The organism is Saccharothrix sp. AJ9571 (assembly GCF_021725495.1).
In the GTDB taxonomy this organism is placed as follows: domain Bacteria; phylum Actinomycetota; class Actinomycetes; order Mycobacteriales; family Pseudonocardiaceae; genus Amycolatopsis; species Amycolatopsis magusensis.
Map to the genome: position 1 here is coordinate 1,549,010 of NZ_CP091382.1, position 115,343 is coordinate 1,664,352.

99 protein-coding genes and 2 pseudogenes (2 of these 101 running past the window's edge) are annotated in these 115,343 nt (G+C 70.4%); 44 read left to right on the plus strand and 57 right to left on the minus strand.

Annotated features, from left to right (window positions below; genetic code table 11):
* Positions 1-643, plus strand: partial view of an aldehyde dehydrogenase family protein gene (locus L3Q67_RS06335; RefSeq protein ID WP_499188645.1) — the 3' portion only. 224 nt of this gene lie to the left of the window's left edge; only the last 643 of its 867 coding nucleotides appear in the window; the start codon falls outside the window, past its left edge; the stop codon is at positions 641-643.
* A gap of 27 nt (positions 644-670) precedes the next feature.
* Here the strand turns inward: L3Q67_RS06335 and L3Q67_RS06340 are convergent, their stop codons facing one another.
* Positions 671-1,315: a TetR/AcrR family transcriptional regulator gene (locus L3Q67_RS06340; RefSeq protein ID WP_499188646.1), complete on the minus strand. Its 645-nt coding sequence runs from the start codon at positions 1,313-1,315 to the stop codon at positions 671-673.
* Positions 1,316-1,480: 165 nt separating this feature from the next.
* On the opposite strand from L3Q67_RS06340, the gene L3Q67_RS06345 reads away from it, so the two are divergent.
* The 3 genes from L3Q67_RS06345 to L3Q67_RS06355 are packed head-to-tail and all read left to right on the plus strand — an operon-like array spanning position 1,481 to position 3,379.
* Positions 1,481-2,653: a cytochrome P450 gene (locus L3Q67_RS06345; RefSeq protein WP_499188647.1), complete on the plus strand. Its 1,173-nt coding sequence runs from the start codon at positions 1,481-1,483 to the stop codon at positions 2,651-2,653.
* On the plus strand, positions 2,650-2,844 hold the full coding sequence (locus L3Q67_RS06350) for a ferredoxin (RefSeq protein WP_499188648.1): 195 nt from the start codon (positions 2,650-2,652) through the stop codon (positions 2,842-2,844). Before L3Q67_RS06345 ends, L3Q67_RS06350 begins: the two co-directional genes overlap by 4 nt.
* A 46-nt stretch (positions 2,845-2,890) precedes the next feature.
* A complete protein-coding gene (locus L3Q67_RS06355) occupies positions 2,891-3,379 on the plus strand; it encodes a GNAT family N-acetyltransferase (protein ID WP_499188649.1) in 489 nt (162 codons plus the stop codon).
* Positions 3,380-4,972: 1,593 nt separating this feature from the next.
* Here L3Q67_RS06355 and rho read toward each other — a convergent pair.
* Together rho and L3Q67_RS06365 are read right to left on the minus strand one after the other, a co-directional pair.
* On the minus strand, positions 4,973-6,043 hold the full coding sequence (gene rho / locus L3Q67_RS06360; RefSeq protein ID WP_499188650.1) for a transcription termination factor Rho: 1,071 nt from the start codon (positions 6,041-6,043) through the stop codon (positions 4,973-4,975).
* Positions 6,044-6,255: 212 nt separating this feature from the next.
* Positions 6,256-8,790 carry a DEAD/DEAH box helicase gene (locus L3Q67_RS06365; protein WP_499188651.1) on the minus strand — a complete coding sequence of 845 codons (2,535 nt, stop codon included), beginning with the start codon at positions 8,788-8,790 and terminating at the stop codon, positions 6,256-6,258.
* Between the two features lie 149 nt (positions 8,791-8,939).
* Between L3Q67_RS06365 and L3Q67_RS06370 the strand changes: the two genes are divergently transcribed.
* Positions 8,940-10,208: a SatS C-terminal domain-containing protein gene (locus L3Q67_RS06370; RefSeq protein WP_499188652.1), complete on the plus strand. Its 1,269-nt coding sequence runs from the start codon at positions 8,940-8,942 to the stop codon at positions 10,206-10,208.
* Positions 10,209-10,263: 55 nt separating this feature from the next.
* Here the strand turns inward: L3Q67_RS06370 and L3Q67_RS06375 are convergent, their stop codons facing one another.
* Positions 10,264-11,457, minus strand: a complete 1,194-nt coding sequence (locus L3Q67_RS06375; RefSeq protein ID WP_499188653.1) for an MFS transporter — start codon at positions 11,455-11,457, stop codon at positions 10,264-10,266.
* Positions 11,458-11,538: 81 nt separating this feature from the next.
* Entirely contained in the window at positions 11,539-12,645 is a 1,107-nt protein-coding gene (locus L3Q67_RS06380) for an adenosine deaminase family protein (RefSeq protein WP_499188654.1), read from the minus strand.
* Positions 12,646-12,890: 245 nt separating this feature from the next.
* Here L3Q67_RS06380 and L3Q67_RS06385 point away from each other — a divergent pair, with 245 nt between their 5' ends.
* A complete protein-coding gene (locus L3Q67_RS06385; protein WP_499188655.1) occupies positions 12,891-13,982 on the plus strand; it encodes a coiled-coil domain-containing protein in 1,092 nt (363 codons plus the stop codon).
* 141 nt (positions 13,983-14,123) lie between these two features.
* On the opposite strand, the gene L3Q67_RS06390 is transcribed toward L3Q67_RS06385, so the two are convergent.
* The 6 genes from L3Q67_RS06390 to L3Q67_RS06415 all read right to left on the minus strand — a co-directional run bounded on the left by L3Q67_RS06390 (position 14,124) and on the right by L3Q67_RS06415 (position 20,980).
* Positions 14,124-15,410 carry a thymidine phosphorylase gene (locus L3Q67_RS06390; RefSeq protein WP_499188656.1) on the minus strand — a complete coding sequence of 429 codons (1,287 nt, stop codon included), beginning with the start codon at positions 15,408-15,410 and terminating at the stop codon, positions 14,124-14,126.
* Positions 15,407-15,844: a cytidine deaminase gene (locus L3Q67_RS06395; RefSeq protein ID WP_499188657.1), complete on the minus strand. Its 438-nt coding sequence runs from the start codon at positions 15,842-15,844 to the stop codon at positions 15,407-15,409. The genes L3Q67_RS06390 and L3Q67_RS06395 overlap by 4 nt, the downstream gene beginning before the upstream one ends.
* The gene (locus L3Q67_RS06400; RefSeq protein WP_499191447.1) at positions 15,837-17,075 is read right to left on the minus strand and encodes an ABC transporter permease; all 1,239 of its coding nucleotides are present in this window, start codon (positions 17,073-17,075) and stop codon (positions 15,837-15,839) included. Before L3Q67_RS06400 ends, L3Q67_RS06395 begins: the two co-directional genes overlap by 8 nt.
* A gap of 35 nt (positions 17,076-17,110) precedes the next feature.
* The gene (locus tag L3Q67_RS06405) at positions 17,111-18,220 is read right to left on the minus strand and encodes an ABC transporter permease (RefSeq protein ID WP_499188658.1); all 1,110 of its coding nucleotides are present in this window, start codon (positions 18,218-18,220) and stop codon (positions 17,111-17,113) included.
* The gene (locus L3Q67_RS06410; RefSeq protein ID WP_499188659.1) at positions 18,217-19,779 is read right to left on the minus strand and encodes an ABC transporter ATP-binding protein; all 1,563 of its coding nucleotides are present in this window, start codon (positions 19,777-19,779) and stop codon (positions 18,217-18,219) included. Before L3Q67_RS06410 ends, L3Q67_RS06405 begins: the two co-directional genes overlap by 4 nt.
* A gap of 85 nt (positions 19,780-19,864) precedes the next feature.
* Positions 19,865-20,980, minus strand: a complete 1,116-nt coding sequence (locus L3Q67_RS06415) for a BMP family lipoprotein (RefSeq protein WP_499191448.1) — start codon at positions 20,978-20,980, stop codon at positions 19,865-19,867.
* A 470-nt stretch (positions 20,981-21,450) separates the two neighbouring features.
* Here L3Q67_RS06415 and sdhC point away from each other — a divergent pair, with 470 nt between their 5' ends.
* From sdhC to L3Q67_RS06435, 4 genes are read left to right on the plus strand one after another with little or no spacing between them, the layout of a single operon-like run.
* A complete protein-coding gene (gene sdhC / locus L3Q67_RS06420) occupies positions 21,451-21,897 on the plus strand; it encodes a succinate dehydrogenase, cytochrome b556 subunit (protein WP_209664157.1) in 447 nt (148 codons plus the stop codon).
* Positions 21,897-22,313, plus strand: a complete 417-nt coding sequence (locus tag L3Q67_RS06425; RefSeq protein ID WP_499188660.1) for a succinate dehydrogenase hydrophobic membrane anchor subunit — start codon at positions 21,897-21,899, stop codon at positions 22,311-22,313. The genes sdhC and L3Q67_RS06425 overlap by 1 nt, the downstream gene beginning before the upstream one ends.
* A 33-nt stretch (positions 22,314-22,346) precedes the next feature.
* Entirely contained in the window at positions 22,347-24,134 is a 1,788-nt protein-coding gene (gene sdhA / locus L3Q67_RS06430) for a succinate dehydrogenase flavoprotein subunit (RefSeq protein ID WP_499188661.1), read from the plus strand.
* Positions 24,134-24,910: a succinate dehydrogenase iron-sulfur subunit gene (locus L3Q67_RS06435; RefSeq protein WP_209664154.1), complete on the plus strand. Its 777-nt coding sequence runs from the start codon at positions 24,134-24,136 to the stop codon at positions 24,908-24,910. Before sdhA ends, L3Q67_RS06435 begins: the two co-directional genes overlap by 1 nt.
* Before the next feature lie 304 nt (positions 24,911-25,214).
* On the opposite strand, the gene L3Q67_RS06440 is transcribed toward L3Q67_RS06435, so the two are convergent.
* A complete protein-coding gene (locus tag L3Q67_RS06440) occupies positions 25,215-26,207 on the minus strand; it encodes a glycoside hydrolase family protein (protein WP_499188662.1) in 993 nt (330 codons plus the stop codon).
* A gap of 177 nt (positions 26,208-26,384) precedes the next feature.
* Between L3Q67_RS06440 and L3Q67_RS06445 the strand changes: the two genes are divergently transcribed.
* The 3 genes from L3Q67_RS06445 to L3Q67_RS06455 are packed head-to-tail and all read left to right on the plus strand — an operon-like array spanning position 26,385 to position 31,185.
* Entirely contained in the window at positions 26,385-27,422 is a 1,038-nt protein-coding gene (locus L3Q67_RS06445; protein WP_499188663.1) for a LacI family DNA-binding transcriptional regulator, read from the plus strand.
* Positions 27,419-29,020 carry an FAD-dependent oxidoreductase gene (locus L3Q67_RS06450; RefSeq protein WP_499188664.1) on the plus strand — a complete coding sequence of 534 codons (1,602 nt, stop codon included), beginning with the start codon at positions 27,419-27,421 and terminating at the stop codon, positions 29,018-29,020. Before L3Q67_RS06445 ends, L3Q67_RS06450 begins: the two co-directional genes overlap by 4 nt.
* A 14-nt stretch (positions 29,021-29,034) precedes the next feature.
* Positions 29,035-31,185 carry a hydantoinase/oxoprolinase family protein gene (locus tag L3Q67_RS06455; RefSeq protein WP_499188665.1) on the plus strand — a complete coding sequence of 717 codons (2,151 nt, stop codon included), beginning with the start codon at positions 29,035-29,037 and terminating at the stop codon, positions 31,183-31,185.
* 29 nt (positions 31,186-31,214) lie between these two features.
* Here the strand turns inward: L3Q67_RS06455 and L3Q67_RS06460 are convergent, their stop codons facing one another.
* Complete coding sequence (locus L3Q67_RS06460) at positions 31,215-32,474, minus strand: IS110 family RNA-guided transposase (protein WP_499188666.1); 1,260 nt, start codon at positions 32,472-32,474, stop codon at positions 31,215-31,217.
* Between the two features lie 227 nt (positions 32,475-32,701).
* Between L3Q67_RS06460 and L3Q67_RS06465 the strand changes: the two genes are divergently transcribed.
* Together L3Q67_RS06465 and L3Q67_RS06470 are read left to right on the plus strand one after the other, a co-directional pair.
* Positions 32,702-33,247, plus strand: a complete 546-nt coding sequence (locus tag L3Q67_RS06465) for a hypothetical protein (protein ID WP_499188667.1) — start codon at positions 32,702-32,704, stop codon at positions 33,245-33,247.
* Positions 33,248-33,351: 104 nt separating this feature from the next.
* On the plus strand, positions 33,352-34,638 hold the full coding sequence (locus L3Q67_RS06470) for a transporter (RefSeq protein ID WP_499188668.1): 1,287 nt from the start codon (positions 33,352-33,354) through the stop codon (positions 34,636-34,638).
* Here L3Q67_RS06470 and L3Q67_RS06475 read toward each other — a convergent pair whose 3' ends face one another.
* Positions 34,639-36,939, minus strand: coding sequence for a PQQ-dependent sugar dehydrogenase (locus tag L3Q67_RS06475; RefSeq protein ID WP_499188669.1), 2,301 nt, complete (start codon positions 36,937-36,939; stop codon positions 34,639-34,641).
* 496 nt (positions 36,940-37,435) lie between these two features.
* Between L3Q67_RS06475 and L3Q67_RS06480 the strand changes: the two genes are divergently transcribed.
* A complete protein-coding gene (locus L3Q67_RS06480; protein ID WP_499188670.1) occupies positions 37,436-38,335 on the plus strand; it encodes a hypothetical protein in 900 nt (299 codons plus the stop codon).
* A 57-nt stretch (positions 38,336-38,392) separates the two neighbouring features.
* Here L3Q67_RS06480 and L3Q67_RS06485 read toward each other — a convergent pair whose 3' ends face one another.
* The gene (locus L3Q67_RS06485) at positions 38,393-39,820 is read right to left on the minus strand and encodes a S8 family peptidase (RefSeq protein WP_499188671.1); all 1,428 of its coding nucleotides are present in this window, start codon (positions 39,818-39,820) and stop codon (positions 38,393-38,395) included.
* Positions 39,821-39,893: 73 nt separating this feature from the next.
* On the minus strand, positions 39,894-40,133 hold the full coding sequence (locus tag L3Q67_RS06490; protein WP_499188672.1) for an SCO4848 family membrane protein: 240 nt from the start codon (positions 40,131-40,133) through the stop codon (positions 39,894-39,896).
* An 81-nt stretch (positions 40,134-40,214) separates the two neighbouring features.
* On the opposite strand from L3Q67_RS06490, the gene L3Q67_RS06495 reads away from it, so the two are divergent.
* On the plus strand, positions 40,215-41,468 hold the full coding sequence (locus L3Q67_RS06495; protein WP_499191449.1) for a D-alanyl-D-alanine carboxypeptidase family protein: 1,254 nt from the start codon (positions 40,215-40,217) through the stop codon (positions 41,466-41,468).
* Here L3Q67_RS06495 and L3Q67_RS06500 read toward each other — a convergent pair.
* Together L3Q67_RS06500 and yhjD are read right to left on the minus strand one after the other, a co-directional pair.
* Positions 41,465-42,739, minus strand: a complete 1,275-nt coding sequence (locus tag L3Q67_RS06500; RefSeq protein ID WP_499188673.1) for an MFS transporter — start codon at positions 42,737-42,739, stop codon at positions 41,465-41,467. The genes L3Q67_RS06495 and L3Q67_RS06500 overlap by 4 nt on opposite strands.
* 78 nt (positions 42,740-42,817) lie before the next feature.
* A complete protein-coding gene (gene yhjD / locus L3Q67_RS06505; RefSeq protein ID WP_499191450.1) occupies positions 42,818-43,810 on the minus strand; it encodes a YihY/virulence factor BrkB family protein in 993 nt (330 codons plus the stop codon).
* 236 nt (positions 43,811-44,046) lie between these two features.
* Here yhjD and L3Q67_RS06510 point away from each other — a divergent pair, with 236 nt between their 5' ends.
* On the plus strand, positions 44,047-44,805 hold the full coding sequence (locus L3Q67_RS06510; RefSeq protein WP_499188674.1) for a Tat pathway signal sequence domain protein: 759 nt from the start codon (positions 44,047-44,049) through the stop codon (positions 44,803-44,805).
* On the opposite strand, the gene L3Q67_RS06515 is transcribed toward L3Q67_RS06510, so the two are convergent.
* The 3 genes and pseudogenes from L3Q67_RS06515 to trpS all read right to left on the minus strand — a co-directional run bounded on the left by L3Q67_RS06515 (position 44,790) and on the right by trpS (position 46,775).
* Positions 44,790-45,182 carry a hypothetical protein gene (locus L3Q67_RS06515; protein WP_499188675.1) on the minus strand — a complete coding sequence of 131 codons (393 nt, stop codon included), beginning with the start codon at positions 45,180-45,182 and terminating at the stop codon, positions 44,790-44,792. The two genes, L3Q67_RS06510 and L3Q67_RS06515, sit on opposite strands and share 16 nt — an antisense overlap.
* 211 nt (positions 45,183-45,393) lie before the next feature.
* Positions 45,394-45,621 (minus strand): annotated as a pseudogene (locus L3Q67_RS06520) (RNA polymerase sigma factor); the annotation flags it as partial.
* 131 nt (positions 45,622-45,752) lie between these two features.
* On the minus strand, positions 45,753-46,775 hold the full coding sequence (trpS, locus tag L3Q67_RS06525) for a tryptophan--tRNA ligase (RefSeq protein ID WP_499188676.1): 1,023 nt from the start codon (positions 46,773-46,775) through the stop codon (positions 45,753-45,755).
* Positions 46,776-46,944: 169 nt separating this feature from the next.
* On the opposite strand from trpS, the gene L3Q67_RS06530 reads away from it, so the two are divergent.
* Positions 46,945-47,703: a S1 family peptidase gene (locus L3Q67_RS06530; RefSeq protein WP_499188677.1), complete on the plus strand. Its 759-nt coding sequence runs from the start codon at positions 46,945-46,947 to the stop codon at positions 47,701-47,703.
* 347 nt (positions 47,704-48,050) lie between these two features.
* Here the strand turns inward: L3Q67_RS06530 and L3Q67_RS06535 are convergent, their stop codons facing one another.
* Positions 48,051-50,582 carry a radical SAM protein gene (locus tag L3Q67_RS06535; RefSeq protein WP_499188678.1) on the minus strand — a complete coding sequence of 844 codons (2,532 nt, stop codon included), beginning with the start codon at positions 50,580-50,582 and terminating at the stop codon, positions 48,051-48,053.
* Positions 50,583-50,667: 85 nt separating this feature from the next.
* On the minus strand, positions 50,668-50,973 hold the full coding sequence (locus L3Q67_RS06540) for a hypothetical protein (protein WP_499188679.1): 306 nt from the start codon (positions 50,971-50,973) through the stop codon (positions 50,668-50,670).
* Positions 50,974-51,182: 209 nt separating this feature from the next.
* On the opposite strand from L3Q67_RS06540, the gene L3Q67_RS06545 reads away from it, so the two are divergent.
* Positions 51,183-51,791, plus strand: coding sequence for a dihydrofolate reductase family protein (locus tag L3Q67_RS06545; RefSeq protein WP_499188680.1), 609 nt, complete (start codon positions 51,183-51,185; stop codon positions 51,789-51,791).
* Here L3Q67_RS06545 and L3Q67_RS06550 read toward each other — a convergent pair.
* The 3 genes from L3Q67_RS06550 to L3Q67_RS06560 form a co-directional block, all read right to left on the minus strand.
* Entirely contained in the window at positions 51,788-52,423 is a 636-nt protein-coding gene (locus L3Q67_RS06550; protein WP_499188681.1) for an HD domain-containing protein, read from the minus strand. The two genes, L3Q67_RS06545 and L3Q67_RS06550, sit on opposite strands and share 4 nt — an antisense overlap.
* Positions 52,424-52,730: 307 nt before the next feature.
* Complete coding sequence (locus tag L3Q67_RS06555; protein WP_499188682.1) at positions 52,731-53,531, minus strand: exodeoxyribonuclease III; 801 nt, start codon at positions 53,529-53,531, stop codon at positions 52,731-52,733.
* 30 nt (positions 53,532-53,561) lie between these two features.
* Positions 53,562-53,996, minus strand: a complete 435-nt coding sequence (locus tag L3Q67_RS06560; RefSeq protein WP_499188683.1) for an SRPBCC family protein — start codon at positions 53,994-53,996, stop codon at positions 53,562-53,564.
* A gap of 57 nt (positions 53,997-54,053) precedes the next feature.
* Here L3Q67_RS06560 and L3Q67_RS06565 point away from each other — a divergent pair, with 57 nt between their 5' ends.
* Entirely contained in the window at positions 54,054-54,782 is a 729-nt protein-coding gene (locus tag L3Q67_RS06565) for an MBL fold metallo-hydrolase (protein ID WP_499188684.1), read from the plus strand.
* Here the strand turns inward: L3Q67_RS06565 and L3Q67_RS06570 are convergent, their stop codons facing one another.
* Positions 54,783-55,106 (minus strand): SH3 domain-containing protein, encoded by a 324-nt coding sequence (locus tag L3Q67_RS06570; protein WP_499188685.1) that lies wholly within the window; start codon positions 55,104-55,106, stop codon positions 54,783-54,785.
* Between the two features lie 151 nt (positions 55,107-55,257).
* Positions 55,258-56,481 carry an NADP-dependent isocitrate dehydrogenase gene (locus L3Q67_RS06575; RefSeq protein WP_499188686.1) on the minus strand — a complete coding sequence of 408 codons (1,224 nt, stop codon included), beginning with the start codon at positions 56,479-56,481 and terminating at the stop codon, positions 55,258-55,260.
* Between the two features lie 199 nt (positions 56,482-56,680).
* Between L3Q67_RS06575 and L3Q67_RS06580 the strand changes: the two genes are divergently transcribed.
* The 3 genes from L3Q67_RS06580 to L3Q67_RS06590 all read left to right on the plus strand — a co-directional run bounded on the left by L3Q67_RS06580 (position 56,681) and on the right by L3Q67_RS06590 (position 57,966).
* Positions 56,681-57,166: a hypothetical protein gene (locus L3Q67_RS06580; protein ID WP_499188687.1), complete on the plus strand. Its 486-nt coding sequence runs from the start codon at positions 56,681-56,683 to the stop codon at positions 57,164-57,166.
* A complete protein-coding gene (locus L3Q67_RS06585; RefSeq protein WP_499188688.1) occupies positions 57,132-57,500 on the plus strand; it encodes a DUF2203 domain-containing protein in 369 nt (122 codons plus the stop codon). Before L3Q67_RS06580 ends, L3Q67_RS06585 begins: the two co-directional genes overlap by 35 nt.
* A gap of 79 nt (positions 57,501-57,579) precedes the next feature.
* On the plus strand, positions 57,580-57,966 hold the full coding sequence (locus tag L3Q67_RS06590) for a hypothetical protein (RefSeq protein ID WP_499188689.1): 387 nt from the start codon (positions 57,580-57,582) through the stop codon (positions 57,964-57,966).
* An 18-nt stretch (positions 57,967-57,984) separates the two neighbouring features.
* Here L3Q67_RS06590 and L3Q67_RS06595 read toward each other — a convergent pair whose 3' ends face one another.
* From L3Q67_RS06595 to L3Q67_RS06610, 4 genes are read right to left on the minus strand one after another with little or no spacing between them, the layout of a single operon-like run.
* Positions 57,985-58,563, minus strand: a complete 579-nt coding sequence (locus L3Q67_RS06595; protein WP_499188690.1) for an HhH-GDP family DNA glycosylase — start codon at positions 58,561-58,563, stop codon at positions 57,985-57,987.
* 49 nt (positions 58,564-58,612) lie between these two features.
* Positions 58,613-59,257, minus strand: a complete 645-nt coding sequence (locus L3Q67_RS06600; protein WP_499188691.1) for a spermidine synthase family protein — start codon at positions 59,255-59,257, stop codon at positions 58,613-58,615.
* Positions 59,258-59,274: 17 nt separating this feature from the next.
* Positions 59,275-59,793: an RNA methyltransferase gene (locus L3Q67_RS06605; protein ID WP_499188692.1), complete on the minus strand. Its 519-nt coding sequence runs from the start codon at positions 59,791-59,793 to the stop codon at positions 59,275-59,277.
* A gap of 43 nt (positions 59,794-59,836) precedes the next feature.
* Positions 59,837-61,018: an MFS transporter gene (locus tag L3Q67_RS06610; RefSeq protein WP_499188693.1), complete on the minus strand. Its 1,182-nt coding sequence runs from the start codon at positions 61,016-61,018 to the stop codon at positions 59,837-59,839.
* 89 nt (positions 61,019-61,107) lie between these two features.
* Between L3Q67_RS06610 and L3Q67_RS06615 the strand changes: the two genes are divergently transcribed.
* Positions 61,108-61,431 (plus strand): ArsR/SmtB family transcription factor, encoded by a 324-nt coding sequence (locus L3Q67_RS06615; protein ID WP_395900505.1) that lies wholly within the window; start codon positions 61,108-61,110, stop codon positions 61,429-61,431.
* A gap of 193 nt (positions 61,432-61,624) precedes the next feature.
* Complete coding sequence (locus L3Q67_RS06620) at positions 61,625-62,797, plus strand: MFS transporter (RefSeq protein ID WP_499188694.1); 1,173 nt, start codon at positions 61,625-61,627, stop codon at positions 62,795-62,797.
* A 193-nt stretch (positions 62,798-62,990) separates the two neighbouring features.
* Here the strand turns inward: L3Q67_RS06620 and L3Q67_RS06625 are convergent, their stop codons facing one another.
* The 4 genes from L3Q67_RS06625 to L3Q67_RS06640 all read right to left on the minus strand — a co-directional run bounded on the left by L3Q67_RS06625 (position 62,991) and on the right by L3Q67_RS06640 (position 66,729).
* Positions 62,991-64,472, minus strand: a complete 1,482-nt coding sequence (locus L3Q67_RS06625) for an alpha/beta hydrolase (RefSeq protein WP_499188695.1) — start codon at positions 64,470-64,472, stop codon at positions 62,991-62,993.
* 69 nt (positions 64,473-64,541) lie between these two features.
* Positions 64,542-64,775: a DUF3017 domain-containing protein gene (locus L3Q67_RS06630; RefSeq protein WP_499191451.1), complete on the minus strand. Its 234-nt coding sequence runs from the start codon at positions 64,773-64,775 to the stop codon at positions 64,542-64,544.
* Between the two features lie 77 nt (positions 64,776-64,852).
* Positions 64,853-65,704: a bifunctional methylenetetrahydrofolate dehydrogenase/methenyltetrahydrofolate cyclohydrolase gene (locus L3Q67_RS06635; protein ID WP_499188696.1), complete on the minus strand. Its 852-nt coding sequence runs from the start codon at positions 65,702-65,704 to the stop codon at positions 64,853-64,855.
* Between the two features lie 5 nt (positions 65,705-65,709).
* Complete coding sequence (locus L3Q67_RS06640) at positions 65,710-66,729, minus strand: DMT family transporter (RefSeq protein WP_499188697.1); 1,020 nt, start codon at positions 66,727-66,729, stop codon at positions 65,710-65,712.
* Between the two features lie 114 nt (positions 66,730-66,843).
* Between L3Q67_RS06640 and L3Q67_RS06645 the strand changes: the two genes are divergently transcribed.
* Positions 66,844-69,213, plus strand: a complete 2,370-nt coding sequence (locus L3Q67_RS06645; protein WP_499188698.1) for a TNT domain-containing protein — start codon at positions 66,844-66,846, stop codon at positions 69,211-69,213.
* Between the two features lie 83 nt (positions 69,214-69,296).
* Here the strand turns inward: L3Q67_RS06645 and L3Q67_RS06650 are convergent, their stop codons facing one another.
* The 13 genes and pseudogenes from L3Q67_RS06650 to L3Q67_RS06710 form a co-directional block, all read right to left on the minus strand.
* Positions 69,297-69,899 (minus strand): pentapeptide repeat-containing protein, encoded by a 603-nt coding sequence (locus L3Q67_RS06650; protein ID WP_499188699.1) that lies wholly within the window; start codon positions 69,897-69,899, stop codon positions 69,297-69,299.
* Between the two features lie 47 nt (positions 69,900-69,946).
* Entirely contained in the window at positions 69,947-73,270 is a 3,324-nt protein-coding gene (locus L3Q67_RS06655; RefSeq protein ID WP_499188700.1) for an error-prone DNA polymerase, read from the minus strand.
* Positions 73,270-73,413 carry a hypothetical protein gene (locus tag L3Q67_RS06660; protein ID WP_499188701.1) on the minus strand — a complete coding sequence of 48 codons (144 nt, stop codon included), beginning with the start codon at positions 73,411-73,413 and terminating at the stop codon, positions 73,270-73,272. Before L3Q67_RS06660 ends, L3Q67_RS06655 begins: the two co-directional genes overlap by 1 nt.
* Entirely contained in the window at positions 73,413-74,951 is a 1,539-nt protein-coding gene (locus tag L3Q67_RS06665) for a DNA polymerase Y family protein (protein WP_499188702.1), read from the minus strand. Before L3Q67_RS06665 ends, L3Q67_RS06660 begins: the two co-directional genes overlap by 1 nt.
* Positions 74,952-75,370: 419 nt before the next feature.
* Positions 75,371-76,066: pseudogene (gene imuA' / locus L3Q67_RS06670) on the minus strand (DnaE2-dependent mutagenesis accessory factor ImuA'); the annotation flags it as partial.
* Between the two features lie 219 nt (positions 76,067-76,285).
* Positions 76,286-77,845, minus strand: a complete 1,560-nt coding sequence (purH, locus tag L3Q67_RS06675) for a bifunctional phosphoribosylaminoimidazolecarboxamide formyltransferase/inosine monophosphate cyclohydrolase (protein ID WP_499188703.1) — start codon at positions 77,843-77,845, stop codon at positions 76,286-76,288.
* Positions 77,842-78,459 (minus strand): phosphoribosylglycinamide formyltransferase, encoded by a 618-nt coding sequence (purN, locus tag L3Q67_RS06680; protein WP_499188704.1) that lies wholly within the window; start codon positions 78,457-78,459, stop codon positions 77,842-77,844. The genes purH and purN overlap by 4 nt, the downstream gene beginning before the upstream one ends.
* Before the next feature lie 63 nt (positions 78,460-78,522).
* Positions 78,523-79,959 carry a cell division protein PerM gene (locus L3Q67_RS06685; RefSeq protein ID WP_499188705.1) on the minus strand — a complete coding sequence of 479 codons (1,437 nt, stop codon included), beginning with the start codon at positions 79,957-79,959 and terminating at the stop codon, positions 78,523-78,525.
* A 161-nt stretch (positions 79,960-80,120) separates the two neighbouring features.
* A complete protein-coding gene (locus L3Q67_RS06690) occupies positions 80,121-80,996 on the minus strand; it encodes a DUF5336 domain-containing protein (protein ID WP_499188706.1) in 876 nt (291 codons plus the stop codon).
* Between the two features lie 211 nt (positions 80,997-81,207).
* Positions 81,208-82,098, minus strand: a complete 891-nt coding sequence (gene sucD / locus L3Q67_RS06695) for a succinate--CoA ligase subunit alpha (RefSeq protein WP_209664109.1) — start codon at positions 82,096-82,098, stop codon at positions 81,208-81,210.
* Between the two features lies 1 nt (position 82,099).
* Complete coding sequence (gene sucC, locus L3Q67_RS06700) at positions 82,100-83,269, minus strand: succinate--CoA ligase subunit beta (protein ID WP_499188707.1); 1,170 nt, start codon at positions 83,267-83,269, stop codon at positions 82,100-82,102.
* 113 nt (positions 83,270-83,382) lie between these two features.
* On the minus strand, positions 83,383-83,709 hold the full coding sequence (locus tag L3Q67_RS06705) for a hypothetical protein (protein ID WP_499188708.1): 327 nt from the start codon (positions 83,707-83,709) through the stop codon (positions 83,383-83,385).
* Positions 83,706-85,409, minus strand: a complete 1,704-nt coding sequence (locus L3Q67_RS06710) for a GumC domain-containing protein (RefSeq protein ID WP_499188709.1) — start codon at positions 85,407-85,409, stop codon at positions 83,706-83,708. The genes L3Q67_RS06705 and L3Q67_RS06710 overlap by 4 nt, the downstream gene beginning before the upstream one ends.
* A 449-nt stretch (positions 85,410-85,858) precedes the next feature.
* Here L3Q67_RS06710 and L3Q67_RS06715 point away from each other — a divergent pair, with 449 nt between their 5' ends.
* From L3Q67_RS06715 to L3Q67_RS06725, 3 genes are all read left to right on the plus strand, one after another.
* The gene (locus L3Q67_RS06715) at positions 85,859-86,029 is read left to right on the plus strand and encodes a hypothetical protein (RefSeq protein ID WP_499188710.1); all 171 of its coding nucleotides are present in this window, start codon (positions 85,859-85,861) and stop codon (positions 86,027-86,029) included.
* A 25-nt stretch (positions 86,030-86,054) separates the two neighbouring features.
* Positions 86,055-86,333, plus strand: a complete 279-nt coding sequence (locus L3Q67_RS06720) for a hypothetical protein (protein WP_499188711.1) — start codon at positions 86,055-86,057, stop codon at positions 86,331-86,333.
* A 1,036-nt stretch (positions 86,334-87,369) separates the two neighbouring features.
* Positions 87,370-88,056 carry a M23 family metallopeptidase gene (locus tag L3Q67_RS06725; protein WP_499188712.1) on the plus strand — a complete coding sequence of 229 codons (687 nt, stop codon included), beginning with the start codon at positions 87,370-87,372 and terminating at the stop codon, positions 88,054-88,056.
* 342 nt (positions 88,057-88,398) lie between these two features.
* Here L3Q67_RS06725 and pcrA read toward each other — a convergent pair whose 3' ends face one another.
* Positions 88,399-90,774: an ATP-dependent DNA helicase gene (gene pcrA, locus L3Q67_RS06730; RefSeq protein ID WP_499188713.1), complete on the minus strand. Its 2,376-nt coding sequence runs from the start codon at positions 90,772-90,774 to the stop codon at positions 88,399-88,401.
* Positions 90,775-90,884: 110 nt separating this feature from the next.
* Between pcrA and L3Q67_RS06735 the strand changes: the two genes are divergently transcribed.
* The 7 genes from L3Q67_RS06735 (at position 90,885) to L3Q67_RS06765 (ending at position 97,542) form a co-directional block, all read left to right on the plus strand.
* Entirely contained in the window at positions 90,885-91,292 is a 408-nt protein-coding gene (locus L3Q67_RS06735) for a DUF1707 SHOCT-like domain-containing protein (protein WP_499188714.1), read from the plus strand.
* Between the two features lie 165 nt (positions 91,293-91,457).
* Positions 91,458-91,739: a chorismate mutase gene (locus L3Q67_RS06740; protein ID WP_499188715.1), complete on the plus strand. Its 282-nt coding sequence runs from the start codon at positions 91,458-91,460 to the stop codon at positions 91,737-91,739.
* A 99-nt stretch (positions 91,740-91,838) separates the two neighbouring features.
* The gene (locus tag L3Q67_RS06745; protein WP_499188716.1) at positions 91,839-92,156 is read left to right on the plus strand and encodes a hypothetical protein; all 318 of its coding nucleotides are present in this window, start codon (positions 91,839-91,841) and stop codon (positions 92,154-92,156) included.
* Between the two features lie 318 nt (positions 92,157-92,474).
* Positions 92,475-93,704 carry a hypothetical protein gene (locus L3Q67_RS06750; protein WP_499188717.1) on the plus strand — a complete coding sequence of 410 codons (1,230 nt, stop codon included), beginning with the start codon at positions 92,475-92,477 and terminating at the stop codon, positions 93,702-93,704.
* Between the two features lie 163 nt (positions 93,705-93,867).
* The gene (locus L3Q67_RS06755; protein ID WP_499188718.1) at positions 93,868-94,710 is read left to right on the plus strand and encodes a hypothetical protein; all 843 of its coding nucleotides are present in this window, start codon (positions 93,868-93,870) and stop codon (positions 94,708-94,710) included.
* 190 nt (positions 94,711-94,900) lie between these two features.
* Positions 94,901-96,448, plus strand: a complete 1,548-nt coding sequence (locus tag L3Q67_RS06760) for a serine/threonine-protein kinase (protein WP_499188719.1) — start codon at positions 94,901-94,903, stop codon at positions 96,446-96,448.
* 95 nt (positions 96,449-96,543) lie between these two features.
* The gene (locus L3Q67_RS06765; RefSeq protein WP_499188720.1) at positions 96,544-97,542 is read left to right on the plus strand and encodes a serine/threonine-protein kinase; all 999 of its coding nucleotides are present in this window, start codon (positions 96,544-96,546) and stop codon (positions 97,540-97,542) included.
* Here L3Q67_RS06765 and L3Q67_RS06770 read toward each other — a convergent pair.
* Positions 97,520-98,428, minus strand: a complete 909-nt coding sequence (locus L3Q67_RS06770; protein WP_499188721.1) for a LysR family transcriptional regulator — start codon at positions 98,426-98,428, stop codon at positions 97,520-97,522. The genes L3Q67_RS06765 and L3Q67_RS06770 overlap by 23 nt on opposite strands.
* A gap of 100 nt (positions 98,429-98,528) precedes the next feature.
* On the opposite strand from L3Q67_RS06770, the gene L3Q67_RS06775 reads away from it, so the two are divergent.
* The gene (locus L3Q67_RS06775) at positions 98,529-99,461 is read left to right on the plus strand and encodes a DMT family transporter (RefSeq protein WP_499188722.1); all 933 of its coding nucleotides are present in this window, start codon (positions 98,529-98,531) and stop codon (positions 99,459-99,461) included.
* A gap of 1 nt (position 99,462) precedes the next feature.
* On the opposite strand, the gene L3Q67_RS06780 is transcribed toward L3Q67_RS06775, so the two are convergent.
* Together L3Q67_RS06780 and L3Q67_RS06785 are read right to left on the minus strand one after the other, a co-directional pair.
* Positions 99,463-100,131, minus strand: a complete 669-nt coding sequence (locus tag L3Q67_RS06780; protein ID WP_499188723.1) for a transcriptional regulator — start codon at positions 100,129-100,131, stop codon at positions 99,463-99,465.
* A complete protein-coding gene (locus L3Q67_RS06785; protein ID WP_499191452.1) occupies positions 100,128-101,471 on the minus strand; it encodes an ATP-binding protein in 1,344 nt (447 codons plus the stop codon). The genes L3Q67_RS06780 and L3Q67_RS06785 overlap by 4 nt, the downstream gene beginning before the upstream one ends.
* A gap of 128 nt (positions 101,472-101,599) precedes the next feature.
* On the opposite strand from L3Q67_RS06785, the gene L3Q67_RS06790 reads away from it, so the two are divergent.
* Together L3Q67_RS06790 and L3Q67_RS06795 are read left to right on the plus strand one after the other, a co-directional pair.
* Complete coding sequence (locus L3Q67_RS06790; RefSeq protein WP_499188724.1) at positions 101,600-102,868, plus strand: PspC domain-containing protein; 1,269 nt, start codon at positions 101,600-101,602, stop codon at positions 102,866-102,868.
* Entirely contained in the window at positions 102,861-103,082 is a 222-nt protein-coding gene (locus L3Q67_RS06795; protein WP_499188725.1) for a hypothetical protein, read from the plus strand. Before L3Q67_RS06790 ends, L3Q67_RS06795 begins: the two co-directional genes overlap by 8 nt.
* 175 nt (positions 103,083-103,257) lie before the next feature.
* Here L3Q67_RS06795 and guaA read toward each other — a convergent pair whose 3' ends face one another.
* A complete protein-coding gene (gene guaA / locus L3Q67_RS06800; RefSeq protein WP_499188726.1) occupies positions 103,258-104,814 on the minus strand; it encodes a glutamine-hydrolyzing GMP synthase in 1,557 nt (518 codons plus the stop codon).
* A 63-nt stretch (positions 104,815-104,877) separates the two neighbouring features.
* On the opposite strand from guaA, the gene L3Q67_RS06805 reads away from it, so the two are divergent.
* The 4 genes from L3Q67_RS06805 (at position 104,878) to L3Q67_RS06820 (ending at position 110,520) form a co-directional block, all read left to right on the plus strand.
* Entirely contained in the window at positions 104,878-105,918 is a 1,041-nt protein-coding gene (locus L3Q67_RS06805) for a zinc-dependent alcohol dehydrogenase family protein (RefSeq protein WP_499188727.1), read from the plus strand.
* On the plus strand, positions 105,915-107,366 hold the full coding sequence (locus L3Q67_RS06810) for an aldehyde dehydrogenase family protein (protein ID WP_499188728.1): 1,452 nt from the start codon (positions 105,915-105,917) through the stop codon (positions 107,364-107,366). Before L3Q67_RS06805 ends, L3Q67_RS06810 begins: the two co-directional genes overlap by 4 nt.
* Positions 107,367-107,555: 189 nt before the next feature.
* Complete coding sequence (locus L3Q67_RS06815) at positions 107,556-107,780, plus strand: hypothetical protein (RefSeq protein WP_209664088.1); 225 nt, start codon at positions 107,556-107,558, stop codon at positions 107,778-107,780.
* A gap of 82 nt (positions 107,781-107,862) precedes the next feature.
* Positions 107,863-110,520 (plus strand): CHAT domain-containing protein, encoded by a 2,658-nt coding sequence (locus L3Q67_RS06820; RefSeq protein ID WP_499188729.1) that lies wholly within the window; start codon positions 107,863-107,865, stop codon positions 110,518-110,520.
* 848 nt (positions 110,521-111,368) lie between these two features.
* Here the strand turns inward: L3Q67_RS06820 and L3Q67_RS06825 are convergent.
* The 3 genes from L3Q67_RS06825 to L3Q67_RS06835 all read right to left on the minus strand — a co-directional run.
* The gene (locus tag L3Q67_RS06825; protein ID WP_499188730.1) at positions 111,369-113,072 is read right to left on the minus strand and encodes a GMC family oxidoreductase; all 1,704 of its coding nucleotides are present in this window, start codon (positions 113,070-113,072) and stop codon (positions 111,369-111,371) included.
* Between the two features lie 55 nt (positions 113,073-113,127).
* Positions 113,128-114,264, minus strand: a complete 1,137-nt coding sequence (locus L3Q67_RS06830; RefSeq protein ID WP_499188731.1) for a GuaB3 family IMP dehydrogenase-related protein — start codon at positions 114,262-114,264, stop codon at positions 113,128-113,130.
* Between the two features lie 75 nt (positions 114,265-114,339).
* Positions 114,340-115,343, minus strand: partial view of a BNR-4 repeat-containing protein gene (locus L3Q67_RS06835; protein ID WP_499188732.1) — the 3' portion only. 331 nt of this gene lie beyond the right edge of the window; the window shows 1,004 of its 1,335 coding nt (coding positions 332-1,335); the start codon falls outside the window, past its right edge; the stop codon is at positions 114,340-114,342.

A 115,343-nucleotide genomic window follows, 5' to 3' on the forward strand; every position in this document is an offset into this window, starting at 1 on the left:
GTTCCGCGTGGCCGAGGTGCTCGAAGGCCGTCGTGACCAGTTCATCAGCGAGGTCAGCGCCTGCGAGGGCGTGCCGGCCAAGAAGGCGGAGTCCCTGGTGGACGCCGCGATCGACCGCTGGGTCTGGTACGCGGGCTGGACCGACAAGATCGCCACCGTGCTGGGCGCGGCGAACCCGGTGGCCGGGCCGTACTTCTCGTTCACCGTGCCGGAACCGACCGGCGTGGTTGGCGTGCTCGCGCCGCAGCAGTCGTCGCTGCTCGGGCTGGTCAGCGTGCTGGCGCCGGTGCTGGCGACCGGGTCGACCGCGGTGGTGGTGAGCAGCGCCGAACGGCCGCTGCCCGCGATCACCCTGTCCGAGGTGCTGGCCACCTCGGACGTGCCGGGCGGCGTGGCGAACATCCTCACCGGTCGCGCGGCCGAACTCGGCTCGTGGCTGGCGTCGCACGGGGACGTCAACGCGCTCGACCCGACCGGTGCGGCCGCCGCCGACCGCGTGGAACTGGCCAAAGCCGCCGCGGGCACGGTCAAGCGGGTGCTCAGCGTGCCCGCCGAGGAGCCCGACTGGACCCGGCAGCCGGACATCGCCCGGCTGCGGCGTTATCTGGAGGCCAAGACGGTCTGGCACCCGCTGGGCGTGTAGCCGCTAGGTGTACCCGGCCGGGTACACCTAGGCGCCCTGGAAGATGTCGGCGCTGGTGACCGCCCGGCCGGGTAGCGGAGAACCCGGCCGGGCGTGCAGCCCGTCCAGCATCAGCGCAATGCACCGCTCGGTGGCGAACGAGGCCACCTCCGTCGACTTCGACGGCAGCTCGCGCAACAGCAGCGAGAACATGATCGTCACGTCCCCGGCGCCGACGTCGGGCCGCAACGAGCCCTCGGCCTGCGCCTGCTCGACGATCAGATCAAGCATCCCGAGGGCCTCGCGGCGGAATTCCTCGGTTTTGGGGTCCTCCGCGAACACCGCCCTGGCCAGCGGCGACAGCATGGCCAGTTGCACGCTCAATTTCACCTTCTGGGTGATGCGGAGGAAGCGGACGAGCGCGTCCCACGCCGTCGGCTCCTCATCCACCGCGGCACGCGCGTCGAGCAGCACGCTGCTGAAGGTGTCCCGCGCGATCTCCCGCAGCAAGGACGCCCGGTCGGGGAACCGCCGGTACAGCGTCCCGACGCCGACGCCCGCACGGCGCGCGATTTCTTCCATGGGCACGTCGGGCCCCTGGTCGGCGAACAGTTCCTTGGCCGCGGCGAGGATCTGATCGCGGTTGCGCCGCGCGTCGGCCCGCAACCGGGTCTCCTCGTGCTCGACCGTCATCTCAGCCACCTCTCAGGTTCCGCCGGATTGTCTCACCCCAACGGATGTGGACGCTGCGGTTCCACATCGGTACCGTGAAAACGGAAGGTAAACCTCCACATACGAATCCTCCGGATTGAGGTAGCCGTGTCCGAAACCACCACAGAGCGGGTTCCGTCGTTTCCGATGGAACGGCGCTGTCCCTACGCCCCGCCCGCCGAGTACGACGAGCTCCGCGCGGAAAACCCGGTGACCCAGGTGGAACTGCCGACCGGGCGCCGGGCCTGGGCGCTCACGCGGCACGAGGACGTGCGCGCGATGCTCGCCGATCCGCGGTTCAGCTCGGACCGCATGAACCCGCAGTTCCCGACCCTGGTCGACAACACTCAGCTGCGTTCGACGTTCAGGCCCTCGCTGATCTCGATGGACCCGCCCGAGCACGGGCCGGCACGGCGCGCGGTGGTCGGGGAGTTCACCGTGCGCCGGATGGAGGCGCTGCGGCCGCGGATCCAGGAAATCGTCGATCAGGCCATCGACGACCTGCTGGCCGCCGGGGAGCCCGCCGACCTGGTGACCCACGTGTCGCTGCCGGTGCCGTCGCTGGTGATCTGCGAGCAGCTCGGCGTGCCCTACGCCGACCACGACTTCTTCCAGCAGCACTCGTCGAAGCTGCTGGACCGGGAGACCGGCCAGGAGGACCGGCGCCACTCGGTCGACCAGCTGACGTCCTACCTGGGCAAGCTGATCACCGAGAAGGAGGCGGCGCCGACCGACGACCTGCTCGGCAGGCAGATCGTCAAGCAGCGCGAAGAGGGGAAGGTCGACCACGAAGCGCTGGTCAGCCTGGGCTTCCTGCTGCTGGTCGCCGGGCACGAGACCACCGCGAACATGATCTCGCTGGGCACGGTCGCCCTGCTCGAACACCCCGATCAGCTCGCGCTGCTGGTCAACGACCCGGGCGTCACGCTCAACGCGGTCGAGGAACTGCTGCGGTACTTCACCATCGCCGAGCTGGCCACCACGCGGGTGGCCACCGAGGACGTCGAGATCGGCGGGGTGCTGATCCGCGCCGGGGAGGGCGTGCTCGGCCTGTCGAACGCGGCGAACCACGACCCGGCGGCCTACGACCGGCCGGACGAACTGGACATCGCCCGCGGCGCACGCAACCACGTGGCGTTCGGCTTCGGCGCGCACCAGTGCCTCGGCCAGAACCTCGCGCGCATGGAACTGCAGATCGTGTTCGACACCCTGTTCCGCCGGGTGCCGGGGCTGCGCATCGACAAGCCGATCGACGAACTGGACTACAAGCGCAACTCCACCGTCTACGGGTTGAACTCGCTGCCGGTGACGTGGTCGTGAAGATCGCCACGGACGTCGACCGCTGCGTCGGCGCCGGGCAGTGCGTGCTCACCGAACCGGCGGTCTTCGACCAGGACGAGTCGGACGGCACCGTGGTGCTGCTGACCGACTCGGTCGACGGGGAGACCGCCGAGCGCGTGCGAGAGGCCGCGCACATCTGCCCGTCACAAGCACTGTCCATTTCGGACTAATTCTATTTCGGTTGTCCCGGCGCCGCGGCGGCTGGTAGAACGCCCTATGCAGATCCGGGAAGCCACCGCCGCGGAGCTGGCCACCCTGCCGGCCCTCGAATCAGCCTCCGATTCGATCTTCGCCGACCTGGGGTTCCCGCCCCTGCCGCCGCCGGGCAGCCCGGAAGAGCTCGCCAGCGCCCGGCTGGTGCTGGTCGCGGGAACCCCACCGGCCGGCTTCGCCCGCGTCGAAGTGGTCGACGGGAACGCGCACCTCGAACAACTGGCCGTGCACCCGTCGCACTTCCGGCAAGGCATCGGCACCGCCCTCGTACGCGCGGTGCTCACGTGGGCGCAGGACGCCGGCTTTCCAGCGGTCACCCTGTGCACTTTCTCGGACATCCCATGGAACGGCCCGTTCTACCGGAAACTGGGCTTCGCGAACTTACGTGACCTCAGTCCGGGCTTGCAGGAGTTACGAGCCCACGAACGCGCCCTAGGCCTGGACGACCTGGGCACGCGAGTAGTCCTGCGCCACCCTCTCGCCGGGCAGTGACCTCCACCGCCCACACCCTCAAGCGCGCGGCTCCCCTCGCCGGAACACCACCCGATCGCGACACTCACGCGCCCTGGCCCGGACGCGTATCTCACTCGCCCAACTCGGACTCCGAACGTGGAACTCGCCTGCCTGAATGTGGAACACGCCCACGCGAGTGTGGAATTCAGCTGCCCGAACGTGGGGTTCGCCGCACTCGAGTGTGGACTTCGACTACCTGAACGTGGGACTCGCCTACCCGAGTGCGGAACTCAGGCACCCGAACGTGGGACACGGTCGCACGAGGGTGGAGTTCGCCCGCCGGAAGGCGGGACTCAGCTACCGGAAGTGGGGCTCAGGTGCACGAACGTGGGAGTCGGCTACCCGGGCGCGGAACTCGGCTACCGGAATGCGGGAGTCGGCCGCGCGCGAATGTGGAACTCGGCTGTCTGAGCGTGGAACTCAGCTACCCAGGCGGGGGACTCGGCTGCTCAACTTGGGAGCTCGCCCGCGGAAGGCGGACTCAGCCTTCCGGACGTGGAACTCGGCTACCCGAATGTGAGTCGGGTGCACGAACGTGGGGCTCGGCTGCCGGAGTGCGGGACTCGGCTGCCCAGGTGTGGAACTCGGCTACGCGAACGTGGGATTCGGCCGCCCCAACGTGGAACTCGGATGCCTGAGTGTGGGAGCCGGGCGCACGAACGTGGAACTCGGCTATCCGAGTGCGGGACTCGGGTGCCTGAATGCGGGACTCGGGTGGCTGAATGCGGGACTCGAGTGCCCGAGTGTGGGACTCGAGTGCACGAACGTGGAACTCGGCTACCCGAGTGCGGGACTCGGGTGCCTGAATGCGGGACTCGGGTGGCTGAATGCGGGACTCGAGTGCCCGAGTGTGGGACTCGAGTGCACGAACGTGGAACTCGGCTACCCGAGTGCGGGACTCGGGTGCCTGAATGCGGGACTCGAGTGCCCGAGTGTGGGACTCGAGTGCACGAACGTGGAACTCGGCTACCCGAGTGCGGGACTCGGGTGCCTGAATGCGGGACTCGAGTGCCCGAGTGTGGGACTCGAGTGCACGAACGTGGAACTCGGCTACCCGAGTGCGGGACTCGGGTGCCTGAATGCGGGACTCGAGTGCCCGAGTGTGGGACTCGAGTGCCCGAGTGTGGGACTCGAGTGCACGAACGTGGAACTCGGCTACCCGAGTGCGGGACTCGGGTGCCTGAATGCGGGACTCGAGTGCCCGAGTGTGGGACTCGAGTGCACGAACGTGGAACTCGGCTACCCGAGTGCGGGACTCGGGTGCCTGAACGTGGAACTCAGCTGCCCGAGTGTGGGACTCGGCTGCACGAGTGCGGAACTCGGCCGTCTGAATGTGGGCTCGGCTGCCTGAGGGCTCGGACGCCTGAATGTGTAACTCGGGTGCACGAACGTGGAACTCGGCTGCCCGGGTGCACGGGTGTGGGGCTCGGGTGTCTGAATGTGCAACTCGGGTGCACGAACGTGGAACTCGGCTGCCCGGGTGCGGGAGTCGGATGCACGAATGCGGGACTCGGCCGTCCGAACGTGGGGCTCGGGTGTTTGAATGTGGGGCTGGGGTGCACGAATGTGGGGTCAGGGATTGGGCTGGTGGGGGTGGGTTAGGTGGGTTAGGAAGTCGTGGTTGGTTTGGGTGGGGCGTAGGGATTTGAGGAGGGTGGGGAGGGCGTCTTCGCGGGTTTGGAGGGCTCGGCGCAGGGTGGCGACGGCGGCGCGTTCGGCGGCGGGGACCAGGAGGTCGTCCCGGCGGGTGCCGGAGCGGGGGAGGTCGATGGCGGGGAAGATCCGCCTGCTCGCCAGGCGGCGGTCCAGGTGCAGTTCGGCGTTGCCGGTGCCCTTGTACTCCTCGTAGATCACCGTGTCACCGACTGAACCGGTGTCGACCAGCGCGGTGGCGAAGATGGTCAGCGAGCCCCCGTTTTCGATGTTCCGCGCGGCCCCCAGGAACCGCTTCGGCGGCGTCAGCGCGGTGGAATCCACGCCACCGGACAGGATTCGCCCGGACGCCGGGGCGGCCAGGTTGTAGGCGCGGCCCAGCCGCGTCAGCGAATCCAGCAGTACCACCACGTCCCGCCCCTGTTCGACCAGGCGCTTGGCGCGTTCGATGGCGAGTTCGGCGAGCGCGGTGTGGTCTGCGGGCGCGTGGTCGAAGGTCGCGGCGATCACCTCACCGGGCACCGCGCGCGACAGGTCGGTGACCTCCTCCGGCCGCTCGCCGACCAGTACCAGCATCAGGTGGCACTCCGGGTGGTTCTTGCTGATGCCGTGCGCGATGTCCTGCAACACGGTGGTTTTCCCGGCTTTCGGCGGCGCCACGATGAGGGCGCGCTGCCCCTTGCCGACCGGCATCACCAGGTCGATCACCCGGGCGGTGGCCGCGTGCTGCTCGGTTTCGAGCCGGAGTCTTTCGTTGGGGTACAAGGGAACCAGGTCGGCGAAGGCCGGACGGGGACGGTAGCGCGGATCGCGGCCGTTGATCGCGGTCACTTCACCGTCGTCGCCGAGACCGATGAGGTCACCGCGGCGCAGGCCGAGGTCGCGAACCACCTTCTGCGAGATGGTCACGTCGTCCGGGCCCGGCAGGTAGCCGTCCGCCCTGACCTGTGCGCGGTTGCGCACTATGTCGAGTATTCCGTGGATGGTCATGAGAAATCTTTCTGGGTTGAGGAACGGCGAGAACACGCCGGAAGCCTTCACGCACAAGTGGAAGGAAGATCGCGAGTCCCGAACGGGAGGCTGAGCCTGCATCCGCCGGGGGGATAGACACCACCACAGTAGCTCACTTCCGACCGAACGCGCAACCCGGTGCCCCGAGCGCCACAAAGGACGTCGGGTAAGAACGGATTCGAGAACCGCGCTTAGAGCCGGTCCACCCCGGTGATGTGCAGGACGGCGGTGCCCGCTTCGTCCGACGCCGCGAGGTCGACTTCGGCGCTGATGCCCCAGTCGTGGTCACCGGCGGGGTCGTCGAAGATCTGGCGGACCTTCCACAACTCCGGCTCCTTCTCGATCAGCAGCAACGCCGGGCCGCGGGCGTCGGGCCCGGTGCCGAGGTCGTCGTGCTCCTCGAAGTAGCCCTCCATCGCGTCTTCCCAGTCTTCGGCAGTCCAGCCGGAGGACGAATCCAGCTCGCCGAGCACGTGATATGCCCGCCGGGCCGCCAATTCCACGCGACGGAAGAGCTGGTTCCGCACCAGCACACGGAAAGCGCGCTCGTTGCGGGTGACCGGCGGCGGCCCCTCTGGCAACACCGGCGGCGCGTGCGGGTCATCGGCGTCGGGGTGGCGCAGGGCCTCCCACTCGTCCAGCAGGCTCGAGTCGACCTGGCGCACCAGCTCGCCCAGCCACTCGATCAGGTCCTGCAACGGCTCGGTCTTCGCCTCGTCGGGCACGGTGTGCCGCAGCGTGTCGTAGGTGTCGGCCAAGTACCGCAGCACCAGGCCTTCCGACCGCGCCAGCTGGTAGTAACCGATGTATTCCACGAAGTTCATCGCGCGCTCGTACATGTCGCGCACCACGGACTTCGGCGAGAGCTGGTAGTCGTCGACCCACGGGTGACCCTGGCGGTAACTGCGGTAGGCGACCTCCAGCAGTTCCTCCAGCGGCTTCGGGTAGCTGACGTCCTCCAGCAGCTCCATCCGCTCGTCGTACTCGATGCCCTCGGCCTTCATCGCCTGCACGGCCTCGCCGCGGGCCTTGAACTGCTGTTGCGACAGCACCGGTCGCGGATTATCCACAATGGATTCCACAATGGACACCACGTCGAGCGCGTAGCTCGGCGACCCGGTGTCCAGCAGCTCGATCGCGGCCAGCGCCAGCGGGGACAGAGGCTGGTTCAGCGCGAAGTCGAACTGCAGGTCCACGGTCAGCCGGACGATCCGGCCCTGCTCGTCCGGCTCGGGCAGCCGCTCCACCACACCCGCGGCGAGCAGCGCGCGGTAGATCGCGATCGCGCGCAGGATGTGCTTGCGCTGCGCCGGCCGGTCCTCGTGGTTGTCCTCGAGCAGGTGCCGCATCGACTCGAAGGCGTTGCCCGGCCGGGAGATCACGTTGAGCAGCATCGAGTGGCTGACCCGGAAGCTCGAAGTCAGCGGCTCCGGTTCGGCGGCGACCAGCCGTTCGAAGGTGCTTTCGGTCCAGTTGACGAAACCTTCGGGCGCCTTCTTGCGGGTGATCTTCCGCTTCTTCTTCGGGTCGTCGCCCGCCTTCTCCAGCGCCTTGGCGTTCTCGATGACGTGGTCCGGTGCCTCCACCACGACGTAGCCGTCGGTGTCGAAGCCCGCCCGGCCGGCGCGCCCGGCGATCTGGTGGAACTCGCGCGCCTTGAGGTGCCGCTGCCGGATGCCGTCGTACTTGGTCAGCGCACTGAACACCACGGTGCGGATCGGCACGTTGATGCCGACGCCGAGGGTGTCGGTCCCGCAGATCACCTTGAGCAGCCCGGCCTGTGCCAGCTGCTCGACCAGCCGCCGGTACTTCGGCAGCATGCCGGCGTGGTGCACGCCGATCCCGTGGCGCACCAGCCGCGACAGCGTCTTGCCGAAGCCCGCGGCGAAGCGGAACTCGCCGATCAGGTCGGCGATGGCCTCCTTCTCCGCCTTGCTGCACACGTTGATGCTCATCAGCGTCTGCGCGCGCTCCACCGCGGCCGCCTGCGAGAAGTGCACGACGTACACCGGTGCCTGGCCGCCGTGCAGCAGCTCGGACATGGTCTCGTGCATCGGCGTGAGCGCGTAGCGGTAGGTCAGCGGAACCGGGCGTTCCGCCGAGGTGACCACCGCGGTGTCGCGGCCGGTGCGCCGGGTCAGGTCCTTCTCGAAGAACGAAACGTCCCCGAGGGTGGCCGACATCAGCACGAACTGCGCCTTCGGCAGTTCGAGGATCGGGATCTGCCACGCCCAGCCGCGGTCGGGCTCGCTGTAGAAGTGGAACTCGTCGGCCACCACCTGGCCGACCTCGGCCCCGGCACCGAAGCGCAACGCGATGTTCGCCAGGATTTCGGCCGTGCAGCAGATGATCGGGGCATCGGCGTTGACGCTGGAGTCCCCGGTCATCATGCCGACGTGCTCCGGCCCGAAGATCTCGACGAGCTGGAAGAACTTCTCCGAGACCAGCGCCTTGATCGGCGCGGTGTAGTAGCTGCGCTTGCCGTGCGCCAGTGCGGTGAAGTGCGCGCCGACGGCCACCATGCTCTTGCCGGATCCGGTCGGGGTCGACAGAATCACGTTGGCGCCGGAGACCACCTCGATCAAGGCTTCTTCCTGCGCCGGGTACAGCTGCAAGCCGCGGTCGGCGGCCCAGTCGGCGAAGGCTTCGAACAGGGCGTCTGGCTCGGGGACCGCCGGGATGCGGCCGTCGAGTCGCTGGGGGCTCGGTGCGGGCTGTGTGCTCATCAGGGAAGTCATCGTGCCATCTCCGCCCTCCGGACGGGCGGGGGTGATCGCGCCGCGAAGGCCGAACCCGTAGGCTGCGCATACCGCGCACCGACAGGGGGAAGCCTGAGCCGGAGCGCATACGGTGGGTGATTGGCGGAGGACAGGTAATGGCACAGGACATCGTCCCGGTCGAGCTCGGGTTGCCGCAGGGTGACCTGGTGACTCTGTGGGCGCCTCGCTGGCGCGAAGACGGCGAGGAGTGGGAAGCCTTCCTCGGCGACGAGGAGGACCTGTACGCCTTCCCCGACGCGGCGCACCTCGCCGCGTTCGTCCGGACGGCCGAACAGCACGACCTGGTCGACCACCCGGCGTGGAGCGCGGTGCCCGCGCTGAACGTGCCGGAGCTGATCCCGGACGACGACCACTCCTACGACCTGGTCGGCGTGCCCGAGCTGGTCGCCGAGGAGCCGGACTCCTGGACCATCGGCGAACTCGCCGAGATCGTCGGCATCGTGCGCTCGCTCGCGGACGTCTGCGAGCTCGAAGAGGTGCACGAGGTGCTCGACAGCTGCGAGGGCTTCTCGCTGCTGGAGCAGGGCAGGCTGCCCTTCACCGGTCGCGAGGGCGAGCGGCTGTGGACCGACCTGTCCGAGGCCGTGTCCGAGAAGTGGGACGTGGTGCTCGACGCGATCGACGGCCTGGTCACGGTGCCGGACGTGGACGCCACCCTGCTGGAGCAGACCGCCGAGGAGCTGGCCACCTTCCTGGAAGAGTCGGCCGCGGCCGAGGCCGCCGCAGCCGACGGCACCGCCGGCGAAGACCTCGACCGCGTCGACAGCGACGACGACGAGGCGGAAGCCGAAGAAGAGGCGCTGCCCACCGGTTTCTGGGCCGAGGTCGGCATCGACCCGATCAAGATCGTCACCAAGACCGACGAGTACTACACGCTGCGCTGCTTCCTCGACGACGAACCGGTCTTCCTCGGTTCCGGCGGCCAGATCGACGTCTACGGCTCGCCGCGCGCGCTGGGCCGGGCGCTGGCCGAGCCCAAGGAACTGGCGGGCAGCGACCTGGCCGAAGTGTCCACTTGGGACGAAGTGCTGGCCAAGGCCACCGGCGGTGAGCTGGAGATCGAGGTCCACCCGGACAACAGCTACGTGCTGACCGGGCTGGACGAGGACATCGCCGAGGGCATCGACGCGATCGACCCGACCCAGCTGGAGCTGGCCGTCGAGCTGCTCACCGACGCCGCCGACTGGGCCGAGGACGACAGCGTCGCCGAGGCGCTGCAGAAGTCGGAAAGCCTGGGCTGGCTGATCAACTTCGTGATCGAGCCGGACCCGACGCGGCTGGCGCCGAGCGCACCGTTCGACGCCGAGGAAGGCGCCTGGCGCAAGCTGGTCGAGTCCTTCGAGGATCGCCTCCGCACGCACTGAGGGAGCTTGGGTAGTGCCGACCATCGAAGCGATTCCCGCGTCCTGACGCCGCACGTCACCCGGACCGGTCGCGCTCGGCGCGGACGGGCGTGAGCCAGACGGCCAGCAGCGGGAAGACGGCGGCCACGCAGAAGGCGAGCGCGTAGCGGGTATCGCCGATGACCAGGCCCAGCAGGGGCGGGGTGGCGGCGGCGGCGATGTTCTGCCCGGTGTTCTGGGCACCCATCGCCCGGCCCGCCCACGCGTGCCCGGCGAGTTCGGCGGAGGCGGTGAAGCCGAGGCCGTTGTCGCTGACGCTGATCACCGCGGCGAGCACGAGTGCGATCACCGCCAGCCAGGGCACCGTGGCGTCGCCGGCGGCGACCAGCAGCATCACCGCGGCGCTGGCCACGGCGAGCCGGCGCATCGGCCGCAGCCTGCTGCCGACGCGGTCCGACCAGTACCCGCTGCCGATGCGCGCCAGCGCGCCCAGCACCTGCACCGCGGCCAGGAACCACCCGGCCGCCAGCGGGCTCCAGCCCCGGACGGCCACCAGGTACACCGGCGCGAAGGCCGACACGGCGAACTGGGGCACCACCAGCAGCGCGCTCGCGCCGTGCAGCCGCCAGAGCGTGGGCTCCCGGTACGGCGAGGGCGGCTTGATCGTGGTGTCCCCGGCCGGCTCCGGCCGCGGTGGGTCGGTGACCAGCGCGGCCACCAGCACCGCGACCGCGACCGCCAGGAGGCCGGGGAACAGCAGGGCGCCCCGCCACCCGTGCGCCTGCGCCAGCGGCGGCAGGGCCAGCGCCGCGATGCCGACGCCGATCGGCTGCGCGGTCTGCCGCAGGCCCATGGCCGTGCCGCGCTCGCTCGCGCTGAACCAGCCCATCACCACCCGGCCGCTGGCGGCGTTCACCGACGCGGTCGCGGCACCGGCGAGCAGGAAGACGGCGAACAACACGGGCAGTGAAATCGAGGCCAACGCCGCGTAGCTCACCAGCAGCCCGGAGGCGCCGAGGCCGAGCGCCATGATGAGTCGCTCTCCGTAGCGATCGGCTGCGGCGCCCCACACGATGAGGGTGAGCAATAGCCCGATCGAGGGAGCGGCCACCACCGCACCCGCGGCGGCGAGTGACAACCCCTCGGCCTCGCGCAGCACCGGCACCAGGAACGGGATGCCGTACAGAAAGGCGCAGCTCGCGGCCTGCGCGAGCAGCCCGAGGCCGAGGATCAGCCAGCGGCGGCGACCCACGGTGACCACCGGCACCATGTGTCCTCCCAGATAGTGGGACGCAACTCCTACTATCTGGACTTTAGTTCGCTAGGCTAAACAATACAAGCCGGGTGCGGGTCAAGAATTGATCAAGGCCGCATAACCCGGCTTGATCACCTTATTGATCAGTTCGAGTCGTTTGTCGAAATCGAGGAAAGCGGATTTCATCGCGTTGATCGTGAACCACTGGAAGTCGGTCCAGCCGAAATCGAACGCCTCGGCCAGCGCGGCGAACTCGCTGGACATCGTGCAGCCGCTCATCAGCCGGTTGTCGGTGTTCACCGTGACCCGGAACCGCAGGCGGGTGAGCAGGCCGATGGGGTGCTCGGCGATCGAGGCCGCGGCCCCGGTCTGCACGTTGGACGAGGGGCACAGCTCCAGCGGGATCCGCCGGTCACGCACGTAGTTCGCCAACCGTCCCAACTGGACTTCCCCGCCGGGCGAGGTCTTGATGTCGTCGACGATGCGCACGCCGTGCCCGAGCCGCTCGGCACCGCAGTGCTGGATCGCCTCCCAGATCGACGCCAGCCCGAACGCCTCACCTGCGTGAATGGTGAAATGCGCGTTGCTGGTGCGCAGGTACTCGAATGCGTCGAGGTTGCGGGTGGGCGGGAATCCGGCCTCCGGCCCGGCGATGTCGAATCCGGCCACGCCATTGTCCCGGTAGCGCACCGCGAGCTCGGCGATCTCGTACGCCCTGGCGTGCTGGCGCATCGCGCAGAGCAGCGTGCCGAGCTGGATGTGCCCGCCCTTAGCGGCGACCCGGCGCTCACCCTCGGCGAACCCCTCCTGCACCGCCTCGATCACCGCCGGGAAGGACAGGCCGCGCTCGACGAACAGCTCCGGGGCGTAGCGCACTTCGGCGTAGACCACGCCGTCGGCCGCCAGGTCCTCCGCGCACTCCGCGGCCACCCTGACCAGGGCTTCCTCGGTCTGCATCACCCCGCACGTGTGCGCGAAGGTCTCCAGGTACGACTCCAGCGAGCCCGAATCCGCAGCGTCACGGAACCACCGCCCCAGCTCCCCCACCTCGGTGGCGGGCAGGCCTCGATAACCGATCGAGTCAGCTAGATCGATCACCGTACCGGGGCGCAATCCGCCATCAAGGTGGTCGTGCAGCAGCACCTTGGGGGCACGGCGGATCTTTTCGGGGTCCAGTGTCTGGGAGCGGGTATCGGTCGACATGCGATAACGGTACCCGCGAGGGGCTGCGCCGGACGGCTCTTGCGTGGCGGGCTAGTGTGGTGAACACGGATCACCTACGTGGCCGTAACTCTGAGTTTCGCCGCTACCCAGAGCTTTGTGATCTTGGACCCGAATCGTCCAACGAGTTGACCACAACATTTACATTTCCCGGGCCGGATACTGTGAGCAATTGGACGATCGCTAAGCTCGGCCCCAGTCCCTTTTCCCCGACGGAGGACACCGCAGTGACCACAGACAACCACCTTGGGGCCCCGTCCTTCGACCGGATGCGCAACATGCTCGTGCGCGCGGCCGAGGTCCGGGAGAGCGAGCAGCAGCAGATCTTCGACGCTCTCGACGACATCTACGCCCGCCTCGCTCCGGTGGACTCACTGGGCGCGGTGCGCAAGCGGTTGTCGGAGCTGCCCGACCGCACCGAGGTCAGCGTGCTGGCCGAGCGGCTGGACGAGGCGATGTCCCGGCTCGAAGCGCAGGACAACGCGCTCGCCGAGATCGCCCGCGCGGTGGACGGCCTGGTCGACAAGCTGGCGAAGCCGTTCGCGCAGCTGGACGGCAGGCTCGACGGCGTCGGCGCCCGGTTCGAGGGCGTGGCCGGCCGGATGGACGGCCTGGAGGACAAGCTCCAGAACATCCACCGCCGCATCGACGAGCTCAACGGGCACCTGGACAAGCAGGACACCAAGCTCGACTCGATCCCGCAGTCGGTGCACGGCCCGGTGCGCGAGCGCATCGAGTCGACCGAGGCCACCCTGCGCGAGCGGATCGAAGCAGGCGACAACGACCTGCGCTCCCGGATCGACGACCTGGACGCCGCCACCAAGCAGCGCATCGGGGACAACACCGAGGCGCTCAAGTCGGCGCTGACCGAGACCGGCGAGATGATCGACGCCTCCGACCGGCTCGACAAGCTGGGCAACCGGCTCGAGCAGGTCACCACCCACCTCGACGACCTGGCCGGGCGCCTGGACAAGGTCGAGGACGGCTTCACCGCGCAGCTCGGCGACCTGGACGGCTCGATCAAGAGCGGCCTGTCGAAGGTCGAGGGCACGCTGAACGCGCGTCCCGACACCGACTCGGTCACCTCGCTGGTGCGCAAGAGCAACGAGGAGTCCGAGCGGCGCATCGGCGGCCAGCTGGACGAGGCCATGGCCACCTTCGCCGAGCTGATGCTCGGTGGCGGCCCCAGTTCACCGCAGCCGGTGGTCGCGGTGTCCCCGCCGGCCCCGCGCCAGCCGCGGCGCGCCCGCAACGGCCGGGCCCCGAAGCCCGCCGACGCCAAGGCGAAGCCGGGCGAAGGCGAAGACAGCACGGAGTAGTCCACCCCGCCTCCGGCGGGGAAGAGGGGCGTCGTCCACCCGGACGGCGCCCCTCTTCGCGCGCACTCAGGGTGGCCGGTCCGAATGCTATGAGTGGGGCATTACTAGCATTCAACGCAAGTAATGCCCCACTCATAGCACTCAGCGGAGGGTGTCCAGGATGACGGGGGTGGGGGGTGGGGCGGTGTCGCCGAGGGTGAAGGAGCCTTCGAGGGTGTGCAGGGCGGCGGGGAGCGCCTCTGGGGTGTCGGTGTGCAGTTCGAGGACGGGGTCCCCGGCGGAGAGCCGGTCGCCCGGTTTCGCGTGGCACAGGATGCCCGCGGCCGCCTGCACCGGGTCCTCCTTGCGCGCCCGCCCGGCACCGAGCCGCCAGGCGGCCACGCCGACGGCGTAGGCGTCCAGAGTGGACAGCACCCCGTCCTCCGGGGCTTCCACGATGTGGACGTGCTTCGGCGCGGGGAGCGGGGCTTCCGGGTCGCCGTCCTGGGCGCGGATCATCCGGCACCAGGTCTCGTAGGCCTCACCCGAGGCCAGCACGGCCGCCGGGTCCACCGAACCCAGCCCCGCCAGCGCCAGCATCTCGCGCGCCAGCGCCACGGTCAGCTCGACCACGTCCGCCGGTCCGCCGCCGCGCAGCACCTCGACCGATTCGGCGACCTCCACCGCGTTGCCGACCGCGCGGCCCAGCGGGGTGCCCATCTCGGTGATCAGCGCGGTGGTCGCCACCCCGTGTGCCTTGCCGATGGCGACCAGCGCCTCGGCCAGCTCCTTCGCCTGCTCGCGCGTCTTCATGAACGCGCCGGAGCCGGTCTTGACGTCCAGCACCAGGCCGGCCGCGCCCTCGGCGATCTTCTTGCTCATGATCGAGCTGGCGATCAGCGGGATGGACTCGACGGTGGCGGTCACGTCCCGCAGCGCGTAGAGCTTGCGGTCCGCGGGCGCCAGCGTGGGCGTGGCCGCGCAGACCACCGCCCCGACGTCCTCCAGCTGCCGGACGATCTCCTCGGTGGACAGCGCCGCGCGCCAGCCGGGGATGGACTCCAGCTTGTCGAGCGTGCCGCCGGTGTGGCCGAGCCCGCGCCCGGACAGCTGCGGCACGGCCGCCCCGCACGCGGCGACCAGCGGCGCCAGCGGCAGGGTGATCTTGTCGCCGACGCCACCGGTCGAGTGCTTGTCCACGGTCGGCCTGCTGCCCCGCAGCGACAGCCGCTCCCCCGAGTCGATCATCGCGCCGGTCCAGCGCGCGATTTCGCCGGAATCCATGCCACGCAGGAAGATCGCCATGGCCAGCGCGGACATCTGCTCCTCGGCGACCACGCCGCGGGTGTACGCGCCGACCACCCAGTCGATCTGCTCGCCGGTCAGCCGTCCACCGTCCCTTTTGGACCGGATGACGTCGACCGCGGCGAAGGGTTCCCCGGCGCTCATGCGGGCAGGTGCTCCGGGCCGAAGGCGTCCGGGAGCACCTGCGACATCGGCAGGATGCCGCTCGGGGTGTCCACCAGGCATTCCGGGCCGCCGTGTTCGTAGAGCAGCTGACGGCACCGGCCGCACGGCATCAGGAGTTCTCCTTCACCGCTGCGGCAAGCGACCGCGACCAGCCGGCCGGCACCGGAAAGCCGGAGCTGGCCGACCATCGTGCATTCCGCGCACAGGCCCAGCCCGTAGGAAGCGTTCTCCACGTTGCAGCCGGTGATCTCGCGGCCATCGTCCACAATGGCCGCGACGCCCACCTGGAGTCCGGAGTACGGCGCGTAAGCGAGCTTCGCGACGCGAACCGCGCTCGCCCGCAACGCGTCCCAGTCGATGTCAGCGTTGTCCGCACGGGGGGCGTCCCCCGGACCCCCGAAAGAATCAGTCACCTTCGCCTCGCCGGTATTTCGCGCCGATCTTCTTCGGCGGCCGCAGTCGCTGCGACGCCACCGCCAGCACGATGATCGTGACGAAGTGCGCCGAGTACGGGATCAGGTCGCTCGGCAGTTCGTCGTTGGACCAGTAGATGTAGTAGAGGACGAGCGCACCGGCCAGGCCCAGCGCGGCCGCCACCCACTTGCGGCGGACCAGCTGGATCACCACGATCAGGCCGAGCAGGATCACCGCGCCGTACAGCAGCGCCAGCACGGCTTCGCCGCCGCCGGAGAGCTGCAGGCCGTCGGCGTACCCGAACAGCGCCGCGCCACCGAGCAGCCCGCCCGGCCGCCAGTTGCCGAAGATCATCGCGGCGAGGCCGATGAAGCCGCGGCCGTTGGTCTGGTTCTCCAGGTAGTCCGCGCCACCGGGCAGCAGCACCAGCGAGGCGCCACCCATGCCCGCCAGGCCACCGGACACCGCGAGCGCGAGGTACTTGTGCACGTACACGTTCACGCCGAGGGATTCCGCGGCCACCGGGTTCTCCCCGCACGACCGCAGCCGCAGGCCGAACCGGGTCTTCCAGAGGACCCAGTAGCTGACCGGGATCAGCAGGATCGCCAGCATGGCCAGCGGCGACACCCCGGTGATCAGGCCGCGCACGATGCCTGCCGCGTCGGAGATGCCGACCCGCTGCGCGTCCTCGAGGTCACCGAGCCAGTCGGAGAGGAAGGTGGCCGAGTAGGTGTCGAACTTCTCCACCGGCGGCGACTGCTTCGGGTTGCCCGACAGCGGCCGGAACACCAGGCTCGCCAGGTACTTCGCCACCCCGAGCCCGAGCAGGTTCAGCGCCACGCCGGAGACGATGTGGTTGACGTTGAAGGTGACCGTGGCGATCGCGTGCAGCAGCCCGCCGAGGGCGCCGAGCACGATCGCGGCCACCAGCCCGGCCCACGGGCCGCCGTAGTAGGCGCCCCAGGCCGCACCCCAGGTGCCGAGGATCATCATGCCCTCGAGGCCGATGTTGATCACGCCGGAGCGTTCGGCCCACAGCCCGCCGAGCCCGGCCAGCAGGATGGGCAGCGCCAGGCGCAACGCCGTCTGCGAGGTGTTCGACGAGGTCAGGTCCGGCACGCCGGTCAGGTACGAGGTGGTGGACAGCACCACCAGCGCCGCGGCGGCCCAGAGCATCGCCCTGGCCCAGCCGGGCAGGCGCCGCTTCGGCCTGCCGCCGGTCGCGGTCATCGGCGCGGGGGCCGGGTCCAGGTCGGTCGGCGCGCTCACACCGCACCCCCTTCACTGACGTCGGCGGGCTTGCCGCGCTTGCGCCCGTTGCCCGCCAGTGCCCGGCCCACCCGCCGCTGCTCGGCGGCCAGGTCGGCGCGCCGGACGATCTCGTAGGCGACCACGACGGACAGCACGATCGTGCCCTGCATGATGGTGGCGATCTCCTTCGGCACCTGGATCTGCTCCAGCGACACCGCCGACTTGTCCAGGAAGGCCCACAGCACCGCGCCGAGCGCGATGCCCGCGGGGTGGTTGCGGCCGAGCAGCGCCACCGCGATGCCGGTGAAGCCGTAGCCCTGCGCGGCGGTGATGGCGTAGACGTGGTCGCGGCCGAGCAGTTCCGGCAGCGCGACCAGCCCGGCGACCCCGCCGGAGAGCAGCATCGCGATCAGCGTCATCTTCTTGGCGTTCACGCCACCGGCGGCGGCGGCCGTGGTCGACTCGCCGCTGGCCTTGAGTTCGAAGCCGAAGCGCGTGCGGTTCAGCATGAACCAGTACGCGCCGCCGACCGCGATGGCGATCAGCACGAAGCCGAACAGCTCGCCGAGCCCGCCCAGCGGGATGCCGGGGATCAGGCCGGAGTCGTCGATCGGCTCGGTGTGCACGTTGTTGCCGCGCTGCACGCCGAACTGCTCGGGGTTGATCAGGAAGGCGATGATGCCGATGACGATCGAGTTCAGCATGATCGTCGAGATGACCTCGCTGACCCCGCGGGTCACCTTCAGCACCGCCGGGATGGCCGCGTAGAGCATGCCGCCCAGCACCGCGACCAGGATGATCACGATGGCGTGCAGGACCGGCGGCAGGTGCAGCGCGCCACCGGCGATCGCGGCGACCACCGCGGCGAAGCGGTACTGGCCCTCGACGCCGATGTTGAACAGGTTCATCTGGAAGCCGATCGCCACCGCGAGACCGGCCAGGTAGTACGGCGTGGCCAGGTTCAGCGTGTCGATCGCGGTGGTGCCCTTGAACAACTGGGCGATCATGGTGCCGAAGGCCTGGAGCGGATCGGCTCCCGAGATCAGCAGCGCCACCGTGCAGATCAGCACGGCGAACACGATCGCCAGCAGTGGTGGCAGCAGCCTGGTGCGCCACGAACTCATGCGACTTCACCTTCTTCAGCGGCACCGGTCATCGCCGAGCCGAGTTCCTGCGGCGTCACGGTCGCCGGGTCCGCTTCGCTGACCAGGCGGCCGCGCAGCATGACGCGGATCGTGTCGGACAGCCCGATCAGCTCGTCCAGGTCCGCGGAGATCAGCAGCACGGCCAGTCCGTTCGCGCGGGCCTGGCGGATCTGCTCCCAGATCAACGCCTGGGCGCCGACGTCCACGCCGCGGGTGGGGTGCGAGGCGATCAGCAGCACCGGGTCGCCGGAGAGTTCCCGGCCCACCACCAGTTTCTGCTGGTTCCCGCCGGACAGCGCGGCGGCGGGCACGTCGATGCCCGGGGTCCGCACGTCGTACTCGGCGACGATCCGCTCGGTGTCCTTGCGGGCACCTGCGATGTCCAGCAGTTGCCCGCTGGCCACCGGTTTCCGCGTCTGGTAGCCGAGGATCCTGTTGGCCCACAACGGCTGCGTCAGCAACAGCCCGTGCCGGGTGCGGTCCTCGGCGATGTAGCCGATCCCGGCCTCTCGGCGGGCGAGCGTGCCGAGGCGGGTCAGGTTGCGGACCTTGCCGTCGGCGTCGACCAGCTCGACCGTGCCGCCGGTGGCCTTGCGCATGCCCATGATCGTCTCGACCAGTTCGGTCTGCCCGTTGCCCTCGACCCCGGCGATGCCGAGCACCTCACCGGCGCGCACGGAGAACGAGACGTCGTCCAGCGCGGCCCGGTCCGAGCCCTCGACCTCCAGGCGCAGCCCGGAAATCCGGATCACGTCCCGGGTGGTCACGGTGGACTCCCTGGTCTCCGGGCTGGGCAGTTCGCTGCCGACCATCATCTCGGCGAGTTCCCGGGAGCTGATCTTCTTCGGGTCGGCCGAGCCGACCGTGGTGCCGCGGCGGATCACCGTCACCGAGTCGGCGATCGCGCGCACCTCGTCGAGCTTGTGCGAGATGAAGATGAAGGTGAAACCCTGGCGCTGCATGTCGCGCACGGTCTCGAACAGCGCGTCGACCTCCTGCGGCACCAGCACCGCGGTCGGCTCGTCCAGGATGACGATCTTCGCGCCGCGGTAGAGCACCTTGACGATCTCGACGCGCTGGCGGTCGGCCACGCCGAGGTCCTCGAGCAGCGTGTCCGGGTCGGCGCGCAGGCCGGTGCGCTCGGCCAGTTCGGCCAGCCGCGCCTTGGCCGCGCGGCCGATGCCGTGCAGCGACTCCGCGCCGAGCAGCACGTTCTCGCGCACGGTCAGGTTGTCGGCGAGCATGAAGTGCTGGTGCACCATGCCGATCCCGGCTTTGATCGCGTCCTGCGGGTTGCGCAGCTCGACCTGCGTGCCGTTGACGGTGATGGTGCCCTCGTCCGGCCGCTGCATGCCGTAGAGGATCTTCATCAGGGTGGACTTGCCCGCGCCGTTCTCGCCACAGACCGCGTGCACCTCACCCTCGTGCACGGTCAGGTTGACGTCGGAGTTGGCGACCACGCCGGGAAAGCGCTTGGTGATCCCGGCCAGTTCGACCACCGGCCTGCGTGACCCGGGCTCGGGCTGCGGCTCTGTCATTGAGGAATGCTCCCGGAAACAACGCGGGGGGCCCGCCGGACGGGTTCGCCGCCGGTGGGCCCCACGCGAAGGTGAACTAGCGAGGTTACTTCTGCGGCTTGTCGGTCACGGTGATGGCGCCGCTGATGATCTGCGCCTTGTAACCCTCGAGCACGTCCTTGATGTCGTCGACCTTGCCACCGGAGGTGGCGTAGCCGACGCCGTCGACCTTGAGGTCGAACCGCTTGGGCAGGGTGGTGGTGTCGCCCTTGGCCACGGCCTTGATGAAGTCGAACACCGCCACGTCGACGCGCTTGATCATCGAGGTGATGATCACGTCCTTGGCGTTCTCCACCGTCTTCTGGTTGTACTGGTCGGAGTCGACCCCGATGGCCAGCGCCTTGCCGGAGGACTTCGCGGCCTCGAACACGCCCTTACCGGAAGCGCCCGCGGCGTGGTAGATCACGTCGGCGCCCTTGTTGATCTGGGCGGCGGCCTTGATGTTGCCCTTGCCGGGGTCGTTGAAGCCGGAGATGTCACCCGCCGGGGTCAGGTACTCGTCCTCGATCTTGGCCTTGGACGAAGCCGCCTTCACGCCCTGCAGGAAGCCGGCCTCGAACTTCTGGATCAGCGGGGTGTCCACGCCGCCGACGAAGCCGACGTGGCAGCTCTTGCTCTTGTAGACCGCGGCGACGCCGGCCAGGAACGAGCCCTGCTCCTCGGCGAAGACCAGCGGGGTGACGTTCGACGCCTGCACCGAGTCGTCGTCGACGATGGCGAACTTGGTGTCCGGGAACTTCGGCGCGACCGCCTTGATGGAGTCCGCGTAGGCGAAGCCGACCGCGATGATCGGGTTGAAGCCTTCGGTGGCCATCTGGTTGAGGCGCTGCTGCTTCGAGTCCTCGGACTCGGTGCCGGTGGCGGTGCTCTCGCTGATGGTGGGCACGCCCAGCTCGGCCTTGGCCTTGTCGGCGCCCGCGGCGGCCGCGTCGTTGAACGAGGCGTCACCCCGGCCACCCACGTCGTAGGCCAGCCCGACCTTCAGCTTGGAGGCGTCCACCTTCTCGCTGTCCTGGGCCTTGCTCTCCCCGGCCGGGGCCGCGGCAGGCGGCTTGGGCGCGGTGACGCAACCCTGCGCACCCTGGTCAGCCGGTGCAGCGGTATCACCGCCGGCGCCGCCGGAATCCTTCGCACAACCGGCCAGCGCCAGCACACCGGCCATGGCGACGGCGGCCAGTGTGCGATTGCGTGTACCGCGCACGGTGCTTCTCCCTCCCCGCTGCTCTTTCACAACGGTGCCCGAGAACAACCCGGCTCCACTGCCGGGTTCGACGGGGCGAACCGTACCCGTCCGCCATGACGGGGACACATCGACGGCACGCTACGTAACCCAAATGTTTGTTCGTGGTTCGCCCGAGCGATGAACCGTGCACTCGTTGTCACCGGAACGTGTGGTTCGACAAGGCGTGTCGTCGATCTCCACAGGGGTACCCGGCGGTCCTGCCGGGCATAACGCTCATCACATACGGCAACCCGAGGGTGAGCCCCGTGTCAAGGGCAGGTCTAGCATCCTCAGCATCCACGCCCGATGACCTTGACCAAGGTGCCTTCGCCGGAGAACACGCAGGTGAACACGCCGAAGCCACGGTCACCGGGGCCAAGTCCATCAGTGACGTTGGAGGCCGTTCACCGATGTCCACCACTGCTGGCGCCGCGAGCGATGCGGCGCGGAGCGATCGGGCGGGTGCCTCGCGCCGGAACGGGACGTTCTACCGCGGTGACCCAGGCATGTGGTCCTGGGTGCTGCACCGGATCACCGGCGTGCTCACGTTCTTCTTCCTCTTTGTCCACGTGCTCGACACCGCGCTCGTCCGCGTTTCCCCGAACGCCTACGACGAGGTCATCGAGACCTACAAGACCCCGATCGTGAACCTGATCGAGGTCGGCCTGGTCGGCGCGGTGCTGTTCCACGCGCTCAACGGGCTGCGGGTGATCCTCGTCGACTTCTGGTCGCAGGGCCCGCGCTACCAGAAGCAGATGCTCTGGGGCCTGGTCGGGCTCTGGGTGCTGGTGATGGTTCCCGGCACCTACTTCATGCTCGAGCGGACCGTGAGCACGATGTTCGGAGGCGGTCACTGATGAGCGCGGCGATGCCACTCGACAAGCCGCGGTCCCCGCGGCGCCCGGCTGCCCGGCGCAGCAACTTCGAGCTGTACAGCTGGCTGTTCATGCGTGTCTCCGGCGTCCTGCTGATGGTGCTGGTGCTCGGGCACCTGTTCATCATGAACATCCTCGACGGCGGCGTGCACCGGATCAACTGGGGCTTCGTGGCCGGCCGCTGGGCCTCGCCGTTCTGGCAGTTCTGGGACCTGTCCATGTTGTGGCTGGCCCAGCTGCACGGCGGCAACGGCGTGCGCACGATCATCGACGACTACGCGCGCAAGGACAGCACGCGGTTCTGGCTGAAGATCGTGCTCTACACCTCGATGGTGCTGATCCTCGCGGTGGGCACCATGGTGATCTTCACCTTCGACCCGGACATGCCGGCCAGCTAACCCCACCACACACGTTCTTCAGGAGAAGCGGCAATGCAGTTCCACAAGTACGACGTGGTGATCGTCGGGGCGGGCGGTGCCGGCATGCGCGCCGCCATCGAAGCCGGTCAGCGCACCAGGACCGCGGTGCTGACCAAGCTCTACCCGACCCGGTCGCACACCGGCGCCGCCCAGGGCGGCATGTGCGCGGCGCTCGCCAACGTCGAAGAGGACAACTGGGAGTGGCACACCTTCGACACGGTCAAGGGCGGTGACTACCTCACCGACCAGGACGCCGCCGAGATCATGGCGAAGGAAGCCATCGACGCGGTCCTCGACCTGGAGAAGATGGGCCTGCCGTTCAACCGGACCCCCGAGGGCAAGATCGACCAGCGCCGGTTCGGCGGCCACACCCGCGACCACGGCAAGGCCGCGGTGCGCCGCGCCTGCTACGCCGCGGACCGCACCGGCCACATGATCCTGCAGACGCTGTACCAGAACTGCGTCAAGCACGGCATCGAGTTCTTCAACGAGTTCTACGTGCTCGACATCGCGATGACCGACACGCCCGACGGGCCGAAGGCCTCCGGGGCCATCGCCTACGAGCTGGCCACCGGTGAGCTGCACGTCTTCCAGGCCAAGTCCATCGTGTTCGCCACCGGCGGGTTCGGGAAGGTCTTCAAGACCACCTCGAACGCGCACACGCTGACCGGTGACGGCATGGGCATCTACTTCCGCAAGGGCCTGCCGCTGGAGGACATCGAGTTCTACCAGTTCCACCCGACCGGCCTGGCCGGGCTGGGCATCCTGCTCACCGAGGGTGCCCGCGGCGAGGGCGCGATCCTGCGCAACGAGTCCGGCGAGCGGTTCATGGAGCGGTACGCGCCGACCATCAAGGACCTGGCGCCGCGGGACATCGTCGCGCGGTCGATGGTGCTCGAGGTGCTCGAAGGCCGCGGGGCCGGGCCGAACAAGGACTACGTGCTGCTGGACTGCACGCACCTCGGGGCCGAGGTGCTGGAGACCAAGCTGCCGGACATCACCGAGTTCGCCCGCACCTACCTCGGGGTGGACCCGGTGGTCGAGCCGGTGCCGGTATACCCGACCGCGCACTACGCGATGGGCGGGATCCCGACCAACGTGCACGGCGAAGCGCTGCGGGACAACGACAACGTCATCCCCGGCCTGTACGCCGCGGGTGAGGTCGCCTGCGTGTCGGTGCACGGCGCGAACCGCCTCGGCACCAACTCGCTGCTCGACATCAACGTGTTCGGCCGCCGCGCCGGCATCGCCGCCGCGGAGTACGCCGCCGGGCACGACTTCGTCGAGCTGCCGGAGACCCCGGCGCGCATGGTCGAGGGCATGGTCGAGCACCTGCGCACCGCCCACGGCGGGGAGCGGGTCGCCGACATCCGCACCGAGCTGCAGCAGACGATGGACTCGAACGCGGCGGTGTACCGCACCGAGGACACGCTGAAGCAGGCGCTGACCGACGTGCAGGCGCTCAAGGAGCGCTACGGCCGGATCGCGGTGCAGGACAAGGGCAAGCGGTTCAACACCGACCTGCTCGAGGCGATCGAGCTGGGCTTCCTGCTCGACCTCGCCGAGGCGCTGGTGGTGGCGGCGCTCGCGCGCAAGGAGTCCCGCGGCGGGCACGCGCGCGAGGACTACCCGAACCGCGACGACGTGAACTTCATGCGGCACTCGATGTCGTACAAGCAGATGCCGGAGGAGGAAGACCCCGACGCCCCGCTGGGCCTGACGGGTTTCCTCGCGGACATCCGGCTGGACTACAAGCCGGTGACCTTCACCCGGTACGAGCCGATGGAGCGGAAGTACTGATGACCGCGGTAGCCGAACAGGCGCACGACACCTCGCAGATCCCCGCCCCGGAGGGTTCGCTCACCGTCACGGTGAAGATCCTGCGGTACAACCCGGAGCTGGATTCCGAGCCGCACTGGGAGTCCTACGACGTCCCGGCGCTGCCCACCGACCGCGTGCTGAACCTGCTGTCGAGCATCAAGAACTACGTGGACGGCACCCTGTCGTTCCGCCGGTCCTGTGCGCACGGCATCTGCGGTTCCGACGCCATGCAGATCAACGGCATCAACCGGCTGGCCTGCAAGGTCCTGGTCAAGGACCTGCTGGCGAAGAAGGGCAAGCCGACGACCATCACGATCGCGCCGATCAAGGGCCTGAAGACGGAGAAGGACCTCTACGTCGACATGGAACCCTTCTTCGAGGCGTTCCGGGCGGTCAAGCCGTACCTCATCGCCTACGGCAACGAGCCCACGCGCGAGCGGGTCCAGTCCATCGCGGACCGGGAGCGCTTCGACGACACCACGAAGTGCATCCTGTGCGCGTGCTGCACGTCGTCGTGCCCGGTCTACTGGAGCGACGGCTCCTACTTCGGCCCGGCGGCGATCGTCAACGCGCACCGCTTCATCTTCGACTCCCGGGACGAAGGCGCCGAAGAACGCCTCGACATCCTGAACGACGCCGAAGGCGTGTGGCGGTGCCGCACCACGTTCAACTGCACCGACGCCTGCCCACGCGGCATCCAGGTCACCAAGGCGATCCAAGAAGTCAAGCGCGCCCTGCTGTTCAAGCGCGTCTGATCGCTCAGCTGTCACGAATGTGGCTTTAGGGGCCGATTCCGCCCCCAAAGCCACATTCGTGTCCCTCGCCTCCACGTTCGCCCGCTCGCCCTCCTCGCTGCAAACCGCACCCAGGCACATCAAAGATTCCCCCGGCGCAAATCGCAGCCCGGCTCACCAACGCGAGCACCAGAGCCACCCACCCCTCCCCACCCCCGGTCCCAAGCCAAAAACACGGCGAAGGCCCCGATGTCAAGGCATCTTTCCCGCCTTGACATCGGGGCCTTCGCCGTAGTCACACTAAAAAACCGGGGTGGCAAAAACCTCAACCCGCCCGAGCCACCGCAATAGACCCATTCAACCGAGTCCCAGCCTCATAAATCATGTACTCCACACCCCCATCCGACCCAAACGACGGCGCCGCACTCCGCCCATTGTCCGGCGCCCCGCTCAACGGCGTATGAAACACCCCCAGGTGGACCCGCCGACTGAAGTCGTTCCCCACCTCGGTAATCCGCATACTCCCCCCAGCCTCGATATTCGTGTGGTACACCACATAAGTCGACCCGTTCCGCGACACCACGTGCGGAGCCCCGATATCCCTCGCCCCCACCTCCTCCGGGCGGACCAACGGACTCTGCGAGAACGTCCAGTTCCGCGCATCCGGCGACCACCCCCACCCGATGGACCGCCGGTTCGCCGTAGTGTTGATCATGAACACCGTCACGTACCGAGCCCCCAACGCGGGCAGGTCGTGCCGGAAGACCCGCGCATACGATGTCTCCGTGGTCCCCGCAGGCAACAGGCGCGTGGAGAGCACTTCCTTGTCGTACGTAAATTTGATGCCGTCCTTGGAACGTGCCAGCCGAGTCACCGAATTCTCGCCGTGGAAGTACATGAAGATCTCCTTCGAATCCTCATTCCACAACGCGTGCGGCGATGAAACATGGCTCACTTCATACTCGCCCGGCCACACCCGCGAAATGATCGGATTCGCCGGGTACTCGGTATACGGGCCACCCAGTGAATCCGCATAAGCCAGGCAGATCCCGCCCGGCGCGTCATGCGGTGCGTAGTACAAATAGAACCGCCCCAACGCGCCGGGTATGCGGCCGGCCGTGCCCCGCACGCACGGGAAGATCAGTTCACCCGTCGGGTTGTACTTGAGCGCGTTCTTGTCGAACGCCGTCCGCAGGTACTTGTACGTGGGGAAACCGGGCGGCGCGGCGGAGGCGGGCAGCGCGGAGGCGGCCACCAGGCCCAGCCCGGTCCCGGCCGCAACCTTCAGCGCGGCTCGGCGGTTCCACAGTCGGCTCATCAGGGAAGCTCCTTCGTCATCGGAGGATGGCGGCGAGTGTGAGCAGGCGAAACGCGCTCGTCAAGGTGCTAATACGTATTAGTCCCGCCGTCACCGCAAACCGGACAGATTGGTTGACATCCTGCGGGGCACCGCTCAGCCTTCTGCTAATCCGCATTAGCCAGGAAGGCGACTCCCATGACCACCCGTCGAGCCATGCCCCGCCAGGCGGACATCGCCCGCGAGGCCGGGGTCTCGCAGGCGACCGTCTCGGTGGTGCTCAGCGGCAACCGCGCCCGCGTCCGGATGGCCGAGACCACCCGGCTGCGCGTGCTCGAAGCCGCCGAGAAGCTCGGTTACGTGCCGGACCCGGTCGCCACGCGGCTGGCGTCCTCGCGCAACCACATGCTCGGGCTCTACACCTTCAAGACCACGTTCCCGACCGACGTCGCCGACTCCTACTACCCGATCCTGGTCGGCGTCGAGGAGGAAGCCGCCGCGCTCGGGCAGGACCTGATCCTGTTCACCGGCCGGGGTGGCGCCGATCGCCGGGACCACGACGCCGCGGCCATCCGGCGTACCCGGGTCGCCGACGGCTGCCTGTTCTTCGGCAGGCACGTCCCGGACGAGGCGATCGGCGGCCTGCTGGAATCCGGCTTCCCGCTGGTCTACATAGGACGCAGACCCGAACTGGACAACCGCATCCCGTTCGTCGGTGCCGATTACGTCGAAGCCTCGGCAAAAGTCGTCGAGCAGCTCATCCACCACGGACACCGCAACATCCGCTACCTCCGCGAGCAGGACGACGCCCCATCGTCCACCGATCGCGAGCGCGGCTTCCGCCAAGCGACCGCCGGCCTGCCCGCGACCGTGCACCGCCTCGACGGCGGCATCGATCTCGACGCCTGGATAAGCGAAGGCGTCACCGCCGTCGTCGTCGAGGAAACCGACACTTCGACCGCCTACACCGCGGTCACCAACGCACTCGAAGCCGGCAACCTCACCTGCCCCCGCGACCTCTCACTGGCCGTGCTCGGCAGACCGCCCGGGCAAGCCGAGCAGGTCACCGGCTTCGCCGTGCCCCGCCGCGAGATGGGCAGGCAGGCCGTGCGCCTGCTGGTCCGCCTGATCACCCGCGAGATCGGCCAGGACTCCCCGGCCGCCCGCCGGCTCCTGCCCTGTGAACCGGTCGCCGGAACCACCGTCGGCCCCGTGAACCAAGGAAGCCCCGCATGAACGAACTGTCCACCGAAATCCTCGTCGTCGGCGGTGGCCTCGGCGGCGTCGCCGCGGCACTGGCCGCCGCCCGCGCCGGGCACCGCGTGGTGCTCACCGAGGAGACCACGTGGATCGGCGGCCAGCTGACCGCGCAGGCCGTGCCACCGGACGAGAACCCGTGGATCGAGCGCTTCGGCTCCACCGCCACCTACCGGCAGCTGCGCGAAGGCATCCGCGACTACTACCGCCGCCACTACCCGCTGCGCGCCGAGGCCCGCGGCCTCACCGACCTGAACCCGGGTGCCGGGCGCGTGAGCAAGCTCTGCCACGAACCGCGGGTCGCACTGGCGGTGCTGGAGGCCATGCTGGCGCCGGAGATCAGCGCCGGGCGGATCACCCTGCTGACCGGGCACCGGCCGGTGTCCGCGGAAACCAACGGTGACCAGGTCGAATCCGTGCGCCTGAGCGACGAGCACGGCAACCTGCTCGACGTGCAGGCCGACTACGTGCTCGACGCCACCGAGAACGGCGATCTGCTGCCGCTGGCCGGGGTCGAGTTCGCGGTCGGCGCCGAAGCGCAGCGCGAATACGACGAGCCGAACGCCCCCGAGCAGGCCGACCCCGGCAACCTCCAGGGCATCACCTACTGCTTCGCCATGTCCCACCACAGTGGACAGAACCACGTGATCGACCGCCCGGCGATGTACGAGTTCTGGCGCTCCTACCAGCCGGAGTTCTGGCCGGGACCACTGCTCGGCCTCCTCGCGCCCGACCCGCGCACGCTGGAACCGGTGCCGCGCACCTTCGTGCCCAACCCGGACACCGACCCGCTCGCGATCAGCGCCGACCAGAGCGCCGACGCCGGGGACAAGGAGCTGTGGGGGTTCCGCCGCATCCTGGCCAGGGGCATGCACACGCCCGGCTCGTTCGACTCGGACGTCACGCTGGTCAACTGGCCGCTCAACGACTACTGGCTGCGCCCGGCGCTGGAGATCGACGGGATCGCCGACGCCGAATCCGTGGCGAAGGCGCACTACGAGGCGAAACAGCTGTCGCTGTCCGTCCTCTACTGGCTGCAGACCGAGGTCGGCTTCCCCGGCCTGAAACTGCGCCACGACGTCACCGGCACCGCCGACGGACTGGCGAAATCCGCCTATGTGCGCGAATCGCGGCGCATCAAGGCGGTCACCACCGTGACCGAGCACCACGTCTCGCTCGACCTGCTCGGTGCACACGGCCGCGCCCACCACGCCGATTCGGTCGGCATCGGCAGTTATCGGATCGACCTGCACCCGTCCACCTCCGGGGACAACTACGTGGACGTGGCGAGCGTGCCGTTCGAGATCCCGCTCGGCGCGCTGCTACCGCAGCGGGTGGAGAACCTGTTGCCCGCGGCCAAGAACCTGGGCACCACGCACATCACCAACGGCTGCTACCGGCTGCACCCGGTGGAGTGGAACGTCGGCGAGGTGGCCGGTCACCTCGCCGGGTTCGCCCTCCGGCGCGGGGTCTCACCACGCAAGGTGCAGGCCGACGAATCGCTGTTCGGCGAGTTCGCCCGCCTGCTCGACCGGGCCGGGGTGGAACGCCGCTGGCCCGAAGTCCGCGGCTACTGAATCGGAGGCTGGACATGCTGGACACGACTGCAACGCCGCAGACCGTCCGGATCGGCATCGACGTCGGGGGCACGTTCACCGACGCGGTGGCGGTGGACGCGCACACCTTCGCCCTGCTCGGGCAGGTCAAGGTCCCCACCAGCCACGACCACGCCGACGGCGTGGCACACGGCATCCTCACCGCGCTCACCCTGCTCCACGAGCAGACCGGCGTCGACCCCGGCGCGGTCTCGTTCCTGGCGCACGGCACCACGCAGGCGACGAACGCGCTGCTCGAAGGCGATGTGGCCACGGTCGGCATCGCCGGGATCGGGCACGGCTTCGACGGCTGGGCCACCGGCAGGCTGCGGTCGCTGCGCAAGCTGGAACTCGCGCCCGGCCGCCCGCTGCCGATCCGGTACGCGGCGGTGAAGGACGCCGAACACCCGGAAACGGTCAAAGAAGCCGTGGCCAAGCTGCATTCCGACGGCGCCGAGGTGATCGTCGCCGTCGAACCGTTCAGTGTGGACGATCCGGCCGGGGAACGAGCCGTGGTCACCGAGGCGCGGGCCCAGCACCTCCCGGCGACCGCCACCCACGAGATCACCGGCCTCTATGGACTGTCCAAACGCGCCAGGACGGCCGTGCTCAACGCCGGGATCATGCCGCGGATGATCGAAACCGCCGACCTGGTGGACCGCAGTGTCGCGGCGGCGGGCATCAGCGCACCGCTGATGGTGATGCGGGGCGACGGCGGGGTGATGTCGCTGGAGGAGATGCGCAAGCGCCCGCTGCTCACCGCGCTTTCCGGGCCGGCGGCGGGCGTGGCCGGGGCGTTGATGGGGGAACGGCTCAGCGAAGGCATCTTCCTGGAGACCGGCGGCACCTCGACCGACATCAGCGTGGTGCGCCGGGGGAAGGTACAGGTCCGGCACGCCAAGCTGGGTGGCCGGGAGACCTACCTGCCCGCGCTCGACGTGCGCACGGTCGGGATCGGCGGTGGCTCGCTGATCCGCGTCTCCGGCCAGTCGATCACCGCGGTCGGCCCACGCAGCGCGCACATCGCGGGCCTGCCCTACGCCTGCTTCGCGGACGCGCTCGAAGGCGCGAAGCTGATCAGCATTGCGCCCAAGGACGGCGATCCGGCCGACTACGCCGCGCTGGAGACCGCGGACGGCACCCGGTACGCCATCACGCTCACCTGCGCCGCCAACGCGCTCGGCGTGGTCCCCGAAGACAGCTACGCCCACGCCGACCCCGAGACCGCGAAACTGGCACTTGCCCCACTGGCGAGCGCTTTGGGGCTGTCCACCGAAAAGGCCGCGACCGCTGTGCTCGAACAGGCGGTCAAACCGGTCAGGGCCGTGGTCGACGAGCTGGTCGAGGCGTACCGGCTCGAATCCGTCACGCTGGTCGGCGGCGGTGGTGGCGCGGCGGCGGTCACGCCCTTCCTCGGCCAGTCGTCTACTATGGACTGGCGGATCGCGAAGCACAGCGAGGTGATCAGCCCGCTGGGTGCGGCGCTGGCGATGGTGCGGGAATCGGTCGAGCGGATCGTGCCGAACCCGTCGCACAGCGATGTGCTGGCCACGCGTGCCGAAGCCGAACGGGCCGTGGTCGCCCAGGGCGCCGACCCGGCCGGGGTGGACGTCGACGTGACGGTCGATCCGCAGCGGAACCTGATCCGCGCGGTGGCCACCGGGGCGACCGAACTACGCACCAAGGATCGCGCAGGGAAGCTGGACGAAGCCGAGGTACGGCGGGAAGTCGCCAAATCGCTCAGCGTCGAACCCGCCGTCGTGCGCGAGCTCGCTGTCACCCCGCACCACCGCGTGTGGGGCGCGAAGACCCGGAAAACCGGGTTCTTCGGCCGATTCGCCCGGCCGGCCGAGCAGATTCGCGTGGTGGACGGCGAAGGCGTGATCCGGTTGCACCTCTCCGGGGCGCACCTCGCCGAGACGACCGCGGGTGAGGGCAACGCACGGCTCACCGACCTGGTCACCGAGCACACCTCCGTCGGCGACGGCGGTTCGCGGGCACCGGCGGTGTACCTGCTGGCCGGGCCGAAGATCGCCGACCTGTCCGGGGTGCTCGACCGGGAGCAACTGCTCGCGCTGATCGGCGCCGAACTCGGCACCCGGCAGCCGGACGAACCTCTGGTCGCACTGCTGGAGGACCGGCGATGACACCCCCTGTGTCAACCTATAGGTCGAAATCAGGCTGCGAGCTCCTGCTTGTTAGTTTGCTGGGCGCCGCCGTGCAGGGTGGGATCGTAGGGTGTGCCGTTCTGCCAGCAGCGCCACATGACACGGATCCAGGCTCGGGCGAGGATGCGGGTGGCGTGGGGATGGTCCTTGCCCGAGGCTCGCGCCCGGTTGTAGATGCCAGCCGCCCATGGGCTGGCGAAACGGGAGTTTCCGGCGAAGGTCGTGATCGCCTGGCGCAGGCGTTTGTTGCACGCCCAGCGGAACGACACACCCCGTTGCTTGCCAGAAGCCTTGGTCACCGGGGTGATCCCGGCCAGCGCGGCGATGGCATCGGGATTGTCGAAAGCCTCGCGGGCATCGCCCCACTCGGCCAGGATCTGGCTGGCGTTGACCGTGCCCGCCCGCGGGAACGAGCGGAAGACATCTCCGTCGGGGTGGGCGGCCATCGTCTCGCTGATCGAGCGGTCCAGGTTCTTGATCGCGGCGTTGAGTGCGGTGAGCACGCTGATCTGGGCCAGCACCGCGGCGCGAATTCCCTCGGACACCACGGGATCGAGCGTGCCGGCCGGCGCCGAACGCAGCCGGGCCAGCAAGACGGCGGCGGGCTTCTTACCCGAGTAACCCTGCTCGGCGCAGAACGCGGCCAGTCGCTTCTCCGTCAGTGCGGCGGCCGACCCGGCGGTGGGATAGGCGGCCAGGAACGCCAGGGCGATCGCGGACTCGATGCGGGCGAAGATGGCCTTGGCGCCGGGCCAGTGCGCGTCCAGCAAGGCGGCGAGCTGGTTGGTGGCCGCGACCCGGGCCTCGACCAGGTCACCCCGGGTGCGGACCACGGCACGCAAAGCCTTGGTGTGGCCCGACAGCGGCGCGGCCGGGCGCAGGCGATGAAACCGAACCCGCAGATAGTCAGCGATCACTTCGGCATCGCCGAGGTCGGATTTCGCGCCGGAGAGGACCTCGGACTCCCGCCAGGTCTTGATCGCGTTCGGTTTGACCGGCAGTACCGGATACCCGGTCTCCAGCAACACGTCCACCAGACGTCCATCGGGACGCTCGATCGCGACCGGCACCCGCCGGGCGTCACCGAGCCTGCCCAGCCGGGCGGTAAGCCGGGCGAACCCCGCGGCGGTGTGCTCGACGGTGAACGCAGCCACCTTCTTCCCGGTCTGATCGAGCACGCACACCGCGTGCTCGGTGGCAGCCCAATCGATCCCGACGAAATACAACAGCCCATCTTCCAGCGACAACCCCGCCGCCTCTCTGCTCACACCACAAGGCAGGCACTAGACGAAGACGGAGGAACCGATGGTCGAGTGGTCACTAACCGGCGCTCTACGGCGCATCCCTCTGTCATCGATCCACGGTTCCAGGGAAGCCGGGGGCGGCAGTGTCATCGAAGCCCACGAAGGGCGACCACATCGGGCCGTCACCCCGGCATCCGCCTAGTTCCTACCACAAGCCCCATCCAGAGGCCCGCACAGAAGAGGGTGCACTAGTGACCGCACTCGACCTCGGCACGCGGTTCCTCGCCGCCACCCCGACCCACGAACACCGCACGCCCGAACAACTCCGGGCCTGGGCACGGATCGCGCTCGACTTCGGCGATGAACTCGCCGAGGAACACCCGGAACTGCCGCAGTTAGACATCCGCGAGAAAACCGGCGGCAAGCGGCCCGCCGAGATCCTGCTCGCCGAATACCACCACCGCGACCACCGCGTCACGCTCTACCGCGACAGCCTCGACTTCGCCCGCGAGGTCAGCGCGAAACGCGGCGTGCCGATCGCGCCGGAGAAACTGCGGCGTGCGGCGATCGCCCACGAGGTCGGTCACCACCTGCTGCACGGCCCGCGCACCCGCGAGCTGAACCGCCGCCTCGGCCACCGCGTCCTGCGGCTGCGTGCCCACGTCGCCGGTGCCGACGAACTGGCCGTCCACCGCTACGCCCAGCGCCTCAGCGGCCTGAACCCCCTGCTGCTCAACACCTTTCTCGCCGACACCCTGGACGCCCCCCACGCGAGGTCGCGCCGGTCACCGGACTGAGAGGCGCCAATGCCGATTCGGCGAGGCGCTTCTCAGTCCGGTGACCGGCTCAAAAGCGACCTCGCCGCCGTGCCGGAGGCACGGCCAAAACACAGGAGCCTGACATGGGTATTGCCATCGTGGCCGTGATGGCCATCGGGGTCGCGTTGATGCTGGCCCGCAAGATCCCGACCGCCTTCGCGCTCGGTCTGCTCGCCGTGGTGATCGCGGCGTTGTCCGGCGCGAGCCTGACGGGCAAGGAGAACAGCATCACCGGCTCGGTGCTGCAGACCGGGTCGGCGCTGCTCGCCGCGACGATGATCGCGGTGCTGCTCGGCTCGTGGCTGGGCACGCTGATGGAGGACGCCGGGATCGCCGCGACCCTGGTGCGCAAGATCGTCGAGTTCGGCGGGGAACGACCGGCGGTAGTCGCGCTCGGCGTGTACGCCGTGGCGATCCTGTGCGGCAGCATCACCGGTTCGGCACCGGCCGCCATGCTCGCCGGGGTGGTGGGCATCCCGGCGATGATCGCGGTCGGCGTGGCCCCGGTGGTGGCCGGCGGGACCGTCCTCATGGGACTGGCGACCGGTCTGCCGCTGGAGCTGATCGGCTGGCAGTTCCTGTCCGACGCGGTGGACCTGCCGATCGAGCAGGTGCGCGCGTTCCAGCTGAAGGTGTTCCCGATCGCGCTGGTGGTCGGTGTCGCCTACGTGCTGATCGAGACCCGGCGGACCGGCGCGCGGCACGCCTGGGCGGTGCGGGCGCCACGCCGGTCGCGGGCGGCCGCGCGGGAACGGCGTGGGGACGCGCCCTGGTACGCCCTGCTGACCCCGTTGCTGCCGATCGTGCTCGCGCTCGGGCTCGAGGTGCCGATCGTGCCGTCGCTGCTGGCCGGGCTGGTCTACGGACTGGTGACCACCACGCGGCCCGGCAAGCTGGGTGAACGCGCGCTGCGTTCGCTGTACCGGGCCTTCGACGTGGCGGCCCCGCCGATCGTGTTGTTCATCGCGATCGGGATGCTGCTGTCCGCGGTCAGGCTGCCGGGCGCGGTCAGCGCGCTGCAGCCGCTGATCTCCGCGGTGAGCCCGGCGGGCGCGGTGTGGTTCGTGCTGGTGTTCGCCGTGCTGGTGCCGTTGTGCCTGTACCGCGGGCCGCTCAACGTGTACGGGCTGGGCGCCGGGGTCGCCGGAGTCCTCGTCTCCGGCGGGATCTACCCGGCGCCCGCCGTGCTCGGCCTGATGTCCTCGTACGGCCAGGTGCTCTGCGTGTCCGACCCGACCAGCACGCAGACGGTGTGGAGCGCGCAGTACGCCGGGGTGCGCCCGGAGAAGGTCCTGCGCTCCACGCTGCCCTACACCTGGGTGATGGCCGTCGGCGGACTGGTGCTGACGGCCACCCTGTTCCTCAGGTGATCAGCAGGGGTTGAGCAACCAGCAGAGCCGGAAGTTCGCCTGGTAGGTGGTCGGGGTCGAGGGCGCCACCACGTTGTGCGCCCTGGCCCCGCCGTCGGACCACGAGGTCCACGCGTACTTCCAGTTGTTCGGCGGGACGTTCTGCGGGCTGTTCGCGCTCACCGAGTTGTTCGAGCCCGCGATGACCGTGCGGGTGAACGGCGTGCGCTGCTCGATCCCGCCGACGGTGAGCAGGGCCTGGCTGGGCTGCGAGGTGAAGCTCAGCGCGACGGTCCTGGGTTGCAGTTCCACCGTCTTCGACGCGGCCCGGCCCGAGGAGTCCGTCGCGGTGAGCGTCAGCTCCAGGTGCGACGGGTACTCGTGGTCGGGTGCGACGAACGAGCCGCTCGCCACGCCGTTGTAGTCCTGCACGTTGTGCGTGTGGCAGGTGCCGTTGGCCGCGCAGTGCCGGATCGCCAGCCGCCACGACAGCGCCGAAGCGGGCAGTTCACCGTCCTGTGCGTCCGTGGCCCGCCCTGCGAACGGCACGGTCTGCCCGACCTGCCAGTTCAGCGCGGCGGTCGGCGTGTCGATCACCGGCACCGGGTCCAGGCCGGGCGGATTGCCCACCGTCACCGGCACCGTGGTGGTCCCGTTCGCCCCGCTCGGGTCGGTGACGCGCAGGCCGACGTTGACCACCGCGGGAGCGGTGTACGTGCGCGTCGGGTTGACCGCGGACGAGTCGTCGTAGGCACCGTCGGCGTCGAGGTCCCAGGCGTAGGTGAGGGCGTCACCGTCGGGGTCGCTCGAGCCCGAGGCGTTGAACTGCACCGCGAGCGGCGCGGGCCCGCTGGACGGGGTCGCCGTGCCCACCGCGACCGGCGCCCGGTTGCCGCTGCTGTAGCTGACCCGGCGCAACTGGCCGCCGCCGAGCGCGACGTAGAAGAGGTCGCCGCCGGGACCGCTGAGCACCTGCACCGGGACGTTCGCGCCGGTCACGAACGGCACCAGCCGGTTCGCGCTGGGCTGCCCGGCTTCGGTCTGCATCGCCCAGATGCAGCCGCGCGAGGAATCGGCGAAGAAAAGCGAGCCGGAATAGGCTGGTGGATAATTGCTACCCGATTCGAACGCGATTCCGCTGATCGACGAACCACCGGTCGGGCAGGGGTCGGTCGCCACCACTTTCGCGCTGTGGTTGTAGGCGTAGTAGGGCGCGGTCTGGCCACCGGCGGAATAGAGCGATTCGCACCGGGTCAGGTTCGCGCCGTCGTAACCCGACTGCCGCGCGGTGCCCTCGAAACACGGCCAGCCGAAGTTCTCCGCGACCGCGTCGCCGACGTTGGTGATCCGGTTGATCTCCTCCCAGGTGCCCCAGCCGACGTCGCCGGACCAGAGTTCGCTGGTGCCCGGCCGGAAGCCGAAGCGGAACTGGTTGCGCATGCCGTAGGCGACGATGCGCCGGGCGTTCGCGTCGGAACTGCTCGCGAACGGGTTGCCCGGCATGCCCGCGCCGGTGTCCGGGTTGATGCGCAGGATCGCGCCGTTGAGCAGCACCGGCTGACCGGCGGGCCGCCGCACCGACTGCGAGCGCAGCGCGCCGCCTTCGGCGTTGGGCGGGGCGAGGTTCGTGCCCGCCGCGGAAGGCGGGTCGCCGCACAGGTTCTTGACCTGGCCGTAGTCGGTGAAGTTGAAGCTGGCGCCGTCGCCACCGCCGGCGTACAGCGCGCCGTCCGGGCCGAAGGCGAGCGAACCGATGGAGTGGCTCGGGTATTGCTGGCACCAGTCGGTGATCAGCGGTTTCTCGCTGACCGCGACGCCGCCCGCGCCCATGGTCAACTGCGACACGCGGCCGGTGACCACGCAGCCGTCGTCGGTGGCGCCGGGCGGGGTCGGGCAGGCGTCACCCCAGCGCGGCGCGGCTCCGCCGGGCATGGCGTCGTAGGTGTAGGACACGTAGACGTACGGCCGGGCGGGGAACGCCGGATCGACGGCGAGCCCGAGCAGGCCGCGGTCCCAGAAGTCCTGGGTCGGCGTGCGGAGGTCGGCGAACACGGTCGCCGTGGTGTCGGCGAGCGAGTCGAAAACCTTGAGCAGCCCGCTCTTTTCGGCGATGAACACCCGCCCGTCCGGCGCGAACGCCGCCGCCGTCGGCGAGGAGAGCCCGCCGATCGCGACGGTGTCGGTGAACCCGGCGGGCACCGCGGCGGTGGCCACGGGCGCGGTCGTGGCCACCACCACCCCCGCCGCGGCCAGTGGTGCGACCAACCCCAGTGCCCATGATCTTCGTGCCTTGTGCAGGAAAGCATGACGGCGTAACCCCATGACCGAACTCCTCGACTCCGATGGCAGGGAGAGAATCGCGACTCCTGCCCGTATGGCGGGAATGGGGCGCAATTTGTTACAGGGCCATTCGAGGGATCCGCCGCTGCACCCGGTTCCGCGGCTCACCCACCGAATTCGCACAGCTACATTTCCCAATTCCCGGTGACGGGTTTCTTCCCCTGGCAACCAGCCGTCCAAGGTGCTAGCCGAGGACACGAATGTGGCTTTCGGGGCGTTTTCCGCCCCCAAAGCCACATTCGTGTCACGATCACGCCGGCGTACGGGAGCTGCCGTCGTACGCCGCCGGTCCGCTGAGCGCATCGGCGCAGTAGACAGAACCCGGATGGCGCAACGACAATCGGTGACCCGAGAGCGTCTGAGCGTTACAATGTGCACTCGCGAACGCCACGGCGGGCCATCGGGCAGAGTTGCGCCGAGTCTTCAATCTAGGCCATTCGGCCTAGTGGGTACGTTCGACGCTCGGAGGAGACTCGGCATGGGCAACCCTCCCGCACCGGGCCGACTCGCCGCCCGCCACCTGTCCTCTTTCTTCACAGAGCTTGAGTGCGTCGTTTCCAGGCACGGCTACCTACGCACGGCGATGAGCGCGTTGACCCTACTGGCAACAGCTGGCGCACTGGGCCAGGTTCTCGGGCTGACCTGGCTGAGAACCACGGTCTTCACATTGTTCGTGGCGTTGGTACTCCTATCGACCGCGGTTTCTTTCGCCATGAACAGTCGCCTCCGCGATCGCCTCGCCCGCGTGGAATCGATGCTGCATGACTACGTCCTAGAGTTCCGTTCTGGCGAGCCGATGGAGCTGGCGGAATGGCATGAGGAGATACTGCTGCAAAGTAACGGGGACGCATCGATAACCAGAACGGCCGTTCCTCACGCCGCACACGAAGCCGACCGGAAGTATCTGACGTTCACCACCGTCTACTACGGCGAGAAGGGTTTGACCGAACGCGAGAAGAGGCGGGTGACCGTCACCGTGACGCACGCAGACTCGACCGGCATCGGTCCTCGAGCCGAGAGCACACACTTTTGGACGACTCCGACCCCAGGCCACGTGAGGCACACTGTGTTCGCACACCTCGGGCGGACCGTGCGGGCCGGGGACTCCATCGTCGCCGAGTGGAATTGGCCGGGATACTCACGAGACCTCATGCGCGGTCGGACACCGGAAACCTTCGATGTCCTCTTTGAAATGAGTGTTGAGCGCTTCAGTCAACGAGTCACCTTTCGTGTCGACCCGGATCGACGGGTCCGCATCCGGAACCTGAATGCCCCCAATCTGAAGACAGAACCACACCGAGACGAAATGGTGGTCGAATTCTCCGGCGAATCGCCGCCACAAAGGCAAAGGATGGGGTTCATCGCCGACCTGTCTTGAATCGGCAGGCAAAACGGCCCCTCCCCGCGAACGAGGAGGGGCCGTCAAGGCGCGTGGTTACTTCACCGCGCGCAGGGCGTTCACCAGGCCTCGGCCGTAGAACGAGTTGTAGTAGTCAGGGCCTTCGCACTCGGCGGCGCCGGCGCACGGCACCGGGTCCGCCTTTGCCTGCAGCAGGAACGAAAGCGCCTGCGGCGGGACGTGCCGGTACTTGCTCGCCAGCAGCGCGGCCACCCCGGCGGCGTGCGGGGACGCCATCGACGTGCCGCACTTGGTGCCGTACTGGCCGTTGAACACGGTGGACAGCGGGCAGCCGGCCCCCTCGCCCGCCGGCGGCAGCTGGGCGCGGTCACCGCCCGGGGCGGTCACCTCGATCTGCCCCTTGCCGTAGTTGCTGTACGACGCCTTCGTGCCGTTGTAGCCGACCGACGACACCGTCACCACGCCGTCCAGGCCCTTCGGCAGGATTTCGCAGCTCGGGTCCACCGGGTGCGGGCGGTTCGGGTCGGTGGTCTGCGCCTTGGGGTCGAAGCCGCTGTTGCCCGCGGCCGCGACGTTGAGCACGCCCCGCTTGTGCGAGTAGGCCACCGCGCGCTTGACCGCCTCGAACGCGGCGGCGTCACCCGGCTGCTTCGGGCAGTAGAACATGCCCGGGTCGATGTAGTAGCTGTTGTTGGTCACCTCGAAGCCCTGCTTCGCGGCCCACATGAAGCCGCAGACCGCGGCCTCCGGGTAGATCATGCCGTCGTCGTTGACCACCTTCACCGAGGCGATCCTGACCCCCGGCGCCACGCCGGTGAAGCCGCGGGCCTCGTCCTTGCCCGCGATGGTGCCTGCCACGTGCAGGCCGTGGTCGGAGTTCGTGGTGGTCCAGCTGGCCGGGTCGGCGTCCGCCGCACCGGAGTTGCAGCCGCGCGAGGCCTTGGCGTCCACCGCGTGCTTGATGCCGGGGTGCTCGGGTTCCACACCGGAGTCGAGCACACCCACGGTGACCGACTTGCTGCCCGGGTTGATCTTGTTCGCCTCGGGTGCCTTGATCGCCCGCATGTCCCACTGCTGCGCGGTCAGGTCGCCCTCGGCGGCCACGGCGACCGTCTCTTCGTTCTCCCGCTCCGAGCGCGCCTGGGCGCGGGCCTCGGCAGCCGCGGTGGCCGGTGGCTCGGCGATCTCACGGCCACCCGAATAGGCGCGGAAGGCGCCGATCTTCTCCTGGAAATCGGCATTGCGCGAAGTGGCGACCGCTACCCCGATTTCATCGTAGTAAGCGACTTTCGTACCACATTTCGCCTTGAGTTCCTTGTCAACCTGCCACTGGGAAGTGTGCGGCTGATAGATCACCACATAGGTGTACGACGCACTCGTCGTGTCGCACTGCGGGGCGGCCTGCGCGGCCGGTTGCGCCAGCGCGACCGGCGCCAGCGCACCGGTACCGGCCAGCGTCAGCGCGGCGGCTGCGGGCAGCAGCCATCGTCGGACCCGGGACATCCACACCTCCAGGAAAGAGCCTGAGCATCAGGCACACCCGCAAGATGAAACACGTCCGGAGAACGCGGGGCAATCATTCTTTGGTCTGGTTCCGCGCGCGCCACCCCCGCCAGCCGATGATCCCGACGATCGTGCCGAGCACGAACGAGACCACGGTGAGCACCGCGTGCACCACGAAATAGGCCGTCGGCGAGCCGTCCGCCGCCCACGCCCGGTCGCTTTCCCACAGGTTCCGCGCGAAGGTGATCCAGATGAGCCACGACCAGACGCCGAACGCCAGCAGGAACAGCGAGGTCCGTCCCGACATCCTCATGTTGGCGGAGGGTAGTTCATCGCTCACCACCGGCGCAGATAGCCTGCAAGGGTGCGCAGCCCACGCGATCTCGTCCTCATCATGGTGTCCGCGATCCTCGCCGCGGTGACCGTGCTCGCTCCCGCGGCCGGTGCGCAGGATGTGCCCAGAGCAGCCCAGAAGCAGAACTGCGCCGACCGGACCGCGCCCCCGCCGCCGGTGGACACCTCCGAGGTGCCCAAGCCCGGCCAGAAGGCGCCCGAGGCGCTGCCGGTGCCCGCCACCCCGATCGGGGGCGACCGGATGGGTGAATGCGGGCTGGTCCTCCCCCGCGGCGCGGACGACCCGCCCGCGGTGATCAACTCGGCGTCCTGGGTGCTGCAGGACCTCGACACCGGCGAGATCCTCGCCGCGAAGGACCCGCACGCCCGGCAGCGGCCGGCGTCGCTGATCAAGGTGCTGCTCGCGCTCGTCGTGGTCAACGAACTGGACCCGGCCAGGGTGATCACCGCCTCGCCGGAGGACGCGAGCCAGGAGTGCACCTGCGTCGGCCTGGTCGCCGGTGGGCAGTACACCGTGGAGCAGTTGCTGCAGGGCCTGCTGATGCACTCGGGCAACGACGCCGCGCACGCGCTGGCGACCACGCTCGGCGGGGTGCCCGCGACGCTGGAGAAGATGAACTCGGCGGCGGCCAGGATCGGCGCGATGGACACCCGCGCGGCCACGCCGTCCGGTTTGGACGGTCCGGGCATGTCGAGCTCCGCCTACGACATGAGCCTGATCTTCCACTACGCGATGAAGCAGCCGACGTTCGCGAAGACGGTCGGCACCAAGCAGGTGCAGTTCCCCGGCTGGGGCGACAAACCGGCTTTCCCGGTCTACAACGACAACAAGCTGCTCAGCATCTACGACGGCTTCCTCGGCGGGAAGACCGGCTTCACCGACGACGCGCGGCACACCTACCTCGGTGCGGCCCAGCGCCAGGGCAAGCGGCTGGCGGTGGTGACCCTGCGCGGTGAACAGAAGCCGATGCGGGTCACCGACCAGGCGGGCAAGCTGCTCGACTACGGGTTCGAACTGGCCGCGACGAAACCGCAGCCGGTCGGCCAGATCACCTACCGCGAGGGCGGCCTGCAGACCGGCGGCGCTCCGCAGGCCGGGCCGGACGTGAAGAGCGACCCGGCGAAGACCGCCGCCACGAGGGGCGAAGAGGACCCGTTCGGCACCACCGGGTGGATCATCACGCTGGTGGTCGCGGTGATCATCATCGTCGGGTTCGTCGTCGGCCACCGCCGCAAGCGAGCCGCCCTGCTCGCCGAGCAGACCGACGTGCTGCCGCGCATCCGGGACTACTAGGGCGTGTCCTTGCAGCAGTCCTCGCGGACGGCGTCCTGGGCCTTGTGCTCGGCGGGCTCACGCTTGGGCAGGGTTTCCGGGGCGACGATCCAGAACAGCACCGACAGCCCGGCCACCGCGCCGGTGACGGCGAAAGCGGCCGCGTAGGACCACTGCTCGGCGATCACCGCGGCCACCAGCGGGCCGGTGACCGCGCCGATGTCGGCGGCCATCTGGAAGCCGGCGAGCACGCCGCCACCGCGGGCCTTGGCCCCGAGCACGTCCGCCACGGCCGCGTTGTGCGCCGGGTTCACCGTGCCCGCGCCGATCCCGGCGAGCATCGAAGCGCCGAGGAACAGCCAGATGTTGTCGGTCAGCCCGAGCACGCCGCTGCCCACGGCCAGCATGACCAGCCCGGCCAGCGCCATCGGTTTGCGGCCGCGGGTGTCGGCGAACCGCCCGGAGATCATCATCACCAGCACGTTCCCGGCGGCGAACACGGCCAGCGCGAAGCCGGTGAACTCCTCGCCGCGCGCCAGCACGGCCACGATGAACAGCGGGATCAGCGAGCCGCGCACGCCGAAGACCACCCAGCCGTTGGCGAAGTTCGACATCAGCGAGGCGCGGTAGGCGGGGTGGCGCAGCGCCTCGGTGAACTTCATCTCCGGCGCGGTGGCGTCGGTTTCGGCGCGTCCGGCCAGTTCGGACCGCCGCAGGTTCAGCCAGACCAGCACCACCACGAGCACCAGTGCCAGCCCGTAGATCAGGAACGGCGCCCGCAGCGACACCGACACCAGCCCGCTGCCCACCACCGGCCCGGCGATGCTGCCGAGCAGGAAACTGGTGCCCCACAGCCCGGACACGCGGCCGCGGACCTCGGGCGGGGAGATGCGGATGAGCAGGCCGATCGCGGACACGGTGAACATGGTCGAACCGACCCCGCTCAGCGACCGGAACAGCAGCAGGTGCCAGTACTCCGTGGCGAGCGAGCAGGCCAGGGTGAACACCGCGACGATCAGCAGGCCCCACAGGTAGATCGGCCGCTCCCCGAACCGGGTGACCAGCCTGCCGCTGGCCGGGGCGAACACCAGGCGCATCGCGGCGAACGCGCTGACCACCACCGACGCGGCGGTGATCCCGACGTTGAAGCTGGTGGCGTAGCTGGGCAGGGCGGGCGCGATCAGGCCGTAGCCGATGGCGATGAGGAAGCTGGCACCCACCAGCACCCAGATTTCGCGCGGGTAGCGCACCTTGGCGGGGGTCTCCCGCGCGGCGAGTTCGGTGTCGGTCAAGATCATCCCATCGTGTGGCCTGCTCACCGAGCATAAGCGTCACGATGGGGTGGTTTTCTTCCCGTCCGGCAGGCGCGCCTACGCCCTGGGGCGTTTCCGCCTGGTCAGGAGGCCGACCAGCGCGCCGACGCCGAACGCGCCCGCCACCACCTTGGTGCCCGGCCCCTCCCGGACGTCCATCCGCGGCCGGATGACCACCGGCGCCGGTGGTTCGACCACCTGCACCTGGTTCTCCTTCGCGGTGGCCGTCCACGCGGTGACGAACAGCAGGAAGCGCGAGACCAGGTTGGCGAAGAACAGCAGGCCGAGGATCGGCCCGAAGAGCACGGTGCTCGGCGAGGTGGAGACGAAGCCGAGGTAGACGGTGGTGACCTGCTTGAGCACCTCGAACCCGATGGCGGCGATGACCGCGCCCTTGACCGCGCTGCGGGCGTCGACCCGCTCGCGCGGCAGGCGCGCGATCACCCAGAGGAACACCAGCACGTTCGCGGCGAGCGAGAGCACGATGGTGGCCAGCCGCAGCAGGAACACCGCCCACGCCTGGTCCTGGAGGCCGACCAGTTCCAGCAGCAGCTTCCCGACCCCGCTGCCCGCGGCGGTCAGGCCGAACGAGACCACCAGCGCCAGCCCGAGCCCGGCCAGCGACAGCAGGTCGCGCAGCAGCGTCGGGAGCATCGGCTGCTGCTTCTTCTCCTGCCCCCACTGCGCGGTCAGCGCGTCCCGCAGGTTGGTCATCCAGCCGACACCGGAGTACAGCGCCAGCACCAGGCCGAAGATCCCGGTCCCGGCGCCCGCCTGCAGCGCGGTCTCGACGATGGTGGACAGGAAGTCGCCGAGCCCCGCCGGCGCGGACTCGGTGATACCGCTCTTGAGCTGGTCCAGCGCCGCCTGATCGCCCTGGAGCACCATGCCCGCGATGGAGAAGCCGACCATCAGCAGCGGGAACAGCGACAGCACGCTGAAGTAGGTGATCGCCGCGGCGTAGTGGTTGCCGTAGCGCTCGGTGAACGCTTCGTTCGCCCGGACCACGTGGTCCAGCCACGGGTACTTGCGGCGCAGGCGCGGCAGCAGTTTGTCGCTGTCTTCTCCCGCCGGGGGACGCCCCCCGGACCCCCGAACCGCTTGAGACTTCTCTCCAGCATCTCGCTTCGCCACGGTGAGACGCTAACTACCCTGGTGGGGGCCCGCAACGCGAGGACTCACCCACCCCACACCACCGTCCGGTGTTGACGGAAAACCGGAAACGGTGCTGTGATGCCGGTGCGTTTTCTCCCGTCACCGCCGCCAGGGAACGAGAGGGACCTGCCATGTCCTCCACCCTCGGCAGGCGCGGCCTGCTCGCCGGCGCACTCGCCCTGCCCGTGCTGAGCGCGCTCCCGGCCCACGCCGCGAGCTGGCAACTGCGCTGGAACCCGAGCCCGGGCAGCACCGGGCTGAACGCCTTCGAAGGCATCGAAGACGACCGCGCGGGCTCGCACCCCGGCGCCACGCACATCTACCCGCAGGGCGACGCCTACCGCTTCGACATGCACCTGCGCGACCGCGATTCGGCCACCGACCGGCAGCGCCAGGAAGTCCGCGGCATGCGCCAGAACGGCACCGTGCTGAACTGGAAGAACGGGGAGACCTGGAAGCTCACCTACCAGATGTTCATCCCGGGCAGCCTCAAGGCGACCACCAGCTTCACCCACGTCTTCCAGACCAAGATGCCCGGCACCGGCACCAGCCCGCTGACGGTGATGTCGTTGCGGCACACCGGCGGCAAGGCCACCCTGGAGTTCAAGGTGTTCGAGCCGGAGGTGCTCGTCGGCCGGGTGGACCTGGCGCCGTTGCAGAACAGGTGGATCGACGTGGAGATCGAGCAGCGCATCGGGAATTCCGGGCGCGTGCGGTGGATCCTGCGTGACGGCGGCACCACGGTGATCGACGCCGCGAAGAACGGCGACACCTACCTCAGCGACGTCATCCGGCCGAAGTGGGGCATCTACCGCTCCCTCAGCGACACCGCCCACCTGCAGGACTGCCACCTGCTCCTGCGCAACCTCAAGGGCTACCAGTACGTGTAGCTCAAGCCGGTGGGCCTTGGCCGGTGTAGCGGCTGTCGGCGTAGGTGGGGAAACCTGGTCCAACCGGAACGGTCGACCCGCTCGACGCGGACGTCGAAGGCGCCGACGGGATAGCGGTAGTCCACGTGCAGCAGCGGGCTCCAGTGCCCCTCGCCGGGCGTGCCCTCCAGCCGGGAGGGCACCTCGGTGTAGGTGGCGACCTGACCGATCGGGGCGAACGGGCCGGCGTGCGCGGTGTACGAACGCGAGAGGTCGCCGTGGACGCGGTGCTGCCCGGGCGCCGGGACGATGTCGGACGGCGGTTCGAGCAACCCGTTGGCCTGGACCGGGAACCGGGCGCAGGGGTACCAGAGCGAGATCGGCCAGTCGACGAGCACCGGGCGGTCCGCCAGGTGCTCGGCCAGCGTGGCGCCCGAGCGCGGCCAGCGGGCCCGCCAGCTGCCGCGCCGCGGTCTGGGCGTCGACCTGCTCGGCGACCCGGACGGCGTGGCCGTCCACCGGATCGGGCGCGGGCCGGGCCCGCAGTGCCCGGACTTCGTCGCGCACGTGGCGGCGCAGGAGGTTGGTGGCAATGCCGTAGAGCCAGGACCGGACCGCGGCCCGGACGGGGTCGTAGCGGTGCCGCTGGTTCCAGGCGATCAGGAAGGTCTCGCTGACCAGGTCGTCGGCCACCGCCTCCCCGATGCGGCGGACGAGGTAGTGCCGCAGCGGGGCGGCGTGCCGGTCGAACAGCAGGCCGAACGCACGCCCTGGATCGGGCCCGCCGAGATCGGGCCGGTCCAGGCGCGCCGGCGGTGCGGCGGGCTCGTCGGTCATCGCAGTCACACCGACTATTGACCGCAGGCGGCCTCAGCGTTCACGCGCGGCCCGCTTCGAATGCTATGAATGGGGCATTACTAGCGTTGAACGCAAGTAATGCCCCACTCATAGCATTGGCGCGGGGGATCTCAGCCGGGCAGGAAACCGACGCGGTCGTACACCTTCGCCAGCGTGGCAGAAGCGACCTCACGGGCCCGTTCGGCGCCCCTGGCCAGCACCTTGTCCAGCTCGGCCTGGTCGTCCAGATAGGACTTGACCCGTTCCTGGACCGGCGTCACGAACTCCACCAGCACCTCGGCGAGGTCCTTCTTCAGATCGCCGTAGCCCTTGCCCTCGTAAGCCGTCTCCAGCTCGCTGATCGCGCGGCCGGTCAGCGCCGAGTAGATGCTCAGCAGGTTCGCCACACCGGCCTTGTGCTCCGGGTCGTAGACGACCTCGCGGCCGGTGTCGGTGACCGCGGACCGGATCTTCTTCGCCGAGCGCTTCGGGTCCTCGAGCAGCTCGACCAGCCCGTTCACCGCCGAGGCCGACTTGCTCATCTTCGACGTCGGGTCCTGCAGGTCGTAGATCTTCGCGGTGTCCTTGACGATGTGCGCCTCGGGCACGACGAAGGTCCTGCCGAACCGGTTGTTGAACCGCTGCGCCAGGTTCCGTGACAGCTCCAGGTGCTGGCGCTGGTCCTCGCCGACCGGCACCGCGTGCGCCTGGTAGAGCAGGATGTCCGCGGCCTGCAGCACCGGGTAGGTGAACAACCCGACGCTGGCGCGGTCGGTGCCCTGCTTCTGCGCCTTGTCCTTGAACTGGGTCATCCGGCCTGCCTCGCCGAAGCCGGTCTGGCACTCCAGCACCCAGCTCAGCTGCGCGTGCTCGGGCACCTGGCTCTGCACGAACAACGTGCTGCGGTCGGGGTCGACACCGAGCGCGAGCAGCTGCGCGGCCGAAACCCTGGTCCGCTGCCGCAGCACCTTCGGGTCCTGCTCGACGGTGATCGCGTGCAGGTCGACCACGCAGTAGAAGGTCTCGTGGGTGTCCTGCAGGCGCACCCACTGCCGCAGCGCGCCCAGGTAGTTGCCCAGGTGGAACGAGTCGGCCGTGGGCTGGATCCCGGACAGCACGCGAAGGCGGGTGTTCTGTTCCTGCTCTGTCGACACGCCTGGATTCTGTCATCCCCGCACGTACCGCGCCCACGCGGATGGCCCACGACCAAAGTCTTAAACGGTTAAACAGCACCTACTTCCGGCGGTCGCCGCGTCCCGGCGCGCTTCCTAGCGTTTGACCTACCTCCGGTTCCCCAGTCCGGACAGGCGAAGGAGAAACTCCATGAAGTTACGGTCCCTGCTGGCAGGCGTGTTCGTCGCCGGTGTCACCGCGCTCGGCGGCCTCGCCGCGCCCATGGCTTCCGCCGACACCGCCGCCGAACCGGCCGGCGGCGTCACCCCGTTCATCGTCGGCGGCGGGAACGCCACGCAGGTCTACTCGTTCATGGTGTCGCTGCAGAGCTCCAGTGGCGGGCACTCCTGCGGCGGCTCGCTGATCAGCTCGACCTGGGTGGTCACCGCGAAGCACTGCGGCCAGCCCTACCAGGTGCGCGTCGGCACCACGAACCGCACCAGCGGCGGCACGGTGGCCCGCGTCGCGCAGCGCATCGCGCACCCGAGCGCCGACCTGGCCCTGCTGCGCCTGCAGACCGCGGTGCCGCAGGCGCCGATCACCATCGCCTCAACCTCCGGCGCGGTGGGCACCGCGACCCGGATCATCGGCTGGGGCCAGACCTGCGCGCAGCCCGGCGGCTGCGGTGCGCCGGTCACGCTGCAGGAGCTGAACACCTCGATCGTCGCCGACAGCGGCTGCGGTGGCATCAGCGCGGCCAGCGAGATCTGCACCGGGAACCCTGGCGGCAACAAGGGCGCCTGCTACGGCGACTCGGGCGGGCCGGAGATCAAGCAGGTCAGCGGCGCCTGGCAGCTGATCGGCGCGACCAGCCGTTCCGGCGGTGGCTCGGTCTGCGCGACCGCGCCGTCGATCTACGTCGACGTGCCGTACTTCCGCAACTGGATCCGCACCAACAGCGGGGTCTGAGGCACACGCCCGGCCCGTGCCGCACCACCGCCCCCGTGGGCGGCGCGGGCCGAGCAGCTCGCTCAACGCCCCTTCGGGCAGTGAGAACACCGCTTCCAGGATCGCCACCGCCCGGAGCGACTCAGGTCGCTCCGGGCGGCTGCGTCCGCTGCGCCAGTAGCTGAGGGTGGTCAGGCTGACCCGCACGCCGTGGCGGGCCAGCCGGTGCCGCACGCGGTCCAGGCTCAGGCCGCTTTCGGCGATCGCACGGTCTAGCGCCTCGGGGAAGGACTCGCTGTACGCCGTTCGCATGCAGCGAGACTGGCGCCGTGCTGGGCAACAAACAATCCGGGGCCGGTACCTAGAAATTACCCAACGGCCAGCAAGCGCCGCCCGTAGGTGGTGGTGCGCTGGCTCGCCGGGCGCCCGGCGAGCGCGGCCAGGTGCTCCAGCTCCGCCTTCGTCCGCGACGACCCGTGCTCCGAACCCGCCATCCGCGAGATGGTCTCCTCCATCAGCGTGCCGCCGATGTCGTTCGCGCCACCCCGCAGCACCTGCGCGGTGCCCTCGTCACCGAGCTTGACCCACGAGCACTGCACGTTGTCGATCCGGCCGTGCAGGGCGAGCCGCGCGAACGCGTGCACCGCGCGGTTGTCCCGCATGGTCGGGCCCGGCCGGGCCACGCCCGCCAGGTAGATCGGCGCGTTGTGGTGGACGAACGGCAGGCCGACGAACTCGGTGAAGCCGCCGGTCTCGTCGGCGATCCCGGCCAGCACCCGCAGGTGCCCGAGCCAGTGCCCGGGGTGGTCCACGTGGCCGTACATCATCGTGCTGGAGGACTGGATGCCCAGCCGGTGCGCGGTGGTCACCACCTCGACCCAGGTCCGCGCGGGCAGCTTGCCCTTGGTCAGCACCCAGCGGACGTCGTCGTCGAGGATCTCCGCCGCGGTGCCCGGGATGGAGCCGAGCCCGGCGTCGCGCAGTTCGGTCAGCCACTCCTCGATGCTCACGCCAGCCTTGGACGCCGCGGAGACGATCTCCATCGGCGAGAACGCGTGGACGTGCATCTCCGGCACGGCCGCCTTGATCGCGCGCACGATGTCGGCGTAGTAGGTCATCGGCAGCTTCGGGTCGATGCCGCCCTGCATGCAGACCTCGGTGGCACCGGCGTTCCAGGCTTCGACGGCCCGCGCGGCCACCTCGTCGACCGAGAGCCGGAAGGCGTCGGCGTCGCGCTCGCGCTGGGCGAAGGCGCAGAACCGGCAGCCGACGTAGCAGACGTTGGAGAAGTTGATGTTCCGGTTGACCACGTAGGTGATGTCGTCGCCGACCACGTCCGCGCGCAGCTCGTCGGCCAGCCGCGCCATCGTCTCCAGCGCCTGGCCGTCGGCGGTGAGCAACGCCATCGCGGCGTCGGTGTGCCGCGGTTCGAGCAGCGCGCCCGGGTAGTCGGCGGCCAGCTTCAGCCCTTCGCGGACGTCCGTGCTCAGCCGTTCCGGCGCGATCGGCACCTGGGTCTTGAGGATGTCCCAGTCGCCGTAGACGCTGTCGAAGTCGCCGCGCCGGTCGCTGGTGCGGCCTTCGGTGTCGATCGAGGAGTTGAGGTCGGCGCGGCCGATCGTCTCCAGCCCGCCGTCCGGTTCCTGCCAGGTGTGCCCGACGACCTCGGCGTCCGGGTCCGCCATGCCGTCCGGCAGCGCCAGCGCCTCGACGTGCGGGTGCACCCGGACGTCGAGCCACTTCTCCGCTTCGCGCACGTACTTCGGGTAGACGGCCAGGCGTTCCTTCAGCTCGAACCCGGCTTCGCGGGTCGCCTCGGCGAGCACCTCGATCCGCGGCCACGGGCGCTCGGGGTTGACGTGGTCCGGGGTGACCGGCGAGACGCCGCCCCAGTCGTCGATGCCGGCGCGCATCAGCAGCGCGAGCTCGTCACCGACCAGGTTCGGCGGGGCCTGCACGCTCACGCCCGGCGGCATCAGCAGCCGCGCCACGGCCACCGTCGCGGCCAGCTCGGTCAGGTCCAGGTCGGGCGCGGACCGCATGGCGGTGTCCGGCTTGGCCCGGAAGTTCTGGACGATGATCTCCTGGATGTTGCGGTACTGGCGGGCGCGCTGGCGGATCGCGTGCAGCGACTCGGCGCGCTCGGTCTTGTTCTCGCCGATGCCGACCAGGATGCCGGTGGTGAACGGCACCCCGCTGCGCCCGGCGTCGTCGAGCACGCGCAGCCGGACGGCGGGTTCCTTGTCGGGGCTGCCGTAGTGCGGGCCGCCCTTCTCCGACCACAGCCGCTCGGCGGTGGTCTCCAGCATCATGCCCATGCTCGCCGCGACCGGCTTGAGCCGCTGGAACTCCGCCCAGCTGAGCACGCCGGGGTTCAGGTGCGGCAGCAGGCCCGTCTCCTCCAGCACCGCGATCGCGCAGGCCCGCACGTAGTCCAGTGTGGAGTCGTAGCCGCGCTCGTCGAGCCATTCCTTCGCCTGCGGCCAGCGGTCCTCCGGCCGGTCGCCGAGGGTGAACAGCGCCTCCTTGCACCCGGCGGCGGCACCGGCGCGCGCGATCTCGAGCACCTCGTCGCGTTCGAGGTACATCGAGTGCAGCTTGCCCGGCACGGTGACGAAGGTGCAGTAGTGGCAGCGGTCGCGGCAGAGCCGGGTCAGCGGGATGAACACGCTGCGGCTGTAGCTGATCACCCCGGGACGGCCGTGGTCGGTCAGGTGGGCGTCGCGGACCTTCGACGCCGCGGCGAACAACTCCTCCAGCTGTTCTCCCCTGGCGTGGAGCAGCACGGCGGCTTCGGTGACGTCGATGGCGACCCCGTCGGCGGCCCGGCGCAGGGCCCGGCTCAGTGCCGACGGACTCGGCTGTGGATCAGGCGGGGTGAGGAAAACGCTCTCGGCCATGATCGCGAGCCTACGGCCGCGTCCGCACGCCCGGTAAGGGCTTCCGCTGTGAGAGAAGACTTCGTCGAACGGGAATAAACGCGGGTCAGTGCGGTGACCGGGTGGGGGTCAGCGCGGGCTGCTCGGCCAGCGCGGCTTCGGCCTGCTCGGCCGCCGCCCTGGCCTTCTTCCGCTGCCGGAGCACCCCGGCCGCCATGCCGAGCACGCCGAACACCACGGCCACCAGGCCGACGGGGCCGAGCACGCCGAAGGTCATCGCCTCCGGCTCCGGCCGCGCGGCGGCGGCGTTCGCCATACCGAGTGCCCCGAAGAGCAAACCGGTCACCAGGGTGACCGTGACGGCGGCCAGACGCGTGACGGACCGCATCAGGCCTGGCAAAGAGTTGCGCACCGGAGTGCCTCCTGCGACGAATGCTGCCCCGAACGAGGGACGCTTGCCGTGTTGATGGTCAAAAAGCTACCGAGCGTGTCAAGCCCGGCGTCTTCCGCTCAACTTCGAAGGTGAGAGTAGCGAGTTCCGCTGAGTGACCGAACAGGGCCTTGCAACCACTCCGGTTGAAGTACTACAGTCAGAGTGGTTACGAACGAAGAGGGGTACCCATGCGAAAACTGACCTACCTGGTGGCCACGTCGATCGACGGCTTCATCGCCGAGGCCGGCGGCGGCGACCCGACGAGCACGCCGGGCTTCTTCGTCAACGAGGGCGACCACAACACGGCCCTCCTGCGCGACTACCCGGAGATGATCCCGACGGTGGCGCGGCCGGTGTTCGGCATCGAGGACGTGCCGAACAAGGAATTCGACACGGTGCTGGAAGGGCGCAAATCCTACGAAATCGGCCTCGCCGCCGGGCTCGACGACGCCTACGAGCACCTGCGGCACGTCGTTTTCTCGACCACCATGACCGAGGCGCGCGGCAAGGTGGAACTGGTCGCCACCGATCCGGTGGAAAAGGTGCGCGAACTCAAGCGCGAAGCCGGGCAGAAGATCTGGCTCGTCGGCGGGGCGACGCTGGCGAACGCGCTGCGGGACGAGATCGACGAGATCGTGGTGAAGATGCACCCGGTGGTCGCCGGGGCAGGAATGCCGATGTTCGGCGGGGAATTCCGGCCCGAGCGGTACCACCTGGCCCGGCACGAGGCCTTCGAATCGGGGGTGCTGGTGCTGACCTACACCCGTATCGAGTCCCAAGTAGACATCGTGTCCTAAGTAGACGGGGCAACCCAGCCGCGCCGCTCACCTTCACCGATGAGCGTGGCCGCCGCCGACCACAGTTCCGCGGACGCGTCGCCGATCACGGCCTTGCGTTCGCGGACGGTCGCGGCGGTCACGCCCGGCGTCTGCCAGGTGCCGCCTTTCGCGAGCCAGTTCAGCAACAGCGGCTGCATGCGGTCCATCGCTTTGGCGAACCTGGCTTCCGGCGTTTCGCGGGTTTCGAATTCGTCCCAGAGGGCGCGGAAATGGGCCGCCTGATCGCCGGGGAGCAACCCGAAGAGCTTTTCGGCCGCGGCCTCTTCGCGTTCCTGCTGGCTTTCGCGGCCGTCGTCGTCGTACAGCGGGGTGTCACCGGCGTAGATCTCGACGAGGTCGTGCACCACCACGAGCTGGATGGTGTGCCCGAGGTCGATCGGCTCGTCGGCGTATTCGGCGAGCACGGCGACCATCAGCGCGAGGTGCCAGGAATGCTCGGCGTCGTTCTCGCGCCGCTCGGCGGCGGCCAGCGGGGACTGGCGGAGCACGGTCTTGAGCTTGTCGGCCTCGGCGAGGAAGGCGAGCTGGGCCACCAGCCGCGACGGCAGCCCGTCCGGGAGGGGCGTGCGCTCGATCAGGAGTTCGTCCACCCCAGCACACTCGCAAACCACCCACGACGATGTCGAACCCGTTAACGCTGCTCGGCGTTCCCTAACGCCATGAGTGGGGCATTACTAGCGTTCAACGCAAGTAATGCCCCACTCACAGCACTCTCCACGCGAGTCCCACGTTCCCGCAGCCGAACCCCACGTTCGTGCAGCCGAGTTCCACACTCAGGCGGCCGAGTTCCACACTCAGGCGGCCGAGTTCCACACTCAGGTCGTCAAGCCAGCCATGAAGGCCCACAGCATTCGACCCGCCCGTACAACGCCGCTCGCTCCACCCGCCCGTGCGACGTCAGCCGATGTCGTAGGTGGCGGTCACCGGGGCGTGGTCCGACCACCGTTCTTCGTACGAAGCCGCGCGTTCCACTTCGATCGCCGTGCAGCGGTCGGCCAGGCCCCGGCTCGCCACGTGCAGGTCGATCCGCCAGCCCGCGTCGTTGTCGAAGGCCTTGCCCCGGTACGACCACCACGTGTACGGGCCCGGCCCCTCCGGGTCCAGCCGCCGCTGCACGTCGGCGTAGCCGGCCTCCGAGTACACCTGGCCCAGCCACGCCCGCTCCTCCGGCAGGAAGCCCGAGTTCTTCCGGTTCGTCCGCCAGTTCTTCAGGTCCACCTCGGCGTGCGCGATGTTCCAGTCACCGACCACGAGCACCTCGCGCCCGTCCGCCTCGGCCTTGCCCCGCAGCTCGGCCAGGTACGGCAGGAACGCGGCCATGAACCGCTCCTTCTCCGCCTGGCGCGGCGTGTCCACGTCCCCGCTGGGCAGGTACAGGCTGGCCACCACCACCTCGGCGAAGGTGGCCTCCAGGTACCGGCCGCTCTCGGCGAACTCCGGCGCGTCGAAGCCGATCCGCACGGACTCCGGCTCGGCACGGGAGTACAGCGACACCCCGGCCCGGCCCTTGAGCTCGCAGGGCGCGTGGAACGCGTGCCACCCGGCCGGGGCACGCACCTCGTCCGGCAGCAGCTCGGTTTCCGCGCGCACCTCCTGGCAGGCGACCACGTCCGCCTTCGTGGCGGCGAGCCACTCGACGAACCCCTTCTTGGCCGCGGCACGCATTCCGTTGACGTTGACAGTGGAGACGGTGAGCACGCCCGGAGGCTACCCGTCACCCCCGACGACTCAGGCGTTGAGCCGCTCCGAGAGGTCGCTCTCGTACCGCGCGGCGATCTTGCGCAGCTGCGGCCCCATCAGCGGTTCGAACAGCTTGAGCACGCCCTTCGTCTCGATCGCCACGTCACAGACCACCTCGGTGCCCGAGGGCGCGCTGCGGATGTGCCACGCCCCGCGGACGGTCACCGGGCCGCGGTCGAGCGTGCGGAAGGCCACCTCGCTCGGCCGGTCCGCCTCGGTCACCTCGACCTCGCTCTCGGACTGCTTGCGCCCCGGCCGCACCCGCTGCAGGTAACGCGCGCCGACCTGCCCCGGCTCGCCGGAGATCAGCTCCGAGGTCAGCACGTCGAACCGCCATTCCGCCTGGTGCGTGAAGTCGGCGAGGTAGGCGTAGACGTCCTCGGGCGTACGCCGCGTGGCCACCGTCGTCTGTACGGTTTTCATATCGCAGAAGTCGCCGATCCCGCCGTTTTGTGACAGCCCACCTGCGAGGATCGGCGGATGGTGCGTTTGACGGTGCTCGGCAGTTGCGGCGCGTGGCCGGAACCCGGCCGGGCGTGCAGCGGCTTCCTGCTGCGGCACGAGGACTTCCGGCTGGTGCTCGACCTCGGCTACGGCACCGTGTCCCGGCTGCTCGAGCACTGCCCGGACGGCGCCGTGGACGCGGTGGTCATCACGCACGCCCACCCCGACCACTGCGCGGACCTGACCGCGCTCGGCCGCATCCACTACGAGGGCCACGGCAAGCTGCCGCTCTACTCACCGCCGGACGTGCTGGACGTGCTGCGGGCGGCCGAGCCGAAACCGGCCCCCGAGCAGGTGTACGACCACCACGACCTGGCGGCCACCACCTCGGTGGGCCCGTTCACCGTCCGCACCTGGCGCCTGCCGCACCACGTGCCGAACTGGGGCGTGCGGCTGAGCCTGCCGGAGGTGACGGTGGCCTACACCGGCGACAGCGGGCCGTCGGCGGACCTGGCCGAACTGGGCGCGGACGCCGACCTCTACATCATGGAGTCGACGCTGCAGGGGCCGTCGCCGGACGAGCGACCCCGCTACGTGGAGACCGCGGCCGAAGCAGCCACCTGGGCGGCACGGGCACGGGCGAAAAGGCTGCTGCTGACGCACTTCTGGCCGGGCAGCGACCGGAAGCGCTCAGCCGCGGAGGCGGCCGAGGTGTTCGACGGCGAGATCCTGCTGGCCGAGGAAGGCCTCACCGTGACGGTGTGATCAGCCGCAGTTGGCGCCGGCCAGCGGCTTGAGGAACTCGGTGGCGGCCCAGCGGTTCTCGTCGATCTTGCGGAAGCCGTTCTGGACCACCGGCAGGGCGTCGGTCTCGGCGTCCTGCTTGAACTTGCCGACGATCGCGGCGTTGTCGGCCGGGCCCGACCGCACGTTGAGCACGTCGGCGGTGACCTCCATCCGGCAGCCGGTGGGACCGGCCCCGCCGCTGGCTTCGGATGCCCGCTTGTCCGCACCCATCACGTAGATGATGCCGATACCGACGACGACCGCGATGGCGATCAGGACCTTCTTGGGTATGCCGAGTATCACCGGTGCTCCTCAGTGCCCGCGAGAACGCCCGCAAAACCTGGTCTCGACCAGGGTAGGCGGAGAGTTGATCGAGAGACAGGACGTACCGGGACAACCACCCAGGGAGGCCAATGCCGTGAGCAGTCGGTCACCCTGGGTGGTCGGCGGTGGGTCAGCCCTGGGCGACCTTCTTCTGCAGGTTCTCGTCCAGCGTCGCGAGGAACTCCTCGGTGGTCTGGAACGGCTGCTCCTTGCCGATCAGCAGCGCGAGGTCCTTGGTCATCTTGCCGCTCTCGACGGTCTCGATGACGACCTGCTCCAGCTTGTTCGCGAAGCCGATCAGCTCGGCGTTCGAGTCCAGCTTGCCGCGGTGCTCGAGGCCACGGGTCCAGGCGTAGATGGACGCGATCGGGTTGGTCGAGGTCGGCTTGCCCTGCTGGTGCTGGCGGTAGTGCCGGGTGACCGTGCCGTGCGCGGCCTCGGCCTCGACGGTCCGGCCGTCCGGGGTGCGCAGCACGGAGGTCATCAGGCCGAGCGAGCCGAAGCCCTGCGCCACGGTGTCGGACTGCACGTCACCGTCGTAGTTCTTGCAGGCCCAGACGTAGCCGCCCTCCCACTTCAGCGCCGCGGCGACCATGTCGTCGATCAGGCGGTGCTCGTAGGTCAGGCCCTTGGCGTCGAAGTCGGCCTTGAACTCGGCGTCGAAGATCTCCTGGAACACGTCCTTGAACATGCCGTCGTAGGCCTTGAGGATGGTGTTCTTGGTCGACATGTAGACCGGCATGCCGCGGTCGAGGCCGTACTGCAGCGAGGCGCGCGCGAAGTCCTCGATGGACTTGCGGTAGTTGTACATACCCATCGCGACGCCGCCGCCCTCGGGGAACGAGGCGACCTCGAACTCCACCGGCTCGGAACCGTCCTGCGGCGTGTACGTCATGGTGAGCGTGCCGGGGCCGGGCACCTTGAAGTTGGTCGCCTTGTACTGGTCGCCGTGGGCGTGGCGGCCGATGATGATCGGCTTGGTCCAGCCGGGTACCAGCCGCGGGATGTTCCGGATGACGATCGGCTCGCGGAAGATGACCCCGCCGAGGATGTTGCGGATGGTGCCGTTCGGCGACACCCACATCTTCTTCAGGCCGAACTCCTCGACCCGCGCCTCGTCCGGGGTGATGGTGGCGCACTTGACGCCGACGCCGTGGCGCTTGATGGCGTTGGCCGAGTCGACGGTGATCTGGTCGTCGGTGCGGTCCCGCTCCTCGATGCCCAGGTCGTAGTACTCGAGGTTGATGTCCAGGTAGGGGTGGACCAGCTTGTCCTTGATGAACTGCCAGATGATGCGGGTCATCTCATCGCCGTCGAGTTCGACGACGGTCCCCTCGACCTTGATCTTGGCCATGAGCAGCGGTGCTCCTCTCGCGGGTCTTCGCGTCTCTGTTGCACGTCTCGTGGTAGCGGTACAAGCGTACTGGTAAATCTGGGCGGGGTGTGGCCGCACCCTGGTTACTCAGCGGTAATGGAAACGCCGGGGCCCCTCGCTGGCATATAACCAGTGCTCGTCCGGACCCGCCAACCGCCCGCTCGCCGGAGGTATCACCATGGCCGTCACCTACCCACCCACCACTCGGACATTGCCCAGGGTGCTCAGCGGCCTGGCCGGGCTGGTGCTCACGCCGATCGCGTTGTACCTGGTCAGCGAGGGTGGCTTGCGGGAGCAGCGGATGACGATGCAGCTGATGCGTCCCGGGCACGACACGCTCGGGCTCACCCTGCTGGTGCTCGGCGCGCTGCTGCTGCTCGGGGTGGCGGCGCTGGCCGCGGTGTCGTCGACGGGTCCGCTGCTGGGCGGGCTGGTGTGGGGCGTGGTGCCGGGCCTGCTCTTCGTGGTGGCGCCGATCTGGAGCTTCCGTCAGCTGGCCGGCTTCGGCGGCGATCTGGGCCTGACGTCGTGGCTGTCGGTGGGTGCCCTGCTCGGTGTGGGGATGCTCCTGGTGGGCACCGGCATCGGGGCGGCGATCGCGCGGCGGCGGGGCGTGGCACCCTCTGCTCATGGGACTGTTCACGGTGCCGGAAGCGCGGGCTGAGCTCGACCAGCTGAAGCCCTGCATCGCGGAGCTGATCGCGCTGCGGGCCGACGCGGCGGAACTGGCCGCGTCACTGACCCCGGAAGGCTCCCCGACGCGCCTCGGCGGCCTCCCCGAGCTGAAGGCGGCGCAGGCGCGGCTGGACGAGCTGATGAGCACGATCCAGGAGACGGGCGCCGAGCTGAAGGGCTTCGCGCCGCTGCTCATCGACTTCCCCGCGGACCTGGACGGCGTGCCCGTCCTGCTCTGCTGGCTCGAAGGCGACGAGGGGCTGACCTGGTACCACCGCGCCGACCTCGGCTTCGCGGGCCGCCGCCCGCTGCCGACGTTGTAGGCAGGGTTGAATCCTCTGGTCAGTCCCCTGCTCGTGTTGTCGAATCGCTGCTGACGTCCGATCGGCACGAGGAGTTCTCTTGCACAAGTGGAAGGCAGCGGCGGCCATCGCCGGGATCGGTGCCGCGATGTTCGCCGGGGTCGGGACGGCTTCCGCGGCCCCGGCTTCGCAGAGCCAACTGCTGGCGGAGGCGCACTGCGCCAACGGCCTGTGGTGCAGCACCGGCTACTTCAACAGCGGCGGCGCCCCGTTGGTGATCGAATTCGACGCGAGCGGCGGCGACGACGTCGGCATCTACGCCGACGTCGCGCACGGGAACTGCATCACCTACCGGACCACGGTGAACGCGCCGCCGATCAACTGGGTGTGCCCCTCGCCCGGCACGAACAACATGTGGGCGCAGGTCGCCCTGGAGGACACCAGGAACGCCGCGCGAAGCATGTACATCAAAATCTACCGAGGCTGAGTGCCGTGACACCCGTTTTCAGCCGGTCTTGCTACCGGCGGCTTTGGTGGCCTTTTTGAACGCGCGCACTTCCGCCAGTGATTCCGGACTGGTGACGTCGGCGATCGAGCGGTGCGAGCCCTCTTCGCCGTAGGCACCGGCGGCCTCGCGCCAGCCCTCCGGCCGCACGCCGCGCTGTTTTCCGAGCAGGGCCAGGAAGATGCGCGCCTTCTGGTCGCCGAAACCGGGCAGCGCCTTGAGGCGCTTGAGCACCTCCTTGCCGTCGGGCTTGCCCTTCTTCCAGATGGCGTCGGTCTTGCCGTCGTAGTCCTCGACGATGTGCTGGGCCAGCGCGTGCACGCGCTTGGCCATCGAACCGCCGTAGCGGTGGATCGCCGGCTTCTCCACGCAGAGTTCGACGAACTCGTCCAGGTCGGCTTCGGCGATCTTCGTGACACTGAAGCCGTCCATCCGATCGGCGATCTTCCGCGGGCCGATGAAGGCGACCTCCATGGCGATCTGCTGGTCCAGCAACATGCCCGTGAGCAGGGCGAACGGGTCGTCGGAGAGCAGCTTGTCCGCCGCGGCGTCCCCGGTGAGGCGAAGTTGGCGCGTCATGCGCAAATCCTGACACGAATCCGGTTTTGCCGGGGGTGGCGCTCCGGCCTCAGGCGCGGGCGATCCACACGACGTCGGGTTCGCCTCGGGGGACGGGGATTTCCAGGACCCGCACCTCGTTGAACCGGTCCCGCAGGCTGGCGGTGAACTCGTCGCTGGCTTCGGCGCTCCACACGGCCAGCACCCCGCCCGGGCGCAGGCGGCCGGCCAGGGTGTCCAGGCCCGCCGGGCTGTAGAGCGTGGCGTTGCCCGCGGTGACCGTCCACTGAGGACCGTTGTCGATGTCCAGGCACAGGGCGTCGAAGCGTTCCGTGGTCTCCCGCAGCCAGCGCACGAGGTCGGCTTCGACGACGGTGACCCGCGGGTCGGAAAGGGCGTCGCCGTGGACGTCGCGCAGGGGGCCCGTGCGGTTCCATTCGATCACGGCGGGCTCCCGCTCGACGACGACGATGTCCCCGACGCCGGGGTGGTCCAGCGCCGCCCGCAGCGAGTAGCCGACGCCCAGCCCGCCGATCAGCATGCGCGCCCGGCCCGGCACCAGGTCCGCGGCCACCGAGACCAGCAACCGCTCCGATTCCCCGTTGCGGGTGTCCATCAGGAACACCCCGTTGGCGATCACCTCGAAATCCGCGCCCGCCCGGCGCAGCACGAGCTGACCGCAGACCCCGTCGACTTCCGCGAGCACCTCAGCCACCCCGCCAAGCCTAGTGGTCACACCAATCCGGCCAGTTTGTAGAGCACCAGGCTGCCCGCGACCGCCACATTGAGGCTGCTGCCCGTGCCCACCATCGGAATCTCCACCACGGTGTCGAGCAGTTCCAGCGCCTCGGGCGGCACACCCTGCTGCTCGTGCCCCAGCACCACGATCGTGCGGCCACGAGCGGCGGGCAGGTCGGCCAGCCGGATCGACTCGTCCGCCAGCTCGACGCCGACGACCGCGCTGCCCGCCTCGCGTTCCCGCGCCAGCCACCCCAGCGGGTCGTGCACCCAGTGCACGCAAGCCGGTTGCCGCAGGGTGTTCCCGCGGCGCAGGGCTTCGGGCACCCAGGGAAAGCGCGGTACCGCGAGACAGGCGCCCACGGCATCGCAGGTTCTCAGCAATGTGCCCAGATTCGCGCCGTGCAACGGCCACAGCGGCGCGGCCAGCAGGTGTCCCCAGCACCGGTGTGCGCGACGCCGGCGTGCGGCCCGCAGTTCTCCGGGGGTGCGCACCCGGATCGACGGGCTCAACGGACCTGAGGCGAACCGCCTCCAAGAATCAGCATGTCCGCCATCATCCCACAGCCGCGGGCACCGGCGGGGCGGCAACGGCCCGCCGACGCCAGGCCAGCATCGCCAGCGAACCGGCGCACACGGTCAGCACCGCGGCCACCGTCGGCAGCAGGGTCAGCCCGCCGTACCGGGTGACCACCCCGCCAGCGACCCCCGCCAGCCCGACGCCCAGGTAGATCGCCGACGCGTTCAGCGACAGCGCCAGCCCCGCCGACGGCCCGGCGACGTCGATCAGCCGGTGCTGGATCGGCGGGTTCACCGACCAGGTGGACAGGCCCCAGACGAACAACGTCACCGCGGCGCCGGCCACCGTGGTCACGGTGAACGGCATGACCGCCAGCGTGAGCGTCATCGCGCTCATCACCGCGATCAGCGGCCGCCGCGAACCCCAGCGGTCGGTGATCCGCCCGCCGACCGAGTTGCCCAGCACCCCGCCCGCGCCATAGGCGAACAGCAGGACGCTGACCAGCGTGCCGTGCACGCCCGCGGTCTCCGCGAGCAGCGGCGTGATGAAGGTGTAGACCGTGAACGCGCCGAGGCAGCCGAGCGCGGTCGCGCCGAGCAGCGCCAGCACCCGCGGGTCCTTCGCCACGGTGAACCGCGCCAGGAACGGCACCGGCGGCTGCGGCGCCACCGACGGCAGCATCCACCGCACCGCCACCGCGCCGAGCAAGGCGACCACACCGACCAGCGCGAACACCAGCCGGTAACCCCCGTGCTGCGACATCAGGCTGCCCAGCGGCACGCCGAGGATGGTGGCCACGGTCAGCCCGCCGAACACCAGCGCGACGGCCCGCCCGCGGCGTTCCGGCGGGGTCAGTTCCGCCGCGACCGCGCTGGCCACCGGCGTGTACACGGCGGCTCCGATCGCGGTGACCACCCGCGCGGCGAACAGCAGCGGGTAGTCGGTGACCAGTGCGGCGAGGAAGTTGCCGGCCGCGGTCACGGCGAGCGCGACGACCAGCAGCTTGCGGCGTTCCCACTGGCTGGTCAGCGCGGAGAGCAGGGGCGCGCCGATCGCGTAGGCGATGGCGAAGGCGGTGACCAGCTGGGCAGCCGCCGCGGTGGACACGTGCAGCGCGCTGACCAGTGCGGGCAGCAGCCCGGCCACCACGTACGCGCTGGTCCCGACCGAGAAGGCGCCGAGCGCGAGTACGTAGGTCCGGCGGGAGGAGTCCGGCATGCTCTACCTTTGTTCGATATCCGTCGTAGTTCGATGCTCACCGTACTATGGCTGTCCAGTGGTTTGAAGCAGGTCGTACAATCTGGGGCATGCCCACCGAGACAGCGCCGGCCTACACCTATCCGGAGCGCGACGAGATCCGCATCGAGTCGGTGCTGCACGCGCTGGCCGATCCGGTGCGGCTGCGGATCGTCCGCCAGCTGGCCGCCGCCGAAACCGGCGAGATCGCCTGCGGCAACCTCGACGTGACGGTGAGCAAGTCGACGCTCACCCACCACCTCCGCACGCTGCGCGAGGCGGGCGTGATCATGGGCAGGCAGCAGGGCACCGCGCGCTACAACTCCCTGCGCCTCGAAGACCTCGACGCACTCTTTCCGGGGCTACTGAACGGAATCCTCCGCGCGCCGAGGTGAGATAAGTCCATTGTGGACTGAGTGACCCCGATCATCGTGGGCAGGCTCACGCGATATCGGGATGACTTCTCGGGCGTTATCGGTTGAACTGGACGCAGGACAGATCAGCGATGTCGGGGTCCGCGCTGGGCTGTCTTTTTTGCTGTCCGTCGACTGTATCGATGCAGTCACCCTGCTTCCCGAGAGGAGAACCGTGCCCATCGCGCTGCTCGCGCTCGCCATCGGTGCCTTCGGCATCGGCACCACCGAGTTCGTCATGATGGGCGTGCTGCCCGAGACGGCCGCCGACTTCGGGGTTTCCATCCCGGAGGCGGGCCACCTGATCTCGGGTTACGCGCTCGGGGTGGTGATCGGCGCGCCCCTGCTCACCGCCGTCGCGGTGCGGCTGCCGCGCAAGACGATGCTGCTCGCCATGATGGCGATGTTCACCATCGGCAACCTGCTCTTCGCGATGTCGCCCAACCACGAGTGGGGCGTGGTCTTCCGCTTCCTGGCCGGCCTGCCGCACGGTGCCTTCTTCGGCGCCGGTGCCGTGGTCGCCTCCAGCCTGGTCGGCAAGCAGAACCGCGCCAAGGCGGTGTCGATGATGTTCCTCGGGCTGACGCTGGCCAACGTGATCGGTGTGCCGCTGGGCACGCTGCTCGGCCAGCAGGTCGGCTGGCGCGCCACCTTCGGTGTGGTCGCGGTGATCGGCCTGGTCGCCATGGCGGCCATCCAGAAGCTGGTGCCCCACCAGGGCAAGCCGGCCGAGAACTCGCTGCGGGGCGAACTGGGCGCCTTCCGGCGGCCGCAGGTGTGGTTCGCGCTGGCCATCGTCACCTTCGGCCTCGGCGGCGTGTTCGCCTGCCTGTCCTACATCGCGCCGATGCTGACCGACGTCGCCGGGTACGCGCCGGGTGAGGTGACGCTGCTGCTGTCGCTGGCCGGGCTCGGCATGACGCTGGGCAACCTGCTCGGCGGCAGGCTGGCCGACCGGGCGCTGATGCCGAGCCTGTACGTGGCGCTGACCGCGCTCGCCGCGGTGCTGGCCGTGTTCACCGTGACCGCGCAGGGCAAGGTCGGCGCGGCGATCACCGTGTTCGGCATCGGCGTGGCCGGGTTCATGATCGGCCCGATGCTCCAGGCGCGGATCATGGAGAAGGCCGGTGGCACGCCCTCGCTGGTCTCGGCCGCGGTGCAGTCGGCGTTCAACATCGCCAACTCGATCGGCGCCTACCTGGGCGGCCTGGTCATCGCCGGTGGCCTGGGCCTGGTGGCGCCGAACTGGGTGGGCGCCTCGCTGGCCGTGGTGGGCCTGAGCATCGCCGTGGTCTCCGGCCTGCTGGACCGCCGCGAGCACTCCACCCCGGCACCCGTTCCCGCCTAGGTGCTGTCCGGTGAGTCTGGTCGACGGCTTCGTGATCCAGGTGGTTTGAGGGGCCCGGGCGACCCCCCGGCCGACTGAGCCCACTTCCATTGCTATGAGTGGGGCATTACTTGCGTTGATTGCAAGTAATGCCCCACTCATAGCAATGGCTGCCTGGGCGCGGGGAGCGCGACCATGACTTATCGGGCAGCGCCTAAGCGGGCGGGAACGGCGGCGTGGGCGTCTCGCAGGTGGTGGTCGGCGGCAGACGCAGGTCGACCAGGTAGCGGGTGCGGGCTTCGTCGACGCAGGGGCCGGTCGGGGTGTGCCCGTGGCCTTCGACGACGAGCAGGTGCGCGTTGCCCAGCAGGCGCCGGGCCTTCTCGGCGTAGGACAACGGGGTCACCGGGTCGTGGCGGTTGTTGATCAGAAGCGCGGGCGTCGACGAGCGCAGGCGCCACGGTCCGGTGTACCGCTGCGGCGAAGGCGGCCACGAAGCACACGGCTGCACCTGGTACCACCAGCTCCGCCCGTAGTGCGGTGACACCGCCTCGAAGGCCTCGCCCACCCGCGGCCACACCCCCGGCACCGGCGGCACCCGCACATCGGCGCAAGTGATCGAGACGTACGAGTCGAGGAAGTCCAGCCGGAACGCCATCCCTCCCAGGATTTCCGCGACCACGGCCGGATTCCCCTGCTCCCCGCGCTCCAGCTCGTGGACCAGCTGGGCGAACGCGGGCCACCCCTGCTGCGTCTCGTACAGCAGGCTCGCCTGGATCGGCACGACATCGCGGTACTGCACCGGGTACGTGCCGCCCACGAGGATCGGGCCCTGCTCGAGCCGCTCCAGCACGGCGGCGTTGCGGCCCAGCGCGTTCCCCGAAATCGCGCACCGCGGCCCCGCCGAGTCGCACGACCTGCCGAACTCCTGCAGCACGTCCTCGGTCCCCGCCGATCGTTCGAGCAGCGTCGCGGTGGTGCGGTTGGTGTAGCCCTCCGGATCCATCATCGAGATGAGCTGCAGCGCGCGAACCCGCTCCGGGAACATCGCGCCGTAGACCTCCCCCAGGTAACTGGCGTACGACCCGCCCGAATACGTCAACCGCTCGTCCCCGACGGCTTCGCGCAGCCAGTCCAGATCCCGCGCGGCGTCCGCGGTGGTGAGGTGGTCGAGCAGCTCACCACCGTGTGCGGCGCACGTCCTCGCGTAGGCCCGGCTGAAGTCCTCGGCGGCCCGCTCCTCCTCGCGGTTCGCCGGCGGGATCCGCGCCCCGGCCCAGAAGTCCTCCTGCTCCCCGGCCGAGGCGAAGCAGCGGACCTGGCCGCTGCGCCCGATCCCGCGCTGGTCGAAGGTCACCACGTCGAACCGCTCCGCGAGCTCACCCCGCGCCAGCTCGCGGCCCTTCGCCGAATCCACCCCCGACCCGCCGGGCCCACCCACCGCGAGGAACAGCGTGCCGATGCGGCGCGCCGGATCCGCGGCGGGCTGGCGCACCACGGAGAGCCCGAGTTCGGGCCCGTCCGGGTGCGCGTGATCAAGCGGGACTTCGGCGATCGCGCACTGGTACCGCTCGAGCCCCGGCTCGGTGCACGGTCCCCACGCCAGTGACGGCCCGGCGGCGGCAGCGGGTGCCGTCACCACAGCCATCGCCAGCACCCCGGTCAGCGCGGCGGCGAAGCTCCTCGTCCTGGTCACCGGTTCATCGTGGCCGGTCCGGTGCCCGGGTGTCGTCCGTCTTCGGAAGGAGAAGGGGGTGGACGAAAGTCAGACGCCGGGGCCGCGCGTGATGGTCAGCGCCACGAAGAGGATGAGCGCGGCGAAGGCGGAGTAGGTGATCACGTCGACGGCCTTGCCGCGGATGGCCAGCAGCCCGGCGCGGGCGTCCGAAAGCACCCCGCGCAACACCGCGGCGGTCAGCAGCGCGCCGCCGATCAGGGCCGCGCCCTGGCGCCAGTGGTACATCCCGATCCGCAGCGCGGCCAGCGCGACCAGCGCCATCACCACGGCGAAGGGCAGGTGCACCAGCCACGACCGGCGGTCCTTGCGGGGTGGTGGCGCCGGCGCGGTCACCGTGGTCACCGCGCGGCCCGTTCGGCGGCTTCCACCACGTTGCTGATCAGCATCGCCCTGGTCATCGGGCCGACGCCGCCGGGGTTCGGCGAGATGAACCCGGCCACCTGTTCGACCCCGGCAGCCAGGTCCCCGGCGATCTTGCCGTCCACCCTGGACACGCCGACGTCGAGCACGGCGGCACCCGGCTTGACCATCTCCGGGGTGATGATGCCCGGCACGCCCGCCGCGGCCACCACGATGTCCGCGCGCCTGACCTCGGCGGCCAGGTCGCGGGTGCCGGTGTGGCACAGCGTCACCGTCGAGTTCTCGCTGCGGCGGGTGAGCAGCAGGCCCAGCGGCCTGCCCACGGTGATGCCCCGGCCGATCACGGTCACCCTGGCGCCGTCCAGCGGCACGTCGTAGCGGCGCAGCAGTTCCACGATGCCCAGCGGCGTGCACGGCAGCGGCGCGGTCTCGCCGAGCACGAGCCTGCCGAGGCTGACCGGGGCGAGGCCGTCGGCGTCCTTGTCCGGGTCGATCCGCTCGAGGATGGCGCCGGTGTCCAGGTGCTTCGGCAGCGGCATCTGCACGATGTAGCCGGTGCACGCCGGGTCGGCGTTCAGCTCGTCGATGACCGATTCGAGCTTGTCCTGGGTGATGTCGGCGGGCAGGTCGCGCCGGATCGAGTTGACCCCGACCTTGGCGCTGTCGGCGTGCTTCGCCTTGACGTACCAGTGCGAGCCGGGGTCGTCACCGACCAGCACGGTGGCCAGCCCCGGGGTGATGCCGCGCTCGGCGAGCGCCGCGACCCGCGGCTTGAGCTCGTCGAAGATCGCGTCCTTGGTCGCCTTGCCGTCGAGAACCGTCGCCGTCACGGGCTTCATTGTGGCAAACGGCGGCCGGGACGGGTTCGGCGCCGCCTGCCGCCGAACGCGGCGATGCCGATCGCCACCAGCGCCAGCGCCACCCCGCCGATCGTCTCGGGCGCCAGCCGCTCGCCGTGCGCGGGCGCCAGCAGGTCGAGCAGCAGGGCCCCGATCAGCTGACCGGCGATCGCGGCCAGGCCGAGCAGCAGCACGCCGGTCCACTTGACCACCAGCGAGGCGATCGAGATGAACAGGATGCCGACGATCCCGCCCGCGTAGAGCAGCGGGTTCGACGGCAGGCCGGTCGGGCCGCCGCGCACGAGCAGCGAGATCAGCCACGCGAGCACCAGCGCGGCGAAACCGACGGTGAAGTTGCCCAGCGTCGCGGTCAGCGCGCTGCCCGACGCCGCGCCGACCCGGCCGTTGACCGCCTGCTGCACCGCCACGCAGCAGCCCGCGACCAGCGGCAGCAGCATCAGCCACAGCTCACCGGCGCCGGTCTCGCCGATGCCGCCCGCCACCGAGCCGACCACCGCCACCAGCGTGAGCAAGGCACCGGCCACGCGCGGCCAGGTCAGCGGGCGCGGACCGGCCGGGCCGAGGCCGGCGCGGTCCACCGCGAGGCTGCTCACCGTCTGCCCGGCGACCACGCCGACGGTGAACATCGCCACGCCGATCGCCACCACGACCAGCGCCTGCCCGGCCACGAACATCGCACCGGCCAGGCCGCCGAGGCAGTGCCACGGCCGCAGCGTGCCCGCGCGGACGGCGTCGCGGAGCTTGCCGAGGCCCGCCCGCATCTTCGGCGCGAACGGCAGCGCGGCGAACAACAGGATCAGCCCGCCGCCGAAGGAGACGACCGCGGCCAGCATCGGGTCACCGAGTTCGACGCCGAGCTGGCCGTTGATCCGGCCCTGCACCGCCATCGCGACACCGGAGACCACCGCCAGGCTCACCCCGAGTACCTTGGCGGTGACGGAGGGTGCGCTTCCGGCGGGCTCGACGACTTCGGGGGCCTGGCTCGCGGTGCTCATCAGTGCCAGTGTGCCGCCGGAGGGCCCGCGTGAACCGGTGATCCTCACCTCAGCCACCCCCGGATGGGCGAGGCCGAATAGCCGCGTGAGCTGGTGGCGGGGTCCTTTAGTCACATGTGCCGTGCATTGCCGGAGCGGACCAGTCAAAATGTCGGGGTGGCTCAACCGACGACCCAGCTGAACGCAACCGAGCAGGACACCCTGGTCAAGCAGATCGGCCTGGCGCTCCTGCGTGCCGCCCCGCGTGACTGGCAGCGTGTCACCGCCGAGTATCGCGCCGTGGGCCGGTACCACGAGCTGACCGGGGAGATCGTCACCGCCGACGGTGATTCGCGTGAGTGGGTGGCCACCCATGACATCGCCACCCTGTTCGGCAGGCTGCGCGGGGGCATGTACCGCGACGGCCGCGGGACCTGGTTCAACGCCCGCTACCAGCTGGACCACCCGTCCAGCTACAACCTCGAGTACGACCGCGACGAGCCGTCGTGGGACCTGATGCCGCCACCTCAGGCCTACGCGGACGAGTTGCGCATGTTCCCGCGCGCCGAGGAGAACATCCCCGAATGGCTGATGCGCCGGATGTCCGGCCTCGGCCCCGAGCGCCCCGGCCCGCGCTTCCGCATCGCCAGGGTCTTCGACGGCACCGATCCGGGCGGCCATCCGGTGATCACCCGGCCCGACCTGGAGCACGAGGAGCAGGATCGGCTGCTCGAGTACCTGGACCAGGCCCCGGTGGTGGTTCCGGGCCGCGGGTACGACACCGACCGCCTCGCCGAGGTGCCCGAGGCCACCGTGCCGATCGCCTTCCACAGCGACGGCACCTGGATCTGGCCCGCCGCGGTCAACTACTACCTGCGCACCTACGGCGTCTCGCCGGAGCAGGACCTGATCGAGCACATCCACCAGAACGGCTTCACGGTGCCCGAGGTGCCGGAACCCGCCCGCCAGGCCGCGGCCGGGTACGTCCAGCGCAGCGGCCCGCCGCAGCGCCCCGGCGCGCCCTCGAGCCCGCCGCCGGTCGGGCCGCCCGCCCCGGTGGCTCCCCCGCCCGCGCAGGCCGCGCCGCCGGAGCCGGAACCGCAGTTCGAGCAGTTCGACGAGCACGCGCAGCAGCCCTACACCGAAGCCGCCTACGACCAGTCGTCCTACGACCAGGCCGCCTACGACGACGAGTACGAGGAAAAGGCGCCGCAGCAGTACGCGACCGAGCCACACGCGTACCCGGAACCGGACCACGACGGCTACGGCGGCCGTCAGCCGGGCTTCGACGAGCCGGAGCCGGGTTCGCACGCCGCGCACCAGGCCGCCGATCCGGACGACGAGGACGAGTTCGTGCCCGCCGGTCCGGACCAGGCGACCCGGTTCACCCCGGCGCCCAAGCCCGACCCGGTGCCCGCGGCCGCCGCGCCCACCCAGGTTGCGATGACGCCGATCGCCCCCGGCGGCCCGCCGCCGGTCGAGGAGCCGGAGCCGGTGGACCACGGCGACCCGGTGCTCGACCAGTTGCAGGACAAGCTGGACGAGCTGCGCATCCCGGACGAGGCGTACCGGATCGGCGCGCCCGCCGACCGCGGCTGGAGCCTGGAGCGGATCGACGCGGGCTGGCGGGTCGGCTGGTACGACGGCGACCTGACCAACCCGGCCGTCTTCGGCGACGCCGACGACGCGGCCGCGTTCATGCTCGGCAAGCTGCTGCTCAACGGCCGTCCGCAGGCGGCACCACAGGCACCGCAGCCGCCGCCGGTCGCGCCCCCGCAGCCGCCCCCGCCGCCCCCGGCCGCGCCGCCGACCCAGGTGGTCGCGCCGGTGCAGCTGCGGGAGGAACCGCCGGAGCCCCCGCAGCAGCCGTTCCGCCAGCCGCCGCCCCGCAACGCCCCGGCCCCGGTCGGCGCGCTGCTCGACGGCGACCAGAGCGGCCCCGGCCTGATGACGAAGCTGACGCCGTCGCCCGAGGTGGCGCCGCCGTCGCGGCCGGCTCCCCCGGCCCGCCCGCCGGAGCCGGCACCCACCCAGCAGGTGCCGATTCCGCCGGTCGAACCGCCGCGTCCGGCTCCCACGCCGCCGCGCCCGGCCCCGCGCCAGGAGGAACCGGCTTCCGCGGGCGGCAGCGGAGGCGGTGCCGGTGGGCAGCAGTGGCCGATCAAGCCGCTCGCGGGTGAGCCGCCGCTGACCCTGTTCCGCGGCAAGGAACTGCGCGAGCTGCCCGCGGGCAGTGAGCTGGACCGGTTCGGCGGCCCGAACGGCAACCTGACCTACGTGGCGGGCACGCCGTTCGAAGAGCGCTCGCTGGTGCCGGAGTGGGTCAACCGGCCGTACCACGTGTACCGCGTGCAGCGGCCGCTCGAAGCGCTGGCCGGCATCGCCATCCCGTGGTTCAACCAGCCCGGTGGTGGCGCGGCTTACCTGCTGCCCGCGTCGGTCGAGGAGCTGCTCAACGAGGGTGACCTCATCGAGCTGGACCCGGGCGAACCGCCGGTCGACTGAAGCCCACTTCGATTGCTATGAGTGGGGCTTTACTTGCGTTGATTGCAAGTAAAGCCCCACTCATAGCATTGGGCGCCCCCTTTTCAGGTGACCAGCAAGCCGTACGCGGCGGCGAAGGCGAGCGCGGTGTCGACGTCCACCCGCGCCCCGGCGAGATTCGCCTGCCGGAGTTCACGGGCCTCGAGCTTCGCGCCCCGCAGATCGGCGCCGTCCAGCTTCGCCCCGGCGAGCCGCGCGCCGGACAGGTCGGCACCGGAGAGGTCCGCGCCGGTCAGGTCGGCGTCGAGGAAGTTGGCTTCGCGGAAGCGCAACCCGGCGAGCACGACCTTCGCGAACCGCGCGCCACCCAGTGACGCGAGCGTGAAATCGCACTCCTTCAAAGAAATCGGGCGCATCCGGCACTCGGTGAACGACGATCCGAGCAGCGAGCAGCTCTCCCACGTGGTGTCGGCGAGCACCGTCCGGTCGAACACGCAGGACCGGAACGCCGAGGCGATGTGCCGGGATTCACCGAGGTCGGCCTTGGTGAAGTCGCACTTGTCGAAGGTGCAGCCCTGCGTCACCAGGCCGCGCAGATCGGCCTCGGTGAAGTCACAGCCGACGAATCGGCGTCGCTCCCAGTTCGCCCTCGGCAGCACGGCGTCGCGGTAGTCCTCGCCGGTTTCCGTCTCGATTTCGTCGTCCACGGCACCAGCTTCGCAGAACGCTCGTACGCCCGGACCGCCCGGCCGAGTCAACGGAAATCGCGTGACTGGGCGGGGATGCGCAACTGCAGCCGCTGCAGGCGATCGGCGATCAGGTTCACCACGCCGTCCGCGCGTTCGACCACCCCGCGCACGAGCAACGCCGAACTGTCGCGCGCGATCCGGTGGTAGCGCCGCCACAACCCGGCCGAGCAGACCACGTTGATCATGCCGGTCTCGTCCTCGAGGTTGATGAAGGTGATGCCGCCCGCGGTGGCCGGGCGCTGCCGGTGGGTGACCGCGCCCCCGGCGAGCACCCGCGTGCCGTGCTCGACGCCCAGCAGCGCGCCGGCCGACAGCGCGCCGAGCGCGTCCAGTTGCTCACGGGCGAACTGCGTCGGGAAGCTGTCCGGCGACATGCCGGTGGCCCAGACGTCGGCCACCGCCAGGTCGACCGCGTCCATACCGGGCAGCGCGGGGGCAGCCGTGCCCACCACGCTGCCCGGCAGTTTCTCCGGGCGTTCGCCGGCCACCGCGCCCGCGGCCCAGAGAGCCTTGCGCCGATCCGCCTCGAAGCAGCCGAAGGCACCGGCCGTAGCCAGCGCCTCCACCTGCGGGGTCTTGAGCTTGACCCGCCGCGCCACGTCGGCCATGTCCGCGAACGGGCCACCGCTCGCGCGCTCGGCGACCAGCGCCTTCGCCAGCTCCTCGCCGATGTTCCGGATGGTCGCCAGCCCGGTGCGCACCGCATTGGCGTTCTCTTCGCCGTGGGGTTCGAGCGTGGCGTGCCAGTCGCTGGCGTTCACGTCGGGCCCGAGCACCACCACGCCGTGCCGCCGCGCGTCGGCGACCAGCGACTGCGGCGAATAGAAGCCCATCGGCTGCGCGCGCAACAACGCCGCGCAGAAAGCCGCCGGGTAGTAGAGCTTGAAGTAGGCGCTGGCGAACACCAGGTAGGCGAAGCTCAGCGCGTGGCTTTCCGGGAAACCGAAGTTCGCGAACGCCTGCAGCTTGCCGAAAATGCGCGCGGCCAGCTCCTGGCCGACGCCGTTGGCCGCGGCTCCGTCGTAGAAGCGCTGCCGCAGCTGTTCCATCCGCTTCTCCGAGCGCTTCGACCCCATCGCGTGCCGCAACTGGTCGGCCTCGGCGGCGCTGAACCCGGCGACGTCCAGCGCGATCTGCATCATCTGCTCCTGGAACAACGGCACGCCGTAGGTCTTGCCCAGCGCGTTGGCCAGCAGCGGGTGGTCGAAATCCCACTCCTCCTTGCCGGTGTAGCGGCGGATGAACGGGTGCACCGAACCGCCCTGGATCGGGCCCGGCCGGATCAGCGCGACCTCGACGGCCAGGTCGTAGAACTTGCGCGGGGCCAGGCGCGGCAGCGTCGCCAGCTGGGCGCGACTCTCCACTTGGAACACACCGATCGCGTCGGCGCGCTGCAGCATCTCGTAGACCTTCTTGTCCTCCAGGTCCAGCGCGCCGAGTTCGACGGTCTCGCCTTCGAACTCGGCGACCAGGTCGACCATGTGGTGCAGCGCGGACAACATCCCGAGGCCGAGCAGGTCGAACTTGACCAGGCCGACCGCGGCGCAGTCGTCCTTCTCCCACTGCAGCACGCTGCGATCGGCCATCCGCGCCCATTCGATCGGGCAGACCTCGCTCACCGGGCGGTCGCAGATGACCATGCCGCCGGAGTGGATGCCCAGGTGCCGCGGAAAGCCTTCGAGGTCGTCGGCCAGCGCCAGCACCTCGTCCGGGATGTCGTGGTCGTGATCGTCCTTTGTGGACTTCAACGGGCCCCAGCGGTCGAGCTGCTTGCTCCAGGCGTCCTGCTGGCCCGGCGAGAACCCGAGCGCGCGGGCGGCGTCGCGGACCGCCGAGCGCGAGCGGTAGGTGATCACGTTCGCCACCTGGGCGGTGCACAACCTGCCGTACTTCTCGTAGACGTGCTGGATCACCTCCTCCCGCCTGCCGGATTCGATGTCCAGGTCGATGTCGGGGTAGCCGTCGCGGTCCGGCGCGAGGAAGCGCTCGAACAGCAGCTTCCACTTCACCGAGTCGACCTTGGTGATGCCGAGCGCGAAGCAGACCGCCGAGTTCGCCGCCGAACCGCGGCCCTGGCAGTAGATGTCGTTCTCCCGGCAGAACTCCACGATGTCCCAGACGATCAGGAAATAGCCGGGGAAGCCGAGTTCCTCGATGATCCGGAGTTCGTGCTCGAGCTGGCGGTAGGCGGCGTCGTTGCCCGAATACCAGCGCGCGGCGCCCTTCATCACCTCCTGGCGGAGGAAGGTGGCCTCGGTGTGCCCCGGCGGCACGTCGAACGGCGGCAGCGCGGGCGCCACCAGGCTCAGGTCGAACGCGCATTCCATGCCCAGCAACGCCGCCCGCTGCACCGCGCCCGGGTACCGCGTGAAGATCTCGGCCATTTCCGCGCCCGAGCGCAGGAACGCGGTGTCCGCGGCGGGCAGCCAGCCCTCCATCTCCTCGATGCTGCGGCGGGCCCGGATCGCCGCGAGCCCGGCGGCCAGGCGCTGCCCGTGCCGCGGTGTCGCGTAGTGGACCCCGCCGGTGGCGACCGTCGGCAGGCCGAACGCCTCCGCCAGATCGCGGATGGCGTCGTTCTCCACGTCGTCCATCGGCTCGCCGTGGGAAACCAGCTCGCCGACGACGTGCTCACGGCCGAACAACGCGACCAGCTGGTCGAGCCGGCCCTTGGCGGCGTCGAACCCGCCTTCGGCCAGCGCACGCCGCACCGCGCCCCGGCGGCCGCCGGTGAGCACCACGCACTTGCCCGCGGTGTCCGCGGCGATCGCTTCGAGGTCGTAGACCGGGCGGCCCTTCTCCGCCTCCGGCCCTTCGAGCTGGCCGCGGGTGATCGCGCGGCACAGGTTGCCGTAGCCCTCCTGCTGGTAGGCGAGCAGCAGCAGGTTCTCGCCTTCGGGATCGGGCACGCCGTTCTGCGGCGCGCTCAGCCCGATGCTCAACTCGGTGCCGAAGACCGTGCGCAGCCCGAGATCCGCGGCGGCCTCGGCGAAGCGCACCACGCCGTACATGCCGTCGCGATCGGTGAGGGCGAGCGCGTCCAGGCCGAGCCGCACGGCCTCCTCCACCAGCTCCTCCGGGTGGCTCGCGCCGTCGAGGAAGCTGAAGTTCGAATGGCAGTGCAGTTCGGCGTAGGGCACGCGGGTGCCCGCCCCGGCCTGGTCGTCCCCGCGCAGGGAACGCAGGTCCGCCGGACGGGAGTAACCGTCGCGACGGCGTGACCAGGCAGGGCTGTCACCGCCGTCGCGCGCGGCCTCCGGCGGGATGGGCTGCCCGGCCAGGCCCCGTTCCAGCTCGTCCCAGCGGACCGGCGGATTGTTCCAGCCCATCAGCCGTACTGGTGCTCACCGGTGCGCTGGTGCGGGATGACCGCGGACAGGTCCAGCTCGATACCGTCCACTTCGGTCGCCGAACCGCCCAGCTCCGCCCGCAGCCATTCACGCACCCTTCGCAGGTACTCCTGGTCGCTCACTAGTCGTACACCCCTTCCACTGTCCACATCGGATTGTCGAGCGCGCGGACCAGCAACACGGCCGGTCCGGCTTCGCCGTCGAGCACCACCTGCAGCCGCACCCGGTCCGCTCCCGTGCCCCTGGTCCGCCACGGCCCGCCCCAGCCGCGCACCGGCCGCGGCGGGCCGTCGTTGACCACCACGGCGGCGGGCGGGCCGCTGACCTGGTAGCGGTCGGTGATCCGCACCTCGGCCCCGGCCGCGTCGAGCACCCGCACCGGCAGGGGCCGGGTGAACACCGTCGCGGGCATCGGCAGCCGCCCGTCCCAGCGCGCCTCCGGCTGCCGCTCGGGTACCCGGCGATCGCCCCACGGCACCAGGCGTACCCGTTCGGTGGGTCCGCGGCCGCCGTCGAGCACCGGGGTGACGACGGCTTCCGGCCCGAGCAGGCCCTGGACGTGCACCATCGCCTGCGCGGCCCGTTCGTCGGCGAGCTGCTGCTCGGTGCCGATCAGGCCCAGTTGCAGCGACCGGCCTTCCACGGTTTCCTCCGGCACCAGCCGCAGCTGGACCACGCCCGCGGTGGGACGGCCGGAGGTGCCCTTGAGCCAGCCCTCGAACTGCCAGCGGACCCGGTCGGCCACGCCCTGGGCGTCGAGCGGTTCGGCGCAGCGCCAGACTCGGGTCAGCTCCTCGCCGTTCTCGGTCCTGGCGTAGACACCCAGGCGGGTGCACGCCAGTCCCCAAGCCGCCAGCCCGGACTGGAAACCGGCGGCCATGGTCTTGCCCATGAACGCCGCCACGTCCACCCGATCCAGCGGCGGGTCGAATTCCTTGGTCACGGTCAGCTCGGGTGGCGGGCGTCGCCGGACCGGCGGCCGCTCGGCCTGCCCGGACGCCAGCCGGTGCGCCAGTTCCCCGGCCGCCCCGAACCGGCTGAGCACCTCGCGCGTGGTCAGCGCCGCGAACGCCCCGAGCGTGCGCAGGCCGAGCCGCCGCAGCAGGCCGACCAGCTCGGCCCGGTCCGAGCCGGGCTGGTCCAGCTCGCGGATGTCCAGCGGGGCCAGGAATTCGGCCGTCTTCCCGGCCTCCACCAGCGCCGACCGGTGCGCGGCCAGCGTGGCCGCGAACAACCCGTCGGCGACGCCCACCTGGCACTCCACGCCCACCTGGTCCACCAGCAGTTCGGCCAGGCGCTGCTCCCCGCCGAAGTACCCGGCCGCCCCGGCCACCGGCATGGCGACGATGCCCGGGCGCACCACCTCGACCCCGACCACCACCTCCTCCACCGCGGCGGCGACCGACTCGAAGAACCGGGCGTCGCGCTCCGGTTCGGCCCCGAACACCACCAGCTCCGGACACCGCGCCTGCGCGTCCCGCCGCCGCATCCCCCGGCGAACCCCGTCGGCCCGCGCGAGCGCCGAACAGGCCACCACGCGATTACCGGAAAACACCGCCGCAGGCTGGGTCTGCGGCACCCCCTCGGCCGCACACGCCGCCACCACCGGCCAGTCCGGACACCACAACACCAGCATCCGGCTGGCCGCGCCCCCGCTCATCCGGCACCGGCCTCGGCGTACTCGCCTTCGCTTTCGGTGAGGGCGAGCCCGGTTTTCTTGGAACGGCCGGCTTTCTCCACCGGCGCGCCGCCGGACGGAACGTTCTCGGCGAACCAGGGAATCCCGGCGGTAGCGGGCTTCCCCATCGGCCCAGCGGCCTCAGTGAACTCAGCGGCCCCGGCCCGCGCCGCGTCCCCGATTGGGGCGGCGCCATCGATTTCCTCAACCGACGGCACGTTCTCGGCGAACCAAGGAATCTCCGCGGCGACGGGTTTCCCAGTCCGCCCAACGGCTTCAGTGGTCTGTGCCGCCTCAGTCTGTGCCGCCTCAGTCTCCGCCGCGTTCCCGGCCAGGCGCAGTTTTCCGGTGCGCTCGGCGTGAGGCGCGTTGTCCGTGAGGCCGAGTGGCTTGGTGTGCGCCGCCGGCGGGAGGAGCAGGCTTGTCCGCCCAGGGCGCGCGGCGGCACCGCGGCCGTTGGTGCGGACGTTCAGTTCCCGCCCCCGCAGGAACCCCTTCCCCGACGCGTGCAATCCGTGCCAGGCGACGACCTCGCCGCTCAGCTCGACCTCGGCCCCCGGCCAAGGGCCCAGTGACAGCAGGACCGCACCCCGGTTGCGGGCCCGTGCCGACAGGCGGCGTGCCAGTTGCTGCTGGGAACGGGATGGACCGGCACCGCGGGCGCCACCGCCCGCGCCGCCCACGGCCACCAGGTCCATCCCGTCCAGCAGAGCGGCCGTGACCGCGCCGAACTCCATTCCCGGCCGGTTGACCAGCGCGAGACGGTCCACCGCGACCCCGAGCTCGTGCGCCGCCACAACGCCGAGTTCGGGAACACCCACCACAGCCGCCCAGGAACCCCGCGAGGTGGCTTCGGCAAGCAGAGCCAGCAACAGCGAGGTGGAGCCGTGGACCGCGACCGTGCCACCGCGTCGCAACCCACCGGCGGGCAGCAACCCAGCCAGCTCCGGCAACACGGGCAGCACCTGTCCCGTCGCCTGAGCCTGCCGGGCGGCCGCCGCCACCCCACTCGCCGTACTGATCCCCGGCAACGCCGCCAGCTTCGCCAGCGGAGCGGGCGGAGCCGGTGACGATGAAGCGGTCGCGCCAACCGACACCGGTCACCACCTCCACCCACGACGTCGCCGATCGACGCCCGTGCTCTTGGCAACACGAGCGCCATGCCATCGTCACCGCGGGGAAGGCGGTCACCTGTCGAACGTGTGTTCGACAGGGTTAGTCAAACACCGGCCGTCGATCATGTCAACCGCGACGCGGTGTGGGCACCCTGGCGGGTGATGCGGCCTCAGCCGCGGAGGTGCACAGCCCGGGAGGGCTCAGTGCGCGAAGTGCCGCGTACCGGTGAAGTAGACCGTGATGCCGGCGGCCTCCGCCGCGGCGAGCACCTCGGCGTCACGCACCGAGCCGCCCGGCTGCACCACCGCGCGCACCCCAGCCTCGATCAGCACTTCCAGCCCGTCCGGGAACGGGAAGAAGGCGTCGGAGGCGGCCACCGAGCCCTTGGCCCGGTCGCCCGCGCGCGCGACCGCGAGCCGCGCCGAGTCGACGCGGTTCACCTGGCCCATGCCCGCGCCGACGGTGGCCTGGTCGTGGGCCAGCAGGATCGCGTTCGACTTGACCGCGCGCACCGCGCGCCAGGCGAACTCCAGGTCCGCCAGGGTGGCCTCGTCGACCGCCTCGCCGGTGGCCAGCGTCCAGTCCGCCGGGCTGTCGCCCGCGGCGTCGATCCGGTCGACGGTCTGCACCAGCACCCCGCCGGAGATCGGCCGGAACTCGATCTGGTCCGGCGAGGACAGCTCGGGCAGCCGCAGCAGCCGGATGTTCTTCTTGCGGGTCAGCACTTCCAGCGCGTCCTCGTCGAACGCGGGCGCGACCAGCACCTCGGTGAAGATGTCGGCGATCTGCTCGGCGGCGGCCAGCGTGACCGGCCGGTTCGTGGCGATCACGCCGCCGTAGGCCGAGACCGGGTCGCAGGCGTGCGCCTTGCGGTGCGCCTCGGCGACGTCGACGCCGACCGCGATGCCGCACGGGTTGGCGTGCTTGATGATCGCCACCGCGGGCTGGTCGAAGTCGTACGCCGCCCGGCGCGCGGCATCGGCGTCGACGTAGTTGTTGTAGGACATGGCCTTGCCGTGCAGCTGCTCGGCGTGCGCCAGGCCGTCGCTCCAGTTCCGGTACAGCGCGGCCCGCTGGTGCGGGTTCTCGCCGTAGCGGAGCACGTCGGCGCGCTCCCAGGTGGCGCCGGTGAAGTCGGGGAAGCCCGAGTCGTCAGCGGGGGCGTAGGAGTTGGCGAACCAGGTCGCGACCGCGGTGTCGTAGGCCGCGGTGTGCGCGAAGGCCGCCGCGGCGAGGCGCTTGCGGTCCTCCTGGGCGAACCCGCCCTCACGCACGCGCTCCAGCACCCAGTCGTACCGCGCCGGGTCCACCACGACGGCCACGCTGCCGTGGTTCTTCGCCGCCGCGCGCACCATCGCCGGGCCGCCGATGTCGATGTTCTCCACGCAGTCCTCCGGCGAGGCACCGGAGGCCACCGTCTGCCGGAACGGGTAGAGGTTGACCACGAGCAGGTCGAACGGCGCGATGTCGAGCTGCGCCAGCTGCGCCACGTGCTCCGGGCGGTCGCGGTCGGCGAGCAGCCCGGCGTGCACCCGCGGGTGCAGCGTCTTGACCCGGCCGTCGAGCGACTCCGGGAAGCCGGTGACCTGCTCGACCGGGGTGACCGGCACGCCGGCGTCCGCGATCGCCTTCGCGGTGCCGCCGGTGGACACGATCTCCACGCCCGCGGCGTGCAGGCCGCGGGCCAGTTCCAGCAGTCCCGCCTTGTCCGAGACGCCGATCAGCGCCCGCTCGACCGGCTTACGCCCCGGCTCGCTCACCTGAAACTCACCTTCCGTCCGTCCACCGTGCAGCCCGCACGGCACAACTTCGCGACCACGTCCACCAGCAGCCGCCGTTCCACCGACTTGATCCGTTCGTGCAGCCGGTCCTCGGTGTCGGACTCCTCCACCACCACCGCCTCCTGGGCGATGATCGGGCCGGTGTCCATCCCGGCGTCCACGAAGTGCACGGTGGACCCGGTGACCTTCACCCCGGCGGCGAGCGCGTCGGCCACCGCGTGCATGCCGGGGAACGAGGGCAGCAGCGCCGGGTGCGTGTTGACCACCCGGTTGCCGAAGCGCGCCAGGAACTCCTGGCCGAGGATCTTCATGAACCCCGCGGAGACCACCAGATCGGGCCGGTAGGCGGCGACCGCTTCGGTCAGCGCCTTGTCCCAGGCCGCGCGATCGGGGTGGTCGGCGACGCGCACGGTGAAGTACGGCACCCCGGCGCGGTCGGCCCGCGCGAGCGCCTCGATCCCGCCGCGATCGGCGCCGACGGCGACCACCGTGGCGCCGAAACCGGAGCGGGCGGATTCGTCGAGCAAGGCCTGCAACAGGGTTCCGGACCCCGAGGCGAGCACCACCACCCTGGCCGGGGTGGGCAGCTCCAACCGACTAGGCAGAACGGGTCTCCTTGCTCGGGCACACGGCCGTTGACCTGGGCGGGGCCCAGCCTAGTCGCGCGGCCCCGGCTCCTCGGAGGCACCCGGACCGGGCTCGGCGGGAGCGTCTGCTTCCTCGAAGTCCCCTTCGATGCCCGGCGGCTCGTCGAACTCGTCCGGCTCCTCTCCGGGGTCCTCTTCCTCGTAGTCGAAGTCGTCCTCGATGGCCTCGAAGACCACGGTGTCTCGAGCGTCCTCGTCGTAGTCGTCCTGGATGGCAGCGAAGACCACGGTGGGCGCCTCGGAATCCACCTCGACGGGCGCGGGCACCACCGGCGCGGTGCTCCCGGTCAGCCACGCCACCAGCGCGGCCGGGAGGGCGACCCAGCACGAACCCGCCAGCGAGAACAACACGATCGGCACGGTCACCGGGTCGAACACGCCGTCACCGAACCGCCCGCCGGCGAAGGTGCCGAGCAGCACGCAGCCGAACCCCGCGGCGGCACCGGCGATCGCCGCGGCACGCACGCGGACCAGCGGATCCGGGTCGCAGCGGCGCAACCCCCAGCCGCACAGCGCGCCGGCCAGCGCGGGGAGCAGGAGCAGCGCGGGCCACCACACCTCGTGCTGCTCGGGCAGCGCGGCCAGGATCGGCAGCGCGGGCACCGGGCCACCGTCGAAGGCGAACGGCGTGACGTCCACCGCACCGATCGAGAACCCGGGCCCGGCGGCGAAGGACACCCCGGCCACCACGGCGTTCGGCAGGTAGACCGCGGAAAGCAGCAGCATGCCCGCCCCGCCGCCCGCGGGCTCGGCGTCGAACAACCGCAGCATCTCCGGCACCGACAACGCGAAGCCGAGCAGGGTGATCAGCCCGCCGGCCACCAGCAGCGCGGCCACGCCGAGCACCCCGGCACGCAGGCCGGTCAGCGCGAGCGGGTCGATGTACTGCTTGAGCGGCTCCGGCAGGCCGCAGCGGCTCAGCACCCCGGCCGTCGCCGCGGCGCCGGACAGCGCCCCGGGCAGCAGGAACGCGGTCAGCGGTTCGACGTCGACACCGGTGCCGCTGCACAGCACCGCGACGGTCACCCCGGCGAAGGCGTGGGCGGCGGCGACCACGCCGATCACCCCGATCGCCTGCGCCGGATCGGTGTACCCGAGCCGCCGGGCCGCGCTCGACGCGAGCTTGGCGACCAGCAGCAGGAGCACGAACGTCGGCAGCAGCGGCAGCACGCTGAGCGGGTGCCCGCCGAGGCTCAGCGGCACCTGCTGCGTCGCCAGCCAGGCCGGGCCACCACCCCGCAGCGCCCCGGAGACGGTGAAGCCGGACCCGGGCGCGAGCCCGGCCACCGCGGCCAGCGCGCCGGTGGCCAGCGTGTAGCCGGTGAGCAGTGGGAAGAGAGCGGCGACGAGCAGCACCCGGAACCGAGTCGCGCCGGTGACCTCGGCGGGTGGCTTGAGCTCACTCGACCGCTCAGCGCCGTCGGGCGCCGTGGCGAGCACCTGCATACCGCCGACCCTCGCATTCGCGCTGGGCCGTCCGGGTGAGCCACGCCGTTGATCGACAATGGCGCAGGCCATAGCCACCCGGTCGGGTCGGGCCGGTCACGCACAGCGAAAAAGGCCACCCACGCGAACGTGGATGGCCTTCCCGGAAGGGACCTGCGAGCTCAGTTGCCCGGCTTGCCGAACCCGCCCGGCGGGGTGCCCGGCGACTGCTGGCCGCCCGGCTCGGAACCGCCCTGCTGCTGGAAGAACTGGCCCTGCTGCGAGGCGTAGGTGGTCGCCTGCTGGCCGGGGGCCGACGGCGGCGGGGTGACCGGCGTGGAGTACTGCGTCGGCTGGGCGAAGCCACCCGAGTCGGGCGCGTTGCCGCCGGTGGGCGCGTACTGCGTGGGCTGCTGCGACGACGCGGGCGGCGGGCCGCCGAACTGCGGCTGCTGCGGGGCGTACTGACCCGGCTGGCCCTGCTGACCCTGCTGGGCGGGCTGCTGCCCGGTGGGCGGGCCGCCGTACTGCGGGGCGCCCTGCGGCTTCGGCGCCGGCAGCTTGAGCACGTCGTAGTCGAACAGCAGTGCCGCGACCGCGGCGAGCAGCTGCAGGAAACCGAGGATGACGATCACCGTGATGATGCCGGGGACCTGGTCGTTCTCGCCGTAGCCGATCACGTGGTCCAGCGCCTGCAGCGCGCCGAGCACGCTGAGCAGCGCGGCGAACGGCAGCACCTTCGGCGCGTTGGGCAGCACGCGCAGCGCGGCGAGCAGACCGCCGATCAGCAGCCAGGTGGTCACCTCGTCCGCGGGGGAGGCTTCATCCGAGAACCCGACGAAGTACTGCACCAGGCCGAGCACCGAGACGGCCAGGGCGAGGATGACGGCGAAGTTCAGCGCACCGGCCTGCAGGCCGGGCTGCTGCTGGGATTGCTGGTGCTGCTGGTGCTGCGGCGGCGGGCCGACCGGCGGGAACGAACCGGTACCCGGTCCCTGGGGGTTGTGGGGGCCGCCCCCTTGCGGAGGGTAACCAGGCCCACTGCTGGGAAAGGACATCCGTGTTCTCCTGTCGTCCGACCGGCCACTCGTCGTGTGGGTAAAAAGAGGCGGCTTCTTCGTGGTTACTGAACGCTAGCGCACCAGCGCCGCCGGCCCGCCCGCTGGCTCAGACGTTCCGGAACCCGGAATGGTTTCGCCGCCCGGCCGGTACACCCGGAAGAGCCGGCCACCCGATCGGGTGGCCGGCTCTTCCGGGTGTGACTCGAGGTCAGTGGAGGCTGTTGTACAGCTCCCGAGCCAGGTTGGCGGTCTCGGTCGGCGTCTTGCCGACCTTCACACCGGCGGCCTCGAGGGCCTCCTTCTTCGCGGCCGCGGTCCCGGACGAACCGGAGACGATCGCGCCCGCGTGGCCCATGGTCTTGCCCTCGGGCGCGGTGAAGCCCGCGACGTAGCCGACGACCGGCTTGGTCACGTTGGCCTTGATGTAGTCCGCGGCCCGCTCCTCGGCGTCGCCACCGATCTCACCGATCATCACGATGACCTCGGTGTCGGGGTCCTCCTGGAAGGCGGCGAGCGCGTCGATGTGCGTGGTGCCGATGACCGGGTCACCGCCGATGCCGACCGCGGTGGTGAAACCGATGTCGCGCAGCTCGTACATCATCTGGTAGGTCAGCGTGCCCGACTTGGACACCAGGCCGATCTTGCCGGGGCCGGTGATGTTCGCCGGGATGATGCCCGCGTTGGACTTGCCGGGGCTGATCACGCCGGGGCAGTTCGGCCCGATGATCCGGGTCTTGCCGCCCTTCGCGACCGCGTGCGCCCAGAAGTAGGCCGAGTCGTGCACCGGGATGCCCTCGGTGATCACCACGGCCAGGCCGATCTCCGCGTCGATGGCCTCGACCACGGCGTCCTTGGCGAACTTCGGCGGCACGAAGACCACCGACACGTCGGCGCCGGTCTCCTTGATCGCCTCCTCGACGGTGCCGAAGACCTTGAGTTCCTTGCCTTCGATGGTCACCGTCTGCCCGGCCTTGCGGGCGTTCACGCCACCCACGATGTTGGTGCCGGACTTGATCATCTTGGTCGCGTGCTTGGTGCCCTCGGACCCGGTCAGGCCCTGCACGATGACCTTGCTGTGCTCGTTCAGGAAAATCGACATCTCACGCCCCTGCCGCTGCGAGCTCGGCAGCCTTGTCAGCCGCGTTGTCCATAGTGTCCACCACGGTCACCAGCGGGTGGTTCGCCTCGTCGAGGATGCGCCTGCCCTCTTCGACGTTGTTGCCGTCGAGCCGCACCACGAGCGGCTTCGCCGCCTCGTCACCGAGGATCTTCAGCGCTTCGACGATGCCGGTGGCCACCGCGTCGCAGGCGGTGATGCCACCGAAGACGTTGACGAACACGCTCTTCACGGCCGGGTCGCCCAGGATGACGTCCAGCCCGGCGGCCATCACCTCGGCCGAGGCGCCGCCACCGATGTCGAGGAAGTTCGCCGGCTTCACGCCGCCGTGCTTCTCCCCCGCGTAGGCCACGACGTCCAAAGTGGACATCACGAGGCCCGCGCCGTTGCCGATGATGCCGACCTCGCCGTCGAGCTTGACGTAGTTGAGGTCCTTGGCCTTGGCCTTGGCCTCCAGCGGGTCCTCGGCCTGCTTGTCGACCAGCGCCTCGTGGCCCGGCTGGCGGAAGGAGGCGTTCTCGTCGAGGGTGACCTTGCCGTCGAGGGCGATGATCTTGTCCTGCGGGTCGCGGACCAGCGGGTTGACCTCGACCAGGGTGGCGTCCTCGGAGACGAAGGTCTCCCAGAGCTTGACGACCACGTCGGCGGCCTCGTCGACGACCTTCTCCGGGAACTTGCCCGCGGTCAGGATCTCCTTGGCCTTGGCCTTGTCGACCCCGGTGATCGCGTCGACCGGGATCTTGGCCAGCGCGTCGGGGCGCTCGACGGCGAGCTGCTCGATCTCCACGCCGCCCTCGGCCGACGCCATCGCCAGGAAGGTGCGGTTCGCGCGGTCGAGCAGGAACGAGAAGTAGTACTCCTCGGCGATGTCCGAGGCTTCGGCCACCAGCACCCGGTGCACGGTGTGGCCCTTGATGTCCAGGCCCAGGATGGCTTCCGCCTTCTCCTTGGCCTCGTCGGCGCTGTCGGCGAGCTTCACGCCACCGGCCTTGCCACGGCCACCGGTCTTGACCTGGGCCTTGACGACCACCTGGCCACCGATCTGCTCGGCGGCCGCGCGGGCTTCTTCGGGCGTATTGGCCACGGCACCGGACAACACCGGTACACCGTGGGCGGCGAAGAGATCCCTCGCCTGGTATTCGTAAAGGTCCACTACTCCAGTCTCCTGACGACACGCCACTGTGCTGGTTTGTTGGCGGCTTTTCTCGCCGGGTCGACCCTAGCGACCTGCGGTTCGGTAGTGGACTCCGCACCCGGTGAAGTCGGTCACCGAGGGGCCCGTGACCTCGAAACTGTGGCCATCTTCACCCGTTCCAGGCCTTCTTGAACGGTGCGGAAACCGATCACTTCGACATCGGGGAGCGCGGCGGCGATCACGCCGTCCGGATCCGCGGGGCTTACCGCGACCACGGCCGGATCTTCCTGCTCGGCGGCACCGACCACCTCAGCCGCATCGCCGAGCACGCCCGCGTAGATCACCTCGATGCCTTCGTCACGCAGGGCGCGCGCGAGTTCGGGATTGCCGTCGCTTTCCGGTGCGGTTTCGAGTGCGGTTTCGAGTGCGGCCAGCAGGACGCGCGGCGGAACGCTCACGGCTTTTCTTCGGCGGCGCGTGTGACGAATCCCGCGGAAACCGCGGTCGCGATGGCGGCGGCGATCGACAACCACAGGCCGATGCCGATGGCGGATCCGTCCAGTTCACCGCCGACCAGCGGGAATTCCGCGGCGCGCAGGACCAGCACGAGGAACACGCCGAGCAGCAGCGCGAAGGCACGCATCGGGCGGCTGTACAGCGCGAGCCCGAGCGCCACGAGCACGGCCACCACCGCGATGACCGCGCCCCACCAGGACGCGCCGAAGCCGGTGATCAGGGTGGGCGGGTCGTAGTCCGGCGCGGTGACCACCGGCACGACGAACGCGGCGACGGCGAGCACGCCCGCGGCCACCACCGGGGTGGTCGCGCTGCTCGCCGGGCGCCTGCCGTCGTCGTTCTCGCGCTCGACCATGCCCGCGACAGCCGAGCAGATGCCGGTCACCACGGCGGCGAACAAGGCGATGGAGGTCCACGTCACCCCGGCGCCGGGGCTGAGCACGCCACCGAAGCGGGACGCGGTGAGCACGGTGTCCAGCACGGCGGTCCCGGCGAGCGGCACCACCACCCAGGCCACCGACAGCGCCGGGCGCAGGGTCTCGCCGATGCCGGGCAGGAGCATGGCCAGCCCGAGCACGCCGAGCAGGATCCCGGCGACCACGAGCAGCAGCGCGGCGGGCGACTTCGGCGCGTCGATGGCCGGGGACGAGCTGGTCACCTGCGCGGTCAGCCCGCCGAGCACGGCGGCCGCGGCGGTGAGGACGGCGAGCGCGCCGGTCGCCAGCTCCAGCCGCCGGCGGCCGGGCAGCTTGGCTTCCTCGGCGACGTCGGGGTCGTCGTTCAGCTGCGTGCCTTCTTGACGGGCGATGGCGAGCGCGACCAGCCCGAGCGCGGCGACGATCGCCACCACCGGCCCGGCGCTGACGCCGGCGTCCTTCACCGCGAACCCGGCGAGGAGGTTCGGCACCGCGACCGCGAGCACGGCCAAGGCGAGGCCGAGCACGCTGCCCCTGGCCGCGGCGCGGAGCCCGGAGCCGAAGGCCAGCGCGGCACCGAGCGGCATGGCGAACGCGAGGAGCAGGCCACCGGTGAGCACCGGCCACGGGGATTCGAAGGCGTTGCGCGCGGGCAGGTACGGGTCGGCGGACTCGAAGGGCGCCATGACCAGCCCGACCCCGGCGACGACGGTCAACCCGATCGCGAGCACCACCAGCCGCGGGCCGCCGGGGAGGTCGGTGCCCTCGGCCTCGGCCTCGCGCCTGGTGAACTGGACGGCCGCGATCCCGGCGATCGCGGTGAGCACGTGCCCGGCGAGCAGCAGCCAGAGCCCGACGCCGGGGGTGCCGGCCTCGAGCTGGGTGGGCACGTGCAGTTCGGGACGGGCGGCGTTGGAGAGGTCGACGAGCAGTTGCAGGTCGAGCAGCAACCGCCCGGGCGCGAGCACCGCCGCCCCGGCGAGCACCCCGGCCGCGAGCGTGGGGCGCTTGCCTGCGACCGCGAACACCGCGGCCGCGGCGGGCAGCAACGCCAGCACGATCAGCGGCAGCGCACTCGAGTAGCCGGGGGTGGCGTCACCGACCGCGGGAAGGACACCGCCGGCCGCGAGCAGCAGCGCGCCGAGCACCCCGCAGGTCAGCGCGCCGGACAGGAGACCGGGCTGCCGTTGCGGGGTGAGCGTCGACGGCCGAGCGCTGGAAGTCATCGGGAGGACGCTAGCAACGGTCGTCCCGGGCCGGTCGAGCAACCTGCCGCGGAGTCAGGCGTCTCACGCACATCGCTCTATCGGGGCAGAGCGAAGGGGACCCTGTTTCACCCCCGGGTCGACGGGTACCACTTGGTTGGAGCCGCCGGGGACAAACGGGGAATCGGGGCTTCGGGGATGGTGTGCCGCAGCACGGGGCAGCGGCTACACCGTGGTTACGCAGGCCGCCTACCTGAGTGGGCGGCTCACGGGTCACGCCTGCCTTTCGTGGGCGGGGCACCTGACTGCTTGGGCAGTCCACGAGCGGCATGCCTGCGGGGGCGGGCCGCGCTTGGCGCCTGGGCTGGGGCCTTATCGCGGCACCTGGCCGCGCGGACTCACCTGCAGGCAGCGCGGGGCGCCGCCACCAGCGCGCGGAACCCAACTGCCCATACGTGGACTTCGGCCACGTGCGCGTGGAACTCGACTACGTGAACGTGGACTTCGCCTACGTGAGCGTGGGGCTCGGCTTCCTGAATGTGGAGTTCACCTGCACGAATGCGGGTTTCAGCCGCCTGAATGTGGGACTCGGCCGCCTGAGCGCCGGACTCGGCTACCTCAACGTGGGCTCGCCTGCGTGAGCGCGGTGTTCGCCTGCGTGACGCGGTGTTCGCCTGCCTGAATGTGGAGTTCGGCTGCCTGAACGTCGAACTCGGTTGCACGAGCGCAGGACTCGGGTGCGTCAACGTGGGTTCCAGCTGCGCAAACGGGGCACTCGGCTTCCTGAATGTGGAGTTCACCTGCACGAATGCGGGTTTCAGCCGCCTGAATGTGGAACTCGGCCGCCTGAGCGCCGGACTCGACTACCTCAACGTCGGGTTCGCCTGTCTGAACGTCGGACTCGGCTGCCCGGATGCAGAACTCGCCCTTCGAACGTGGGCTTGAGCTGCGTGAACGTCGGGGTCGCCTGCCTGAACGTGGCACTCGGCTGCCTGAGTGTGGAGCTCGGGCGTCTGAGTGTGGAGTTCGGCTGCCTGAGCGTCGGACTCGGCTTCCTCAACGTGGGGCTCACCTGTCTGAACGCCGAACTCGGCTGCCGGAACGTAGGGCTCGGGTGCTTGAACGTGGGGTTCAGCTGCATGGACGTGGGACTTGGCTACCTGAACGTGGGATCCGGGTGTCTGGACGTGGGCTCGGGCCCTGAACGTGGCACTCGACTGCCTGAGTGTGGGGTTCGAGCGTCTGAATGCGGGGTTCGGCGGCATGGACGTGGGACTCGGCTGCCGGAAGGTGGGAGTCAGGCGTCTGAACGTGGGGGTCCGGGGGTTGGAACTTGGGTTGGGCGTGTGAGTGGGGGCGGATGGGGTGGGGGGTGCTTGGTGGAGGGGCGGATGAGGGTGGGAGTGGGGAGGGCGGAAAGGGGCCTGGGGCTGGGGGGTTGGGTGGGGGTGGGGTGGTTCGGATGGGTGAAGGGGGTGGGTGGGGCGGCGTGCAACGGTTTATTCCGGGGGTTGACCGGGTAAATCCAAGGGGTCGGGAGCGAAATGAGTGATTTGTGACCTGGGCCACTGCCCGGGACGTGTTGCTCAGCTCACACCGACGGCGTAATCGGGTGTCTACTTTGGGTTATAAGCACTGCTAGTGCGCGCGCGCTTCGGCCTCGTTCGGCCGATACGCCTGCTGCGCCTTGCCCCGGGCGGTGCCCCTTCGTTACTGTCCCCGGGTCCCCATTACAGTCAGGTCACGAATAGGACGCCGAGCAACCACCCCCGAGGTTGCTCACCGGGATCCCCCACCCGGTAGTCCGGACGCGAGACCTGATTCCCCGAAAATGGAAGGCCCCGTAGTCTTGGCTCGACACCGCTCCCCCGGCGGCCAAGTTCCTTCCCCGGCGCTCGAAGACGCACTCGACGGTGCGGTCGTCCGAGTCCGGGGAACCCACCGGCTCCCCCCGCCCCCCTCCGCTCTCCGTGGCCGCGTCGTGGTCGCCGCTGTCGCCGCTGGTGCGTTCGCCGCCGCGGCCGCCGGCTCGACGCTGCAGTCCCTCGGTGCCGACTCCGACGCCAACGTGACGCCGCTGGCCACCTCTCGTGACGCCAGTGCCGCCTTCGGCGTCGGTGGCGACACCAAGGCCAGCGCGCCCGAACTGCTCCCCGTCGCGCTGAGCAGCGACGCCTCCGCCGAAGTCCAGAAGCTCGACGACAGTGCGTCGGTGACCAACGCCCGCGTGGAACGCGAGGCGGCGGAGAAGCGCAAGAAGGAAGAAGAGGCCAAGCGGCCCAAGATCGTGAACCCGTGCCCCGCGGCCCGGTTCACCTCCGGCTTCGGTGCCCGCTGGGGCGCCAGCCACAACGGCATCGACCTCGCCGCCCCGATCGGCACCCCGATCTACTCGGTCGCCGACGGCACCGTGATCGAGGCCGGCTCGGCCAGCGGCTTCGGCCTCTGGGTCCGCGTGCAGATGGACGACGGCACGATCCACGTCTACGGCCACATGAACAGCTTCTCCGTCCGCGCCGGCCAGAAGGTCAAGGCGGGCGAGCAGATCGCCGAGGTCGGCAACCGCGGTGAGTCCACCGGCCCGCACCTGCACTTCGAGGTGTGGACCGCGGGCGGCAAGAAGATCGACCCGAGCCCCTGGCTGCGCGAGCGCGGCGTCAAGATCTGATCCTTCCGGATCCTCCGGTGGATGGCCCTCGCTCGTCGTAGGCGAGGGCTGTCCACCACAGGCACACCCCTCACAGGCACACCGCGTCACGCCGTCCGGGCCTTCGGCGTGCGCGGGCCGTGCGGTGCCCACCTGACCCGGCCGCGAGGAACACCCCAGCGCCGACTGCCAGCGCGCCGCCCGCCTGGGCGAGCGCAGCGCTTTCCGCGAGGTGGCCGCGCACGCCGGGCCGGTCCCACCGGTGCTCCACATGTCGTTTCTCCTGTTCCCGGGGGGTACAGGACCCCGCCCGCTCGTCGAACTGTTGTTCGACATTCTTTATAGCGGGCGGGTACGACAGTTTTAGAGCTTCACCATCGGCACGCTGCCGATGAGCATCAGCTTGACCTTGCCGGCGGCGCCGAAGTCGATGGTCGCGGTGGCGCGGGGACCGGCGCCGTCGGCCGCGACGACGGTGCCGAGGCCGTACTTGTCGTGGCTCACGCGGTCGCCGACGTCCAGCTTCAGCGCCACGGTGTCCTTCCAGCCCTTGAAGTTCGTCGTGCGCGTCCCGCGCGAGGACAGGCCTGCCTGCGCCGAGTCGCCGCCGAACGAGGACGAGCGGCTGCCCCAGGTGGTCGCCGCCCGCGGGGAACCGGAGCGGAACCCACCGCGCGAGGGTTCCTCGCGCCGCCAGTCGAGCAGGTCGGCCGGGATCTCGTCCAGGAAGCGCGAAGCCGGGTTCGACATGGGCTGACCCCAGGCCGTGCGCGCGACGGCCCTGGAGACGTACAGTCGCTGCCGCGCGCGCGTGATGGCCACGTAGGCCAGCCGCCGCTCCTCGGCCAGTTCCGCGGGCTCCGAGAGCGCGCGCATGTGCGGGAAGATGCCGTCCTCCCAGCCGGTGCAGAACACCACCGGGTACTCCAGGCCCTTCGCGGTGTGCACGGTCATCAGCGTGACCACGCCCGCGTCGTCGGCGTCCTCGCCGTCCGGTGACGGGATCGAGTCGGCGTCCGCGACCAGCGACACCCGCTCCAGGAACGCGGGCAGCGAGCCCGGCACCACCACGGTGTCCTCCGGCGGCGGGGTGATCTCCGCGGCCATTTCGCCGAATTCCCTGGCCACGGTGACCAGTTCGGTCAGGTTCTCCACTCGCGAGGCGTCCTGCGGGTCGTCGGAGTCCTCCAGCTCCTGGCGGTAGCCGGTGCGCTCCAGCACGGCTTCGAGGATGTCGGCCACGTCGGCGTCCTCCTCGACCAGCTCGCCGAGGTCGTCCAGCAACTCCATGAAGCCCGCGATGGCCTTCTGCGACCGCGGGTTCATCAGCGCGACCTTGCCGTCGACGGACTCGCGCAGCGCCGCGGCGAACGAGATCCGCTCACGCTCGGCGTGCGCGGCCACCACCGCCTCGGCCCGGTCGCCGATGCCGCGCTTGGGCACGTTGAGGACGCGGCGCAGGCTGACCGTGTCCTCCGGATTGGCCAGCACGCGCAGGTAGGCCAGCATGTCGCGGACCTCGCGGCGCTCGTAGAACCGCACCCCGCCGACCACGCGGTAGGGCAGGCCGAGCCGGATGAAGATCTCCTCGAACACCCGTGACTGGTTGTTCGTGCGGTAGAAGACGGCCACGTCGCCGTAGGTCGCGGCGCCCGAATCGGCCAGCTCGTCGATCTCGCGGGCGACGAAGGCGGCTTCGTCGTGCTCGTTGTCGGCCACGTAGCCGACGATCTTCTCGCCGTCGCCGGAATCGGTCCACAGTCGCTTGGCGCGGCGGTTCGGGTTGCGCGCGATCACCGCGTTCGCCGCGGAGAGGATGGTCTGCGTGGAGCGGTAGTTCTGCTCCAGGAGGATGGTGTGCGCGTCGGCGAAGTCGCGCTCGAACTCCTCGATGTTGCGGATGGTCGCGCCGCGGAAGGCGTAGATCGACTGGTCCGCGTCACCGACCACGCACAGCTCGCCCGGCTCGACCCCGGACTCGGTGGTCCCGGTGCCGACCAGCTCGCGGATCAGGGTGTACTGCGCGTGGTTGGTGTCCTGGTACTCGTCGACCAGCACGTGCCGGAACCGCCGCCGGTAGTACTCCGCGACCTCCGGGTAGTTCTTCAGCAGCTCGACCGTGCGCATGATCAGGTCGTCGAAGTCCATCGCGTTGGCCTGGCCGAGGCGCAGCTGGTACTCCGCGTAGGCCTCGGCGACCCGGCGCTCCAGGTCGCTGGTGGCCTTGCCCTTGGCGTCCTCGGCGTCGAGCAGCTCGTTCTTCAGGTTCGAGATGTGGATGGCCAGCGTGCGCGCCGGGTACCGCTTCGGGTCCAGGTCGAGGTCGCGGGCGACCAGTGTGATCAGGCGCTTGGTGTCGTCGGAGTCGTAGATGGAGAAGCTGGAGGTCATGCCGAGGGTCTTGGCCTCGCGGCGCATGATCCGCACGCACATGGAGTGGAAGGTGGAGACCCACATCGCGTTGGCGCGCTTGCCGACCAGCTCGGTGACCCGGTCGCGCATCTCGGCGGCGGCCTTGTTGGTGAAGGTGATGGCGAGGATCTGGCCGGGGTGCGCGCCGCGCTCGGCGAGCAGGTAGGCGATCCGCCTGGTGAGCACCCTGGTCTTGCCCGACCCCGCGCCCGCGACGACCAGCAGCGGCGCACCGGCGTGCGTGACGGCGGCGCGCTGGGCGGGGTTGAGGTCGGCGAGCAGGGCGGGCTCGCCGGCGGGTGCGGGGAGATCGAAGAGGGTGTCCATCGCCTGTCCACGTTACTCGGCGGGACCGACGGAGTACGGCACCGGACGTAGGTGGCGAAGCCGCTCCGGGACCGATGCCGGGGCTGGCGGGCGGCGCGCAGCATGGTGGCATGTCCAGCACAGAGCCCACACCAGCCAGGATCCGCGCTTCGGACGCCGAACGCGAGCGGATCGCCACCCGAGTCCAGTCCGCCGGCGCGGCGGGCAGGCTCACCATCACCGAGACCGACGAGCGGGTCGCCGCGGTCTACGCCGCCACCCACACCGACGAACTGGGCGGGCTGACCGCCGACCTGCCACCGGAGCGGCCGCCGGTCCGCCGTCCGCCGGTCCGCGCGCTGCGGCTGCACGCCACGATCGCCGCGGTGATCTCCGTGCTGCTGGTCGTGCGCTGGGTGGTTTCCGGCGCCGAGTTCTTCTGGCCCGTGATGCCCGTTTTCTGGCTCGCGGTCAGCGTCGCGGTGCACGCCTGGCTGCGCGGGCTCCCCGCCCGGCGGCGTGACGTTGTGCCATACTGACGGTGTGCGGCACAACCACCGATTTTTCTACGGGACCCGGACTCCGGCTCCCGTGATCGCGTAGTGCCGCAACGCAATCACCACGAAGCCCCGGAGTCCACGGACCCGGGGCTTTCGCAGGCTTTGGGACCCGCAGCGGATCCGGACCCGAGCACGGAGGTCCCGATGAACCCCCAGACCGACGAACCCAGTGACGTTCAGGACGTCCAGGACATCGACGCGCTGCGCCAGGAGATCGACTGGCTCGACAAGGAGATCCTGCGCCTGGTGAAGCGCCGGGTCGAGGTGTCCAAGACGATCGGCGCGGCGCGGATGGCCGCCGGTGGCACGCGCATCGTCTACAACCGCGAGATGGACGTGCTCGCCCGGTACCGCGAACTCGGGCCGGAAGGCCGCGAACTGGCGATGGCGCTGCTGAACCTCGGACGCGGGCGCCTCGGCCGGTAAGCGGACCGGTGACAGCGCCGGTGACAGCGCCGGTAACGATGCCGGAAGTTCAGGGTGAGCCCTGAGCCGCGGCGGGCCGGATGCGGGCACACTGGGCACATGGGAATGATCGTCAATCTGATCGCCGTCGTGGTGGCCATCGCCGGTCTGCTCGCCGCGCTCGGTCACGCCGGTTACCTCGCGATGCTGAGCAAGGCCGCCAAGGACCGCGCGGGCGGTTCGCCGATCTCGCAGTACGTCCGCGGCCGCTGGGCGGTGGCCGGTGGAACCACCGCCGCCTCGTTGCTGGCGCTGTTGATCACCGGTAGCGAGGCGATCCCGATGGACGTCATCGCGATCCTGCTCGCGGGTGGCAGCGGGGCGGTAGCGACCAAGGCACTGCAGGCCACCCAGCAGAGGTATCGCAGCGGCGGCTGAGCCCCGGAAGCACACTCAGAGCGGTAGCGCGAGCCGCCATTGGTGGGTCGCCACCCACCTGGCGCGCCCGTCGGAGTGAAATTTCTGCAAGTTGCAGATTCGATGGCGCGTTCTCGGCCTGGGCCTTCTACTCTGTTCACGAGAGGACCCGCGTGTCAGTTCGGGCAGGCGAGGCCGGTGGACACACATGTGCACAGCCGAATGCTCGTGCAGATGTGCTGTGCAGATGCTCCGGCAAGCCAGTCCGCCGCTCGCCCGATCGGGTCGAACCGGGACGGACCGCCGTCACCACCGGCAGGGAGGAGAGGTCCACCCACCATGAACGGCAGGATCGACTCCACCGGACATGGCCGCCACCGTCACCGGCGCGGCTCCGGTACCTGGACCCCGGCCGTGCCGCCGCTCCAGGGCCACCACTCCCACCGCGCGTACGGCACCACCAGCACCCTCGAGTCACCGCTCGAGCGCACCGAGCCCGGCTTCCGCGCTTCCCGCGGCGTGCTGCCGATCCCGCCGGCCCCGCTCGAGCGGCTCACCCCGCCGCCGCTGCCGAGCCAGCGCGGTGACTCCCGTCCCCCGGCGCTGATCCCGGCCGGCACCGAGCGCACGGACGAGCTGAAGCCGGTGCGGCGCACCAAGGTCACGCTGACGCCGCCGCCCGTCGCGCCCGATGACGAGTACCCCGATGACGAGTACGACGACGAGACGCGCATCTACGTCGCGCCGCCGGTGGACGGCCTGGGCACCTTCGACATCGGCACCGTCCCCGCCTCGGTGACCCCGCCGCGGACCTGGCGCAAGGCCGCCTGGTTCGCCGCCGCCTCCTCCGGTGGCGTGGTGGTCGCGATGCTGTGCGCCGGCACGTTCCTGGTCGGCCAGCAGCCCACCGGCGAGACCCGCGCGATCGACGGCTGGCCCGGCGAGAACGGCGGCGGCGGCCACCCGCTGGTCCAGGGCGACCTGCCGCTGCCAGGCGACGGCACGGGCACCGGGACCAGCGACGAGCCGGCGGACTCGGTGGTCGCGGCGCCGGATACCGAGCTCCCGGCGTCCAGTGGCCCGCCCGAGGTCGGCACCGGCACCGGCGAAGCGCCGTCCTCTTCGCTCGGCGGTGGCCGTCCGACCAGCTCACCCGGCTCGCCCGGGGCGCCAGTCCAGCCCCAGCCGGACAGCGGCAAGCCCAAGCCCGAGCTGAAGAAGCCGCCGCAGAAGCCGGCCAAGCGCGAGTTCGAGAAGCAGCGCTACCTCACCGGCTACGACGCGAAGGCCATGGCGGACCACTCGGAGCAGTTCTTCAACACCGTCACCGAGGACCCGGGCTCGGCCGCCGCGCTGACCGACGGCGAACTGCGGGAGCAGGGCGCTTCCGGGCTCCGCGAGAACTACTCCGACGTGGCGTACTTCGAGGTCAAGCACATCTACGTGGATCCGAACGACGGGGTCACGGTGAACACCGTCGAGGTCACCCACGAGGACGGCAGCACAACCACCGAACAACGGACGCTGGTGTTCAGCGAGAACGACAAGATCACCGACGACGGCCGCTGAGACACGCTGAGGCGTCACCACCAAGCGCTGGGCCGTTCGGCTCAGCGCTGAACGGGCCTCGATTGCGCCATGTGGGTGGCCTCGACTGCCGTTCATCGTGTCTGAGCGGCTATCCGCCGATCGAGGGTGGCTCCGACGCGTGCCCGTTCGGTTACCTGGAGGCGTGCACGAGACAACCGGTATCCAGGCGGAGCCGGCCAGGACCCGCGTGGAGGACATCGTTCCGCCGGACATCCTCGCCGACCCCCTGATCGACCGCGCGCACCTCGAACAGGTGCTCGCCGCGCCGGAGAAGTTCCTGCCCGAACCGGCCCACCTGGCCGTCATCGAGCCGGAACGCCCACTCCAGGAGCCGGAGAGCCGGTTCGCCCGGCGGTCCAAGATGCTCGGCCTGCTGGGCGCCGCGGCGCTGCTGACCAGCTCGATCGCCGCCGCGGCGATGCTGCGCGACCGCCCGCCCGAGCATTCCGGGCTCGGCGTCACCCAGCCCTCCGGCGCCGGGATCACCGGCGCGGCCGCGCTGGGCGCGTTCGCCATCCCGTCGCCACGCGGCCCCTCGGCCACCGGCCCGACGCTGCCCGCGACCTCCGAAACCACGCCCGTCACCCAGCCGGGCACCTCGCCCGCCGGCAGTCCGGTGGCGCCCGTGGTGCCCGAAGCGGTGACCCCGGCGGCGGGCACCTCCACCTCGGCACCGGCGTCCAAGCGCGAACTGGTCGAACGGTTCTACCGGCAGGTGGACGTCAACCCGCCCGGGGCGCTGAAGATGCTGACCGGCGCCGTGGCCGGGGAGCAGCCCGGCGATCTCGTCCGCGCCTGGAGCGCGATGGATTCGGTGCGGGTGGAGAGCGCGCGGGAGCAGCCGGACGGTTCGGTGCTCGCGGTGGTCACCATGCTCGACGACGACGGCCGCCAGCTGCGGTTCACCCAGCAGTTGTGGTTCACCGGCGCCGACGGCGGGTTGATCTCCCAGGCCCGGCTGTTGTCGGCCCAGCACACCTCCTAAGCTCTTCGCCGTTCGGGTGACGAGGACCACCCGCGCGCTGGGTGCCACCCGTGTGTGCGCAGAGTTAACGCCCTAACCTTGTCACGAGACGGTCTCGGCAAACCCGGCCCACAGACCGTCCCACTGTGCATACGCTCAGCGGGCAGGAGTTCCACCACCGCGAGCCCGCGGAGCACCAGAAGGAGGTCGCGTGAGCGACGAGGGTCGCCTGGTCGCCGGCCGGTATCGCATCGTCCAGCGCATCGGTACCGGCGCGATGGGCGCCGTCTGGCAAGCGCACGACGAAGTGCTGGCGCGCACGGTCGCGATCAAGCAACTGCTGCTGCAGCCGGGACTGGACGGGCACGAAGCCGAGGACGCCCGGCAGCGCACCATGCGCGAAGGCCGGATCGCCGCCCGGCTGCACCACCCGAACGCGATCACCGTGTTCGACGTGGTCGCCGACGAGAACGGCCAGCCCTGCCTGATCATGGAGTACCTGAACTCCACGAGCCTGGCGCAGGTGCTGCACGAGCACAAAACGCTGCCGCCGATGGAGGTGGCGCGGATCGGGACGCAGATCGCGGCGGCGCTGAAGGAAGCGCACGCGGTCGGCATCGTGCACCGCGACATCAAGCCGGGCAACATCCTGATCGCCGGCAACGGCCACGTGAAGATCACCGACTTCGGCATCTCGCGGGCCAAGGACGACGTCACCGTGACCAAGACCGGCATGATCGCCGGCACGCCCGCCTACCTGGCGCCCGAGGTGGCCATCGGCGGCGACCCCGGTCCCGAGTCGGACGTGTTCTCGCTGGGGTCGACGCTGTACGCGGCCTGCGAGGGCCAGCCGCCGTTCGGGCTGAGCGAGAACACGCTGAGCCTGCTGCACGCGGTGGCCGCCGGGCAGATCAACCCGCCGCGCCAGTCCGGGCCGATGACCAGCGTGCTCGCGGTGATGCTGCACCCCGAGGTCGACCACCGGCCGACCGCCGAGGAGTGCGAGGACCTGCTGGACGCGGTCGCGCGCGGGGAAACCCCGCTCGGCGGCGCGACCGAGGTGCACGCCTCGCCCGCGGCGGCCGCCGCCGGAGCGGGCGCGATCGCCGGTGCGCTGGGCACGCAGACCCTGCCGGAGCCGGACGGGATGTCCGGTGGTTACTCCGGGACCCTGTCCGACACCCCGGCCGCCGGGGGTTTCTACGACGACCGCCCGGACGACGGTTACCCGCCCGGTGAGGGTTACCCGGACGAGGACTACGACAGCGACCGGTTCCGCGCCGCGGGCGCGGGCACCACGGTCGCCCCCGTGCCGTCGCAGCCCTATCGCGACGACTACGAGCCGGAGCCGCAGCGGACTCCGCCGCCCGCCGACGACCGCGCCGGTGCGTGGAAGAAGCCTGCCGTGATCGGCGGCATCGTGCTGGTGGCGCTGATCGCGCTCGGGGCGTGGATCTTCATTCCCAGCGACAACCCCACCGGCGACGCCGACCCGGTCGTGCCGCTGCCCGCTCCCTCCTCGAGCGCGCCGCCGAGCACGGAAAGCTCGGTCGAGGAGTCGAGTTCGGAAGAGCCGCCGGACAACCCGGGACCGACCAGGCCGGCGTCCTCCGCGCCGCCGAAGGACGACGACCCGCCGCCGAACAGCAATCCGAACCCGACGTCGAACAAGCCGCCGTCGTCGAAACCGAATCCACCGTCGGACCCGCCGGACCCGCCGACCGAGCCGAGCGACCCGCCCCCATCGGGGACGGAGTAGGCAGGCTCACGGTCGCCGCGGCGCGACGGCAGTCGATCACCGGTTACTGTGGATGACCAGACCCCCCGGAACGTCGGCGTGACAGAGGTAGTTGATTGAGTTCTCAGGGCGCGCTCATCAGTGGCCGCTACCGGCTGGACCAGCCGATCGGCCGCGGGCGAGCGGGAATCGTCTGGATGGCGTACGACACGCGCCTGCACCGCAACGTGGCCGCGAAGCGGCTCTACCTGCCGCCCGGGCTCGATCCGCAGCAGGCCGAGCACGCGCGTGCGATCGCCATGCAGCAGGGCCACGACGCCACCCGGATTTCGCACGCCTGCGCGATCACCGTGCACGACGTGGTCCGTGACGGCGCCGACGTGTGGCTGGCGATGGAGTACGTGCCGTCGCGGAACATGGTCGACTTCCTGTCCGAATACGGCAGGCTCACCCCGGAACAGGCCGCCTTCCTCGGCGTCCAGCTGGGGTCGGCGCTGATCACCGCGCACGCCTCCGGCATCCCGCACCGCGGGTTGCAGCCGAGCAACGTGCTGCTCGCCGACGACGGCGGGGTCAAGCTCACCGACATCGGCATCTCGGGCTGGCTCGACCCGGCCTACCTCTCGCCCGAGGTGCGGCGCGGCGAGACACCGACCACCGCGTCAGACGTCTACTCGCTGGGCGCGACCCTGTTCGCCGCGGTGGAGGGCGTGCCGCCGACCGGCCCCGACGGCACCGGGCCGCAGGTGCAGCCGAACCACACCGGCGTGCTCTCCGGCGCGCTGTCGAAGATGCTGCGCACGGACCCGATCACCCGGCCGACGATGTCCGACATCATCACCTCGCTCAAGGCGATCACCGACGGCAGGCAGACCGCGTTCATCCCGCCGACCGCGACCGCGTTGCCGCAGGTCACCACCCCTCCGCCGCCGCCACAGCACCACGGCGCCACGGCCCACCACCAGACCCGCATCGGCGAGATGGCCCCGGTACCGGCCGAGCCGGCGTCGGCCCGCCCGTCCGGTGATCAGATCCGCCGCTGGGTGGTGATGGCGCTGGCCATCTTCTTCGCGGTGGCCATGGGCATCGCGTTCACCGAGTTGTTCCTGGTCTGACCGAGGCCGCCCGCAGGCCGTCCACCAGGTGGCGGACCACCGGCAGGCCGCGCGCGTGCCAGGCCACCGCCGCGTGGATGCAGCGCACCACCTCCGGCCGGACCACCGGGCGCACGACCACGCCGGGGTGCGGTGAGCCGAGGCCCAGTTCGGGGATCAGCATCACGCCGAGCCCGGCGGCGATGAACCCCTGCGCGGTCGCGTAGTCCTCGCATTCGACGGCGAACTCCGGCGTGAACCCGGCTTCGCCGCAGGCACCGAGCAGGATGTCCAGGCAGGGCCCGAGCGGGTCGATGGCGATCCAGGGCTCGCCGCCGAGGTCCGCCAGCTCGATCACCTCCTTCGACGCCAGCGGGTGCGACTTCGGCAGCACGGCCCGGTACGGGTCGTCGAGCAGCGGGAACAGGTCGGCGTTCTTCGCGGGCCGTCCCTGTTTCGGCAGCACGACGATGGCGAAGTCGGTCTCGCCGGATTCGACCGAGGGCAGCGGGTCCTCCGGCTCGGTCAGCTTCAGGCTGAGCCGGACGCCGGGGAAGTCGCGGCGCACGGCGGCGACCGCGGGCGGGACCAGCGCCGCGCCCGCGGTGGCGAAGTACCGGATGGACAGGCTGCCGGTGCGCCCGTCCTTCAACTCGGCCAAAGCTGCTTCTGCCCGCAGAAGCTGGGTGCTCAGCAGTTCGGCGTGTTCGGCGAGCAGCAGGCCCGCCGGGGTGGGGCGCACGCCACGGCCGACGCGTTCGAGCAGCGCGATGCCCGCCTCCCGTTCCAGGGTGGACAGTTGCTGGCTGAGCGCGGACGGCGTGTAGCCCAGTGTCCGGGCCGCCGCGGAGATCGAACCGTTGGTGATCACCGCGTTCAGCACCTGCAGGCGCCGGAGGTCGAGCATGGTCCGATCTTACAGTTCTGCTAACGAATCAGTGCAGAAGATTTCGCTTGTCCTTACCTCTCGCGGTGGCAAGGCTGGGCCGTGAGCAAGGGAGGCTGGGGTGACCGAAACGAAGACCCTGTTGCGGATGGGCGCGCTCGCACTGATGTGGGGGTCGAGCTTCTTCTGGATCAAACTCGGGCTGCACGCGTTCTCGCCGGTGCAACTCGTGCTGGGCAGGCTGTTGCTGGGCGCCACCGTCCTGCTGCTGCTCTGCCTGCTCAACCGCCACCGGCTGCCGTCGGACCGGCGGCTGTGGTTCCACCTGGCCGTCGCCGGGCTGTTCCACTGCGCGCTGCCGTTCCTGCTCTTCGCGATCGGTGAGCAGACCGTGGACTCCGGCATCACCGGCGTGATCAACGCGACCACCCCGCTGTGGGCGCTGCTGGCCGCGGTGCTCTGGCGCATGGAGAAGCGGATGAGCGCCACCAAGGGCGCCGGGCTGCTGCTCGGCCTGGCGGGCACCGTGCTGATCTTCGCGCCGTGGCAGGCGTCCGGCCTGCTCAGCTGGGGTGCGCTGGCCTGCCTCGCGGCCTCGGCCAGCTACGGGTTCGCCTTCGTCTACGAGGAGCGCAACCTCTCCCGCAGCGGGTCGCCGCCGGTCGTGCTCGCGGGCACGCAGATGCTGCTGGCCAGCGGGTTCCTCGTACTGGCGATGCCGGTCGGCGGCACCACGCCGGTGCACTTCGACCTCGGTGCCTTCGTGGCGGTGGCGGTGCTCGGCGTGTTCTCCACCGGGATCGCCTTCGCGATGAACTACCGGCTGCTGGAGACCGAGGGCGCGGTGGCCACCTCGACCGTGGGCTACCTGCTGCCGGTGGTGTCGGTGCTGCTGGGGAGCCTGCTCCTCAGCGAACAGCTGGACCTGCGGGTGCTGACAGGCATGGTCGTGGTGCTCGCCGGAGTCGCGCTGACCAGGGTCCGGCGGCGCACGAAGAACCCCGTGGACCTGGAGCTGGAGCCCGTCCCGGTGGAACCGGCCCCAGCCAAGTAGCTCAGACGAGACGGCGGTCGGAGGCCCAGCGGGACAGCTCGTAGCGGTTGGACAGCTGGGTCTTGCGCAGGACGCTGGACACGTGGGTTTCCACCGTCTTCACCGAGATGAACAGCTCCGACGCGATCTCCTTGTAGGCGTAACCCCGCGCGAGCAGGCGCAGCACGTCGCGCTCCCGCGGGGTGAGCAGGTCCAGCTCGGGGTCGCTGATCGGCGCGGACCCCGGCCGGTCGGCGAAGGCGTCCAGCACGAACCCGGCCAGGCGCGGCGAGAACACCGCGTCCCCGTCGGCCACCCGGACCACCGCGCGGACCAGTTCCTTCGACGAGATCGTCTTGGTGACGTACCCCCGGGCCCCCGCCCGGATCACCGCGATCACGTCCTCGGCCGCGTCCGACACCGAAAGCGCCAGGAAGACCACGTCCGGCAGCTCCGGGCGGACCCGGCGCAGCACCTCGGCGCCACCACCGTCGGGCATGTGCACGTCCAGCAGCACCACCTGCGGGCGGGTGCGCGCGATCCCCGCCGCGGCCTCGGCGACGGATCCCGCCTCGCCGACCACCCGCACCTCCTCGGTGATGGACTCCAGCTCGGCCCGCACCCCCGCGCGGAACAAAGCGTGGTCGTCCACCAGGAACACCGATACCGGCCTCTTCGCCTCGTTCGTCACGCGACCTTCCCCACCTTGATCGGCATTTCCAGTTGCACCTCGGTGCCCTCGCCAGGGGCGGTGCGGAGACGGCACTTGCCGCCGTTGCGCTCCATCCTCCCCCGGATCGAGTCCGCCAGGCCATGGCGGTCGTCCGGAACCGTGTCCGGATCGAACCCCTTCCCCCGATCGCGCACGAACACGGTGACCGCCGTCGGCTCCACTTCGGCGTACACGCTCACCTCGTCCACCCCGGCGTGCTTGGCCGCGTTGACGATGGCCTCCCGCGCGGCGTGCACCAGCGCGGTCAGCGGCTCGTCCAGCTCGGCCTCGCCGACCACCACCTGCTGCACCGAGATCGCGAAGCTGTCCTCGACCTCCCCGCACGCGGTCGCGATGGCTTCGGACAACCGTCCCCCGGACGGCGCCAGCCCCTCCGACCCCGACTTCTCCTTGTCCCCGTACCCCGACGGGCCGTAGAGCCAGCTGCGCAGCTGCCGTTCCTGTCCCCTGGCCAGCCGCGCCACCTCCCGCGGGTCCCCCGACTGCTTCTGGATCAGCGCGAGCGTCTGCAGCACCGAGTCGTGCAGGTGCGCGGCGATCTCGGCGCGTTCCTCGGTGCGGATGCGGGCCCGGCGTTCCTCCCCGAGGTCGCGGACCAGCCGGACCCAGAACGGCACGGTCAGCACCGCCACCCCGATCAGCGTGGCCAGCACCGCGAGCAACGCGAACTGGATCTGCTCCATGCTCCCCGAGCGGAGCAGCACCACGCCGACGCCGGTCATCACCAGCGCGGCCCCGGCCAGGATGCGGATCGCCGCCGACCAGCCGCCCGCCCCGGACAGCGTGCCGACCACCCCGGTCTTGGCGCCGGTGCGCCACCGGCGGCGCTGCGACTCGTCGGCCTCCCGCCAGACCACCGCCGCGCCGATCAGCGCGACCGTCAGCGGCGCGGCCACCCAGCCGCTGAACAACCCGCTCAGCGCACCCCCGGCCACGGACAGGCCGACGCCGAGCGCGATCAGCCCGAACGCCTGCTGGCGGTCCTTGGCCGTGCCCTCCTTCTTCTCCTCCTTGGCGTTCTGCGGCACGAACACCCAGAGCAGGCCGTAGGCGAACAGGCCGACCCCGCCGAGCCCGCCGAGCAGGGCGAAGGTGACGCGCACCCACAGCACGCGCACGCCGAGGTGATCGGCGAGGCCGCCGGCGACCCCGGCCACCGCGCGCCCGGCTCGCCGCCGGTGCATCTTCGGCGGGCCGGTTTCCTCCACCGCCGAGCGGGGAGCCGGGATCACCACGGTCTCCGCCTCCGGCGGCGCGGTTTCGGGGGTTCGCTGGACCTGTTCTGGCACGTGGCCCATGGTCACACGGCCGGGAAGCGGAATCATCAGGGAAACCCCCGAGGTGGACCCGGGTCCGCCCACCCCTGAGCAAGTTCAGGGGACATCCCGGATGTGCGCGGACCGGGGCAGACCGCATCCTCGATGGCATGAGTGGGACATCGACGCAGCCGCCGGAAACTTCGAAATCGGGGCTCAACGGTTTCGAAGAGACCGTCAAGGACTTCTGGGTCAGCCGCCCGCGGCGCCCGAAACAGGGCCGCAAGGCCGCCGGCGTGGCGGCCGCGATCGGCAACCGCTACGGCATCGACCCGGTGCTGGTCCGCGTGGCGCTGGTCGCCGCGACCGTGTTCGGGGGCATCGGGATCGCCCTGTACGTCATCGGCTGGCTGCTCTTCGCCGACGAGCACGACGAGGTCTCGCCGATCGAGGGGCTGATCGGGCGCGGCCGGACCTCGATGAACCCGGCGCTGACCGTGGTGCTGGCCTGCTCGCTGTTCTTCATCGTGCCGTGGTCGTTCGCCGGGAACTGGTTCGACGGCGGCGGCTTCTTCGGCTTCGGCCTGCTCATGCTCGCGCTGTACCTGCTGCACCGCAGTCGCGGCCAGTTCAACCGTCCCGCCGTGCCACCGGCTCCCGGTCACGACGCGGGGTTCACCATGACCGACGGAGGTACCACCGTGTCCAGCAGTACCGACGCGCCCCCGCAGTGGGATCCGCTCGGCGCGGCGCCGTTCGCCTGGGACCTGCCCGACCCGAACCCGGCACCGGTGCTCCACGACGAGCCCGCGGCACCCCCGGTCCCGCGGCGCCGGTCGTCCGCGGCGAGCAAGGCGACCTTCGCGGTGGCGCTGGTCACCGCCGGGGTGATGACCGCGCTCGGCATCTCGGGCGTGCCCTGGTTCGACCCGGCGCACATCATCGGCGTGACGCTCGGCGTGCTCGGGATCGGCATGGTCGCCGGTTCCCTCACCGGGGGCGGGCGCGGCCTGATCGGGCTGGCCGTGCCGCTGTCCATCGCCGGGGTGGCGCTGACCGCGGTGCCGTTCCAGGCGGTCGGCGGCGGGGTCGGCAGCATCAACGCGACCCCGCGGGCGGGCGGCGAGGTGCTGCCGGTCTACGAGCAGACCGTGGGCGACATCGACCTCGACCTGACCAGCCTGCCGGCGGACACCCCGGTGACCACCATCGTGCGGACCACGCTCGGCAGCTCCACGGTGATCGTGCCGGAGGACGCCGACGTGCAGGTCACCTGCGCCAGCTCGGTCGGCGACATCGAATGCCTCGGCCGCTCGCACAGCGGCCTCGGCAACGCGCCGATCACCGTGACCGACCTGGGCCGCGACGGCGCGGGCGGGCCGAAGTACAACCTCGACGTGACCACTTCGACCGGCAGCGTGGAGGTGCGCCGTGGCTGAGGAAACCGACCGCGAAACCCAGGTGCGACCGGCCCGCAGGCTGGACGTGTTCACCCTGCTGATCGGCCTCGCGACGCTCGGCGCGTCGGGCTACGTGCTCACCGACGGTGCCCTGCCGCTACCCGGCTTCGACCCGCGATGGCTGATCGCCGGCGCGGCGGTGCTGGTCGGCCTGCTCCTGCTGGGCGCCTCGTTCAGCGGCAAAAAGCGCTAGCCCTACGGCCCGCTCCAAACGCTATGAGTGGGGCATTACTTGCATCCAATGCAAGTAATGCCCCACTCATAGCATTCAGGACCTTTTACCTCGGCTGGCTCGGGGCCGCTGCGCGGTGCTCATTCCCGCCCCCCCGTCGCCCGCCACCACCCTCAACGGAACCGCTGCGCGGTGCTTACTCCCATTCGATGGTGCCCGGTGGCTTGCTCGTCACGTCCAGCACCACGCGGTTAACGTCGGCCACCTCGTTGGTGATCCGCGTCGAGATCCGCTCCAGCACCTCGTACGGCAGGCGCGTCCAGTCCGCGGTCATCGCGTCCTCGCTGGACACCGGCCGCAGCACCACCGGGTGCCCGTAGGTCCGGCCGTCGCCCTGCACGCCGACGCTGCGCACGTCGGCCAGCAGCACCACCGGGCACTGCCAGATGTCGCGGTCCATGCCGGCCGCGGTCAGTTCCTCGCGGGCGATCGCGTCGGCCGAGCGCAGCGTGGCCAGCCGCTCCGGGGTGACCTCGCCGATGATCCGGATGCCCAGCCCCGGCCCGGGGAACGGCTGCCGATGCACGATCGTCTCCGGCAGGCCCAGTTCCAGCCCGACCCGGCGCACTTCGTCCTTGAACAGCAACCGCAGCGGCTCGACCAGCTCGAAGGCCAGGTCCTCTGGCAGTCCGCCGACGTTGTGGTGGCTCTTGATGTTCGAGGTGCCCGCGCCGCCGCCGGACTCGACCACGTCCGGGTAGAGCGTGCCCTGCACCAGGAACCGGTAGTCGCCCTCGGCCTTGAGGTCGCGCTCGGCCTGCTCGAACACGCGGATGAACTCGCGGCCGATGATCTTGCGCTTCTGCTCGGGGTCGGTGACCCCGGCGAGCGCGGCCATGAACCGCTCGCGCGCGTCCACGGTGACCAGGTTGACCCCGGTCGCGGCGACGAAGTCGCGCTCCACCTGGGTGCGTTCCCCGGCCCGCAGCAGCCCGTGGTCGACGAAGACGCAGGTGAGCCGGTCGCCGATGGCGCGCTGCACCAGCGCGGCGGCCACCGCGGAGTCCACCCCACCGGACAGCCCGCAGATCGCCCGGCCGTCGCCCACCTGCGCGGAGATCTTCGCGACCTGTTCCTCTACAATGGACGCGGTAGTCCACTGTGGACGGATACCGGCGATGTCGTGCAGGAACCGGCGCAGCACCTCCTGCCCGTGCGGGGAGTGTCCCACTTCCGGGTGGTACTGCACGCCGGCGATCCGGCGCTCGGTGTTCTCGAACCCGGCGACCGGGGCGCCTTCGGAGGTCGCGGTGACCACGGCGCCCTCGGGTGCCTTGGTCACGCTGTCGCCGTGGCTCATCCACGCGGGGTGCCGGGTGGGCAGTTCTTCGTGCAGGACGCCACCGTCGCCGGTGACCTTGACCTCGGTGCGGCCGTACTCGCGCACCCCGGTCGCCTCCACGGTGCCGCCCAGCGCGCTGGCCAGCAGCTGGAAGCCGTAGCAGATGCCGAACACCGGCACACCCGCCTCGACCAGCGCCGGGTCCATCGCGGGCGCGCCCTCTTCGTACACACTGGACGGTCCACCCGAAAGGATGATCGCGGCCGGGTTCTTCGCCAGCAGCTCGTCGACTGCGGCGGTGTGCGGTACCACCTCGGAGTAGACCTGCGCCTCGCGGACCCGCCGCGCGATCAGCTGGGCGTACTGCGCCCCGAAGTCCACCACGAGCACCGGCCCGGTGCTGCTGTTCACTCGCCGACCTCCTTCTCGTCGACCACTATCGTCGCAGGTGATGACTTCGAGGAAAGGACGGGGATGCGAGCCACGCTGATCTACGGAGCGGGCGACGTCCGTGTGGAGGACGTGCCGGACCCGGTGCTCCGCACGCCGTCGGACGCGGTGGTGCGGGTGCTCCGGTCGTGCGTCTGCGGCAGCGACCTGTGGCCGTACGCCGGCCGTGAGGCCACCGAGCAGGGACAGCGCATCGGGCACGAGTTCCTCGGCGTGGTCGAGGAGGCGGGCCGCGAGGTGCGCACGGTCAAGGCCGGTGACCTGGTCGTGGCGCCGTTCGTCTACTCCGACAACACCTGCGAGTTCTGCCGCGAAGGCCTGCACACCTCGTGCCGGAACGGCGGCAACTGGGGCGTGAACGACGTCGACGGCGGCCAGGGCGAGGCGGTCCGCGTGCCGCAGGCGGACGGCACGCTGGTGAAGCTGCCAGTGGCCGGGAACACCGAGGACACCGCGCTGCTGCCGTCGCTGCTGACCCTGTCCGACGTGTTCTCCACCGGGCACCACGCCGCGGTCACCGCGGGCGTGAGCGAACGCACAACGGTGACCGTGATCGGCGACGGCGCGGTCGGGCTGTGCGCGGTGCTGGCCGCCCGGCGGCTCGGCGCCGAACGCATCGTCCTGATGGGCCGCCACCAGGCGCGGACCGATCTCGGCCGCGAGTTCGGTGCGACCGACGTGGTCGCCGAACGCGGCGAGGAGGGCATCGCGAAGGTGCGCGAGCTGACCGGCGGCTCGGGCACGCACACCGTGCTCGAATGCGTCGGCACCAAGCCCGCGTTCGAGATGGGCATCGGTGTGGTGCGCCCGGGCGGGCGGATCAGCCGGGTCGGCGTGCCGCAGTACTCCGACGGCCCGATCGGGCGGTACGTCTTCGGCAACAACATCACCATCACCGGCGGTGTCGCACCCGCGCGGCACTACATCGAGCAACTGCTGCCGGACGTGCTCGACGGCCGCGTCGAGCCCGGCAAGGTCTTCGACGTGACGATGTCGCTGGAGCAGGTTCCCGAGGCGTACCAGGCGATGGCCGACCGCACCGCGCTCAAGGTGCTGATCGCGTGACCGAGGAGGCCTTCACCCCGGAACCCCGCCCGGCCTGGATCGCCGGGCTGCCCGAACAGGGCGCCACCACGCTGGAGGTCACGCACCCGTTCGACGGCCTCGAGGTCGCCACGGTCGCCGTGCCCGGCCCGGAGCAGGTCGAACGGGCGGTGGCGAAGGCGGCGGCGGTGGCCGCGGAGTTCCGCCGCCGTCCCGCGCACCAGCACGCCGCGGTGCTCGAGCACGTCTCGCGGGCGCTCACCGAACGCGCCGAGGAACTCGCCGAGGTGATCACCGCGGAGAGCGGCAAACCGCTGAAGTGGTCGGAAGTCGAGGTGCGCCGGGCGATCTCGGTGTTCCGGATCGCCGCGGAGGAAGCCCGCCGGTTCGACGGCGAACTGCAGCGGCTGGACACCGACGAAGGCGGCGAAGGCAGGCTGGCGCTCGTGCGGCGGGTGCCGCGCGGGCCGGTGCTGGCGATCGCGCCGTTCAACTTCCCGCTGAACCTGGTGGCGCACAAGGTCGCCCCGGCGCTCGCGGTCGGCGCGCCGATCATCGTCAAACCGGCGCCGCGCACGCCGTTGTCCGCGTTGGTCCTCGGGGAGATCCTGGCCGAGACGGACCTGCCCGACGGCGCGTTTTCCGTGCTGCCACTGGGAAACGAGGAGACCTCGGCGCTGGTGGCCGATCCGCGGCTGCCGGTGGTGTCGTTCACCGGCTCCGGCCCGGTCGGCTGGTCGATCGCCGACGCCGCCGCACGCAAGCACGTGGTGCTCGAACTCGGCGGCAACGCGGCGGCCGTGGTGCTGGCCGACTGGCCGGACCTCGCCGGGGCCGCGCGGCGGATCGCCACCTTCGGCAACTACCAGGCCGGGCAGTCGTGCATCTCGGTGCAGCGGGTGATCGTCGAACGCGCCGTGGCCGACGAGTTCGTGCCCGCGCTGATCGACGCCGTGCGCGCCCTGCGCACGGGCGACCCGTACGACACCGAGGTCGAAGTCGGCCCGGTGGTGGACGAGGCTGCCGCTGAGCGAATCGTTACCTGGATCGGTGAAGCGGTCGAGGGCGGCGCGCGGGTGCTCGCCGGTGGCGGGCGGGACGGCGCGACCGTCGAACCGACGTTGCTGAACGACGTGTCACCGGAGGCGAAGGTGTGGGCGGAAGAGGTGTTCGGCCCGGTGCTCGTCGTTTCCGTGGTGGATTCCGCCGAAGCCGCGTTCGACTCGGTCAACGATTCCCCATACGGGTTGCAGGCAGGGGTTTTCACCCGCGACGTCCAGCTCGCCTTCCGCGCTTCGGCCGAACTGGAAGTCGGCGGGGTGATCATCGGGGACGTGCCTTCGTACCGCGCGGACCAGATGCCCTACGGCGGGGTGAAGGGCTCCGGCCGGGGTCGCGAAGGCGTGCCCGCGGCGATGGCCGACCTCACCGAGGAGAAGGTGACCGTCCTGACCAACCTCACCCTTTAGGACTAATACAGCAATAAGGCAGTGCGCTAAGTAATTCCCATACCTCCATACGTGGGGTACCTTCAGCCAAGGTTCCTTGGGGGGAACCGGATCCGGACACCCAGCGTCGCACTTGAGTAATCCGTTGTGACGCACGGAAAAGGTTGGCTGCGCCGACGAGCGGCGCAATCACGAGGGAGGAAACTGAGGATGAGCACGCCCACCGAGGAGCTGGTCCCGGAGTCGGACGACACCACTCCGGACGGTCCGCGCAACACCGACATCACGCCGGACGGACCGCGCAACACCGGCACCGACCCGAGCACGCAGGGCCCGCGCAACACCAGCACCGACCCCACCACCCAGGGGCCCCGCAACACCAGCACGAACCCGACCACCCAGGGCCCGCGCAACACCAGCACGCCGGCGTCCTAGGGCGAACGCCGTAGTCTTCCGCCGGGCGGGACCCCCCGCCCGGCGGACTTCGTCTGCGAGCCTCATGTGGTCTGATAGTCGAGTGGCCGCCCCCCAAGCTTCCGGAGCGACCCGGCGGCACCGGCGTTCCCGTGCCAGCGAAGCGGTACTGGGCCAGGTCGGTGAGCTGCACGAAACGGCCGTGCGGATCCGGCACGCCGGCCGTGAGCGCGAAGCGATGCGCCTGTTCCGGCGCGGTCTCGCCCTGCTCGAGACGATCTCCGCCGATGCCGACTCCCGCTGGCTCGCCCTGCACATCGAGCTGTGGATCCGCCTCGCCTACTCCGAAGCCGAGTTCGGCACGGTTTCCGACGGCCTCGCGCGCCTCGACGCGGTCCGCCCGCGACTGGGCGAGCTGCCGGAAGGCCCGGCGCAGACCGAACTCCGCGGCTTCATGGACCACATCCACGGCACCCTGCTGGCCAGGGCGGGCCGTGACGAGGACAGCCTGCCGCTGATGGATTCGGCGATCGCGCACCGCCGCGAACTGCTCGCCGGCTCCACGGACGACCGCGAACGCCTGACCGAAGCGCTGGTCGCCTCGGTCAGCAACCGCGGGCTGTCCTTCGTCATCCTGGGCAGGCTCGCCGAAGCCCGGCGCGACCTCGACTACGCGAGCGAACTCGCCGCCGAGTACGACTTCCCGCAGAAAACCGCGTACCTGCAGCACATGCTGGGCGATCTGGAGAAGCGGCTCGGCCGCCTCCCGCAGGCGCTGCACCACTACGGCGAGGCCGAGCGCGCCTACCTCGACCTGGGCCCGGACATGCTCTACCGGCTGCGGATCGACCAGGCGCAGGCGCTGCTCAGCGCCGGGCTGGCGATGGAGGCCGGGCGGCACCTGGACGAGGTGCTGCCGCAGATGCGACGGCAGCGCGTCGGCCAGGACCTCGGTGAGGCCGAGCTCTTCCGGGCCGCGGCGGCGTTGCTCGAAGGGGATCTGCCTACCGCGCAACAACTAGCGGGTTCCGCGCAGCGGCGGATGCGGCGGCGCGGGACGGAAGGCTGGGCCACCGTCGCGGAGTTGCTCGGCCTGCGGGTGCGCACGATGCGCGCGCTGAACACCGGCCGCGTGCCCGCCGCGCTGGTGTCCACCGCGGGACGGCTGGCCGGACGACTGTCCGAACTGCGCCTCGGCGAGGACGCCGCACTCGCCAGAACCCTTGCCGCGCAACTGGAAGTGCGCCGCGGCCGGGTCGGCAAGGCGGGTGATCTGCTGCGTCGTGTGCCACGCCCGAAACCGCACACCCCGCTGGAACACCGCATGCTGCTGCGCCTGTGCAAGGCGGAACTGGCTGCCGCGCAAGGGAACCGGCGCAAGGCGTTCGCGCAGGCACGCGCCGGGCTGACCGAACTGGGGCAGGCGCGCGACCGCATGGGCGGGCTGGAAATGGTGTCCGGCACCGCGTTGCACGGTCAGGAACTGGGCGATCTGGCGATGCGGCTGGTGCTCGAAGGCGGCGAGTCGGCCACCGAGGCGCGTCAGCTGTTCAACTGGCTGGAGCGCACGCGGGCGCAGATGTACCGGTACGAGCAGGTTTCCGGGCTGGAGAACACGCAGCTGGTCGAGTCCATCGCGGAAATCCGGCACGTCGGGCACGCGTTGCGCGAGGCCAAACTGGACGGCAGGCCGGTGGCCGGGCTGCAGGCGCGCTACAACGAACTGCAGCACGCGGCGACCCGGCTGGGCTGGCACGCGGCGACCCGCTGGGGGCGGCCGCGGCCGGTCGCCACGGTCGAGGAGGTCGCGGTCCAGCTCGGTGCCCGGGTGCTGATCAGCTTCGCGGCCTCCGGGGACAAACTGCTCGCGGTCGTGGTGTCCGACGGCCGGGTGCGGATCGTCCGGCTGGGTTCGGCGCGCCGGGCCGCGGAACGGACGCGGCGGCTGCACGCCGACCTGAACGCGATGGCGCCGGACCACCTGGCGGAGCCGCTGCTGCAGGCGATCTCGGCGTCGGCGCGCAAGGAGGCCGACCTGCTCGACGCGCAGCTGATGCGGCCGCTGCTGGAGTTCCTCGACGACCGCGAAGTGGTGCTGGTGCCGACCGGGACGTTGTACGCGGTGCCGTGGAACGTGCTGGGCTCGATGCGGTACCGGCCGATCGTGGTGGCCCCGTCGGCGACGGCGTGGCTGGCCGCGTCACGGCCGGAGACGGAGACCTCGGGCACGGTGCTGGTGCGCGGCCCGAACCTGCTCGCGGCGACCGGGGAGATCGACAAGCTGGCGGCGCACCACCGGCACGCCACGCAGTTCGCCGCCGACCACGCCGACGTGCGCACGGTGCTGGACGCGCTGGACGGCGTCGACCTGGCGCACATCGCCGCGCACGGTTCGCACGAACCGGACAACGCCCTGTTCTCGCGGCTGGAGCTGGCCGACGGGGCGTTGTTCGCGCACGAGGTGGCCGCGCTGCGGAGACCGCCACGGCAGGTGGTGCTGGCCGCGTGCGAACTCGCGCTGAACCTGATCAGACCGGGTGACGAGGCGCTCGGGTTCGCCGGCGCCCTGCTGGCCAGCGGCACGCACACGGTGGTCGCCGCCGCCAGCCGGGTCGGCGACCACCCCGCCGCCGCGGCCATGGACGACTACCACCGGGCCCTCGCCGCCAACGTCGCCCCGGCCACCGCCCTCGCCGACGCCGTCGGCGTCGACCCCCTGCGCCGCCCCTTCATCTGCCTAGGCTCCGGCCACACCCCCTAACCCCACCCCACACTCACGCACCCGACCCCCACGTTCCCGCAGCCGAGTCCCACACTCACGCACCCGAACCCCACGTTCACGCAGCCGAGTCCCACACTCACGCACCCGAACCCCACGTTCACGCAGCCGAACCCCACACTCAGGTGCGCGGACCCCGAACTCGCACCGCCGAACCCCACGACCATCCAGCCCAGTCCCACACTCAGACAGCCGAGTCCCACGTTCGCGCAGTCGAACTCCACGTTGAGGCAGCCGAACCTCACACTCGCGCAGCCGAGCCTCACGTTCGCGCAGCCGAGTCCCACGCTCAAGCAGCGGAACTCCACACTCAGGTGCGCAAATCTCAAACTCGCGCGGTCGAACCCCGCATCCGGGCGCGCGCGAAACCCACGCTCAGGCAGCCGAACTCCACGTTCGTGCAGCCGAACCCCACACCCGCGCCCGCGAGTTCCACACTCGGGAGCGCCTGACTGTGAAGCTCGGCCGCCCGAACGTGGGACTCAGGTGCCTGAGTGTGGGACTCGGCTGCCTGAGTGTGGGGTTCACGCCCGCCAACGCCGAACTCGCCTGCAGGAACGCAGAACTCGGGCGCACGAAGGTCCGACTCGGATGCCTGAACCGTGGACCTCAGGCCCCGCCAACGTGAAATTCGGCTGCACGATCACGAAGCCTGCGCCCGCCAGCGCAGAACTCAAGTGCCTGAACGTGGGACTCGGGTGCCCGAACGAGGGGTTCGCGTGCCCGAACGTGGAGTTCGGCTGCACGAACGTGGAGTTCGGGTGCCTGAACGTGGGACTCGCGTGCCTGAACGTGGAGTTCGGGGCGTGAACGTGGGGGCGTGGGGGGGGTTAGGTGAGGGGGAGGTGTAGGGCGCCGGGGGCGTGGGCTGGGACGGTGGGGGAGGTGGGGGGGACCGCGGGTAGGCGGCGGTAGGGCTCCGTCTGGGTGGGGCGTGCGTCCGGCTCGCCCTTGTTCGGCCAGAACGACATGGCCCGCTCCGCCTGCGCGGTGATGGTCAGCGACGGGTTCACGCCCAGGTTCGCGGTGATCGCCGAACCGTCCACGATGGACAGACCGGGGTGGCCGAAGACCCGGTGGTACGGGTCGATCACGCCGGAGTCCGCGTCCGTGCCGATCGGGGCGCCGCCGATGAAGTGGGCGGTCAGCGGGATGTCGAACACCTCGCCCCAGGTACCGCCCGCGATGCCGTCGATGTGCTCGGCGGTGCGCTGGTTCGCCTCGTGCCCGGCCGGGATGAACGTCGGGTTCGGCTCGCCGTGCCCCTGCTTCGAGGTGTACTTCCGCCGCCCGAACAGCCCGCGCTTGGTGTAGGTGGTGATCGAGTTGTCCAGGCTCTGCATCACCAGCAGGATCACCGTGCGCTCGCTCCACCGGTACCCGTTGAGCAGTCTCGCCGACTGGATCGGGTGCTTCAGGAGGAAGCGCACCATCTGCTGCCACCGCGGCACCGGCGAAGCGCCGTCGGTCGCGATGGTCTGCAGCATGCTCATCAGGTTGCTGCCCTTGCCGTACCGGACCGGCTCGATGTGCGTGGTCTCGTCCGGGTGGATCGACGACGTGATCGCCACGCCGCGCGTGTAGTCGTGCGCCGGGTCCACCGTGGGCCGCCCGGAGCCGATGATCGCCTCGGAGTTCGTCCTGGTCAGCTCCCCGAGCCTGCCGGACAGCCGCGGCAGCGCGCCGGTGTCCTTCATCCGGTGCAGCAGGTTCTGCGTGCCCCACGTCCCGGCCGCGAGCACCACCTTGCCCGCGGTGATCGTGGTCCGGAAGCGCGGCGAGACCTTCCCGGTCTTGCGCAGGTCGACCTCGAACGAGCCGTCCGCGCGCTCGCGCAGCCCGGTCACCGTGGTCAGCGGCAGCACCTTCGCCCCGGCCTGTTCCGCCAGGTACAGGTAGTTCTTGACCAGCGTGTTCTTCGCACCGACGCGGCACCCGGTCATGCACGAACCGCATTCCGTGCACCCGGTCCGCGCCGGGCCGGCACCACCGAAGTACGGGTCGGCGATCCGCTTGCCGGGCTCACCGAAGTACACCCCCACCGGCGTCGGGTGGTACGACTCCGCGACGCCGAGGTCCGCGGCGACCTTCTGCATCACCTCGTCGGACGGCGTGACCGACGGGTTCGTCACCACGCCCAGCATCCGGCTCGCCTGGTCGTAGTGCGGCGCGAGCTCCGACTCCCAGTCGGTGATGTGCGCCCACTGCCGGTCGTTGTAGAACGGCTTGAGCGGCCGGTACAGCGTGTTCGCGTAGACCAGCGACCCACCACCGACCCCGGCGCCCGCCAGCACCATCACGTCCTTGAGCAGGTGGATGCGCTGGATCCCGAAGCACCCGAGCTGCGGCGCCCACAGGTAGCGCCGCACGTCCCATGAGGTCTTCGCGAACTCGTCGTCGGCGAAGCGGCGGCCCGCTTCGATCACCGCGACCCGGTAGCCCTTTTCGGTCAGCCGGAGCGCGGCGACACTGCCGCCGAACCCCGAGCCGACCACTACGACGTCGTAGTCCGTGGTGGTGTTACGAGCAGTCACAGGTAAAACCATAGCCCGCGGACTGCTTCCTGACTACCAGTAAGTTACCGGCAGGTTAGTTCCGGATGGTCAGGCCGACCTTCTGGAACTCCTTCAGGTCGGAGTAACCCGTCTTAGCCAGCGCCCGCCGCAGCGCGCCGAACAGGTTGACCACACCTTCGGCGTCCGAAGACGGCCCGAACAGCAGGGTCTTGAGGTCCACGGCGTAGTCCGGACCGGCCGCCACGCGCGAACGCGGCAACGACGGGTGCGCCGCCGCGGCCGTCCAATAGAGGCCCTGACCAGGTGCTTCGGACGCGGCCGCCAGCGGCGCGCCGAGCATGACCGCGTCCGCGCCGCACGCGATCGCCTTGGCGATGTCCCCGGAGACGCTGATGCCGCCGTCGGCGAGCACGTGCACGTACCGGCCGCCGGTCTCGTCGAGGTAGTCGCGCCGCGCCGCCGCGGCGTCGATGATCGCGGTGGCCATCGGCACGCCGATGCCGAGCACCCGGTCGGTGCTGGTCACGCCCGGGGTGGCGCCGTGCCCGACGATCACGCCCGCCGCGCCGGTGCGCATCAGGTGCATCGCGGTCCGGTAGTCGCCGACACCACCGGCGATCACCGGCACCTCCAGGTCGGCGATGAACTGCTTGAGGTTCAGCGGGTCGCCGTCGCGCACCACGTGCTCGGCGGAGACGATCGTGCCCTGCACCACCAGGATCTCCACGCCGGCGGCGAGCAGGTCCGGGGTCAGCTCGGCGGCGTGCTGCGGGCTCACCCGCGCGGCCACCGTCACGCCCGCCTCGCGCACCGTCCGGATCGCCTCGGAGATGAGGTCGAGCCGGATCGGCGCGGCGTGCAGTTCCTGCAGCACGCGGCTCAGCGCGGTCGGGTCGCCGTCGCCCTCCTCGGCCGCCCGCACGATCCGGAACATCGCCTCTTCGACGTCCGGCTGGCGCGCCCACAGCCCTTCGGCGTTGAGCACCCCGAGCCCGCCCAGCTCGCCGACCGCCACCGCGGTGCCCGGCGAGACGATCGCGTCCGTCGGATGCGTCACCAGCGGCAGGTCGAACTGGTAGGCGTCGATCTTCCAGGAGGTGGAAACCACCTTGGACGACCGAGTGCGCCGGGAGGGCACGATCTCGATGTCGTCGAGGTCGTACGCCCGCCGAGCGGTACGGCCCATTCCGATCTCGACCAGATCCCGCACGTGACGTCCCTTCTCGAACACGATGTTCCAGCGCACATTGTGTCGAGCGGGCTCGGCGCCGGCACGCGGGGGGCGTCAGTTCGGCGCGCCGGCCACCGTGCCTGCCACGTAGATGTCGCCGTCGGCCACGCTCACCTCCCGCGCGCTCGACGCGCCGGTGGCCAGAATCCGCGCCGGATCGCGGAAACCGGTGATCACCTCCACCCGCTGCACCGGCTTCGGCGTGGGGATCACCGCTTCGGCCCGCCAGTCCAATCCGGACAGCAGGTAGGTCTCGATGTCCGGCTTGCCGTCACGCGTGGCGTAGACCCGCCAGCTCCCCTGCCCGGCGGGTTCGATCTCCCGGGTCCGCAGTCCATTCGCGACCTGCCGGGTCTCCCACGCCGAACCGGTCCACCTGGCCACGTGGTCGAGCGGGTCGCCGGTCTGGCCGAACTGGAACCACAGCACGAACGGCTTGCCGTCGGCGCCGAAACCGACCTGCTGGATGTAGTCCGGCGACTTCAGCCCGGCGGGCCGTTCCAGCGGGGTGTCGGCGACCTTGAGGTACCGCTCCTGTTCGGCGTCGTCGACCTGGGTGCCGAGGTCACGGCCGTCCGCGGCGTGGAACCGCAGGCCGGCCGGGTTGAACCACGCGTAGTAGATGTTGCGGTGGTAGTAGTCGTGCAGGTGCTGGTCCGGACCACCGCCCGCCAGCGTGTAGACGATGTGGACGCGCTCCGGCCTGCCGAACGAGCCCGGTTCGTACCGCATCTGCCCGACGTAGACCTCATCCATGTGGTCCGCCCGGCCCTTCGAGCCGAGCGCGAACTCCTTGCCGGTCAGCTGCACCGAGTTCTTCCACGTCCGGCCGTTGTCCCGTGAGATCAGGTACTTCATCGGGCGGAAGTCGGTCGGGGCGCTGGGATCGAGCTCACGGGTGGTCTCGCGGTAGAACAGCACCAGCGTGCCGCGCGCGGTCTTCACCGGCATCGGGTAGCTCGCCGCGTCGCCCTCGGGCAGTTCGGTGTGCGTCCACTCACCGTCGAGCGAATGCGGGCCCGGCGCCCGGCTGAGCAAGGTCCGGCTGTTGTGCATGC

Coding starts and splice junctions, on each gene's coding strand:
- L3Q67_RS06340 (WP_499188646.1), bottom strand. CDS start 1,315: ATGACGGTCGAGCACGAGGAGACCCGGTTGCGGGCCGACGCGCGGCGC.
- L3Q67_RS06345 (WP_499188647.1), top strand. CDS start 1,481: ATGGAACGGCGCTGTCCCTACGCCCCGCCCGCCGAGTACGACGAGCTC.
- L3Q67_RS06355 (WP_499188649.1), top strand. CDS start 2,891: ATGCAGATCCGGGAAGCCACCGCCGCGGAGCTGGCCACCCTGCCGGCC.
- rho (WP_499188650.1), bottom strand. CDS start 6,043: ATGACCATCCACGGAATACTCGACATAGTGCGCAACCGCGCACAGGTC.
- L3Q67_RS06365 (WP_499188651.1), bottom strand. CDS start 8,790: ATGAGCACACAGCCCGCACCGAGCCCCCAGCGACTCGACGGCCGCATC.
- L3Q67_RS06370 (WP_499188652.1), top strand. CDS start 8,940: ATGGCACAGGACATCGTCCCGGTCGAGCTCGGGTTGCCGCAGGGTGAC.
- L3Q67_RS06375 (WP_499188653.1), bottom strand. CDS start 11,457: ATGGTGCCGGTGGTCACCGTGGGTCGCCGCCGCTGGCTGATCCTCGGC.
- L3Q67_RS06380 (WP_499188654.1), bottom strand. CDS start 12,645: ATGTCGACCGATACCCGCTCCCAGACACTGGACCCCGAAAAGATCCGC.
- L3Q67_RS06390 (WP_499188656.1), bottom strand. CDS start 15,410: ATGAGCGCCGGGGAACCCTTCGCCGCGGTCGACGTCATCCGGTCCAAA.
- L3Q67_RS06400 (WP_499191447.1), bottom strand. CDS start 17,075: ATGACCGCGACCGGCGGCAGGCCGAAGCGGCGCCTGCCCGGCTGGGCC.
- L3Q67_RS06405 (WP_499188658.1), bottom strand. CDS start 18,220: ATGAGTTCGTGGCGCACCAGGCTGCTGCCACCACTGCTGGCGATCGTG.
- L3Q67_RS06410 (WP_499188659.1), bottom strand. CDS start 19,779: ATGACAGAGCCGCAGCCCGAGCCCGGGTCACGCAGGCCGGTGGTCGAA.
- L3Q67_RS06415 (WP_499191448.1), bottom strand. CDS start 20,980: ATGGCCGGTGTGCTGGCGCTGGCCGGTTGTGCGAAGGATTCCGGCGGC.
- sdhC (WP_209664157.1), top strand. CDS start 21,451: ATGTCCACCACTGCTGGCGCCGCGAGCGATGCGGCGCGGAGCGATCGG.
- L3Q67_RS06425 (WP_499188660.1), top strand. CDS start 21,897: ATGAGCGCGGCGATGCCACTCGACAAGCCGCGGTCCCCGCGGCGCCCG.
- sdhA (WP_499188661.1), top strand. CDS start 22,347: ATGCAGTTCCACAAGTACGACGTGGTGATCGTCGGGGCGGGCGGTGCC.
- L3Q67_RS06435 (WP_209664154.1), top strand. CDS start 24,134: ATGACCGCGGTAGCCGAACAGGCGCACGACACCTCGCAGATCCCCGCC.
- L3Q67_RS06440 (WP_499188662.1), bottom strand. CDS start 26,207: ATGAGCCGACTGTGGAACCGCCGAGCCGCGCTGAAGGTTGCGGCCGGG.
- L3Q67_RS06445 (WP_499188663.1), top strand. CDS start 26,385: ATGACCACCCGTCGAGCCATGCCCCGCCAGGCGGACATCGCCCGCGAG.
- L3Q67_RS06450 (WP_499188664.1), top strand. CDS start 27,419: ATGAACGAACTGTCCACCGAAATCCTCGTCGTCGGCGGTGGCCTCGGC.
- L3Q67_RS06455 (WP_499188665.1), top strand. CDS start 29,035: ATGCTGGACACGACTGCAACGCCGCAGACCGTCCGGATCGGCATCGAC.
- L3Q67_RS06470 (WP_499188668.1), top strand. CDS start 33,352: ATGGGTATTGCCATCGTGGCCGTGATGGCCATCGGGGTCGCGTTGATG.
- L3Q67_RS06475 (WP_499188669.1), bottom strand. CDS start 36,939: ATGGGGTTACGCCGTCATGCTTTCCTGCACAAGGCACGAAGATCATGG.
- L3Q67_RS06480 (WP_499188670.1), top strand. CDS start 37,436: ATGGGCAACCCTCCCGCACCGGGCCGACTCGCCGCCCGCCACCTGTCC.
- L3Q67_RS06485 (WP_499188671.1), bottom strand. CDS start 39,820: ATGTCCCGGGTCCGACGATGGCTGCTGCCCGCAGCCGCCGCGCTGACG.
- L3Q67_RS06490 (WP_499188672.1), bottom strand. CDS start 40,133: ATGAGGATGTCGGGACGGACCTCGCTGTTCCTGCTGGCGTTCGGCGTC.
- L3Q67_RS06495 (WP_499191449.1), top strand. CDS start 40,215: ATGGTGTCCGCGATCCTCGCCGCGGTGACCGTGCTCGCTCCCGCGGCC.
- L3Q67_RS06510 (WP_499188674.1), top strand. CDS start 44,047: ATGTCCTCCACCCTCGGCAGGCGCGGCCTGCTCGCCGGCGCACTCGCC.
- L3Q67_RS06530 (WP_499188677.1), top strand. CDS start 46,945: ATGAAGTTACGGTCCCTGCTGGCAGGCGTGTTCGTCGCCGGTGTCACC.
- L3Q67_RS06535 (WP_499188678.1), bottom strand. CDS start 50,582: ATGGCCGAGAGCGTTTTCCTCACCCCGCCTGATCCACAGCCGAGTCCG.
- L3Q67_RS06545 (WP_499188680.1), top strand. CDS start 51,183: ATGCGAAAACTGACCTACCTGGTGGCCACGTCGATCGACGGCTTCATC.
- L3Q67_RS06560 (WP_499188683.1), bottom strand. CDS start 53,996: ATGAAAACCGTACAGACGACGGTGGCCACGCGGCGTACGCCCGAGGAC.
- L3Q67_RS06565 (WP_499188684.1), top strand. CDS start 54,054: ATGGTGCGTTTGACGGTGCTCGGCAGTTGCGGCGCGTGGCCGGAACCC.
- L3Q67_RS06575 (WP_499188686.1), bottom strand. CDS start 56,481: ATGGCCAAGATCAAGGTCGAGGGGACCGTCGTCGAACTCGACGGCGAT.
- L3Q67_RS06580 (WP_499188687.1), top strand. CDS start 56,681: ATGGCCGTCACCTACCCACCCACCACTCGGACATTGCCCAGGGTGCTC.
- L3Q67_RS06585 (WP_499188688.1), top strand. CDS start 57,132: ATGGGACTGTTCACGGTGCCGGAAGCGCGGGCTGAGCTCGACCAGCTG.
- L3Q67_RS06595 (WP_499188690.1), bottom strand. CDS start 58,563: ATGACGCGCCAACTTCGCCTCACCGGGGACGCCGCGGCGGACAAGCTG.
- L3Q67_RS06610 (WP_499188693.1), bottom strand. CDS start 61,018: ATGCCGGACTCCTCCCGCCGGACCTACGTACTCGCGCTCGGCGCCTTC.
- L3Q67_RS06615 (WP_395900505.1), top strand. CDS start 61,108: ATGCCCACCGAGACAGCGCCGGCCTACACCTATCCGGAGCGCGACGAG.
- L3Q67_RS06630 (WP_499191451.1), bottom strand. CDS start 64,775: ATGGCGCTGGTCGCGCTGGCCGCGCTGCGGATCGGGATGTACCACTGG.
- L3Q67_RS06640 (WP_499188697.1), bottom strand. CDS start 66,729: ATGAGCACCGCGAGCCAGGCCCCCGAAGTCGTCGAGCCCGCCGGAAGC.
- L3Q67_RS06645 (WP_499188698.1), top strand. CDS start 66,844: ATGTGCCGTGCATTGCCGGAGCGGACCAGTCAAAATGTCGGGGTGGCT.
- L3Q67_RS06655 (WP_499188700.1), bottom strand. CDS start 73,270: ATGGGCTGGAACAATCCGCCGGTCCGCTGGGACGAGCTGGAACGGGGC.
- L3Q67_RS06665 (WP_499188702.1), bottom strand. CDS start 74,951: ATGAGCGGGGGCGCGGCCAGCCGGATGCTGGTGTTGTGGTGTCCGGAC.
- L3Q67_RS06685 (WP_499188705.1), bottom strand. CDS start 79,959: ATGCAGGTGCTCGCCACGGCGCCCGACGGCGCTGAGCGGTCGAGTGAG.
- L3Q67_RS06690 (WP_499188706.1), bottom strand. CDS start 80,996: ATGTCCTTTCCCAGCAGTGGGCCTGGTTACCCTCCGCAAGGGGGCGGC.
- sucD (WP_209664109.1), bottom strand. CDS start 82,098: ATGTCGATTTTCCTGAACGAGCACAGCAAGGTCATCGTGCAGGGCCTG.
- L3Q67_RS06710 (WP_499188709.1), bottom strand. CDS start 85,409: ATGACTTCCAGCGCTCGGCCGTCGACGCTCACCCCGCAACGGCAGCCC.
- pcrA (WP_499188713.1), bottom strand. CDS start 90,774: ATGGACACCCTCTTCGATCTCCCCGCACCCGCCGGCGAGCCCGCCCTG.
- L3Q67_RS06735 (WP_499188714.1), top strand. CDS start 90,885: ATGTCCAGCACAGAGCCCACACCAGCCAGGATCCGCGCTTCGGACGCC.
- L3Q67_RS06740 (WP_499188715.1), top strand. CDS start 91,458: ATGAACCCCCAGACCGACGAACCCAGTGACGTTCAGGACGTCCAGGAC.
- L3Q67_RS06745 (WP_499188716.1), top strand. CDS start 91,839: ATGGGAATGATCGTCAATCTGATCGCCGTCGTGGTGGCCATCGCCGGT.
- L3Q67_RS06750 (WP_499188717.1), top strand. CDS start 92,475: ATGAACGGCAGGATCGACTCCACCGGACATGGCCGCCACCGTCACCGG.
- L3Q67_RS06770 (WP_499188721.1), bottom strand. CDS start 98,428: ATGCTCGACCTCCGGCGCCTGCAGGTGCTGAACGCGGTGATCACCAAC.
- L3Q67_RS06785 (WP_499191452.1), bottom strand. CDS start 101,471: ATGGGCCACGTGCCAGAACAGGTCCAGCGAACCCCCGAAACCGCGCCG.
- L3Q67_RS06790 (WP_499188724.1), top strand. CDS start 101,600: ATGAGTGGGACATCGACGCAGCCGCCGGAAACTTCGAAATCGGGGCTC.
- L3Q67_RS06805 (WP_499188727.1), top strand. CDS start 104,878: ATGCGAGCCACGCTGATCTACGGAGCGGGCGACGTCCGTGTGGAGGAC.
- L3Q67_RS06815 (WP_209664088.1), top strand. CDS start 107,556: ATGAGCACGCCCACCGAGGAGCTGGTCCCGGAGTCGGACGACACCACT.